100 protein-coding genes, 1 pseudogene and 1 other annotated feature (1 of these 102 cut by a window edge) are annotated in these 112,603 nt (G+C 66.0%); of the genes and pseudogenes, 54 read left to right on the top strand and 47 right to left on the bottom strand.

Annotated features, from left to right (window positions below; all coding sequences use genetic code 11):
* Together B5Y19_RS11025 and B5Y19_RS11020 are read left to right on the top strand one after the other, a co-directional pair.
* Nucleotides 1–712, top strand: the 3' portion of a protein-coding gene (locus B5Y19_RS11025) for an acyl-CoA dehydrogenase family protein (RefSeq protein WP_055729605.1). The gene continues 437 nt to the left of window position 1, outside the view; the window shows 712 of its 1,149 coding nt (coding positions 438–1,149); the start codon falls outside the window, past its left edge; the stop codon is at nt 710–712.
* A 46-nt stretch (nt 713–758) separates the two neighbouring features.
* Nucleotides 759–1,196: a LysR family transcriptional regulator gene (locus B5Y19_RS11020; protein ID WP_079591478.1), complete on the top strand. Its 438-nt coding sequence runs from the start codon at nt 759–761 to the stop codon at nt 1,194–1,196.
* A 310-nt stretch (nt 1,197–1,506) separates the two neighbouring features.
* On the opposite strand, the gene pcaD is transcribed toward B5Y19_RS11020, so the two are convergent.
* A complete protein-coding gene (pcaD, locus tag B5Y19_RS11015; protein WP_055729607.1) occupies nt 1,507–2,286 on the bottom strand; it encodes a 3-oxoadipate enol-lactonase in 780 nt (259 codons plus the stop codon).
* A gap of 114 nt (nt 2,287–2,400) precedes the next feature.
* On the opposite strand from pcaD, the gene B5Y19_RS11010 reads away from it, so the two are divergent.
* The 7 genes from B5Y19_RS11010 (at nt 2,401) to B5Y19_RS10980 (ending at nt 8,822) form a co-directional block, all read left to right on the top strand.
* Nucleotides 2,401–3,069, top strand: a complete 669-nt coding sequence (locus tag B5Y19_RS11010; RefSeq protein WP_079591535.1) for a TetR/AcrR family transcriptional regulator — start codon at nt 2,401–2,403, stop codon at nt 3,067–3,069.
* Nucleotides 3,066–4,304 (top strand): metal-dependent hydrolase family protein, encoded by a 1,239-nt coding sequence (locus B5Y19_RS11005; RefSeq protein ID WP_055729608.1) that lies wholly within the window; start codon nt 3,066–3,068, stop codon nt 4,302–4,304. Before B5Y19_RS11010 ends, B5Y19_RS11005 begins: the two co-directional genes overlap by 4 nt.
* 18 nt (nt 4,305–4,322) lie before the next feature.
* On the top strand, nt 4,323–5,543 hold the full coding sequence (locus tag B5Y19_RS11000) for an ABC transporter substrate-binding protein (protein ID WP_055729609.1): 1,221 nt from the start codon (nt 4,323–4,325) through the stop codon (nt 5,541–5,543).
* Between the two features lie 78 nt (nt 5,544–5,621).
* Nucleotides 5,622–6,485 carry a branched-chain amino acid ABC transporter permease gene (locus B5Y19_RS10995; protein ID WP_079591477.1) on the top strand — a complete coding sequence of 288 codons (864 nt, stop codon included), beginning with the start codon at nt 5,622–5,624 and terminating at the stop codon, nt 6,483–6,485.
* Nucleotides 6,485–7,369, top strand: coding sequence for a branched-chain amino acid ABC transporter permease (locus B5Y19_RS10990; protein WP_055729611.1), 885 nt, complete (start codon nt 6,485–6,487; stop codon nt 7,367–7,369). The genes B5Y19_RS10995 and B5Y19_RS10990 overlap by 1 nt, the downstream gene beginning before the upstream one ends.
* Nucleotides 7,366–8,124 carry an ABC transporter ATP-binding protein gene (locus B5Y19_RS10985; RefSeq protein ID WP_055729612.1) on the top strand — a complete coding sequence of 253 codons (759 nt, stop codon included), beginning with the start codon at nt 7,366–7,368 and terminating at the stop codon, nt 8,122–8,124. The genes B5Y19_RS10990 and B5Y19_RS10985 overlap by 4 nt, the downstream gene beginning before the upstream one ends.
* Complete coding sequence (locus B5Y19_RS10980) at nt 8,121–8,822, top strand: ABC transporter ATP-binding protein (protein WP_055729613.1); 702 nt, start codon at nt 8,121–8,123, stop codon at nt 8,820–8,822. The genes B5Y19_RS10985 and B5Y19_RS10980 overlap by 4 nt, the downstream gene beginning before the upstream one ends.
* A 10-nt stretch (nt 8,823–8,832) precedes the next feature.
* On the opposite strand, the gene B5Y19_RS10975 is transcribed toward B5Y19_RS10980, so the two are convergent.
* Entirely contained in the window at nt 8,833–10,185 is a 1,353-nt protein-coding gene (locus B5Y19_RS10975; RefSeq protein WP_055729614.1) for a sensor histidine kinase N-terminal domain-containing protein, read from the bottom strand.
* A complete protein-coding gene (locus B5Y19_RS10970) occupies nt 10,182–10,844 on the bottom strand; it encodes a response regulator (protein ID WP_055729615.1) in 663 nt (220 codons plus the stop codon). The genes B5Y19_RS10975 and B5Y19_RS10970 overlap by 4 nt, the downstream gene beginning before the upstream one ends.
* 178 nt (nt 10,845–11,022) lie before the next feature.
* Between B5Y19_RS10970 and B5Y19_RS10965 the strand changes: the two genes are divergently transcribed.
* The 3 genes from B5Y19_RS10965 to B5Y19_RS10955 all read left to right on the top strand — a co-directional run bounded on the left by B5Y19_RS10965 (nt 11,023) and on the right by B5Y19_RS10955 (nt 12,763).
* The gene (locus B5Y19_RS10965) at nt 11,023–11,652 is read left to right on the top strand and encodes a DsbA family protein (protein WP_244555560.1); all 630 of its coding nucleotides are present in this window, start codon (nt 11,023–11,025) and stop codon (nt 11,650–11,652) included.
* 68 nt (nt 11,653–11,720) lie between these two features.
* Nucleotides 11,721–12,413, top strand: a complete 693-nt coding sequence (locus B5Y19_RS10960) for a L,D-transpeptidase (protein WP_079591534.1) — start codon at nt 11,721–11,723, stop codon at nt 12,411–12,413.
* Nucleotides 12,407–12,763 (top strand): ArsR/SmtB family transcription factor, encoded by a 357-nt coding sequence (locus B5Y19_RS10955; RefSeq protein ID WP_079591476.1) that lies wholly within the window; start codon nt 12,407–12,409, stop codon nt 12,761–12,763. The genes B5Y19_RS10960 and B5Y19_RS10955 overlap by 7 nt, the downstream gene beginning before the upstream one ends.
* 11 nt (nt 12,764–12,774) lie before the next feature.
* On the opposite strand, the gene B5Y19_RS10950 is transcribed toward B5Y19_RS10955, so the two are convergent.
* From B5Y19_RS10950 to B5Y19_RS10925, 6 genes are all read right to left on the bottom strand, one after another.
* Nucleotides 12,775–13,140: a VanZ family protein gene (locus tag B5Y19_RS10950; RefSeq protein WP_055729617.1), complete on the bottom strand. Its 366-nt coding sequence runs from the start codon at nt 13,138–13,140 to the stop codon at nt 12,775–12,777.
* A 69-nt stretch (nt 13,141–13,209) separates the two neighbouring features.
* On the bottom strand, nt 13,210–14,385 hold the full coding sequence (locus B5Y19_RS10945; protein WP_055729618.1) for a glycosyltransferase family 4 protein: 1,176 nt from the start codon (nt 14,383–14,385) through the stop codon (nt 13,210–13,212).
* Between the two features lie 242 nt (nt 14,386–14,627).
* Entirely contained in the window at nt 14,628–15,869 is a 1,242-nt protein-coding gene (locus B5Y19_RS10940) for a glycosyltransferase family 4 protein (protein WP_055729619.1), read from the bottom strand.
* Nucleotides 15,870–15,879: 10 nt separating this feature from the next.
* Nucleotides 15,880–16,650, bottom strand: coding sequence for a polysaccharide deacetylase family protein (locus B5Y19_RS10935; RefSeq protein ID WP_055729620.1), 771 nt, complete (start codon nt 16,648–16,650; stop codon nt 15,880–15,882).
* Nucleotides 16,643–17,977, bottom strand: coding sequence for an O-antigen ligase family protein (locus B5Y19_RS10930; RefSeq protein WP_055729621.1), 1,335 nt, complete (start codon nt 17,975–17,977; stop codon nt 16,643–16,645). The genes B5Y19_RS10935 and B5Y19_RS10930 overlap by 8 nt, the downstream gene beginning before the upstream one ends.
* Nucleotides 17,978–17,991: 14 nt before the next feature.
* Nucleotides 17,992–19,494: a GumC family protein gene (locus tag B5Y19_RS10925; protein ID WP_079591474.1), complete on the bottom strand. Its 1,503-nt coding sequence runs from the start codon at nt 19,492–19,494 to the stop codon at nt 17,992–17,994.
* Nucleotides 19,495–19,815: 321 nt separating this feature from the next.
* Between B5Y19_RS10925 and asnB the strand changes: the two genes are divergently transcribed.
* The 4 genes from asnB to nadE are packed head-to-tail and all read left to right on the top strand — an operon-like array spanning nt 19,816 to nt 24,610.
* Nucleotides 19,816–21,750, top strand: coding sequence for an asparagine synthase (glutamine-hydrolyzing) (asnB, locus tag B5Y19_RS10920; protein ID WP_079591473.1), 1,935 nt, complete (start codon nt 19,816–19,818; stop codon nt 21,748–21,750).
* A gap of 23 nt (nt 21,751–21,773) precedes the next feature.
* Nucleotides 21,774–22,034: an acyl carrier protein gene (locus tag B5Y19_RS10915; protein WP_055729623.1), complete on the top strand. Its 261-nt coding sequence runs from the start codon at nt 21,774–21,776 to the stop codon at nt 22,032–22,034.
* Nucleotides 22,035–22,058: 24 nt separating this feature from the next.
* Nucleotides 22,059–23,606, top strand: coding sequence for a class I adenylate-forming enzyme family protein (locus B5Y19_RS10910; RefSeq protein ID WP_055729624.1), 1,548 nt, complete (start codon nt 22,059–22,061; stop codon nt 23,604–23,606).
* Nucleotides 23,603–24,610: an NAD(+) synthase gene (nadE, locus tag B5Y19_RS10905; protein WP_055729625.1), complete on the top strand. Its 1,008-nt coding sequence runs from the start codon at nt 23,603–23,605 to the stop codon at nt 24,608–24,610. The genes B5Y19_RS10910 and nadE overlap by 4 nt, the downstream gene beginning before the upstream one ends.
* Nucleotides 24,611–24,645: 35 nt before the next feature.
* Here the strand turns inward: nadE and B5Y19_RS10900 are convergent, their stop codons facing one another.
* Nucleotides 24,646–25,761 carry a GNAT family protein gene (locus tag B5Y19_RS10900; RefSeq protein ID WP_055729626.1) on the bottom strand — a complete coding sequence of 372 codons (1,116 nt, stop codon included), beginning with the start codon at nt 25,759–25,761 and terminating at the stop codon, nt 24,646–24,648.
* Nucleotides 25,758–26,486 carry a N5-glutamine methyltransferase family protein gene (locus B5Y19_RS10895; RefSeq protein ID WP_055729627.1) on the bottom strand — a complete coding sequence of 243 codons (729 nt, stop codon included), beginning with the start codon at nt 26,484–26,486 and terminating at the stop codon, nt 25,758–25,760. The genes B5Y19_RS10900 and B5Y19_RS10895 overlap by 4 nt, the downstream gene beginning before the upstream one ends.
* Before the next feature lie 195 nt (nt 26,487–26,681).
* On the opposite strand from B5Y19_RS10895, the gene B5Y19_RS10890 reads away from it, so the two are divergent.
* From B5Y19_RS10890 to B5Y19_RS10870, 5 genes are read left to right on the top strand one after another with little or no spacing between them, the layout of a single operon-like run.
* Entirely contained in the window at nt 26,682–28,004 is a 1,323-nt protein-coding gene (locus B5Y19_RS10890; RefSeq protein WP_055729628.1) for a lipopolysaccharide biosynthesis protein, read from the top strand.
* A 25-nt stretch (nt 28,005–28,029) separates the two neighbouring features.
* Nucleotides 28,030–29,148 carry a GNAT family N-acetyltransferase gene (locus B5Y19_RS10885; protein ID WP_139384369.1) on the top strand — a complete coding sequence of 373 codons (1,119 nt, stop codon included), beginning with the start codon at nt 28,030–28,032 and terminating at the stop codon, nt 29,146–29,148.
* A 35-nt stretch (nt 29,149–29,183) separates the two neighbouring features.
* Entirely contained in the window at nt 29,184–30,194 is a 1,011-nt protein-coding gene (locus B5Y19_RS10880; RefSeq protein ID WP_055729630.1) for a glycosyltransferase family 2 protein, read from the top strand.
* A gap of 41 nt (nt 30,195–30,235) precedes the next feature.
* On the top strand, nt 30,236–30,919 hold the full coding sequence (locus B5Y19_RS10875; protein ID WP_055729631.1) for a class I SAM-dependent methyltransferase: 684 nt from the start codon (nt 30,236–30,238) through the stop codon (nt 30,917–30,919).
* 44 nt (nt 30,920–30,963) lie between these two features.
* Nucleotides 30,964–33,150 (top strand): glycoside hydrolase, encoded by a 2,187-nt coding sequence (locus tag B5Y19_RS10870; protein WP_079591471.1) that lies wholly within the window; start codon nt 30,964–30,966, stop codon nt 33,148–33,150.
* Between the two features lie 18 nt (nt 33,151–33,168).
* Here B5Y19_RS10870 and B5Y19_RS10865 read toward each other — a convergent pair whose 3' ends face one another.
* The 4 genes from B5Y19_RS10865 to B5Y19_RS25655 are packed head-to-tail and all read right to left on the bottom strand — an operon-like array spanning nt 33,169 to nt 37,128.
* Entirely contained in the window at nt 33,169–33,894 is a 726-nt protein-coding gene (locus tag B5Y19_RS10865; protein ID WP_055729632.1) for an amino acid ABC transporter ATP-binding protein, read from the bottom strand.
* Nucleotides 33,891–34,856 carry an ABC transporter permease subunit gene (locus B5Y19_RS10860; protein WP_079591470.1) on the bottom strand — a complete coding sequence of 322 codons (966 nt, stop codon included), beginning with the start codon at nt 34,854–34,856 and terminating at the stop codon, nt 33,891–33,893. Before B5Y19_RS10860 ends, B5Y19_RS10865 begins: the two co-directional genes overlap by 4 nt.
* Before the next feature lie 46 nt (nt 34,857–34,902).
* Nucleotides 34,903–35,820 carry a glutamate/aspartate ABC transporter substrate-binding protein gene (locus B5Y19_RS25660; RefSeq protein ID WP_055729633.1) on the bottom strand — a complete coding sequence of 306 codons (918 nt, stop codon included), beginning with the start codon at nt 35,818–35,820 and terminating at the stop codon, nt 34,903–34,905.
* Between the two features lie 18 nt (nt 35,821–35,838).
* Nucleotides 35,839–37,128 carry a TolB-like translocation protein gene (locus B5Y19_RS25655; RefSeq protein WP_055729711.1) on the bottom strand — a complete coding sequence of 430 codons (1,290 nt, stop codon included), beginning with the start codon at nt 37,126–37,128 and terminating at the stop codon, nt 35,839–35,841.
* 185 nt (nt 37,129–37,313) lie between these two features.
* On the opposite strand from B5Y19_RS25655, the gene B5Y19_RS10850 reads away from it, so the two are divergent.
* The gene (locus B5Y19_RS10850; RefSeq protein WP_055729634.1) at nt 37,314–38,195 is read left to right on the top strand and encodes a LysR substrate-binding domain-containing protein; all 882 of its coding nucleotides are present in this window, start codon (nt 37,314–37,316) and stop codon (nt 38,193–38,195) included.
* Nucleotides 38,196–38,270: 75 nt separating this feature from the next.
* Here B5Y19_RS10850 and B5Y19_RS10845 read toward each other — a convergent pair whose 3' ends face one another.
* The 4 genes from B5Y19_RS10845 to B5Y19_RS10830 all read right to left on the bottom strand — a co-directional run bounded on the left by B5Y19_RS10845 (nt 38,271) and on the right by B5Y19_RS10830 (nt 43,369).
* Nucleotides 38,271–39,716, bottom strand: coding sequence for a S41 family peptidase (locus B5Y19_RS10845; protein WP_055729635.1), 1,446 nt, complete (start codon nt 39,714–39,716; stop codon nt 38,271–38,273).
* A gap of 48 nt (nt 39,717–39,764) precedes the next feature.
* Nucleotides 39,765–40,676, bottom strand: coding sequence for an ABC transporter permease (locus B5Y19_RS10840; protein ID WP_079591469.1), 912 nt, complete (start codon nt 40,674–40,676; stop codon nt 39,765–39,767).
* Nucleotides 40,669–41,595, bottom strand: a complete 927-nt coding sequence (locus B5Y19_RS10835; RefSeq protein WP_055729637.1) for an ABC transporter permease — start codon at nt 41,593–41,595, stop codon at nt 40,669–40,671. Before B5Y19_RS10835 ends, B5Y19_RS10840 begins: the two co-directional genes overlap by 8 nt.
* A 142-nt stretch (nt 41,596–41,737) precedes the next feature.
* Nucleotides 41,738–43,369 carry a peptide ABC transporter substrate-binding protein gene (locus tag B5Y19_RS10830; protein ID WP_079591468.1) on the bottom strand — a complete coding sequence of 544 codons (1,632 nt, stop codon included), beginning with the start codon at nt 43,367–43,369 and terminating at the stop codon, nt 41,738–41,740.
* A gap of 514 nt (nt 43,370–43,883) precedes the next feature.
* On the opposite strand from B5Y19_RS10830, the gene B5Y19_RS10825 reads away from it, so the two are divergent.
* The 7 genes from B5Y19_RS10825 to B5Y19_RS10795 all read left to right on the top strand — a co-directional run bounded on the left by B5Y19_RS10825 (nt 43,884) and on the right by B5Y19_RS10795 (nt 50,723).
* On the top strand, nt 43,884–45,269 hold the full coding sequence (locus B5Y19_RS10825) for a beta-propeller fold lactonase family protein (RefSeq protein ID WP_055729639.1): 1,386 nt from the start codon (nt 43,884–43,886) through the stop codon (nt 45,267–45,269).
* A gap of 66 nt (nt 45,270–45,335) precedes the next feature.
* Entirely contained in the window at nt 45,336–45,722 is a 387-nt protein-coding gene (locus tag B5Y19_RS10820) for a DUF305 domain-containing protein (protein ID WP_176168610.1), read from the top strand.
* A gap of 1 nt (nt 45,723) precedes the next feature.
* Nucleotides 45,724–46,239: an RNA polymerase sigma factor gene (locus tag B5Y19_RS10815; protein WP_055729640.1), complete on the top strand. Its 516-nt coding sequence runs from the start codon at nt 45,724–45,726 to the stop codon at nt 46,237–46,239.
* The gene (locus tag B5Y19_RS10810; RefSeq protein WP_055729641.1) at nt 46,236–47,003 is read left to right on the top strand and encodes an anti-sigma factor family protein; all 768 of its coding nucleotides are present in this window, start codon (nt 46,236–46,238) and stop codon (nt 47,001–47,003) included. Before B5Y19_RS10815 ends, B5Y19_RS10810 begins: the two co-directional genes overlap by 4 nt.
* Nucleotides 47,004–47,065: 62 nt before the next feature.
* The gene (locus B5Y19_RS10805) at nt 47,066–47,848 is read left to right on the top strand and encodes a DJ-1/PfpI family protein (protein WP_055729642.1); all 783 of its coding nucleotides are present in this window, start codon (nt 47,066–47,068) and stop codon (nt 47,846–47,848) included.
* Nucleotides 47,849–48,009: 161 nt separating this feature from the next.
* Complete coding sequence (locus tag B5Y19_RS10800; RefSeq protein WP_176168609.1) at nt 48,010–48,963, top strand: ring-cleaving dioxygenase; 954 nt, start codon at nt 48,010–48,012, stop codon at nt 48,961–48,963.
* Between the two features lie 209 nt (nt 48,964–49,172).
* Nucleotides 49,173–50,723: a VOC family protein gene (locus tag B5Y19_RS10795; RefSeq protein ID WP_079591467.1), complete on the top strand. Its 1,551-nt coding sequence runs from the start codon at nt 49,173–49,175 to the stop codon at nt 50,721–50,723.
* Between the two features lie 22 nt (nt 50,724–50,745).
* Here B5Y19_RS10795 and B5Y19_RS10790 read toward each other — a convergent pair whose 3' ends face one another.
* Entirely contained in the window at nt 50,746–51,300 is a 555-nt protein-coding gene (locus B5Y19_RS10790) for an NADPH-dependent FMN reductase (protein ID WP_055729644.1), read from the bottom strand.
* A gap of 272 nt (nt 51,301–51,572) precedes the next feature.
* Here B5Y19_RS10790 and B5Y19_RS10785 point away from each other — a divergent pair, with 272 nt between their 5' ends.
* From B5Y19_RS10785 to B5Y19_RS10740, 10 genes are all read left to right on the top strand, one after another.
* Nucleotides 51,573–52,604: a TRAP transporter substrate-binding protein gene (locus B5Y19_RS10785; RefSeq protein WP_055729714.1), complete on the top strand. Its 1,032-nt coding sequence runs from the start codon at nt 51,573–51,575 to the stop codon at nt 52,602–52,604.
* A 30-nt stretch (nt 52,605–52,634) separates the two neighbouring features.
* Entirely contained in the window at nt 52,635–55,349 is a 2,715-nt protein-coding gene (locus B5Y19_RS10780) for a bifunctional diguanylate cyclase/phosphodiesterase (RefSeq protein WP_079591465.1), read from the top strand.
* 308 nt (nt 55,350–55,657) lie between these two features.
* Nucleotides 55,658–56,437, top strand: coding sequence for a GntR family transcriptional regulator (locus B5Y19_RS10775; protein ID WP_055729646.1), 780 nt, complete (start codon nt 55,658–55,660; stop codon nt 56,435–56,437).
* On the top strand, nt 56,434–57,945 hold the full coding sequence (locus B5Y19_RS10770) for an ABC transporter substrate-binding protein (RefSeq protein ID WP_055729647.1): 1,512 nt from the start codon (nt 56,434–56,436) through the stop codon (nt 57,943–57,945). The genes B5Y19_RS10775 and B5Y19_RS10770 overlap by 4 nt, the downstream gene beginning before the upstream one ends.
* Before the next feature lie 84 nt (nt 57,946–58,029).
* Complete coding sequence (locus B5Y19_RS10765; protein WP_055729648.1) at nt 58,030–59,535, top strand: ABC transporter substrate-binding protein; 1,506 nt, start codon at nt 58,030–58,032, stop codon at nt 59,533–59,535.
* Nucleotides 59,536–59,541: 6 nt separating this feature from the next.
* Nucleotides 59,542–60,468, top strand: coding sequence for an ABC transporter permease (locus B5Y19_RS10760; RefSeq protein ID WP_055729649.1), 927 nt, complete (start codon nt 59,542–59,544; stop codon nt 60,466–60,468).
* Nucleotides 60,465–61,316 carry an ABC transporter permease gene (locus tag B5Y19_RS10755; protein WP_055729650.1) on the top strand — a complete coding sequence of 284 codons (852 nt, stop codon included), beginning with the start codon at nt 60,465–60,467 and terminating at the stop codon, nt 61,314–61,316. The genes B5Y19_RS10760 and B5Y19_RS10755 overlap by 4 nt, the downstream gene beginning before the upstream one ends.
* A gap of 10 nt (nt 61,317–61,326) precedes the next feature.
* Nucleotides 61,327–62,112 carry an SDR family NAD(P)-dependent oxidoreductase gene (locus B5Y19_RS10750; RefSeq protein ID WP_055729651.1) on the top strand — a complete coding sequence of 262 codons (786 nt, stop codon included), beginning with the start codon at nt 61,327–61,329 and terminating at the stop codon, nt 62,110–62,112.
* A 10-nt stretch (nt 62,113–62,122) separates the two neighbouring features.
* A complete protein-coding gene (locus tag B5Y19_RS10745; RefSeq protein ID WP_055729652.1) occupies nt 62,123–63,034 on the top strand; it encodes a polysaccharide deacetylase family protein in 912 nt (303 codons plus the stop codon).
* A complete protein-coding gene (locus B5Y19_RS10740) occupies nt 63,034–64,575 on the top strand; it encodes a gamma-glutamyltransferase (protein ID WP_139384354.1) in 1,542 nt (513 codons plus the stop codon). The genes B5Y19_RS10745 and B5Y19_RS10740 overlap by 1 nt, the downstream gene beginning before the upstream one ends.
* A 49-nt stretch (nt 64,576–64,624) precedes the next feature.
* On the opposite strand, the gene B5Y19_RS10735 is transcribed toward B5Y19_RS10740, so the two are convergent.
* The 3 genes from B5Y19_RS10735 to B5Y19_RS10725 form a co-directional block, all read right to left on the bottom strand.
* A complete protein-coding gene (locus tag B5Y19_RS10735) occupies nt 64,625–65,752 on the bottom strand; it encodes an amino acid ABC transporter permease (RefSeq protein ID WP_079591464.1) in 1,128 nt (375 codons plus the stop codon).
* Nucleotide 65,753: 1 nt separating this feature from the next.
* Nucleotides 65,754–66,926 carry an amino acid ABC transporter permease gene (locus tag B5Y19_RS10730; RefSeq protein WP_055729654.1) on the bottom strand — a complete coding sequence of 391 codons (1,173 nt, stop codon included), beginning with the start codon at nt 66,924–66,926 and terminating at the stop codon, nt 65,754–65,756.
* A 188-nt stretch (nt 66,927–67,114) separates the two neighbouring features.
* Complete coding sequence (locus B5Y19_RS10725) at nt 67,115–68,137, bottom strand: amino acid ABC transporter substrate-binding protein (protein WP_055729655.1); 1,023 nt, start codon at nt 68,135–68,137, stop codon at nt 67,115–67,117.
* 204 nt (nt 68,138–68,341) lie between these two features.
* On the opposite strand from B5Y19_RS10725, the gene B5Y19_RS10720 reads away from it, so the two are divergent.
* The 4 genes from B5Y19_RS10720 (at nt 68,342) to B5Y19_RS10705 (ending at nt 72,035) form a co-directional block, all read left to right on the top strand.
* Complete coding sequence (locus tag B5Y19_RS10720; RefSeq protein ID WP_055729656.1) at nt 68,342–69,895, top strand: sensor histidine kinase; 1,554 nt, start codon at nt 68,342–68,344, stop codon at nt 69,893–69,895.
* Entirely contained in the window at nt 69,892–70,497 is a 606-nt protein-coding gene (locus B5Y19_RS10715) for a response regulator transcription factor (RefSeq protein WP_079591463.1), read from the top strand. The genes B5Y19_RS10720 and B5Y19_RS10715 overlap by 4 nt, the downstream gene beginning before the upstream one ends.
* A 276-nt stretch (nt 70,498–70,773) precedes the next feature.
* The gene (locus B5Y19_RS10710) at nt 70,774–71,262 is read left to right on the top strand and encodes a GlcG/HbpS family heme-binding protein (protein WP_055729657.1); all 489 of its coding nucleotides are present in this window, start codon (nt 70,774–70,776) and stop codon (nt 71,260–71,262) included.
* An 83-nt stretch (nt 71,263–71,345) separates the two neighbouring features.
* Nucleotides 71,346–72,035, top strand: a complete 690-nt coding sequence (locus tag B5Y19_RS10705; RefSeq protein WP_055729658.1) for an ankyrin repeat domain-containing protein — start codon at nt 71,346–71,348, stop codon at nt 72,033–72,035.
* Between the two features lie 339 nt (nt 72,036–72,374).
* On the opposite strand, the gene B5Y19_RS10700 is transcribed toward B5Y19_RS10705, so the two are convergent.
* A protein-coding gene (locus B5Y19_RS10700) for an IS3 family transposase (RefSeq protein ID WP_139384352.1) occupies nt 72,375–73,606 on the bottom strand; the annotation gives its coding sequence in 2 pieces (ribosomal slippage) (nt 72,375–73,315 and nt 73,315–73,606; 1,233 coding nt in all).
* Nucleotides 73,206–73,322 (bottom strand) — a sequence feature (AL1L pseudoknot). It overlaps the preceding gene by 117 nt.
* Nucleotides 73,607–74,064: 458 nt before the next feature.
* Nucleotides 74,065–77,766, bottom strand: a complete 3,702-nt coding sequence (locus B5Y19_RS10695; RefSeq protein ID WP_079591533.1) for a DEAD/DEAH box helicase — start codon at nt 77,764–77,766, stop codon at nt 74,065–74,067.
* A 254-nt stretch (nt 77,767–78,020) separates the two neighbouring features.
* Between B5Y19_RS10695 and B5Y19_RS10690 the strand changes: the two genes are divergently transcribed.
* Nucleotides 78,021–78,647, top strand: coding sequence for a tyrosine-type recombinase/integrase (locus tag B5Y19_RS10690; protein WP_055729661.1), 627 nt, complete (start codon nt 78,021–78,023; stop codon nt 78,645–78,647).
* A 105-nt stretch (nt 78,648–78,752) separates the two neighbouring features.
* Here B5Y19_RS10690 and B5Y19_RS10685 read toward each other — a convergent pair whose 3' ends face one another.
* Complete coding sequence (locus tag B5Y19_RS10685; protein WP_055729662.1) at nt 78,753–79,583, bottom strand: alpha/beta fold hydrolase; 831 nt, start codon at nt 79,581–79,583, stop codon at nt 78,753–78,755.
* 424 nt (nt 79,584–80,007) lie between these two features.
* Here B5Y19_RS10685 and B5Y19_RS10680 point away from each other — a divergent pair, with 424 nt between their 5' ends.
* The gene (locus tag B5Y19_RS10680) at nt 80,008–80,757 is read left to right on the top strand and encodes an SDR family NAD(P)-dependent oxidoreductase (RefSeq protein ID WP_055729718.1); all 750 of its coding nucleotides are present in this window, start codon (nt 80,008–80,010) and stop codon (nt 80,755–80,757) included.
* A 127-nt stretch (nt 80,758–80,884) separates the two neighbouring features.
* On the opposite strand, the gene B5Y19_RS10675 is transcribed toward B5Y19_RS10680, so the two are convergent.
* From B5Y19_RS10675 to B5Y19_RS10640, 8 genes are all read right to left on the bottom strand, one after another.
* Nucleotides 80,885–81,577: a response regulator transcription factor gene (locus B5Y19_RS10675; protein ID WP_055729719.1), complete on the bottom strand. Its 693-nt coding sequence runs from the start codon at nt 81,575–81,577 to the stop codon at nt 80,885–80,887.
* An 80-nt stretch (nt 81,578–81,657) separates the two neighbouring features.
* The gene (locus tag B5Y19_RS10670) at nt 81,658–82,020 is read right to left on the bottom strand and encodes a response regulator (protein ID WP_055729663.1); all 363 of its coding nucleotides are present in this window, start codon (nt 82,018–82,020) and stop codon (nt 81,658–81,660) included.
* 2 nt (nt 82,021–82,022) lie between these two features.
* Nucleotides 82,023–82,664 (bottom strand): response regulator transcription factor, encoded by a 642-nt coding sequence (locus tag B5Y19_RS10665; protein ID WP_055729664.1) that lies wholly within the window; start codon nt 82,662–82,664, stop codon nt 82,023–82,025.
* Complete coding sequence (locus B5Y19_RS10660; protein WP_079591462.1) at nt 82,654–85,575, bottom strand: PAS domain-containing protein; 2,922 nt, start codon at nt 85,573–85,575, stop codon at nt 82,654–82,656. The genes B5Y19_RS10665 and B5Y19_RS10660 overlap by 11 nt, the downstream gene beginning before the upstream one ends.
* A gap of 171 nt (nt 85,576–85,746) precedes the next feature.
* Nucleotides 85,747–86,694, bottom strand: a complete 948-nt coding sequence (locus B5Y19_RS10655) for a mechanosensitive ion channel family protein (RefSeq protein WP_055729666.1) — start codon at nt 86,692–86,694, stop codon at nt 85,747–85,749.
* 70 nt (nt 86,695–86,764) lie between these two features.
* Nucleotides 86,765–87,190, bottom strand: coding sequence for a cupin domain-containing protein (locus B5Y19_RS10650; RefSeq protein WP_079591461.1), 426 nt, complete (start codon nt 87,188–87,190; stop codon nt 86,765–86,767).
* Nucleotides 87,191–87,253: 63 nt separating this feature from the next.
* Entirely contained in the window at nt 87,254–88,006 is a 753-nt protein-coding gene (locus tag B5Y19_RS10645; protein ID WP_055729668.1) for an SDR family oxidoreductase, read from the bottom strand.
* 87 nt (nt 88,007–88,093) lie between these two features.
* Nucleotides 88,094–89,011, bottom strand: coding sequence for an MBL fold metallo-hydrolase (locus B5Y19_RS10640; RefSeq protein WP_055729669.1), 918 nt, complete (start codon nt 89,009–89,011; stop codon nt 88,094–88,096).
* A 376-nt stretch (nt 89,012–89,387) separates the two neighbouring features.
* Here B5Y19_RS10640 and B5Y19_RS10635 point away from each other — a divergent pair, with 376 nt between their 5' ends.
* Entirely contained in the window at nt 89,388–90,314 is a 927-nt protein-coding gene (locus B5Y19_RS10635) for an MBL fold metallo-hydrolase (protein WP_176168608.1), read from the top strand.
* Nucleotides 90,315–90,595: 281 nt separating this feature from the next.
* On the opposite strand, the pseudogene B5Y19_RS10630 reads toward B5Y19_RS10635, so the two are convergent.
* The 6 genes and pseudogenes from B5Y19_RS10630 to B5Y19_RS10605 all read right to left on the bottom strand — a co-directional run bounded on the left by B5Y19_RS10630 (nt 90,596) and on the right by B5Y19_RS10605 (nt 95,445).
* Nucleotides 90,596–91,749: pseudogene (locus B5Y19_RS10630) on the bottom strand (MFS transporter).
* Nucleotides 91,746–93,164, bottom strand: a complete 1,419-nt coding sequence (locus B5Y19_RS10625; protein ID WP_079591460.1) for an FAD-dependent oxidoreductase — start codon at nt 93,162–93,164, stop codon at nt 91,746–91,748. Before B5Y19_RS10625 ends, B5Y19_RS10630 begins: the two are co-directional and overlap by 4 nt.
* A 57-nt stretch (nt 93,165–93,221) precedes the next feature.
* Nucleotides 93,222–93,539: an ArsR/SmtB family transcription factor gene (locus B5Y19_RS10620; RefSeq protein WP_055729671.1), complete on the bottom strand. Its 318-nt coding sequence runs from the start codon at nt 93,537–93,539 to the stop codon at nt 93,222–93,224.
* A gap of 59 nt (nt 93,540–93,598) precedes the next feature.
* Entirely contained in the window at nt 93,599–94,651 is a 1,053-nt protein-coding gene (gene arsB / locus B5Y19_RS10615) for an ACR3 family arsenite efflux transporter (protein WP_079591532.1), read from the bottom strand.
* Between the two features lie 7 nt (nt 94,652–94,658).
* Entirely contained in the window at nt 94,659–95,096 is a 438-nt protein-coding gene (gene arsC, locus B5Y19_RS10610) for an arsenate reductase (glutaredoxin) (RefSeq protein ID WP_244555558.1), read from the bottom strand.
* A complete protein-coding gene (locus B5Y19_RS10605) occupies nt 95,089–95,445 on the bottom strand; it encodes an ArsR/SmtB family transcription factor (protein WP_079591459.1) in 357 nt (118 codons plus the stop codon). The genes arsC and B5Y19_RS10605 overlap by 8 nt, the downstream gene beginning before the upstream one ends.
* A 231-nt stretch (nt 95,446–95,676) precedes the next feature.
* Between B5Y19_RS10605 and B5Y19_RS10600 the strand changes: the two genes are divergently transcribed.
* From B5Y19_RS10600 to B5Y19_RS10580, 5 genes are all read left to right on the top strand, one after another.
* Complete coding sequence (locus B5Y19_RS10600) at nt 95,677–96,483, top strand: inositol monophosphatase family protein (RefSeq protein WP_079591458.1); 807 nt, start codon at nt 95,677–95,679, stop codon at nt 96,481–96,483.
* A gap of 172 nt (nt 96,484–96,655) precedes the next feature.
* The gene (locus B5Y19_RS10595; protein WP_079591457.1) at nt 96,656–97,861 is read left to right on the top strand and encodes an HlyD family secretion protein; all 1,206 of its coding nucleotides are present in this window, start codon (nt 96,656–96,658) and stop codon (nt 97,859–97,861) included.
* The gene (locus B5Y19_RS10590) at nt 97,861–99,831 is read left to right on the top strand and encodes a glycosyltransferase (RefSeq protein WP_079591456.1); all 1,971 of its coding nucleotides are present in this window, start codon (nt 97,861–97,863) and stop codon (nt 99,829–99,831) included. The genes B5Y19_RS10595 and B5Y19_RS10590 overlap by 1 nt, the downstream gene beginning before the upstream one ends.
* Before the next feature lie 11 nt (nt 99,832–99,842).
* On the top strand, nt 99,843–100,919 hold the full coding sequence (locus tag B5Y19_RS10585) for a cache domain-containing protein (protein ID WP_079591455.1): 1,077 nt from the start codon (nt 99,843–99,845) through the stop codon (nt 100,917–100,919).
* 398 nt (nt 100,920–101,317) lie between these two features.
* Complete coding sequence (locus tag B5Y19_RS10580; RefSeq protein ID WP_079591454.1) at nt 101,318–103,105, top strand: peptide ABC transporter substrate-binding protein; 1,788 nt, start codon at nt 101,318–101,320, stop codon at nt 103,103–103,105.
* A gap of 420 nt (nt 103,106–103,525) precedes the next feature.
* Here the strand turns inward: B5Y19_RS10580 and B5Y19_RS10575 are convergent, their stop codons facing one another.
* From B5Y19_RS10575 to B5Y19_RS10545, 7 genes are read right to left on the bottom strand one after another with little or no spacing between them, the layout of a single operon-like run.
* Nucleotides 103,526–103,867 (bottom strand): dihydrodipicolinate synthase family protein, encoded by a 342-nt coding sequence (locus tag B5Y19_RS10575; protein WP_079591453.1) that lies wholly within the window; start codon nt 103,865–103,867, stop codon nt 103,526–103,528.
* 20 nt (nt 103,868–103,887) lie between these two features.
* Complete coding sequence (locus B5Y19_RS10570) at nt 103,888–104,886, bottom strand: ABC transporter ATP-binding protein (protein WP_079591452.1); 999 nt, start codon at nt 104,884–104,886, stop codon at nt 103,888–103,890.
* Nucleotides 104,883–106,550: an ABC transporter permease subunit gene (locus tag B5Y19_RS10565; RefSeq protein WP_139384350.1), complete on the bottom strand. Its 1,668-nt coding sequence runs from the start codon at nt 106,548–106,550 to the stop codon at nt 104,883–104,885. Before B5Y19_RS10565 ends, B5Y19_RS10570 begins: the two co-directional genes overlap by 4 nt.
* A gap of 29 nt (nt 106,551–106,579) precedes the next feature.
* Nucleotides 106,580–107,710, bottom strand: a complete 1,131-nt coding sequence (locus B5Y19_RS10560; RefSeq protein ID WP_079591450.1) for a M24 family metallopeptidase — start codon at nt 107,708–107,710, stop codon at nt 106,580–106,582.
* 2 nt (nt 107,711–107,712) lie between these two features.
* Nucleotides 107,713–108,750 carry an ABC transporter substrate-binding protein gene (locus tag B5Y19_RS10555; RefSeq protein WP_079591449.1) on the bottom strand — a complete coding sequence of 346 codons (1,038 nt, stop codon included), beginning with the start codon at nt 108,748–108,750 and terminating at the stop codon, nt 107,713–107,715.
* A gap of 27 nt (nt 108,751–108,777) precedes the next feature.
* Entirely contained in the window at nt 108,778–109,485 is a 708-nt protein-coding gene (locus tag B5Y19_RS10550) for a type 1 glutamine amidotransferase (RefSeq protein WP_079591448.1), read from the bottom strand.
* Entirely contained in the window at nt 109,482–110,141 is a 660-nt protein-coding gene (locus B5Y19_RS10545; protein WP_210190117.1) for a GntR family transcriptional regulator, read from the bottom strand. The genes B5Y19_RS10550 and B5Y19_RS10545 overlap by 4 nt, the downstream gene beginning before the upstream one ends.
* A 436-nt stretch (nt 110,142–110,577) precedes the next feature.
* On the opposite strand from B5Y19_RS10545, the gene B5Y19_RS10540 reads away from it, so the two are divergent.
* The 3 genes from B5Y19_RS10540 to B5Y19_RS10530 form a co-directional block, all read left to right on the top strand.
* Nucleotides 110,578–110,868, top strand: a complete 291-nt coding sequence (locus B5Y19_RS10540; protein WP_079591447.1) for a hypothetical protein — start codon at nt 110,578–110,580, stop codon at nt 110,866–110,868.
* A 78-nt stretch (nt 110,869–110,946) separates the two neighbouring features.
* The gene (locus B5Y19_RS10535; protein ID WP_079591446.1) at nt 110,947–111,876 is read left to right on the top strand and encodes a dihydrodipicolinate synthase family protein; all 930 of its coding nucleotides are present in this window, start codon (nt 110,947–110,949) and stop codon (nt 111,874–111,876) included.
* The coding region (locus B5Y19_RS10530; RefSeq protein ID WP_079591445.1) for an SDR family oxidoreductase at nt 111,876–112,603 on the top strand (728 nt) is incomplete at its 3' end. The genes B5Y19_RS10535 and B5Y19_RS10530, both read left to right, overlap by 1 nt.

Below are 112,603 nucleotides of genomic sequence, written 5' to 3'. Positions count from 1 at the left end.
CGGCTACGTCATCGACGGCGGCAAGCTCTGGATCCACAACGCCCCGGTCGCCGATCTCGGCTTCGTGCTGGCCTCGACCGATCCGGCCGCCGGCCATCGCGGCATGAGCATCTTCCTGGTCGACCTGAACGCGCCCGGCGTCTCGCGCGGGCCGAAGGAGCACAAGATGGGCCAGCGGGCGAGTCAGGTCGGCGCGCTCAACTTCGACGGCGTCACGGTGCCGCGCGAGGCGCTGCTCGGCCCGAAAGGGCGCGGCTTCCACATCATGATGAGCGTTCTGGAGAAGGGGCGCGTCGGCATCGCCTCGCTGGCGGTCGGCATCGCGCAGGCCGGGCTCGAGGCGGCGCTCGCCTATGCCCGCGACCGGCGCCAGTTCGGCAAGCCGATCCTCGACAACCAGGGCCTGCAATGGATGCTGGCCGACATGGCCAAGGACATCGCCGCGGCCCGCGCCCTCACCGAGCGGGCCGCGCTCCTGATCGACCACGCCAAGCCCGCGACCTCCGCCTCCTCCATGGCGAAATGCTTTGCCAGCGACATGGCCGTGGCGCAGACCGCCAACGCCGTGCAGATCTTCGGCGGCTCCGGCTATATCCGCGGCTTCGAGGTCGAGCGGCTCTATCGCGACGCCAAGATCACCCAGATCTACGAAGGCACCAACCAGATCCAGCGCACCATCATCGCCAAGGAGCTGATCAAGGCAGCATCGTAGTTTCCGCCGGGCTCGCAAACGCCCAGGGGAGCGTCTACGGTGGAGCATGCGCGTCGACGTCCTCGGTTTGCAGGCCTTCATCAGCATCGCGGAACGAGGCAGCTTCCGCGCCGCCGCGTCCCATCTCAACCTGTCGCAGACGGCGCTGAGCCACCGCATCCGCAAGCTTGAGGAATCGCTCGGCACACCCCTCTTCCTGCGAGCCACCCGGCAGGTTTCGCTGACGGCGGCCGGCACGATCTTGCTGCCGCGGGCGCGCCGCATCTTCGAGGATCTCGGCTCGGCCCTGAACGAAGTCAGGGTCGATGTCCGCGAAGGCAACGAGCAGGTCACCGTCGGCGTCCTGCCCACGGTCGCAGCGCATTGCATGCCCTCCGTGATCGCACAGGGAGCGGCGACGATGGTTGGCTCGGCACCGGCGACGATCGCGTTCTCGGCGAGGCCAAGCGGCGGCTGGAGGATGTGGCACAGCGGATCGACGTGAGCTGCGGCGCATCGGCGTCCGAAGCCTGCACAAGCGCCTATGCCTTTTCCGCCGTGACGGCCGACCGTGCCGAAGCAGTGGCCACTGAAGCCGCGTGCTGGCTGAAGCCAGGCCAGATCTTCATCGACCTCAACTCGGCCGCCCCTCCACCAAGCCAAGCGCGGCCAAGGCGATGAAGCTGACGCCGGCTTCGGCGAGCTTCGGCCACGCCGCCGGTGCCCGCCGGCTGACAACGCGCACGGGAAGACGTCTCGTGGCCTCCGAAACCGGATCGGAGGCCACCGGTTTCACGACGGTTGGGCGAGCACCCTCATGCCTCGCGCAGGAACCCGTCCACCGCGGCGCCGAACCGCTCGGCCTGCTCGATATTTGAGATGTGCGCGGCATCGAGCAGGCATTTGCGGGCGCCGGGGATCGCGGCGAGGATCTCCTCACCATCGGCCGGCGTCGTCGCCGGGTCCTTCGTGCCGATGATGACCAGGACTGGATTGCGGACGGCCGTAATCGAGCGGCGCTGATCCATGTCGCGGATCGCCAGGCAGGAGCCCTGATAGCCCGCCGCCGGCGTGTTCAGGATCATGGCGCGCATCCGCTCCATCGTCTGCGGCGCGGCCATACGGAAGGTTTCGGGGAACCAGCGCGTGATCGTGGCCTCGACCAGCGCCTCCATGCCGCCCTTCTCGGCCATCGCGACGCGCCCGTTCCAGAGATCGGCCGGCCCCATATAGGCGGCCGTGTTCGCAAGGACGGCGCGGCCGATCCGCTCCGGCGCATGGGTCAGGAGCCACATCCCGACCATGCCGCCCATCGACAGCCCGCAGAAATGCGCACGCGCGATGCCGAGCGCGTCCAGCACGGCGAGCGCATCCCCGCCCAGCTGGTCCATCGTGTAGGGGCTCGGCGAAACCACGCTGCGGCCATGGCCGCGCTGATCGTAGCGCACCACGCGGAAATGCCGCGACCAGAGCGGGATCTGGTCGTCCCACATCGACTTGTCGGAACTCAGCGAATTGGAAAGCAGGAGCGCTGGCGCTCCCTCCGGCCCGTCGAGACGGACTTCGAACACTTCACCCTTGATGTCGATCTGCATGACGTCTCCCCGATGAGGGATCGATTCTGTCTTGCTTCGGCTGTCCACGGCAATGGCGTTTCGCAACAAACATGCATGCTTGTCTGTTTGTTTCTGTTCGGCTATCGGGATGGCATGCTCAACCGCACAGTGCGACAGCGTCGGACACAAGAGGAGCGCTCGGCTGAAACCCGGGCGCGCCTCATCGACGCGACGCTCGATCTGCTGGTCGACCGCGGCTATGCGCTCGCCACGACGACGGACATCGCCAAGCGGGCCGGCGTCACGCGCGGAGCGTTGAACCACCATTTTTCCAGCAAGGACGATCTCGTCGTCCAGTCGGTCAATCACCTCCTGCGCGAATGGATCGGCGAGATCCGCCAGGTCGCCGAACTCGTCAAGGCCGGGAGCCTGTCGCTTTCCGCGTTCGTCGACCGGATGTGGGAACTGTTCTCCGGCAAGCTTTTCCTGGTCACGCTCGAACATGTGACCGCCGCGCGGCACAATCCCTATCTGCGGGAGCAACTGGTTTCGGTGACGCGCGAGTTCCATGCCGCGCTCGACGGCACCTGGCAGGATTTCTTCGACGGCACCGGCCTGCAGAAGCCCGAGGTGGGAGCCGCCTTCAACGCCACGCTCTGCCTGATGCGCGGCATGAGCCTGCAGACCATCCTGCGCGACGACCCGGCCTATTACGCGCGCCTCCTCGGCTTCTGGAAGACGGTTCTCGCCGGGCATTCCCAGCAGCAGCGGACCGGCGCCAGCGCCATTTCCGATCGGACAGACCAAGGCGGTTCCCAGTGACACAGGCGACGATTTTCGAGAATGCCCGGCTGCTCGACGGCACCAGCGCCGAAGGCGAACACGACCGCTTCGTCTGCGTCGAGGGCGGGCTGATCCGCCAGGTCTCCGACCGTCCGATCGCGGACGGCACCGCGCGCCGCATCGATCTCAAGGGCAAGACGCTGATGCCCGGCCTGATCGACTGCCATGTCCATGTCATCGCCAACTCGGCCAATTTCGGCCAGAACGCACTCCTGCCGGATGCGCTCGTCGCCCTCCAGGCCGTGAAGCTGATGGGCGAGATGCTGCATCGCGGCTTCACCACGGTCCGCGACGTCGGCGGCGCGACCCATGCCCTCGTCGAGGCGCAGGAGCAGGGCCTCTATGTTGGCCCGCGCCTCGTGATCTGCGGCAAGGCTCTGTCCCAGACCGGCGGCCACGCCGATTTCCGCGGCCGCTACGACAATCGCAGGCCCGACTACCAGACCCATCAGCTCGGCTCGCTCGGCCGCGTCTGCGACGGCGTCGATGCCTGCCGCGCCGCCGCGCGCGACGAGATCCGCCAGGGTGCCCAGTTCATCAAGATCATGGCCAATGGCGGCGTCGCCTCGCCGACCGACCCGATCGCCTTCCTCGGCTTCAGCGATGCCGAGATCGCCGCGATCGTCGAGGAGGCGCACAACGCCCAGACCTATGTCTCCGCCCATCTCTACACTGACGAGGGCATCGCCCGCGCCGTGAAGCTCGGAGTGCGTTCGGTCGAGCACGCCAACCTCGTCGAGGCGCCGACCGCCCGCCTGATGCGGGAGCGCGGCGCGATCGCCTGCCCGACGCTGGTGACCTACGAGGCCCTGAACAACGAGGGCGCCTCCTACGGCCTGCCTGCCTCCTCCGTCGCCAAGATCGACGACGTCCGCCTGCGCGGCCTGGAATCGCTCGGCATCCTCAGCGAGGCCGGCGTGACGATGGCCTATGGCACCGACCTGCTCGGCGCCATGCACCGGCATCAGTCGGAGGAGTTCGTCATTCGCGGGCGCATCCTGCCCGCCATCGAGGTCATCCGCTCGGCGACCGTCAACGCGGCCGAGCTGATCGGCATGCCCGGCAAGATCGGCGTCATCAAGCCCGATGCCTATGCCGACTTCATCGTGGTCGACGGCGATCCGCTCGCCGACCTTTCGCTCCTGACGGGACAGGGGCGCCACATGCCGGTCATCATGAAGAACGGCGAATTCATCAAGAACGAACTGAACTAACCAGAAGGGGAACAGGTCATGACCACCAATCGCCGTCAGTTCATCGGCACGCTCGGCGCCGCCTCGGCGCTGATAGCGGCGCCCTCCGTCCTGCGCGCCCAGTCTCAGGGCGTCTTCCGCATCGGCGCGCTCTGCCCGGTGACGGGCGCCGGTGCCCCCTACGGCTCCGGCATGCAGAAGATGATCATCGCCGCCGCCGAGATCGTCAACGCCGCCGGCGGCGCCGCCGGCCGCAAGATCGAGGTCGTTTCGGAGGATACGCAGACCAGCCCGCAGGCCGGCGTCCTCGCCGCCAAGAAGCTGATCGACGTCAACAAGGTCCAGGCCATCCTCGGCACCTGGTCCTCGGGCGTCTCGCTGGCCGTGCTGCCGCTGACCAACGACGCGAACATCATCCTGATGAACACCTCCGGCGCGCCTGCGCTGTCGGTGCCGCCGGCCAACGCCAAGGGGCTGTCCTACCGCTTCCAGGCCACCAATGACCGCTTCGGCCGGGCCTTCGCCGAGATCTGCGTCAAGGAAGGCTTCAAGCGCCCGGCGACCATGGCCTTCAACAACGCTTCCGGGATCGGCAACACCGAGGGCTTCCGCAAGGCCTGGGAAGCCAAGGGCAACAAGGTCGTCGAGAGCGTCGTCTACGAGCCGAACCAGGCGTCGTACCGCTCCGAGCTGCAGAAGGTGCTGGCGGCCAACCCGGACGTAATCGTCACCGGCTCCTATCTCTCCGACACCACGATCATCATGCGCGAGTGGTTCCAGAGCGGCCAGCCGGTCAAGTGGATCATCCCGGGCTGGGCCGCCAATCCGGACCTGGTCAAGGCGACCGGCCCGGAGGTGGTCGAGGGCGTGATCTCGGTCGACTCGATCTCCAACGAGACGGCGCCGTCCTTCAAGGCCTATGCCGATGTCTACCAGAAGGTGACCGGGCAGTCCGGCCAGTCGAACATCTTCAGCGCCATGACCTGGGACATGGTCCATGCGCTGGCGCTGGCGATCGAGGCCGCGGGCTCGACCGAGACGGCGGCGATCAACGCCAAGATCCGCGAGGTCTCCAACCCCGAGGGCACCAAGGTCTACAGCTACGCCGAGGGCAAGGAAGCGCTGAAGAAGGGCAAGATCAACTTCGAGGGCGCTTCCTCCGTGCTGGATTTCGACCAGTACGGCGACGTCTCCCCGTCCTTCGGCGTCTTCTTCATCGAAGGCGGCAAGCTCAACCGGCGCTACGTCGTCAACATCTGACGCATCGCCCCTGCAGGCCCCGCGCCTGCAGGGGTCCCGGCTCCGGCCGCGGCGATGCCCGACCAGGGTTTTCCACCCATGTTCTACGCTCAGCTTTTCGTGAACGGGCTGTTCCAGGGCCTCGTCATCGGCCTGGCGGCGCTCTCGATCACGCTCGTCTTCGGCATCGCGCGCTTTCCCAATGCCGCGACCGGCGATTCCATGACGCTCGGTGCCTATGCGGCGCTGGCGGCCCACAAGGCCAGCGGCTCCTTCATCGTCGCCGGGCTCGGCGCGGCGGGCGCCACCGGCCTCGTCCTGCTCCTCGCCTATTGGAGCGTGTTCCGGAAGCTCGCCAACCGCTCGGTCGTCGCGCTTCTAGTCGCCTCGATCGGCATCGCCTTCGTGCTGCGGGCCGCGCTCGGCGTCGCCTTCGGCCATGGCCAGCAGGTCTTCCAGGTGCCGCTCGCGCGCCCTTATCTGTTCGGTGGCCTGCGCATCCTGCCGCTCGACCTGCAGATGGCTCTGGTCGCGCTGGTCACGCTGATCGCCGTCTTCGGCCTGCTCTACCTCACCGCGATCGGGCGGCAGATGCGGGCTGTGGCTGATAATCGCGATCTCGCCCGCGTCTCCGGCATCCGGCCTGGCCGCGTCATGATCGCGCTCTGGCTGCTCGCCGGCGCCGTCGCCGGCATCGCCGGGATGATGCTCGGCATGAAGACGATCGTGACGCCCGAATTCGGCTGGGAGATGCTGCTGCCTGCCTTCACCGCCGCGATCCTCGGCGGCATCGGCTCGCCGGTCGGCGCCGTGGTCGCCGGGCTCATCCTCGGTGCGATGCAGGAGGTTTCGACCCCCTTCGTCGGCTTCACCTACAAGATCGCGATCGCCTTCGTGATCATGCTCGCCGTCCTGCTGGTCAGGCCGCGCGGATTGTTCGGCCGCGTCGAGGGAGTGCGCTGATGGAAGCCTATCTCGTCGCGATCGGCATCATCGCGCTGATCTATGTGCTGCTCAGCCTCGGGCTGACGCTGCAATACGGCCTCACCGGCCTGATCAATTTCGGCCATGTCGGCTTCTTCGCGATCGGCGCCTATGCCAGCGCGCTGCTCGTGCTGAACGGCGCGCCCTTCATCGTCGGCTTCGCCGCCGCGGCCCTGCTCGCGGGAGTGGCGGCCTGGCCCATCGGCCTGGTCTCGCTGCGCCTGCGGGACGACTACTTCGCCATCGTCACGCTCGGCTTTTCCGAGGTGGTGCGGATCGTGCTCACCAGCGAGCGCTGGCTGACCAACGGCGTGCAGGGCATTCCCGGCATTCCGCGGCTCTATCCGAGTCTCGGCGGCGCAACCGGCCAGATCGCCACCTTCGCCACCATCCTCGCCGTCACCGTGTTCGCCGCCTGGATGATCCGCCGGATCGCGCGCTCACCCTTCGGTCGCATCATCGAGGCGATCCGCGACAACGAGGAGGCCGTGCAGGCGCTCGGCAAGGACCCGCCGCGCTTCAAGATCCAGGTGCTGGTGGTCGGCGCGGCGCTGGCCGGCATCGCCGGCGCCTTCTACGCCCACTACATCACCTACATCGTGCCCGAGCAGTACATCCCGCTCGTCACCTTCTATGTCTGGATGGCGATCATCATGGGCGGCGTCGGCCGCGTCTCCGGCGCCGTCATCGGCTCGGTGATCCTGATGGTCTTCCTCGAAGGCTCGCGCTTCATCCGCGACGTGGTTCCCGGCATTTCCGAGGTCGACATGGCCTCGGTCCGGATCGGCCTCGTCGGCCTGCTGCTGATCCTGTTCATCATCTACCGGCCGCAGGGGCTCATGGGGGATTATACGAAGCGATGAGCCTCGAAATCCGCGACATCACCAAGTCCTTCGGCGGCTTCCGGGCCCTCGACGGCGTGCGCCTCACCATCGAGACCGATGCCCTGTTCGGGATCATCGGGCCGAACGGCGCCGGCAAGTCGACCCTGTTCTCGGTCATCTCCGGCTTCGTCCCGGCCGATTCGGGCGAGATCCGGCTGAACGGCGACCCGATCGACGGTCTCTCCCCGCCGCAGCGCGCCCGCGCCGGGATGGTGCGCACCTTCCAGGTTCCGCGCGAATTCTCGCACCTGACCGTGCGCGAGAACCTGATGGCCTCCGCGCCCGACCAGACCGGCGAGAGCCTGCTCGGCCTCTTCTTCCGCCCCGGCCAGGTCCGCAAGGAGGAAGCCAAGATCGCCGAGACCGTCGAGCGCACCATCGCCTTCCTCAAGCTCGGCAAGGTTGCCGACGTGCCGTCCGGAAAGCTCTCCGGCGGCCAGAAGAAGCTGCTCGAACTCGGCCGCGCGCTGATGGTCGAGCCCAAGCTGATCCTGCTCGACGAGCCCTTCGCGGGCGTCAACCCGGTGTTGATCGGCGAGATCATGGAACGGATCGAGGAATTGAACGCACGCGGCATCGGCTTCGTCATCATCGAGCACGATCTGGAAGCGTTGACCCGGCTCGTGCCGCGGCTCGCCGTGATGGATCGCGGCAAGGTCCTGGCCGAAGGCGCCCCGGCCGCCGTTCTCGAGGATCCCGTGGTGCGTGAGGCTTATCTCGGAGGCGTGTCGTGACGCTGCTCGACATCAAGGACGTCCGCGGCGGCTACGGCGAAGTCGACATCCTCAACGGCATCTCGCTGTCGCTGCAGAAGGGCGAGATCCTCACGGTCGCCGGCACGAACGGCGCCGGCAAGTCGACGCTGGCGAAGGCCATCGTCGGGCTGCTGCCGCGCGTCTCCGGCGGGATCACGTTCGAAGCGCGCGACCTGCTGCCGCTCGCGACCGAGGACCGCATCGCCGCCGGCATCGGCTACGTGCCGCAGGTCGCCAACGTCTTCGGCTCGATGAGTATCCTGGAGAACCTGCAGGTCGTCGTCGGCGTGCGCGACCAGGCGCAGCGCATCCGCGAGCTCTTCGAAGCGTTTCCGCTGCTCGGCGAACGCAAGCGCGCCCGGGCCGGGTCGCTCTCGGGCGGCGAGCGCCAGCAGCTCGCCTTCGCGCGCGCCCTGATGACGCGCCCGCGCCTGATGATCCTCGACGAGCCGACCGCGGCGCTGGCTCCTGCCAAGGTGGCCGAGGCCTTCGCCCTGATCAAACGCCTGCCCGAGCTCGGCGTCTCGGTCCTGGTCGTCGAGCAGCGTGCGCGCCAGTCTCTGGCGATCTCCGACAATGGCTGCATCCTCGACGGCGGCAAGGTCGCGCTCGCGGGCGCTGCCAGGAGTCTGCTCGACGATCCCAAGGCGGCCGAGCTCTATCTCGGCCAGCACTGAAGCGTGGCGCCTAGGCGGGGCCTTGCTCCGGAATGGAGCGGGCCTCGCGAAAGGCGATCTCCGCCCGCAACCCCTGCCCGGACGTGGGCTTGGCGAAGGCGAGCGCGCCGCCCGAGCCCGCAAGCGCCGCCTCGACGATCGCCAGACCGAGCCCGCTTCCCGCCACCTTCGTGCCGCGGCCGCGATAGAAGCGCTGTGTGACCAGCGGGATTTCGTCGGGCGGGATGCCCGGTCCCTCATCCTCCACGGCGATGCCGCCCTGCCCCGCGAGACCCCAGCGCACGAGCCCTCGCGGCGGGCTCTGGCCGCAGGCGTTCTCGTGGAGATTGCGCAGCGCCAGCCGCAGCCGGTCGGGATCGCCCTCGACCACCAGCCGGTCGAGCGCCGGGTCGATCTCGACGGCCTGGTCGCCACGCGTGCGCTCCCGCTCGATCTCGCGCAGCAGCTGCCCGAGATTGACCGGCTCCCGGACCTGCCGGCCCGCGCCTGAATCGAGCCGGGCCAGCGCCAGCAGCTGGCTGACCAGACGCGCCGTCCGGTCGACGCCCTCGATGATCCTGTCGAGGGCCGACAGGCGCATCTCGCGGTCATCCGCCGCCTTGGCGATCTGAGCCTGGGTGCGGATTCCGGCGAGCGGCGTGCGTAGCTCATGCGCCGCGAAGGCGGTGATCTCCCTCTCGTGCCGCCTTGCCGCCTCGAGCCGGCGGAAGAGGCCGTTGAGCGCTTCCATGACCGGCCGGATCTCATCCGCCACCCGCGCCTGCACCGGCCTGAGATCATCCGCCGCGCGCCGCTTCAGATCGGAGGCGATCTGCTTCAGCGGCGCGAGCCCCCTGCCGACGCTGAGCCAGATCAGCCAGGCGAAGAACGGCAGCATCAGCACGGCGGGCGCCACCAGCCCGAGAACCAGATCCTGGACCAGCCGCTCGCGCAGGCCGAGCCGGTCGCCCACCAGCACGCGTACGCCCTTCGCCGGGTCCTCGATGGCATAGACGCGCCAGGGCTCGCCATTGATGACGCTGTCGGAAAAGCCCGTGCCACGCTCCGTCAGTCGCTCGGCCGGAGCCTCGGTCGAGGCGGCGACGAGGCGCCCCCCGAGCGACCAGATCTGACAGGACAGCTGGCGCTCATAGCCCGCGCCGTCGCCCCCGGTCGATGGCGAGGCGGCGATCGCGGCCTGCGCCGACCCGCCATCGTCACGGACGAGCGAGGCCACCATGCGTGCCGCCTCCTGAAGGCGCGTATCGAGGACATGTTCCAGCTCGCGCTTCGTCCCGAGATAGATCCAGCCGGTCGCCACCAGCCAGATCGCACTGGTCGCTGCGACCAGGATGACGAACAGGCGTGCGCGCAGCGAGGTCACGGCGCCGCCCTCAGGCGATAGCCGAGGCCGCGCACGGTCTCGATCAGCTCTCGGCCGAGCTTCTGGCGCAGATTATGGACATGGACCTCGATCGCGTTGCTCTCGACGTCCTCCTGCCAGCCATAGAGCCGCTCCTCGAGCTCGGTCCGCGAACGGATGACGCCGGGCCGCTCGGCCAGCGCCCGCAGGATGGCGAATTCGCGCCGCGTCACCTCAACCACCACACCCTCGCGCGACACGCCGTGGCGCGCCGGGTCGAGGAGGAGGCCGGCCGCCGCGATCATGGCCGAGGCCCGGCCTTCCCCGCGCCGCCCGATCGCGCGCAGCCTCGCCGCAAGCTCGTCGAGGTCGAAGGGCTTGCCGAGATAGTCGTCCGCGCCGCGGTCCAGCCCCGCCACCCGGTCCCGCGTATCGTCGAGAGCCGTCAGGAGCAGGACCGGCCTCTGCTCACCGCCTGCCCGCAGGCTCTCGAGCAGATCGAGGCCCGAGCCGTCGGGCAGCATGATGTCGAGCACGATGGCATCGAAGACCCCGGCGGCCAGCGCGTGCCGTCCATCCGCGCAGGAGCCGACCACCTCGGCGCTGATGCCGTGGAGCCTCAGCCCGACGGAGAGCCCGTCGGCCAGGATGGGGTCGTCTTCGACGATCAATACGCGCATTTCCGTTCCTCGGCGCCGAGCATCCTGCCGCAGCTTAAGGCTGGCTTAAGCTGGCGAAGGTCGATCGCCATATCCGTCCCGAAGGGAAACGCGGATACGGCCGCCCGGGGGTCTCTCTCACGCGCACCATAGCGCTTCCGGCGTCCGCAGCCGTATCGTCTTCCCCAGCAGAAGAAAGATGCAGATCATGCAGCCCGATCGCCGCGCCGTTCTCGCCGGTCTTTCGCTCCTCGCCGCGAGCCTGCCCGGCTTCGCCTTCGCCCAGTCCGGCGAGGTCGACGCCGAGGCGATCCTCAACGATCCGGAGGCGCCCGTCGCGGGCAACCCGGCCGGGGACGTCACGATCGTCGCCTTCCTCGACTATAACTGCCCCTATTGCCGGACTTCGGCGCCGGATCTCGCCCGGATCGTCAAGGAGGACGGCAAGATCCGGCTCGTCTACAAGGAATGGCCGGTCATCACCGAAAGCTCGGTCTATGCGGCGCAGCTCGCCCTGGCGGCGGCCCATCAGGGCGCCTATCAGCGCGTCCACGACGCTTTGATGGCGAGCAAGGGCCGTCTGAGCAAGGAACAGATCTCCGCGGTCATCGGCAAGGCCGGCATCGACCTGACCCGGCTTCAGGCAGATCTGGACACCCATGCCGACAAGATCACCGCCCAGCTCCGGCGCAACATGGCCCAGGCAGATTCCCTCGGCCTGCAGGGCACGCCGACCTATCTGGTCGGTCCGTTCCGCACCTCGACGCTGAACTATGCCGGATTCAAGCAGGTCGTCGCCGACGCGCGCAAGAAGCAGGCCGCGCAGTGACGGGGCGTGACGACGAGCCGGCGCCCCTGGCCGCGCCGCCACGGCCGACCCGCCGCGCCGCGGGCCTGATGCTCGCCTTGCTGGCGGCCGGCTGCACGACGGTCGCCCGCCCGCCGGTTCCCACCGCGAAGCCACCCTCCCCCTTCAGCGCGCTTGATCGCCAGCGCTATGGCGAGGTCACCGGTGAGCCCTTCCGTGTGCCGGCCGTTTCGCTCGAGGACCTGCGCCCGCGCAACCTGCGCCAGCTCGTCGACAATCCGACGCGGGAGCAGCCGGGGACCATCGTGGTCGATCCGGAAAACCGCTTCCTCTATCTCGTGCAGGAAGGCGGCAAGGCCCTGCGCTATGGCGTCGGCGTCGGCCGCGAGGGCTTGGCCTGGTCCGGCACCGCCAATGTCGCGACCAAGCGCGTCTGGCCGCGCTGGACGCCGACCCAGGACATGATCCGGCGCGAGCCCCGGAAATACACGAAATGGGCCGGCGGCATGGCCGGCGGCGCCGACAATCCGCTCGGCGCCCGCGCCCTTTATCTCTTCAAGGACGGCAAGGACACGCTCTATCGGATCCACGGCACCAATGAGCCGGAGACCATCGGCGAGGCCGTCTCCTCCGGCTGCATCCGCATGATGAACCAGGACGTGATCGACCTCTATCGCCGCGTCAGCGCCGGCGCGAAAGTCGTGGTGCTCCCGGTCGGCGCCGGCCGGCGGCAAGCCGCATCGCGGCCGGCCGCCGCCCCCCCGTCGGAACCGGCATGGTAGGCGCCATGGGCGATCCGCGCGGCACGCCATGCCGCGCGGCGGCCCTGTCGCCCGCCGAGTTGGGCGAGCGCGCCGGCGCGGTCGCAGCCCTGCTGGAAGCGCTCGCCGATCCGCGCCGGCTGGCGATCGCCTGCCTCGTCGCGGAAGGCAGGTACTCCCTCGCCGAGTTCGTGGCAAAGCTCGACATCGATCGATCCACCCTGTCCGAGGAACTCGCCCTGCTGCAGGAGCTCGGCGTGGTCGAGCCTTGCCGGATATCCCGACGGATCTCCTATGGCCTGGCCGCGACTGGCCCGGGCCAGCTCGCCGCAGCCATCTGCGCGCTGTTCTGCGCAGCGTCAGGCCCGTAGCGACGGCGCCGTCAGGGCTCGCGTGCCACCAGATCCCGAAATGCCGGCAGCCACCGCAGCGCCAGCCAACAGACCGCGACGCCGCAGGCGCCGCCGGCCGCCTTGACCAGCAGATCTCCCAATCGCGCATGCCGGCTCGGCGAAAGCAGCTGGAAGAACTCCAGCCCCACGGCCGCCGCCGTCACGAGCAGGAGGATCGTGCCGAGGCGCTTCGGATAGACGGCGGCGAACAGGAAGCCGAGAAGCCAGAACGCCCCGAAGCGCTCGAGATGGACGGAGCCGGTCCGGGGGCGCATTTCGAGCGAGGACAGCGTCGCGAAAACGATGAAGGCGAGCGTGAGCCAGGGCAGGACACGCAGACATCTTCTCGCAGTCATGACCCGCCCGTCTCCGGCTGTGTGGCGAAGAGGGCCTTGTCGCGCGGCAAGGCGTGCGAGGCAAGCAGCCTATCTTGCCAGCAAGGAACGGTAGACCTGGAGTGTCTTCTCGGCGACGCTCGGCCAGCTGTAGGCCTGCTCGACATGCAGCCGTTGCTCATGCGACGCCTCGTCGCTGGGCGGGTTTTCCAGCTTGCTGGCCATCCCGCGCGCCAGCGCGTCGATATCGCCCAGCGGAAAATAGTCGGCGGCCGGAAGGCCGAGCTCCTTGTTCGCGACGATGTCGCTGGCGAGCACCGGCAACCCGTAGGCCATCGCCTCGAGCAGCGCGATCGGCATGCCCTCATGGCTCGACGGCAGCACGAACAGGGCCGCGTTGGCGAAGAGTTCCGCCAGCCTGTCCCCGGTCTGGAAGCCGGTCAGCACGACGCCGGGCACGCTTCCCGCAAGCGCCCTCACCTCGGCCGAATACGGCGTCTCGAACTCCGCCCCCCCGGCGAGGACCAGCTGGAAATCGGCATGGCCACAGGCTGCGAAGGCCTTGATCAGATCGGTCTGCCGCTTCTCGGGCACGAAGCGCGCCGCCAGCAGCACATAGCGCTTCGGCCGCAGGCCGAACTCGCCGAGGATGCCTGTCTCCGTCCGGTTGTGCGGGACCGTGACGCCGTTCGGGACGAAGGCAACGGGGGCGTCGTAGCGCGAGGACATGGTTCGCGCGACCTCGTTCGAAACCGCGATCCGGCCGTGCGACAGCCGCATCCCGCAATATTCGCCGAGCTTCAGCATCCGCCGGGCGAAGCCGCCCCATTTCTGCCGGTCGTAATCATAGCCGTGATGGGTGACGACGACCTTGAGTCCGAGCAGCCGGGCAAGCGGCACGAGCAGCGCCGGCCCGATGGCGTGGATGTGCAGAATGTCGGGCCGGCGCCATGCCGCGACCCAGACGCCGAGGAAGGTGTGCACGATGGCCTCGAGCGCCATCTTGCGGGGCGACCAGAGCGGCAGGACCCGAATGCCGTTCCAAGTCTTCGTGCCGGCATGGGGCAGGTAGCGGCTGCGCCCGATCACCTCCACATCCCAGCCGCAGGCGGTCAATTCGCCCGCGAGCATCTCGACATGCTTCTCGACGCCGCCCTGGACATTCGGGATGCCGCGCAGCCCCAGGAAGACGATATGCCTGCGCGGCTCGTGCTTCGCGGCGACAGCGGATTGGCCGGGAGGCGCCTCGATGGGAAGACTGGTCATGATCGCCTCCAGCCGCCGCCTCCCGGTCGAGCCGGGAGCAACGCTGCAAGCCTGCAGGCTTCGCACATGTCCCTGAATAACTCCGAAAGGTTTCCCCAAGGGTCGGGAAAAGTCTGCGACCGAGAAATCTTATCCCCCAAGATGCGAAGATATACAAAGATCGCCGGCTCAGCGACAAGCAACCCCGTCCTGCCGCGGCGTTTTCCTTTTGTTAACCTTTACGACCAGGCCGCCATTCCAATTCAGCTGCCGAGCGCTTCGTAAAGCGCGAGCGTCCGGTCGCGATAGGCCGCCGCAGAGAACTCCCAGGCGATCCATTCGCGGCCCGCACGCCCCATCTCCGCCCGCCGGGCGGCCGTCAGTGCCGCGAGAGCGGACAGCTTGCGAGCGAGGTCTTCGGCGTCTCCCGAAGCCGCGAGCAAGCCCGTCTCCCCGTCCCGGACCATCTCGGGAATGCCGCCGATGGCGGCGCCGATCACCGGACGTCCGAGCGCATAGGCCTCGAGGATGCTGATCGGCGCGTTCTCATACCATTCGGAGGGCAGAACCAGCGCGCGCGACTGCCCGATCAGGCGGTGCAGATCCTGCCCGGACAGATGGCCGACGAACTGCGCATCCGCGCCGGTCTGTGCCGCCAGTTCGCGAAGCGCGGCCTCTTCCGGCCCGGTTCCGGCCAGGATCAGCCGCTGTTTCGCGAGCGCAGCCGCCCGGATCAACGTCGCCAGCCCTTTCTCCGGCGCGAGCCGGCCGGCGAAGACGACGTAGTCGCCCTCCTCCCAATCGGCCCGAAAGCCCTCGACATCGACGAAATTGGGGATGTAGGTCAGCTTCTCGCGCGGCCAGCCCCACTCCACCAGCTTCTCCAGATAGAAGCGGCTGGGCACGACGATCCGGTCGAGCTTGTCGCGATAGAGCCCGAGTGCCCGGTGCAGCATCGTCTCGACCAGCACCAACCCGCTGAGCGGGATCGAATCCTTGACGCAGCGATGACGCAGGACGTTGTAGATCCGCCCGCCCCGGCAATCCTCGCAGACCTTGCCGGCGCGCAGCATCTTGTAGGACGGGCAGGCGAGCTTCAGGTCATGCGCCGTCATCACCACAGGGATGCCGGCCTCCTTCAGGGTCGAGAAGATCGCGGGCGAGAGGTGGTGGTAGACGTTGTGGGCATGCGCGACGGAGGGGCGCGCCTGCGCGATCAGCCTGGCGATATTGCGCTGGGCCTCGACGGAATAGATGACGCTGGCGGCCTGCGCGATCTTGCGCAGCGGGCTCGTCTGCCGGCCGTACTCTATCTCGGAGACGAAATAGCCGGACCAGGGCGAGGGAACATTGTTCTCGTGCTGCATGGCGAAGGGAACCACGTCCCAGCCGATCTGCGCGAACATCGCCATATGGTCGAAGAAGACCGCTTCCGCGCCGCCGCGGCGATAGAAGTAGTTGTTGATCGCCAGCAGGCGCTTTCCGCCCGGTTGTGAACGCGACAACGCGGCCTCCTCACCAGCCGAGCCGGTCGAGCGCCCAGTCCACGGGCAGCACGGTGCAGCCACGGTCGACCGCATGGGCGACCAGCCGCTCAAAGGTCTCAGGCGTGCAGCCATGGGCCGTCGGGCGTGCCGCGATGTCGTGCGTGAAGAAGACGAGCCAGCCCGGCGCCTCGGCCACATCGTCGATCCAGCGTGTCAGCGCCCGCGCCTCCGCCTCCGGCTGGCGGATCTCGACCGCCTTCAGCATCAGCGGGTCGACGGCCCCGCGGTTGACCGCCTCGCCGGCGCCGCGGCAGCTGCGGAAGCGGCGGCGAAATTCGGGGCGCGCAAGCGGCCAGGCCGCATTGTAGGGAAAGGCGAAATTGGCCGGCGGCCGCGCGACGCCGGCACCCTTGAGATAGGCGACATTGCGGTCGAGGTCGCGCGGCAGCTCACTGCCGGAAATGTCGCGGATCCGGCGGTGCGAGAAGGTGTGGCAGCCGACCTCATGGCCGCGCGCGGCGAGCTCCCGGCAGCCCTCCGGCGAGATGAGCACCCGCTCGGGCTCGACCTGCCCGGCAAGGCCTCCGGCGATGTAGAAGGTGCCGCGCGCGCCATGTCGTTCGAGGATCGCGGCGCCCTCGCTCAGGGCGCTGTCCGGCACGTCGTCGAAGGTGAAGGAGACCAGCGGGGCATCGGTCGCCAGGGGGCGCCGCCCGCCGGCGAACTTCCAGATCAGCCGGTTCGCCAGCCGGTCCGCGATCCCGCCGTTCCGCCAGAGGTTTTCGGAGAGGTTAGGCATGCGCGACGGCCCTTTGCGGCTTGGCGTCCGGCTCCGGCAGCAGCCCGGCGGAGGTTTGAAGAGAAAGGCCGTAGATCGCGACCAGGAAGGTCAGCCAGAGCGGGTTCGATCCCTCGAAGAACAGGCTCTCCAGGCAGGCATGGGCCAGGACATACAACCATATCCTGACGAACAGGCGGGTCAGGTCGCTGTGCGCGTTCGCGGAATCGATGCGCGAGATATGATAGAGCGGCAGGAAGACCAGCCAGACCAGCGTCAGCAGCAGACCGGGCACCCCCATCATCAGGATCATCTCGAGATAGGAATTATGCGCGTGGGAGGCCGCCACCGCCCAGGTCTCGATCGCCCCGCCGCCATTGACGAGCTGCGAGGTCTGCCAGAAACCCTTCATGCCGTAGCCCGTCAGGGGCTGCTCGGCGATCGCCCCGAACGCCAGGCGCCAGATATCCGCCCGGTTCGTGAAGGTCGCGTCGATGCCGAGCTCCGAGACGAACTCGCCCAGCGGCCGGATGACCGCCGACCCCACGGCGAAGAGGTTGAAGAGCGCGATGCCGCCGATGACGATCGGCGCGCGCAGGACGCGCACCCTTTCGAAGACCCAGGCCACGACCAGCACGGCCGGGAGCATCGCCGTCGACGTCTTCCCCCCGGTGTTGAGCAGGAAGAAGAACGCCAGGCAGACGATCGCTGCACCCGCCATGCGGGACCATACCTTCATGGCGAAGAGCCCGAAGAGGACCATGACGACCATGGCGACGGCGGCGTCGTTCTTGTGCCGGAAATGGCCGCGCCACAGCCCGGCATTCATCGGCTCGAGCACCGTGGACGTCTGATGAATCGACAGGTTCGGCTTGAACAGGATGCCGAAATAGGAAACGGCCAGGACGATGAGGCATCCCAGGCCGAGCAGCTTCGCGAACTGCCTCTCCGATCGCGGCAGCAGCAGGAGGACGCTGCCGTTCACGATGGCGATGACGGCCAGCACCATGCCCTTGATGCCCTGGAAGGGATAGCTCGACACGACGGTCGAGACGAAGCCGAGCCACAGAAATATCAGCCCCAGCAGAACATGCGGCTGAAAGATGATGCCGCGCAGCGGGTGCGAGAGCCCGAAGCCGAGCAGGCAGGCGAAGAGCCCGAGCGAGACGAGCTGGTTCAGCAGGCTCGACTCGCGCGCCGACTGATCGAGGACGGCCTCGCCGGAGATGTCGACGAAAGGGCTCAGCGTGATCCAGGAGAACAGGAAGACCGCCATGAACAGGAGGGGGCCGACGCTCGCCCTGAACCCCTCCGCTCCGCCATCCCTTCCAGGCGCGACCTCCCGCATGGCCTGCGGCGCCTTCAGGCGTCGGCCGGCAGCGGATCGCGCAGATAGCGCCACGCGCCACGTGCCAGAGCGATCGTGATCCCGAGCAGGAGACCGAGGAAGCCGGCCACGCTGAGCAGGATCAGCGTGCGCGGCGGCCAGCTGCGCGCCTTCGGCGGCAGCGGCCGCGAGATGACGCGGACATTGCTGGTGTCGATCTGCTGCCGCTCGCTGATCTGCTGGGTGCGCGCCAGATGCGTTTCGTAGAGCGCCGCTTTGGCCCGCGCATCGCGCTGCAGGTCGCGCAGCCGCACCTGCTCCTCATTGTCGCTGAACACGTTCGACTTGGCGTCGTCGGCCTTGCCGCGCAGCGTCGCCAGCGCCGCACGCTCCCGTTCGGCCTCCGCCTTCGCGCCATCGAGGATGCGCCGGGCCTCGCGCGTCAGCGCCGCGTCGACGGCCTGCTGCTCCGAAAGGGCCGCAACCATCTGCGGATGCCGCGCGCCGAAGGTCGCCCTTGTCGATCCGATCTGCTGCTGCAGCGTGTTGAGCTGCGCCCGCAGGCTGGTCATGGTGGCTGAATCGAAGATCGAGGCGCTGGCGGTCCGTCGTTCGGCCAGGGCCGCGCTCATCTGCTTGTAGCGCGCCTCCGCCTGGATGAAGCGCTGCTGGGCATCGAGGACCTGGGTGTCGATCTCGCTCGAGAGCCGCGCGCTGACCGGCTCGCCATTGTTCAGCTGCAGCCCTTTCGAGCGGCGGAAATCCTCGACTTTCTGCTCCGCTTCGGTGACGTTGCGGCGCAGTTCGTCGAGGCGGTTGTTCAGGTTTTTCACGACCCGCCCGGCGCTTTCGGCGGCCGACTGGAAGAGCTCCGCCTCGAAGGCATCGACGATCGCGTTCGAGATCGTGACGGCCTTTTCCGGATCCTCCGCCCAGAAGCGCATCACGACGACGAAGGAGCGTTCCTCGCGCCGGGCGTCGACGCGCTCGCTCAGCGCGCGCATCACCGCGAGCCGGTTGTCGCGCGCGACCTCCTTCGGCGAGATCAGGTTCCACAGCGGCGTCAGCAGCCCCGGTTTGACGAATTCGGGGTCCTGCGTGAGGTCGAGCTTGTCGATGACCCGCGACAGCACGTTGCGCGAGGTCAGGATCCGCAGCTTGCTCTCGACTTCCAGGAGCTGCGCATCGCGCTGCGGGTTGGAGGTGAAGACGTCGTCGCGCACGACGTTGAGGTTCGAGGGGTCGACCAGGATGTCGGTGAAGACCGTGTAGCGGGGCGGCGTCGTCACCGCATAGGCCAGCGCAGCCACCAAGCAAAGGAGGATGGCCGCCGCGATCCAGCCGATCCCGGCGCGCAGCCAGGCGAGGATGTCGTCGATGCCGATGCGCCCGAGCTGGCCGAGACGGGCGGACAGGCTCCGACCCTCGACCACGGTACCATCGGAAGCGACCACGAAATCGGCCGGTGCGCTGGCGTTCCGAAACTGGCCGGTCGGACGAGGCGTCTGGCGCTGTTCCGACTCCTTCGGCCCATACATCTCGCTTCGTCCTTAACCCCAGGTCTCAAGACGGAAGAGACGCTTCTGCCTCCCGCAACTGTGCCGTAGAGGTAGCCTTCCGCCCTGAATATTGCGTTAATCCGAAGCTGGACGCAGGCCGCGCGGGCAAGCGCAGGCGGCACCGTCGGTCCCGCCGGGCCGCACCGCCGCGCAGAAAGATGGCGCGAGCAGCATCGTCCCGGTTTGCTTCCCTCGCGTCATCATTTACCATTGCTCGGAATAACCGGAGCCGTTAACGCCTGCGCGCCTCCGGATGGCTATAGTTCAAGAAGAATTGAGCGACTTTCGGAACGTCTCGGCATGTGTGGTTTCGTTGGCTATTTCGGCACAGCCCGGGATGGGAGAACGCTCCTTGAACGGATGACGGCTGCGATCGCCCATCGCGGCCCCGACGAGCAGGGCGTCTTCACCGCGCCCGAGGTCGGCCTCGGCCACGCCAGATTGTCCATCGTCGGGCTCGGCGACGGCCAGCAGCCGATGTCGGACGCCACCGGCGAGCTGACGATCGCCTTCAACGGCGAGATCTTCAACTACGTCGAGCTGCGCGAGCAGCTCCGCGCCCGGGGGCGCCGGTTCCGCACCGGCAGCGACACCGAGGTGATCCTGCATCTCTATGACGAGATGGGAGACGACTGCCTCTCCGTCCTCAACGGCGATTTCGCCTTCGCGCTCTGGGATGCGCGCCGGCGGCGCATGCTGCTCGCGCGCGACCGCATGGGCGTGCGGCCGCTGTTCTATACGCAGCGGGACGGCCGTTTCTACTTCGCCTCCGAGGTCAAGGCGCTCCTCCAGGTTCCGGGCGTGACGGCCGAGATCGACCCCGTCGCGCTCGACCAGATCTTCACGCTCTGGGCGCCGATCGCGCCCCGCACGGCCTTCCGCGACATCAGCGAGCTCGAGCCCGCGAGCCTGATGATCGTGCAGGACGGCAGCGTCTCGACCCGGCCCTATTGGAGCCTGGACTATCCCGACCGCGACGCCCCCTCCCGGCATACCGACGAGCGCGAGGCGGCCGAGGAGCTGCGCGCCCTGCTGACCGAGGCGACCCGCATCCGCATGCGCGCCGACGTGCCGGTCGGCGCCTATCTCTCCGGGGGCCTCGATTCCTCGATCACCTCGGCGCTCGCCGTCGGCATGGCGCCCGCCGGCCTCAAGACCTTCTCGGTCACCTTCGACAGCGCCGAGCATGACGAGAGCGCCTTCCAGCTGGAGATGGCGCGCGCGCTCGGCACCGAGCACCGTGCGGTCGCCTGCCGCGAGGGCGACATCGCCGCGGTCTTCCCCGACGTGATCCGCTTCACCGAAAGGCCGATCATCAGGACCGCGCCGGCCCCGCTGTTCAAGCTTTCCGGGCTGGTGCGCGAAGCCGGCCTGAAGGTGGTGCTCACCGGCGAGGGCGCGGACGAGGTCTTTGCCGGCTACGACATCTTCAAGGAGAACCGGGTCCGCCGCTTCTGCGCCCGCCAGCCCGGCTCCCGCATCCGGCCGCATCTGTTCCGCAAGCTCTATCCCTATCTGCCGGGCCTGCAGCAGCAATCGGCGGAATACCTCGCCTCCTTCTTCGGCGCGAACGGCCACGCGACGGACGACCCGCTCTACTCGCACCGGCCACGCTTCGACGGCACGGCGGCGACCAAGCTGTTCTTCTCGGGCGATCTGCGCGGCAAGCTCGCGAACTACGACGCAGCCGAGGAGCTCGCCTCGCGCCTGCCGGCGGCCTTCGCGCGCTGGCATCCGCTGCATCAGGCGCAGTATCTCGAAGCCCGCTTCCTGCTGCCCGGCTACATCCTCTCCAGCCAGGGCGACCGCATGGCGATGGCCCATGGCATCGAGGGCCGCTTCCCCTTCCTCGACCATCAGCTCGTCGAGTTCGCAGCAAGCCTTCCCCCCGAGATGAAACTCAAGGGGCTGGTCGAGAAGCACATCCTGCGGGAGGCGACCGGCGACATGCTGCCGCCCGTCATCGGCAAGCGTACCAAGCAACCCTATCGCGCACCCGACAGCGCCTCCTTCGTGGGGGCCGGCGCGGCGGATTACGTCGAAGCGGCGCTCAGCGAAGCAGCAGTTGGCGCGACCGGACTCTTCAACCCGAAGGCGGTGGCGAAGCTGCATGAAAAATGCCGCGCGCGCCCCGCCACCGGCTTCCGAGACAATGCGGCTTTCGTCGGCATCCTGTCGACGCAGCTCTGGCTGAAGACCTTCACCGGTATCGACAGCCGCTCCCAGGCCGCCTGACGACTTTCAAGAAAGGACTAGACATGACCGATACGATCAGGGACGCCGTGAAGGGCTTCGTCGTCGAGAACTTCCTGTTCGGCGACACCAGCCAGGCCCTCGCCGACACGGATTCGCTGATCGAGAACGGCATCATCGACTCCACCGGCATTCTCGAACTCGTCGCCTTCATCGAGGACCGCTACGGGATCGCCGTCGCCGATGCCGACATCGTGCCGGCCAATCTCGATTCGCTCGCGCGCATCACCGCCTTCGTCGCCTCGAAGACGCCCGCGACGGCGTAGCGGACAGGGCTGGGGGATCAGGTCATGCGGGTCGAGAGTTTCGTCACCGACAGCGCCAGGCGGCATGGCGCCAAGACAGCTCTGGTCACGGAGCGGAAGCGGCTGACCTATGCCGAGCTGGACGATCTCTCCAGCCGGCTCGCCGCCGCACTCGCCGCGAACGGAGTGAAGCGCGGCGACCGCGTCCTCGTCTTCATGGACAATTGCTGGGAAGCGGCGGTTTCGATCTTCGCCGCGCTCAAGGCCGGCGCGATCTTCAGCCCGATCAACGCCTCCACCAAGGCCGACAAGCTCGCCTATATCATCGACGATTGCGAGGCCGCCGCGATCCTGACGCAGGCGCGGCTGATGCCGGTGGTGACGCAAGCCGGCACCATGGTGACGGTGCCGATGCCTTTCGTCGCCGCGACGCAGGCCGAGCCTGGCCGGACGCCGGAAGGTGCCGTGGCCTTCGAGGATTGCCTCGAGGCCGCGCCCGCCCCGGTTCGCCATGGCGGGATCGACATGGACCTGGCCATGCTGATCTACACCTCCGGCTCCACCGGCCGGCCCAAGGGCGTGATGATGACCCACCGCAACATCGATGCGGCGGCGGAATCGATCACCACCTATCTGCGCAACCAGCCCGACGACATCATCCTCAACGTGCTGCCGCTGGCCTTCGATTACGGGCTCTACCAGCTCCTGATGGCGATGCGGCTCGGCGCGACCCTGGTCCTCGAAAGGTCCTTCGCCTTCCCGCAGGCGATCTTCGAGCGCATCCGCGCGGAGAAGGTCACCGGCTTCCCGCTCGTGCCGACGATGGCGGCGCTGATCCTGCAGATGCGCGATCTCGAGCCCGGCTTCCTGCCGAGCCTGCGCTACATCTCGAACACCGCGGCGGCGCTGCCGCCGGTGCATATCGCCCGGCTGCGCGAGCTTCTCCCCGGGGTCCGGCTCTATTCGATGTACGGCCTGACGGAGTGCAAGCGCTGCACCTACCTGCCGCCGGAGGAGCTCGACCGCAGGCCCGGCTCCGTCGGCATCGCCATTCCCAACACCGAAGCCTTCGTCGTCGACGACGACGGCCGGCGCGTGCCGCCGGGCGTGGCGGGCGAGCTCGTCATCCGCGGCCCGCATGTCATGCAGGGTTACTGGCGCAACGACGCGGCCACCCAGCAGATGCTGCGCCCGGGGGCCGCTCCCTGGGAGAAGCAACTCCACACCGGCGACCTCTTCCGGACCGACGAGGACGGCTTCCTCTATTTCGTCGGCCGCAAGGACGACATCATCAAGACGCGCGGCGAGAAGGTCGCGCCCAAGGAGGTCGAAACCGTTCTCCATGCCCATCCGGGCATCGCGGAAGCGGTGGTGACCGGCGTGCCGGACCCGGTGCTCGGCCACGCCATCGCCGCGGTCGTGGTGCGCTCGGACGAGAGCCTGAGCGAGCGGGACATCATCCGCCACTGCGCCGCCCATCTCGAGGACTTCATGGTGCCGAAGATCGTGGAATTCCGCAGCGAGCTGCCGAAGACCGACACGGGCAAGGTCAGCCGCAGGCTGGCCGCCGAAACGCTGGGAGCAGCGGAATGAACATCTCTCCTGCCACCCGCGGCCCCGCCTTCTCGGCCGACACGCTGAAGATCAACGGCGCAGCGGAAATCGAACGCATCGTCGCGGCGCTGCGCGAGCAGCTGCGCGGCATGCGCAAGCGCGGGCTGGTGCTCGGCCTCTCCGGCGGCGTCGACTCCAGCGTCTCGGTCGCCCTGGCGGTGCGGGCCGTCGGCGCCAAGAACGTGTTCTGCCTGTTCATGCCGGAGAACGACTCCGACCCGGAAAGCCTCCGGCTCGGACGGCTCGTAGCCGAGACCTTCGGCGTCCAGGCCGTGGTCGAGGATATCGGGCCGTCGCTCCAGGCGATGGGCTGCTATGATCGGCGCGATGCCTTCATCCGCGAGCTGGTGCCCGAATACGGGCCCGGCTGGGCCTCGAAGATCGTCATCGCCAACTCGCTCGCGGGAGACGGCTACAACATCTCCTCGCTGGTGGTGCAGGATCCGCAGGGCAAGCAGACCAAGCTGCGCATGCCGCCTGCCGTCTATCTCGGCGTCGTCGCCGCCACCAACATGAAGCAGCGCACGCGCAAGCAGATCGAGTACTACCACGCCGACCGGCTGAACTTCGCCGTGCTCGGCACGCCGAACCGGCTCGAATACGACCAGGGCTTCTTCGTCAAGAACGGCGACGGCGCGGCCGACGTCAAGCCGATCGCTCATCTCTACAAGAGCCAGGTCTACGCGCTCGCCGCCGAACTCGGCGTTCCCGAGGAGATCCGCCGCCGCCCGCCGACGACCGACACCTTCTCGCTGGCGCAGACGCAGGAGGAGTTCTACTTCTCCCTGCCCTATGACCGCATGGATCTGTGCCTCTACGGCCTGAACAATGGCCTCTCCGCCGAAGCGGTCGGCGCCGCGGCGAAGCTGACCGCGGTCGAGGTCGAGCGCGTTTGGGCCGATATCGCCGCCAAACGCCGGGCGACGCGCTACCTGCACATGGGCCCGCAACTGGTCCGACCGGTGGATGAGATCGCCGGCTGAGGCCGGCGCGATCACGCAACGACGGCGCGGCGCTCCTAATCGAAGCGCCCGCCGATCAGCCTGCTCCAGCTTTCACCGGCCAGCCCGTTGAAGAAGCCCTCGGCATTGAGGCTGGCGTTCACCAGCTCCGGCTCGCGCGAATGCACCACGGTCGAGGCGAGGTGGAGGAAGGCCATGCGCCGCCCCAGCAGCCCATCGAGCAGGGCGGGCTGCGTCCGGCCGAACAGACCCGCCGCGTCGCGCTCGGCCGCATGCCCGATCAGGCAATCGATGACCGGCCCGGCCTGTCCCGATGCGGCGAGCACCTGCATGACCCGCGCTATCCCCCCCGGGCGGAGGTGATAGAGGAAAGCGCCGATCGGCTTCCCGCCGGCGGTCGAGACAGATGCGAAGACCGCCTCGCCCTGGCTCCGATCCTCGGCAGCTTCGCCGACGATGTAGGCGAGCTGCTCGTCGCTCCAGTCCGGCCGCAGCGCGAATTGCCGCGTCAGCGGTTCGATCAGCGCCGCGAAGCCCGCCCGGTCGATCTCGGCGACCTTGAGGCCTCCCTTGACGCTCCACCTCTCCGGTATGCCCGACCAGCGCAATGCGTTTTCAGGCATCCGCCCACGGAGATAGCGGTCCAGCCCCCGCCCGAGCGGGGCCAGTAGCCGCACCGCGCCGATCCGGCGTGATGCGAGCGCGAGCACGAAGGCGGACGGCCGGATGACGCGGACCCAGTCGAGGCTGTATTGCGGCAGCGCTACGCCGCGCAGCTTGCTCCACATCTGTGCGGAGACTTCGCTCGAGGTCTCGCTGAAGGAGAGATCCTGCGGCCCGGCCAGGAAGGCCTTGAGCAGCCTCGCTCCGGCCATGGGGTCGCTGTCCCGGCGCTCGACCACAAGCGAGCCGCAGACCGCGGCCCGCAATTTGCGGTCGCCATGGCTCATCGGCAGCGCATTGACGCCGATGAAGCCAGACACCTCGCCGTCATCGGCAACGTGAACCAGCGGGGCGATCTCCGGGTCGTAGCCCGGCGCCTCGAGATAGTGCTGACGCAGATAGGCCGTGAGCGCCGCCGGGGGAGCCTTGTCGCGGTCCCGGAAAGCCCTTTGGAACAGCCCCGCGACCGCCGGGATTTCGGCAGCCGTCAGCGGACGGATATCGCTCATTCCGGACGACCTGCCGTGTCAACGGGGTTCGGTGCCACGGCCCCGAGCTTGCGAGCGAGAGCGACCCGCGGCGTTCCGGCCTCGTTTGCGGCAAAGCTCACCGGCTCATAGGCCTTCGCCCGAGCGAACAGCGCGGCCACCTGGCGATCCTGCCTTTCGCCGAATTCGAACAGCAGCCAGCCCCCCGGCTTCAGGAAGTCGGCTGCATCGCGGATCACCCGCTGATGGATCGAGATGCCATAGGGCCCGCCATCGAAGGCCTCGCGCGGTTCGGCCTCGAGCAGATGCGCGCTATCGCCCTCCAGGCGGCCGGTCGAGATATAGGGTGGATTGCAGACGATCACGTCCACGGCGCCCGTGAGCCCCTCGCCTTCCAATGCGCCGAACAGGTCGCCCTGCCGGATGGCGACGCGGCCCTGAACCGCCAGGCGCTCGGCATTGCGGCGGGCGAGCGCCACGGTGCTGTCGGTGAGGTCCGCCCCCCAGACGCGGGCGGAAGGGATCGCCGCCGCGATCGCCACGGCGAGGTTGCCGGAGCCGCAGCACATGTCGACCACCACCGGCTCCGGCGGGCCGGCGCGCAGGATCGCGACGGCTCTGGTGCCGAGCAGCTCGGTTTCCTGCCGCGGCACGAGAACGTCGGGGGCGAGCTCCAGCTCGACATTCATGAAGCGCTGCATGCGGGGCCCGCCACCGCCTGCGAGATCATCCACTCTGCTCGGCATGGGGTTCCTTCCACCACTGGACGCCATTGATGTGGGGCAGGTTATTCCGCCCGGGTAAACGCCTGCTGAAATCCGGCCTCGCCATAGGGCAGGTCGGTGTTAACTGCAGCCTTATTTTTGCCTGCTATCGACATCCTGTCGATGATAGGTCCACCGGGGCAACCCCCTTTCGATCGGGGTCGAAGGCAGGAGAGAATGGCTTCGGGTAACGCAAGAGGATCGGGCGGCCGCGGAGCACTGCTTCCGATGCTGATGTCCTATGCCGCCTCGGGCGGGAGCCTCATCGTCAGCTCTGCCGCGCAGCTCCTGACCTTCGCCATCCTCGCCCGCTTCCTCGGCGTGCACGAATTCAGCCTATTCGTCGCCATCACTGCGATCTCGAACATCGCTGTCCATATGTGCGGCCTGGGCGCGATGGAATGCCTCGTCCGCCGCGTCGCGCGCGATCGCGCGATCTACCCCGCCATGCTCGGCCACAACATCATCCTGACCGCGGCGAGCGGCCTCGTTCTGGTCCTGGTCGGCGCCGCCCTGCTGCCGTTCTTCTTCACGCTGGCGCCCGATCCGGCCACGAATGTCGCCGTGATCACGCTGATGCTCGTCACCAACATCGTGCTGGTGCGCGTCATCGTGCTGGCGGAGCAGATCTTCCTCGCCCATTCCGATTTCCCCGCGGCAAACACCGTGGTGGTCGGTTTCGCCGTGGCGCGGACCCTCGCCGCGGGCCTCGCCTGCCTCGCCTTCGGCGTATCCAGCCTCGCCACCTGGGCGGTCTGGCAGTTCGCCTGCCATGTGCTGGTCGCCATCGTCTGCTGGCGCGCGCTGAGGGCGCTTGGCCGGCCGGAATACCGCCTGGTGCGCGAAGAACTGCCGCTCGGCCTGTATTTCAGCGTGCCCTTCATCCTGCGGGCCGTGCGCCAGAACGCCGACCTGCTCGTGCTCAGCCTCACCGCCACGCCCGAGATCGTCGCGAGCTACAGCGTCGCGCGCCGCATGCTGGAGAGCAGCTATCTGTCGGTCGAAGCGCTCAATCGTCTGGTCTACCCCGGCTCGGCCAGGGCGACCATCGAGGGCCTGCAGCACGCCATGCCGCGAGTGCGCAAGGTCCTCGTCGCGGCCACCTTGATCAGCATCGCCGCGGCCATTGCCGTTTTTGTGCTCGCGCCGATTTTGCCCTTCCTCTTCGGCAAGGACTATGTTTCGCTGGTTTCCTTCGTCAGGATACTGTGCTGGGTCGTGATACCGCTGGCGATCTGGTCGGTCGCGATGGAGGCTCTCGGGGCGTCCGGCCATCAGCCGACGCGCGCTGCAGTGATGGGGCTCGGCAGCGTGTTCGGCGCGGCCCTGGCGGCGATCGCGACCTGGTACGCGCCGCCGGCGGGTACCTTCGTGTCGTTCTACGTGATCGAGATCGCCATGGTGGTCGCGGCGTGGAGCGCCTTGTTGAGGATCGTGCGCCGCGACCGGGAACGTGCCCAGGAGCAGGAACTCGAAGCTGGAATGGCGCATGGACGCTGAGCTGCACTGCGATCCGACGCCGCCCATGCCGGCGCGCCCCGCCGAGGCTCCGCGTCGGCCCGGCGGCGTGCGCCCGATGACGCCCCGCGACATCCCGACCGTGGCCCGGCTGTTCAGCAAGACCTTCCGGAGCGGCAAGACCGAGCTCGCGCCCGAGCTCGCGCCCTATCTCGAGGCGGTCTTCTTCGGCAGCCCCCATTACCGGCCGGAAAACGGCAGCATCGTCTATGACAACGGCAGCGGGGTCAGCAGCGCCATCCTTGCCGTCCCGATGGAAATCGCGGTCCATGGCCGGCCGGTGATCGCCAAGCTTCTCTGCGCCTTCATGGCCGATGGGAAAGAGGGCGCGGCCGGCGCCGCCCACCTCGCCCGTCATTTGCGCGCGGCCAAGCAGGACATGTGCTTCTCGGACACCTCCTCGCCGGTCAGCGCCGATCACTGGGTCGCCGGCGGCGGCGTGGTCCTGCCGGTCCAGAGCCTCGAATGGCATCGTTCGTTCCGGCCGCTCTCGGCCGCGGCCCTTGCCGGCAGTCGGCTCGTTCCGCTCTTGCGCTCTCGCGGCGTCCTCCATCCGCTCGGCTGGATCGATGGCGCGCTGCGCCGGCGACGCTCGTCCCTGCACCCGGCCCCCGCATCCGGCTGCCGCGTGGTAGAGGCGAGCCCGGAGGAGGTCTTCAGTTGCGCCGGCCGGATGATGGAACGCTTCGCGATCCGCCCGGTCTGGTCCAAGCCGGAATTCGATTGGCTCCTGAGCGTCGCGGCGCTGAACCGCGGCCTCGGCACCCTGCAGTTCCGGAACGTGGTCGACGATGGCGGCCGCGCGATCGGGACCTTCCTGTTCTTCGGCAGGAACAGGCAGGAGGCCATGGTCCTCAACGTTCTCTGCGAGGAGGGGCGCGAGTTCGAGGTGATCGGCCAGATGTTCTTCCATCTGGACGCCGAGGGCTATGCGCAGGCCAGTGGGATCGCGCAGCCCTTCATGATGAACGCAGTGCTGCGGCAGCGCTGGCTGCTCTTCAAGCATCGCGGCTATTTCTGCATGGTCACGCGCCATGCCGAGATCAAGGACGCCGCGCTCCGTAACGACATCTATATCGGCGGGCTGGCATCGGAGAGCTGGAGCCGGCTGCTCACCGATTTCTGAGCCCCCCCGCCGAGCGCAGCGACACCGGAGGCCCCTTGGCTGTTTCCATCATCATCAAGACCCTGAACGAGGAGAAGCGCATCGCCGCGACGATCGAGAGCGCCCTGGCCGCTCTTCCCGGCGGGCAGGGCGAGGTCATCGTCGCCGATAGCGGCTCGACGGACCGCACCGTCGAGATCGCCTCGCGCTATCCGGTGACGGTCGCCCAGCTCGTGCCGCCCGCCCGCCCGAGCTGCGGGATCGGGCCGCAGCTCGGCTTCCAGCATTCGCGCGGCGACCATATCTGCCTGATCGACGGCGACATGCTGCTGGATCCCGGCTTCCTCGCCGCCGCCCTGGCGTTCCTGGCGGAAAACCCCAGGGTCGCCGGCGTCACCGGCCATGTCGAGGAGATGCTGGTCTCCAGCCTCGAATATGCGCGCCGGGTGCAGCGCGATGGCCCGGAAGCGCGGGTCGGGCCGATCGACCGGATGAATGGCGGCGGTCTCTACCGGCGCAGCGCCATCGAGCAAGCCGGCTATCTTTCCGACCGGAACCTGCATGGTCACGAGGAGTTCGACCTCGGCGTCCGGCTGCGCAGCGCAGGGTGGCAGCTGCAGCGGCTCGACCGGCGCTTCGTCCAGCATTTCGGCCACACGCTCAACTCCTATCGGCTGCTGGTGCGGCGTTGGAAGAACAAGTATCTCTACGGCGTCGGCGAGCTCCTGCGTGCCTCGCTGGGGCGCCCCTACTTTCCCCTGCTCCTGCGCGAACTGCCCGAGCTCAAGCTTTGGGCAGCCGTCTATCTCTGGTGGGCTGCCTCCATCGCGCTGCTACTGGTGATGCCCGACAAGAGGCTCGCTTTCGGGCTGGTCGTCGCCCTGCTTCTCGGCATCGTGGCGCTGATGAGCCTGCGCAAGGGCAGCCTCAGCATGGGTCTCTACACCGTCGTCGCCTGGTTCTTTCACGCCACCGCGCTGCCATTGGGTTTCCTGCGGCGGCGGCAGTCGCCTGCCGCGCGCATCGAAAGCCGTATCATCCACGAACCGACGAGAACGGCCGCCTAGCCGCCGCCCGCCGGGCCACAGAATCTCAGGGAAGCGCCCACATGACCGACGACACTGCGGAGAAGAATGTCTCGCTCTGGGACCGCATCGTGCATTCCTCGTCGGAGCATTTCCGGAGGAAGCGCGGCGGCCTGTTCCGCCAGGCCCTGCCCGACTTCACCTCGCTCAAGGTCTGCGATGTCGGCGGCTCGCGGCATTTCTGGGAAAAGCTCGATCCCATCGACGTGCCCAAGGACCTGACGCTGGTCAATATCCGCGACGACGGGCAGGCGCGCTCGTTCACCGGCTCCTACGGCCACGTCAAGGTCATCGTCTATGACGGCGACCGCCTCCCCTTCGAGGACAAGTCGTTCGACGTGGCGGTGTGCAATTCGGTCATCGAGCACGTGCCGCCCGCCAAGCGCGCCAATCTCGTGCGCGAGATCAACCGCGTCTCGAATTATTATTTCATCCAGACCCCGGCCTTCGTCTTCCCGATCGAGCCGCACTTCTTCTGCCCCGGCCTGCACTGGCTGCCGCGCTCGATCGCCCGGCATGCCGTCAGGCTGTCCCCCTGGCGCTTCCTCTCCAAGCCCTCCGAGGAGCACATCCGTGAGTATTTCGAGGAGATCCAGATTCTGACGCTGAAGGAGTTCCGCTCCTATGCGCCGGAGGCGAATCTGGTCCGGGAGAAGGTCGCGGGCCTGACCAAGTCCTACATCCTGCACGGGCCCTCGCGACCGTGACGGTGCGGCGGCATCCGGCGATCACGGGAACGGGCCGGATCGGCATGAAGAGCCTGCTTTCCGCCCTGGCCACGACGCTGGGCGTCGCGGCCTCCGGCGCAGCCGCCGCCGAAGAATGGCTGCCCGTGCGCGAGGTCTCTCTGGAAATCCGCCCCGGCAGCCCGCTCGACTTCTCGGGCTTCCTGCCCAACCGGCCGATCGGGCAGAAGGGTGCCGCCGCAAGCCAACGGATCACGGTCCGTCCGGACGGGCGCCTCGCCTTTGCCGATGCTCCCGGTGAACCGGCCCGCCTGTTCTGCGCCTCCCTCGCCTGGAGCCCGGCATCCGGCGGCTTCCCCGATCATGCCGGGGCCGACCGCTATGCGCGGCAGCTCGCACTCCACGGCTACAACATCGCCAGGCTGACCTTCATCGACGCCTCGCTGATGATCGGCCGGCAGAAGGATTTCGATTTCGATCCGGAGACGCTCGATCGCATCCACTACCTGCTCGCCGCGCTGAAGCGGAACGGCATCCACTGGATCATCGACGGCATGACCTCCTGGCACGGAGCCTATGGCGGCCGCGACGAGCGCTGGGACCCTGCCGGAAACCTCAAGCTCGCGCTCTATCTCGACGACGCGGCCTTCGCCCACTGGAAGGCGCTCGTCGAGAAATTCCTCGCCCGTGTCAATCCCTATACCGGTACCGCGCCGATCCATGACGAGGCACTGGCGCTGGTCATCCTCGTCAACGAGAATAGCGCCGAGTTCGAAAGCGTCGTCCATGACCGGCGCGGCAAGCCGCCCTATGACCCGATGTTCGCGGCGCCGTTCAACCGTTGGCTGGCGCAGCGCTACGCCTCGAGCGCAGAGCTGGCCAAGGCCTGGGGCGGGCTGGGCTGGAGCGAGAAGCTGGAAGACGGCTCGATCCGGCTGCCGCCCGATCGCTATGCCGACAGCCCGCGCCTGCGAGACCTGCAGGCCTTCTTCGTCGAACTCGAAACGGCCTCGGTGGCGAAGATGAGCGCCGCCCTGCGCGCGCTGGGCTACAAGGGCATCATCAGCACCTACAACAACTGGCCGACGGTGCAGACCGCCCTCAGCCGTCGCGGGCTCGAAGCCGTGACGATGAACACCTATCACGACTGGGCGAGCGGCTACGCTCCCGGCAGCAAGCTCACCCAGCAGAGCTCGCTCGGCGACGCCGCCAACTCCGTGCGCATGGCCGCCGCGACGCGCTGGCTCGGAAAGCCCTTCATCGTCAGCGAATACGACCACCTGTTCTGGAACCGCTACCGTTACGAGGGCGGGCTGGTGTTCCCGGCCTATGCCGCGCTGCAGGGCTGGGACGCGCTGTGCCGGCACGCGCATGGCCCGATCGCGCTCGCCTATGGCGAGCCCTATCCGCACAAGCGCGCCATGCTGCCCTATGCGATCGCGCTCGATCCCATCGCCCGCGCCGGGGAAACCCTGTCCGCCCTGCTGTTCAGGCGCGGCGACGTGGCGACCTCGCGGCTCACCATCCCCTTCGCGGTGCGCGGCGAGGCGGATCTCGGCCCGGACATGCAGGCGCGCGAGCCCGAGAGACTGACCGAGCTCGCCTTGCTCGGCAGGATCGGGCTCCAGGATGCGGACAGCATCGGCGAGCGCATCGCCGTGCGCCAGCCGCGCGACGCGAACCGGCCCGACGCCATCGTCGAGAAGCTGAAGGCGGACGACCTGCTCCCGACCGGGAACCTCACCCAGCTTTCCGCCGGCCTGTTCCAGAGCGACACCGGCGAGATCCTCCTGAACCGGCGCGACAGGCAGATGCGCCTGACGACGCCGGCGACGGAAGCGCTCGCCTTCTCGGCCGCGAGCCTGCCGGCCACCCTCAAGACCCTGACCGTCGAGGGCGCCGACGGAGACGCACTGGTCGCGCTCGCCTCGCTCGACGCGCCCGCCTCGCTGGCGAACGGCAGCCGCTTCCTGCTGATCTACGCCACCGACGCCCGCAATACCGGCATGATCTTCCGGGACCGCGAGCAGAGGGTCATCGAGGATTTCGGCAGGCTGCCGGTCCTCATCCGCAAGGGCCATGTCGACCTGCGGATCGGCAGGAGCGCCCGGCAGTGGCGGCTTTCGCCCGTCGGCCTCGACGGCACCGTGAAGCCGGCCGCCGCCAGCGGCACGGGCCCTGTCGCGTTCCGGCTCGGCAACGACCTGCCGACCGGCCCGACCACCTATTTCCTGCTGGAGCTCAAGGACTGAGGCGGCAGCGCGCCGCGGTCAGCGCAGCAGCTTTCCGAGGAAGTCCCGCGCGCGCTCCGATCGCGGAGCGACGAAGAACGCGGCGCAATCGCCGGTCTCGACGATCGAGCCGGCATCCATGAACACGACGCGATCGGCGACCTGCCGGGCGAAGCCCATCTCATGGGTGACGCAAAGCATGGTCATGCCCTCCTGCGCCAGCTCGACCATCACCGCCAGCACCTCGTTGATCATCTCGGGGTCGAGCGCCGAGGTCGGCTCGTCGAAGAGCATGACCTCCGGATCCATCGACAGCGAGCGGGCGATCGCGACGCGCTGCTGCTGCCCGCCGGAGAGCTGGCTCGGATATTTGCCGGCATGCGCCCGCAGGCCGACCCGGTCGAGCAGGCCCATCGCCTTGTGCTCGGCCTCGGCCGCGTCCCGCTTCAGCACCTTCTGCTGGGCGATCGTCAGATTGCCCAGCACCGACAGATGCGGGAACAGCTCGAAATGCTGGAAGACCATGCCGATGCGCCGGCGCAGCTCGGGCAGCCTGACGTCACGGCTGCGGATCGACTTGCCCTTGTAGAGAATGTCGCCGCTCTGGAAATCCTCCAGCCCGTTGACCAGCTTGATCAGGGACGATTTTCCGGAGCCCGACGGGCCGCAGAAGATCACGACCTCGCCCTTCCCGACCGTGACGCTGCAATCCTTGAGCGCCTGGAAGTCCTGGTACCATTTCGAGACGCTCTTCAGCTCGATCATGTCGCCGTCCTCTTCTGAAGGGCCCTGACCAGCCCGCTCAGGCCGGAACAGATGACCCAGTAGACGGCGCCGGCGAGGAGAAGCATCGGGACCAGGGTGCCGTCGCGCTCGCCGATGCTCACCGTGTTGCGGAAGAAATCGCCGAGCGAGATCACATAGACCAGCGATGTGTCCTGGAAGATCACGATGCACTGCGTCATCATGATCGGAAGCATCGCCCGGAACGCCTGCGGCAGGATGATGTAGCGCATCGCCTGATAGCGGCCCATGCCGAGCGCGGCGGCGGCGTGGAACTGCCCCTTCGACAAGCCGAGGATGCCGGCGCGGATGATCTCGGCGAAGAAGGCCGATTCGAGCAGGACGAAGGCGACCATGGCCGAGACCAGCCGGATGTCGACGCTCGGCGAGAGGCCGAAGACGGTGCGCAGGATCTGCGGCACGATCAGGAAGAACCAGAGCAGCAGCATCACCAGCGGGACGGCCCGGACCAGAAGGAAGGCCTGCGGCAGCGTGAGACCGAGCGCATGTGCGGCCTGGGTCTGGCCGTCCGGCAGAGCGGCGATGCCGGCACGGACCTGCTCGCAGATGCGTGCGCCGGTGAAGAAGCCGAGCGCCAGCACGGAGACGACGAAGACCTGGGTGCTCGGCGTGATGCTCTTGATCCAGTCGCCGATCGCCGTCGGCAGGACCTCGGGCACGACGAAGAACCAGATGAAGAACTGCACGATCAGCGGCACGTTGCGGAAGAGCGAGACATAGGTCGCGCCGATCGCGTCGCAGAGCCGGCTCGGCCAGGCGCGCAGGATGCCGAAGCAGGTGCCGACGAGGAGCGCGAGCAGCCAGGCCGAGAAGGTCAGCGCGGCGGTAAGCATCAGGCCGTGCAGGATCCAGCCGATATAGGTCGCGCCCTCTCCGGTCGCCACGGGCTGCAACAGGACGCCCCAGTTCCAATTGTAGCCCATGGTTCGTTCCCTAGCGGCGGGGCGGGCATCCCCGCCCCTGTTCAGGTCAGTTGAGGACCTTGTCGTTCGGAGCGGCGAAGAGCGCCTTCATGTCGTCCGACAGGTCGAAGTCGAGATTGAGCCCACGCGGCGGGATCGGTGAGCGGAACCACTTGTCGTAGATCGTCACGGCCTTGCCCGAGGTCTGCAGCTCCGCGATCGTCTGGTCGAGCAGCGCCTTGAGCTGGGCATCGCCCTTGCGGATCATGCAGCCATAGGCCTCGCGCGACTGCGCCGTGCCGGTGATGACGTAGTCCGAGGCGTCCTTGGCCTTGGCGCGCTCGCCGGCGAGCAGGGCGTCGTCCATCATCATCGCCTTGGCCCGGCCGGTCGACAGCATCAGGAAGGATTCGCTGTGGTCCTTGGCGCTGATGATGTTCATGCCCATGCCCTGCTCGGCATTCATCTTGCGCAGCAGGATCTCGGAGGTCGTGCCGGCGCCGACGACGACGTTCTGGCCCTTGAGATCGGGGAAGTCCTTGATGCCGGTGCTCTTGCGCGCGAGCAGGCGCGTGCCGATGGCGAAGAAGGTGTTGGAGAAGTCGACCTGCTGCTCGCGCGAGGCGTTGTGCGTCGTCGTCGTGCATTCGAAATCGATGGTGCCATTCTGCAGCAGCGAGATCCGGTTCTGCGAGGTGATCGGCAGCTTGCGGATCTGGAGGTCGGGCTTGCCGAGCTTCGTCTTGATCCGCTCCAGGATCAGCGCGGTCAGGTCCATCGAATAGCCGACCGGCATCTTGGCGTCGTCGTAATAGGAAAACGGGATCGAGGCCTCGCGATAGCCGATCACCACGACGCCGTCGTCCGCGATCTTCTTCAGCGTGCCCTCCAGCGGCGCGCCCTGGCCGAAAGCGGCCATCGGCGCCAGCAGCAACGCGACCGCAGCTGCGGCAGCGCTTACGCAAGTCGATAGCGTCGTTCTCATGTCAGTGGTCCTCCCTCGCTATGCACCGACGATCGACGAGACGTCGATCGCGTACATTTGCCGCTCGTGCTCATGCATCGAGTCAATGCAGACGCGGCGGCCGTCATGGCTCCAGCGCGGATGGAGATCGCAGCGGTTTTCCTTGGTCAGCGCGGGGTCGGTGTAGTAGCTGCCGATGTCGTAGCGGACGCCCCTGAGCGCGTCGTAGAGGATCAGGATCCGCTCGTTGCTGACGGGGTCCGGATAGGTGTCGCTGAGAAGCCAGCGCTGATCGGCCGGCGAATAGGTCATGTGGCCGTTCTCGGTCAGCACCTCACGGCCGACAACCGACACCTGAACCGGGTCCGCATCGGCATAGAGATGATAATGGATCGACCCGGCATGCGGGCCCCAGACGATGATGTGGCGGTCGTCGCGCCAGAGCGGGTGGGAGATCTGGTATTCCGACTTCTCGTAGTCGAAGGTGCCGACGGCGCTCGGATCGAAATTCTCCTGCAGCTGCGGCAGCGGATGGTCCGAGCACTCCAGCAGGCGAATGTTGCCGCCGTCGGGGTCCATGGTGATCAGCCGGTGCAGGAAGCAGGTCTCGTCCTCGACGCGCTCGGTCCAACGATGCAGGAAGAGGATGCGGCTGGAGGACGGGTTGATCTCGATATGGCTGACCCAGTGGATCGCCTTGTCCATCGACGGGCGGTGATCCAGCGCCTTGAGGTCGGCATAGCTGACGAGCAGCCTGGTCTCTCCGGTCTCGAGGTCGAGATGGTGGATGCCGTCATCGGCCGGGCAGAGCGGCAGGTCGGCGCGCGGCCCGGCAAGACCGACATAGCCGATGGTCCTGTGGGTGATGTAGAGCCGCTCGTAGTCGACGGCCAGCGCGTAGCGGCCATTCGGAGCGGCGACATAGATCGGCGTGTCGAGCTCGCGCGAGGCGCCGGTGGTGAGATCGAAGACGACCGACCCGAAGCCGGGATAGAGCCCGCGGCCTCCATCGGTGCGGACATTGTAGATCAGCCGCTCGCTGCGCGTGGCGTCCAGCCATTGCAGCTGGCTGCCCATCTGCCAGTTCCAGGCGGTCGTCCGGCCGCAAGGGTGGAAGGCGCCATCGCCCGCCAGGTCGAAATAGCCGACCTCGGCCGCGCTATCGGCGACCAGCTCGAAATCGCGCGCAGCGACGCGGTGGCCGAGCAGGAGGCGGTCGCCGGCGCCCCAATTGGTCTTGTCGTAATAGCCGAAGAAGTGATGGCCGACGCCGTTGCCGATCCGGGAGATCGGGCAGGTTCGCGTGATCGGTTGAACCAGATTATGCATCGCCGCCACTTGCGCTTTCGACATATCCGGGCGGAACGCTGCCCTGAGCGGTTCCGGCCGGGAGACGGCGAGGAACAGGCGCCGAAATTAGGGCTCCGGGGGAATGCGAAAAAATTCTTTCTCGGAACACCTGTATGCATAAATGATATATCCCAGCGCAGGTGCCGGCATCTGGGAGCAGTTTCATGGGCAGGCCGCTGAATTTTCAGCAGATCCAGGTCTTCAAGACGGTCATGGAAACCGGCACGACGACCAAGGCCGCGATCGCGCTCAACACGACCCAGCCCTCGATCAGCCGTAAGCTCGCCGACCTGCAGCAGGCCGCCGGGCTGCAGCTCTTCGAGCTCCATCACGGGCGGCTGCGGCCGACGCGCGAGGGGCGCCATCTCTACCAGTCGGTCCGCAAGCATTTCGAAGGTCTCGAGAAGATCGAAACCGTGGTCGGCATCCTCAGGAAATCCGGCGCCGGGGTACTACGCATCGGCAGCACGCCGACGCTCGCCACAGGCCTCTTGCCGAAGGTGATCGACCGCTTCATGCAGCGCTTTCCCGGCACCTTCATCAACCTGCAGACGGAGGCGACGCCTCAGCTCGAGGAGCATCTGCGCCAGGAGCTGGTCGATATCGCCCTCACCACCGGGACGATGGACACTGCGCTGTTTCAGTGCTCGACGATCACCCGGTCCAGGGCGGTCTGCATCGTCCCGCACGAGCATGAGCTCGCCCGCCTGCCTTCGGTCGAGCTCGACATGCTCCAGCGCTTCAGGCTGATCCTGCTCAACGACTCCGACAACATCGTCATCCGCATGCGCGAGCTTCTGGCCGTAGGCGGCTATCCCGAGGACGTCGCCGTGGAGACCAACTCGTCGATCACCATCTGCGCGCTGGTCGCGGCCGGCGTCGGTATCGGCGTCGTCAATCCCTACGTCGCGAACACCTTCGCAGGCCAGTTCGCGATCAAGGATCTGAACCCGCCGATCCCGGTCGAGGTGCTGCTGGCGCAATCGATCACGATGGCGCCGTCGATGCTGACGAAGGCGTTTTCCGAGATGCTGGGTTCGTCCTGAGGGCGAACCGCTTCCCTGCCCGGAACGAAGCGGAGGGCCCGGAGGACCGCCCGGTCACCGGTGGGATCGCTCCCCCTACCCCGCCGCTCCCGGCTTGCCGCTTCGCGCCATCGTCGTGACGCGGTCGAGGATCGTGTCGGTCTCGCCGAGCCAATCCGACATCCGCGCCTCCATGACCAGGTCGGGCGCGATACCGAAACCATCATACATCTCGCCGCTTTTCTGGAAGGACGCCATCGTCGAGAGCCGCACCCGGATGCCGCTGTTCGGCAGGGGGAAGGGAATGCTGTTGCCGCTGCGCCCATTGCTCGCCGAGCCGACGAGCGTGACGTTCCGCCAGCCCTTGAAGGTCGAGAGGAAGATATCGCCCGCGCTGCCTGCGCCCCAGTCCATCAGCACATAGACCGGCCGGTCGTAGTGCGGCTTGCCGGGAACGGCGCGCAGCACGCCGAAATACCAGTCGGTGAAGTCTCCCTCGGGCACCTGCCATTGCGGATGGAAGCCGGCCAGAAGCGCCTCCAGCGCCGCCTTCTCGTCGGCAGGCAGGCTCGGGTCCGTGCGGAAGAACATCGCCTTGTCATCGACCTTGAGCAGGTCGATCAGCATGTCCTGCGACATATCGGCCGGTGCCCGCAGCCTTGCGACATTGTGGATGTAGGGGCCGTCCTCGGGCATCATGAAATAGGGGAAGAGCGCCGAGAGGCATTCGCGCGTCCCGCCGCCGCATTGCCGCGCATCGACGATCAGGGCGTCCGTCTCGCGCAGTGGCGCCATCAGCGCGTCGATGCGCGCAGCGAGTGCGCTGTCGCTCTGGGAATAGATGCGCAGATAGCCGATGTTTCCCGGCCGCACGCCGCTTTCGTTCGACAGCGGCAGCAGCGGGTCGGACAGGTCCTGCGTCTCCGCGATCGGGACCGTCATCGTCCGGGACGAGCGGTTGGCGGCGTCGCAGAGCTCCAAGGTGATGCCCGGATCGTCCGGCAGCCCGAGCTCCCGGCGCAGATAGCCGACATGGCGAAGCAGCCTCAGGCTGCGCGCGAGGCGCTGCGAGCGCGAGGCGTAGGGGCCGCTCGTGATGTCGCCGGCTCTCTCGAGCCACCGAAAGAACGGCAGGCCGTCGATGGAGCTGACGAAAGGATGCGCCGCATCGAGCAGGCGCCGCGTCGCCGGGTCATAAGCGAAGGCCAGGTTGTTCTCGACACCGATCGCGAAGGGGCTGCAGCCGCCCGGCAGGCCCTGCATCCAGTCGACGACCTGAGCGTGCGAATCCCCGAGATGCTGAACGAGCTTCTGGATCTGAAGCGCGAGATTGCGAACCGAGACCTGCTCGGGGAGCTGCCCGATCATCGCCCCGATGGCCCGCTCGTAGGGATAGGCCACCGCCGCCACATAGGAATGACGGTCCCGAATGATGTCGCGCAGGGCCTCGAGATCGGCCTGGGCCTGCTGCCGCGTGACGAACACGTCGGAAGAGCCGCCGTCGAATAGGTGATTGTCCAGGAAGGATGCGAAGGAATTCATCAGAGCCAACTACCTCGACGGTCGGTATCGCAGCGCTGCCGGACGGGATCAGCGCGAACGGGGATCGAAGGCGCGCCGGACGGCTTCGCCGAGCAGCACCAGCGCCAGCACGGTCACGGTCAGCACCAGGCTCGGGAAGAGCAGCATGTGCGGCGCACTGGCGAGATAGGGCTGTGCGTCGCTGATCGCAGTGCCCCACGACACCACCGGCGGCTGCAGCCCCAGCCCGAGATAGGACAGGGTCGCCTCCGTCCCGACATAGCCGCCGAGCGAGAGCGTCGCGAGGACGAGCAGCGGGGCGACCGAATTCGGCAGCACGTGGCGGAGTGCGATCCGGATGCTGCTGGCGCCGGCGGCGCGCGCGGCATGGACGTAGTCGGCCTCCCGCGTCTGCAGCACCGAGGCGCGCATCAATCGCGCTTCCGTCGCCCAGCCGAGCACGGAGAGCACCAGCGCCAGGCGCAGCACGCCGTTGCCGGAGCTGCCCAGCGTGGCGAGGATGACGATCGCGCCAAGTAGGGTCGGCAGGCCGAGGACCACATCGGTGACACGCGAGATGACGGCGTCGATAGCGCCGCCCTTGAAGCCGGCGACGAGGCCCAGCACGCCGCCGATGAGCGTGCTCCCGATCGTCGCCAGCAGCGCCACGGACAAGGACGCACGGGCACCGTGAACCGTGCGAGCGAAGACGTCGCAGCCCTGAATGTCGAAGCCGAACCAGCTTCCGTAAGCGGGCGGCTTGCGCGAGTTCAGCAGGATGCAGCGCTGCGGATCGACCTTCGTGAAGAGGCCCGGCGCGATCGCCATCGCAGCCAGGACGACGAGGATCGCCAGCGCGATCCAGACGAGCGGCGAACGGCCGAGCTGTGCCATCGCCTCGCCGGTGAGGGAGCGGCTGCGGCGGCGCGGCCCGGCGCCGGCCTCGGGGGCGGGCGACGTGGCCTGAATGAGATCAGTCATAGCGGATCCGTGGGTCCAGGACGGCGTAGGAGAGGTCGACCAGGAGATTGATGAACAGATAGGCGACGACGACCACCGTGACGGCGCCGACGATGGTGATGCCGTCATGGCTGCGGATCGACTGGACGATCAGCCCGCCGACGCCGCTGATGTTGAAGACGCCCTCGACCACGACGGCCCCGGCGAGCAGGCCGCCGATATCCTTGCCGACATAGGTCACGGCCGGAATCAGGCTGTTGCGCAGGGCATGCACCGCGACGATGCGCGCCTCGCCGAGCCCCTTGGCCCGGGCCGTGCGGATATAGTCGCTTTGCATGGTTTCGATCACGGCCGACCGCGTCAGGCGGGAGAGCGTGACCTGGTGCGCCAGCGCCAGGACGATCGCCGGCAAAAGGAGCTCGGCGAAGCTGGTCGGATCGCTCACCGTCACCGGGAACCAGCCGAGCCGCACCCCGAAGACGAGCTGCGCCAGATTGGCGATGACGAAGCTGGGAAAGGCGATGATCCCCAGCCCCACCATCATGGTCGTGGTGTCGAAGGCCTTGCCCGGCCGCAGGGCCGCGACGACCCCGATGGTGACGCCGAGCAGCACCTCGATCAGTACCGCCAGCAACGCCAGGCGGACCGTCGCGGGAAAGGCCGCGACGAGCTGTTCCGAGACGTCGCGCCCGGTGAAGGAGCGGCCGAGATCGCCACGACCGAGATCGGCGAGATAGTAGCCGTAGCGGACGATCAGCGGGCGATCGAGCTTGAACTCCTCGGTCGCCGCGGCGACGAAGGCGTCCGGGCATTCCCGGTCGCCGCATTTGCCCGCGAGCGGGTCCCCCGGCATGCCCCAGGCCAGGAAGAACACGACGAAGGTCGTCCCTAGGAACACCGGGATGAACTGCAGGAGCCGGCGCAGGATATAGCCCGTCATGTCCTCGCTCGCATGTCTCGGCTTGGATCGCCGCACGCCGCGGCGGACGCGGTGGCGGCGACCTCGGCAATTGTCATCGCAGCGGACATTTTCCGAGGAGTGGAACCCACTCTACGGTCCGCTGCGATAGCGGATGTTCGCGTCAGTCCTTCAGCGACAGCGCCGAATAGTCGATGCGGCCGTTCGCATAGAGCGTGACGGAGCGCACCTTCGGCGAATGGCCGACGGTCATGGCCGGGTTCCAGAGCGGCACGCGCGGCATCTCCGCCGTCAGAAGGCGCTCGGCCTCCTGATAGGTCTTGATCGCGGCGGACGTCTCCTCCTTCGCGGCCTTGTCGAGCAGCGCATCGAAGGCTGCGCTTTCATAGGCGCCCCGGTTGGAGGTTCCCGCCTTCGAGTAGAGCGGGATCAGGGCATTGTCGATCGAGGGGTAGTCCATCGTCCAGTTCGACGGGAACAGACCGTCGACCTTGCCGGAGCGGGTGTAGGAGCGGAACGTCGCGTTGTCGGAGAGCGCCGAAGTCACGCAGGTGATGGAAAGCGTGTTCTGGATGCTGTTGCAGACGGCATCCATCGCGGACTTCACCTCGCTGTCGCCGGCATAGTAGAGCTTGATCTCGCCCTTGTAGCCGCCGGCCTGCGCCAGCAGCGCCTTGGCCTTCTCGGGGTTGAAGCTGCAATATTCGCCGCAGGCTCCCGGCTGGTAGCCTTCGGTGCCCGGCGGCACCCAGCCGGTGGCGGGCTGGCCGATGCCGTTGAAGAGAATGTCGACGATCGCCTTGCGGTCGATCGCCATCGACAGCGCCTGCCGGATCGCCGGCTTCAGCAATTGGGGATTGGCGTCGGTATAGGGCATGCCGAGTGCCTGGATGTTCGCGCGCGGCTGGGTGACGGCGCGCCCGCGCAGGTCGCGCTTCCAGAGATCGCCGACGAGCTTCGAGGCGGGGATGTCGCGCAGCAGGTCGAGATTGCCCGCGACCAGGTCGTTATAGGCCGCCTCGCGGCTCGTATAGATCCTGAGGTCGATCCCCTTGATCGAGGGCTTGGCCGGCCCCGCATAATCGGCGAAAGCCGCCAGCTTGTAGCCGGAATCCGGCGCGCCGGAGACGAATTGGAACGGCCCGGCGCCGATCGGCTTCCGGCCGAACGCCGCGGGGTCGGCGAAGAAGGAATCCGGCATCGGGTAGAAGGCCTTGTAGCTGAGCTGGGCCCTGAAGACGGGCACCGGGTTGCTCAGCTCGACCTGGAATTCGTGGTCGTTGACGACCTTGAGTCCGGTCATCCGGTTGGTCGCCGGAGCCGGCGGCTTCTCGCCCTTCGGCGCCTTCGGATTGAGGTCGCCATAGCCGACGATGACGGAGAACCAGTCATTGTTCGACTGGCCGTTGGGGCCATAGGCCGCCCAGTTCCAGGCATCGACGAAGTTCTTCGCCAGGACCTCGGTCCCGTCGTGGAACTTGCGCCCCTTCCGGAGCTTGATCGTCCAGGTCTTGTTGTCGGATGTGGTGATCGACTCCGCGACATCCTCGATGATCGCGCCGGTCTTCGCATCCGTCGTCACCAGCCCGGCGAGAATCGGCTGCAGCACGTCGGAGCCACAGCTCTCGGTCGTGTTGGTCGGAATCAGCGGCCCTGCCGGCGTGCAGGCCGAAACGGTGACCCAGCCCGGCTGCGGCGCCTGGGCCTGGCCGGGCGCGATGCTCGCGACGAGGGCCCCGCAAGCCACCGCAAATGGCAGCGCGGCGACGCCGAGCGAGAAACGGTTTTGCTTCATGTTGTCCTCCCAGGAGTTCGAACCTGTGGCGCGGCACCGAGCCACTGCCCCCACAAGCTCCGGTCGACGGCAGCCGCGCTCATCGGAGACGGCCTTGCGCCGCGAGGATGCATCGCGCGGTCTTGTCGGAATGGCAGCGACCAGTCGGCAGGGGCCGGCGTGTTCGGCCGGGTCCGAGCATTCTCCCTGATGATCTGCTTCGCCGACGATCCATGGTGCCGCTGATGCTTCTGATCTTGGAGCGGCACGCCGCCCGGAGCCGTCCGGCGCAGAGCGTCGAATGGGCAGCCGAAAGATAGGGCTTGGCGGAAATACGGAAAATTCTTTTACAGAACATCCCTATGCAGAAATGATATATGCTTGGGCTTGTCCGGCCGCCGCCCTGCACCGAACGGCGCGGCAGCTAGCGAGCCCGATAGGTGGACCGCAGGCGATCACGGAAGCGTGAGGCCTCGACCGGCGGCGGAATAATCGGTGCCGCGACGCATCTCACCTGCTCAACGAGGAGCAGGGCATGTCCAGCAGAAATCCGATCGCGCCAAGCCGTCGCACAGTGCTTCAGGGAGCCGCGGCGGTCGCGTTGAGCCCGACGATCGCCAGGGCGCAGGGCAAATCCGCGGAAACGGGGCCGCGCACCGGTGACCGCGTCTTCCTGACCAACGAGGATTCCAACACGCTGAGCGTGATCGATCCGGTGACGGACGAACTCCTGCCGACGGTCAATCTGACCAGCTTCGACGAGGATCCGCGCCCTCCCTTCCGCTTCGTGACGGGCAACGTCACCCCGACCCATGGCGAAATGGTGCAGAAGCCGCTCTATCACGGCGCGATCTCGATCCATGGCTGCGTGCCGTCGCCGGATTCCAGCATGTTCGCGACGGCCGGCCGCGGCACGAGCAACCTCTATCTCGTCGACACGGCCAAGCTGAAGGTTATCGGCAATCAGCCGAACCCACAGGCCGGCGCGACGACATCGCCGGATATCCTGACCTCCGGCATCCTGGTCGGGCGCGAGCCGCATGAGCCGACCTTCACCCGCAACGGCAAGGAAGTCTGGGTCGCGCTGCGCGGCGAGAGCAAGATCGCCGTGATCGACGTGCAGCGCGCCAAGGCCGAATCCTCCGGCGAACTGCCGCGCGGCGCGGCGATCCGCAGGTTCATGCCCGTCCTGCCCGGCCCGGCGATGGTCTGGTTCTCGGCCGGCGGCGAGACTGCCTTCCTGATCTCGCAGAAGCTGCCCCGGATCGAGGTCTACGACGTCAAATACGACGCGCAGGGCTTCTCGACGACCGAGCGCAAGACGACGATCGACACCACCGCGCAGGACCGCTTCGGCTTCGCGCCCTTCGTCAAGATCACACCGGACGGGCGCGAGTTCTGGGTTTCCCAGAAGCTGGCGGATTGCCTCTCGGTCTATGAAGCTAGCGCCGAGCACCGGCTGCTCGACCACGTGCCTCTGGGCGACAAGGCCCGGCCCAACCATGTCGAGTTCGTCAGGAACGCGCGCGGCAGCGTGGCCTACGCCACTTTCGCCCGGGTCGACGATGATGGGCCGGAGGGCCGGACCTCCAGCCGGATCGCCATCATCGACCGCTCGGCGCCGGTCGGGAAGCGGCGCGTCGTCGGCCACTTCTTCAGCCATGGCCGCGAGGCGCACGGCATCTGGACCGATCCCTCCAACACCAAGCTCTATGTCGCCCATGAGCTCGACGAGCTGCCCGGCGCGCCCCATGCCGGACAGACCGTCTGTAGCGCGTTCGATGTCAGCGATCCCATGCAGCCGCGCTTCATCAGGCAGATCCCGCTCGGCACGCTCGACCTGCCATCCGGCAAGCTGCGCAACAAGAAGTCGATCAACCTGGTCTATGTGCGCCCCGGCGCGCGCAGCGAGACGGCGTGACGGGAGGGGAAGATGAGATTTTCTCTGGACGCCATGTTGGCCCGAGTCGCCGGAGGAGCCGTGCCGGTGCACGATCATTCCCATCATGGCGGGGCGATGCCGCCTTCGCCTGACAAAGCCGCGGCTGCGGCGGCCACTGCGCCGAAGGGCTATGATGCCTATCTCAGCGACATGCATGTCGGCATGGAGAAGATGATGCGGGACATGCACGCCGACCCGCCGTCCGGAGACCCCGACATCGACTTCCTCGCCATGATGGTCCCCCATCATTGGGGAGCGGTCGAAATGGCTAGGCTGATATTGCGCGACGGGCGTGACCCGATCGTGCGCGAGATCGCCGAGGCCATCCTCGCCGGGCAGCAGACGGAGATGCAGGGCATGCGCGGACGCCTCGAGGCCTTGCGCCGCGGCGGCGACGACTACCCCTCGCTGAGCGGCAACCGGGGACCGTGACATGTTCGGCAGCGTGTCCGACCTCGAGATCGAGGCCCAGATCCCGGCATTGCGACGGTTCGCACGCTCGCTCGCGCGCAACCCGGACGATGCCGACGAGCTGGTGCAGGACACGCTGCTGCAGGCGCTCTCGCGCTGGCGGCAGCTGCGCAGACCGGAGAGCGTCAGGGCCTGGCTGTTCCAGATCCTGTTCAATTTCCACCGCACCAGGGGGCGCGGGCGCCAGCGCGACCTCGCCCGCTTCACCGACGAAGACGGCGCGGACCATCCCGACCCGTCCGGCGATCCGGCGCAGGGGCTGCATCTCGGCGATGCGCTCTCGGCGCTGGCACGGTTGCCGCAGGATCAGCGCGTCGCGCTGGAGCTCGTGGCGATGGAAGACATGACCTATGAGGAGGTCGCCAAGGTGACCGAAGTGCCGATCGGAACCGTGATGTCGCGCCTGAGCCGCGCCCGCGAGCGCCTGCGGACCGAGCTCGAGGGCGGCAACGTCACCCGGCTACGGAGGCTGAAATGACGCCCGGCTCGCGCCCGATCGGCGACGACGACATCCAGGCCTTCATCGACGGACGGCTCGCGCCGGCCCGCCAGCGGGAGGTCGAGGCCTTCCTCGCATCCGAGCCGGCGTTGCAAAGCCGCGCCGAGCAATTCCGGGCGGATGCCCAGGCCCTGCGGGCAGCGGCGCAGCTTCGTCGCCCCGAGCCGATTCCCGCCTCCTTGCGGCTCAGCGAGGTGCGGCGCCGGCGCACGGCGCGGACCGCCGCATTCCACCGGCGGCTGGCCGCTGGCATCTGCATCTTCGCCCTTGGCGCCGTGCTGGGCATGGCCCTCCCTCGGCAGAAAGCGGAACCACCGACGGCACGCCCCCAGATGACCGATGCGGTCGTCGCGTTCCGTGCCTTCGCGGGGCGCGCCGGCGACGCGGTCGAAGTCCCCGCGGCCCAGACCGCCGCATTGAAGCGGATGATGTCCCATCACCTCAGGCAGGATGTCGCCATACCCGACCTGTCTGGGCTCGGCCTGGTGTTTCGCGGCGGACGGCTGCTCGCGAGCGACGAGGGCCCGGGCGGCATGTTCGTCTATGACGAACCGGCCGGGGGACAGGTCGCGCTCTATGTGAAGACGCTCGCCAGCCCGCGCAAGGCGGCCCTGGCATCGCGGCAGGACGGCGATCTCGTCGCCTATTTCTGGTTCACCGGCGAGCTCGGCTATGCGGTGCTCGGACCGTCAGGCGCGCCGGCCGTCAGACGCGCGGCCGAGCAGTTGAGTGGAACTCCATGACGGGGGCAGCCGCCGACGGAGCTGCCGACGACCCATCTGACAGCCAATCCCGGAGAAAGTCGATGAACCGCAGAGACGCAACCCTCGGCCTGGGCGCCGCCGGGCTCCTGCTGGCCGCTGGCGAGCGCGTGACGGCTCAACCCGTCGATCCGGCGCGGCCGGCGCCGAGCTTCGCCATGCTCGTCTACCCGAAGATGATCCTGCTCGATCTGACCGGCCCGCTGACGGTGTTCAACCTGACCATGGGCAAGACCCATCTGGTCTGGAAGGACAAGAACCCGGTTTCGACCGATGTCGGGATTTCGGTCGCCCCGACGACAACCTTCGCCGAATGCCCGCGGGACGTCGATGTCCTCTTCGTGCCCGGTGGCCTCGCCGGCACCACCGCCCTGCTCGACGACTCCGAGACGCTCGCCTTCCTGAGCGAGATGGGCGCCCGAGCCCGCTTCGTCACCAGCGTCTGCACCGGCTCGCTGGCGCTCGGCGCGGCGGGCTTGCTGACGGGGCGTCGCGCGACCTCGCACTGGTACACGCGCGAATTGCTGCCGCTGTTCGGCGCGACGCGCTCGGACGAGCGCGTGGTGGAAGACGGCAATCTCATCACCGGCGGCGGCGTCACCGCCGGCATCGATTTCGGCCTGACGATCTCGGCGCGCCTGCGCGGCGAGGAATGGGCGAAGCGCACGCAGCTCACGCTCGAATACGACCCGCAGCCGCCTTTCGTCGGCGGCAGCCCAGCCAAGGCCGGCCCCGATGCGACCGGCGCCATCCTGCGTGCGCGCAGCAAGGCCATTGCAATGGCGCGGGAAGCCTCGGAACGCGCCGCCGCGAAGCTGCGGGGCTGACGGGCCCGTGCGGAGATCGCCCCTTCGGTGGCAATCGGGAACCCATGGCAGCGACCGCCATTGTTCCCATGGACAGAACAATCTGTTCTACGGCCATCTCCTACAAACGGAGCATGGGCTTCCGACATCTGGCGGTGAGATTGCGAGAAAAGGAGAAACCCATGACCCTGCAGCTCACCGGCATCCACCATCTGACGGCCATCACGGCCGATGCCCCCGGCAACAAGCGCTTCTACACCGACACGCTCGGCCTGCGCCTCGTCAAGAAGACGGTCAACCAGGACGACACTTCGGCCTATCATCTGTTCTATGCCGACGGACAGGCGAGCCCGGGAACGGACGTCACCTTCTTCGACTGGCCGGCGGCCCCGGAGAAGCGCGGCACGCACTCGATCTCGCGCACCGCGTTGCGCGTCGCCGGCGAGAACAGCCTGAACTGGTGGCACGAGCGCCTCGCGGCCGGCGGTCACGCCAAGGGCGCCGTCACGCTGCTCGACGGCAGGGCCTCGTTCGACGCCGAGGATCCGGAAGGCCAGCGGCTGCGCTTCGTCGATGATGGCGGCGCCGGCGAGGCCCATGCCTGGTCGGGCAGCCCTGTCCCGGCCGAACACCAGATCCGCGGCCTCGGCCCGATCACGATCAGCGTGCCGCAGCTCGCCCCGACCGAGGCCGTGCTGACGCGGGTCATGAACATGCGCCGCGACCGCAGCTACGCCTCGCCCGACGGTGAAGGCGAGATCCATGTCTTCGCGATGGGTGAAGGCGGCCCGGCGGCCGAACTGCACGTCGCGGTGCAGCCCGGCCTGCCCATGGCGCGGCAGGGTGCCGGCGGCGTCCACCACGTCGCCTTCCGCACGCCGGACCTCGAAGGCATGCATGGCTGGGCGCGCCGTCTGGCGGAGAGCCGGATTCCCTCCAGCGGCGAGGTCGAGCGCTACTATTTCCGCTCGCTCTATTTCCGCGAGCCGGGCGGCAACCTGTTCGAGATCGCGACGGACGGCCCCGGCTTCGCGGTCGACGAAGCGCTCGACAAGCTCGGCGAAAGGCTGGCGCTGCCGCCCTTCCTCGAGCCGCAGCGCGCCCGGATCGAGGCCAACCTCAAGCCGCTCGGCTAGGGCGGCACCCGGAGCGGGCGCGCGGCTTACCGCCGCGCCCGCAAAGCGGCCCGTCGATCGGCTCCACCGCCCCTGCGGCGTGAGCTTTCCAGCGCTCCGGCCACACCCTATGCTTGCCGGATGCTGCACCGGGCCACCTTCGAGCCGCCGGAAGCCCCGCGCGTCGCAGCCCGAACTGTCCACAAACCATCGGCAAGAGAAGGTCTTTCGTGACGAGCGGTCTCCATCACGTCACCCTGATCACCCGCAAGGTGCAGGCCAATGTCGATTTCTATCTCGGCTTCCTCGGCCTGCGGCTGGTGAAGCGCACGGGCGGCTATGAGGACGCTCGCCAGCTCCACCTCTTCTATGGCGACGAACATGGCTCGCCGGGCTCGCTCGTCACCTTCCTGGTCTGGGAGGACGGCTCGCCCGGGCGCGCCGGCCATGGTCAGGTGAGCGAGATCGCTTTCGCCGTCGCCCCCGCCGCGATCGGCTTCTGGCTGGAGCGCGCCCTGCGCTTCGGCATCCCGACCGAGGGACCGCTGCAGGAATTCGGCGAGACCGTCCTGCGCCTGCGCGATCCCGATGGCTTCGTGGTCAAGCTGGTCGGCAGCACGTTGACTGGCGAAGGCTGGGCGTCCGCCAGCATTCCGCCCGAGCATCGCATCCACCGCCTGCGCGGCGTGACGCTGCTCTCCGCGACCACCGAGGAAACCGTGCATTTCCTGACGGCGCATGCGGGGTTTGCCCGCCAGGCGCGCGAAGGCAGCGCCGAGCGCCTGCTCGCCGACACGGGCGACAGCCTCGATATCCGCGATGCCGGTGGGTTCTGGCCAGGGATTCCCGGCACCGGCACGGCGGACCATGTGGCGGTCCGCGTTCCGGACACCGCCCGGCTTTCGGGCATCGAGCGCGACCTCTCCAAGCTGAACTCCAGCCCGACGACGCTGCATGACCGCCAGTATTTCACTTCGCTTTATGTCCGCGAGCCGGGCGGGACGCTGATCGAGTTCGCCACGGACGGCCCCGGCTTCACCCTGGACGAGCCGGTCGAAACGCTCGGGACCCGGCTCTTCGTCCCCCCTGCCGCTCAGGACGAGAGCGACGCCATCCGCATCGTCCTGCCGCAATTCGCGCTGCCCGGCGAGGAGCGGGTGATCTACCGCGAACTGCCCTTCGTGCATCGCTTCCATCAACCGGCCGCACCCGACGGCAGCGTGATGGTGCTGCTCCATGGCAGCGGCGGCAACGAAACCGACCTGATGCCGCTCGCGCATCGGATCGCCCCCCACGCCACCCTGCTCGGCCTGCGCGGCCGCAGCACGGAGGAAGGAACGTCGCGCTGGTTCCGGCGTCGCTCCGAGCGCTCCTTCGACCAGGACGACATCCGCTTCGAAGCCGAGGCCCTCGCGGCCTTCATGGCCGAGGCGCAGACGGCCTACGGCCTTGCGCCGGAACGCATCGTCTTCCTCGGCTACTCGAACGGCGCCAACCTGCTCGCCGCAGCCATGCAGCTTCACCCCGGCTTGGCGCAGCGCGCCGTGCTGCTGCGCCCCGCGGCAGTATTGGAGGCGCCGCCGGCCGCAGCGCTCTCCGGCGCCTCCGTGCTGATGCTCACCGGCAACGACGACCCTTATCGCGACCTCGCCGTTCCCCTCGAAACCGCCCTGCGCGCAGCGGGCGCAATGGTCGAAGCCCATGCCATAGCGGCCGGGCATGCCCTCACGCCGCTGGACGGCGACCTGGCGGCGGACTGGCTGGCGCGTCGGGCATCCTGACGCGCAGGGGCTGGCAGGAACCTTACCGGCTGGCGACGAAGGCGGCGAACCCGGCGAGGAACTGGCCGAGTCGCTGGCGCGTGGCGTCGTCGACCAGATTGCCATCGGCATCGAAGACGCTCTGTGCCCGCGACACCAGCATGCGTCCCTCGAACCATGGCTTCGTCCCGAGCGTGCGCAGCACCGGGAGCCAGGCATCCTGCGCCAGGATCGTCCCGAACCCGCCGGGAGAGGCGCCGAGCACGGCAACCGGCTTGCCGCCGAACAGCGGCTTGATGTCGGAAGCCGGCCGCGTCAGCCAGTCGATCGCATTCTTGAACACGCCCGGCAGCGAGTTGTTGTACTCGGGCGTGAACAGCAGCAGTCCCTCCGCCTCGGCCAGCTGCCGCTTGAGGGCTTGCACCGAGGCCGGGACACCCTGCTCCCGTTCGTCATCGCCATTGTAGAGCGGAATGCCCTCGATGCTGCCCGCTTGCAGCGTCGCGCCATCCGGGGTCAGATCGATCGCGGCCCGCAGCAGGCCGGTGTTGAAGGACGCCTTCCGCAAGCTGCCGGAGATTCCCAAAAGCCGTGTCATCGCCCATCCCTCACCGCGCGATCCCACATCGGGCCGCGCAGTCGAATCCGATGCTGACTCATGTCCCCGGTCATGGCCACCCTGAGCGAGGCGACTGGGAGCTTCTTTCGCGATCAGGAAACCCCGAGCCCGCCGATTCAACCGCAATTAACCGCGATGGCGGAACATCGCCCGTCGAGCACAGCTGCCGCCGGGGCGAAATGAACAGGCTTCGCAAGAATGCGATCGCGTATCGTCCGCGCAGGCGCGGCCGCGGCGCGACTGCGTTGGCAATGCTGGTCGGCGCCGTCGCGATCTGCACCGTCCCGACCCGGACGCACGCCGAGGAACCGATCAGGCTGCAGATCATCGGCGGGCTCGCCGGCGTCACCCAGTACACGAAGATCGAACAGCCCTTCTGGCAGTCCGAGATCGGCGCCCTCTCGGCGGGGCGGATCAGCGCCACGATCCGGCCGCTCGATGCCGGCGGGCTGCGCAACCAGGAAATGCTCCAGCTCATGCGGCTCGGCGTGGTCTCGTTCGGCACGGCGCTGCTGAGCGTCGTCGCCGGAGAGGAGCCGGAGCTGAACGCCGTCGACCTGCCCGCGCTGAATCCGGACGTGGCGACGCTGCGCCGAACCGTGAGCGCCTTTCGCGAGCGCCTCCAGACCGTATTGCGGGACCGCTACTCCATCGAGCTCCTCGGAATCTACGTCCACCCGGCGCAGGTTCTCTTCTGCGCCAAGCCCTTCAAGGGGCTCGACGACCTCTCCGGCCGGAAGGTTCGCACCTCGTCGGTCGGACAATCCGAACTGATCGCTGCCATCGGCGCCGTTCCCATGGTCCTGCCCTTTGCGGAAACGGTGGCTGCGCTGCGGAACGGCGTCGCCGACTGCGCCATCACCGGAACGCTGAGCGGCTACGAGATCGGCTTGCCGAGCGTCACCACCGCCGTCCACTCGCTCGCTCTGAGCTGGGGCGTCTCGATCTTCGGAGCCAATGCCGGCCATTGGGACGCGCTGCCGGCGGATACGCGCGAGACCATCCGGCAGGGTGTGCGCCGGCTCGAGGAGCGAATCTGGGCGCAGGCGGAGGAAGACACGCAGCGGGGGCTGGCCTGCAATGCCGGCACAGCCGTCTGTTCCGGCAAGCTCGAGCGGCCGATGGTCGTCGTTCCCACTTCAACTTCGGACGAAGCGCGCCGCCGCCGCCTCCTCGCCGAGACGGTCCTGCCGCGCTGGTTCGAACGCTGCGGCCAGGACTGCGTGTCTTCCTGGAACGCCTACCTCAAGCCGCTCCATGCCATCGAGGTCACGGCACCATGACGTCCTTCGCCTCCGGCTCGATGAGGATCGATGCTCAATCGCCTTAAGTTGATGGTCGGAGCAGGAGTGGTCGTCATCCTGATGGCGGCCGCTATCGGCGGGAGCCATCTCGTCCGACAGCGGGAGCAGGCCGCCTGGCGCGCTGCGGAGCAGTCTCTCGAAAGCTCTGCCGTGGCTGTCGAGAACGCGCTCAACCGGCAATTGCTGCAAGTCGACGGAGCGCTGGCGAGCTTCGAAACCCTGTTCGAGGTCGCACGGGTCGGAGCAGACCAGAGGGAGACAGCCAGCCGCCTGCTCCGTGGCCTCAATTTCCAGACGATGGCGTTTCGCGACCTCCTGCTGATCGGGCCGGACGGAAGCATCATAGCCTCCGCCCGGTCGGGCGGCACGCACCGCACATTGCCGCTGGATGTTGCGACGGCGGGGCGCGCGCCGACAAACCTCATCGGTCCCCTGCGCAATGCCGTCACCGGAGACTGGTCGCTCTATGTCGCACGCAGGATCCCCGCCTGGAACGGCATCGTCCCCGTCGCCGAGGTGCCCCTGCACACGCTGATGAAGCTGCTGGCCGAAACCGGGGTCGACGCTGGCACGCAGATCGTCCTGGAACGCGCGAACGGGCAACTCGTCGCCGCGCTGCCGCATGACGAACTGCTCACCGGCAAGCTCCGCAGCCCTGCGCTGCCCGAGCAGGCGGTGAACGGAAAAGCCTTCCTGATCGGGGAGCGAAGAAGCGAATCCAGCACCTTGAACGTGGCGCGGGCCTCGCTCTACGGCGATATCCGCGTCGTCCTGTCCGCACCGAGTGCCACACTCCTGGCGGATTGGCGCAAGGACCGTCGCCGGACGATGCTGGCGGCTGCGGTCGCGACCCTGCTGCTCGGCGCCTTCGCCGGGGCGATCTTTCTCGCCATCCGCCAGCGGGAGCGTGCGGATGCCGAGCGTGCGCGAGCCGCCGCCGTCCTTAAGAACGCGATCGAGGCCATGTCCGACGGCTTCGTGATGTGGGACGAGAACGACCGGCTGGTGACGTGCAACCAGCGCTATCGCGAGCTCTATTCGGTGAGCGCGCCGTTCATGGCCATCGGCGCACCTTTCGAGGAAATCATCCGCAGAGGTGCCGAGCTGGGACAGTATCCTCAGGCGACCGGCGACCTCGATGAGTTCGTGAAGGATGTCGTCACCTGGCATCGGAAGGGCAGCGGTTCGATCGAGCGCCTGCTGCCGGACGGCCGTTGGCTCCTCATCACGGAGCGCCGGACTGCGGATGGCGGAATCGTCGGAATCCGCACCGATGTCACCGTGCTCAAGGCCGCGCTCGCGGAACTGGCCGCCGCCAATACGCGGGCGAACGAGGCCTTCGAGGAGGCGAGGCGGCAGAACGCGGCCCTCGTCGAGCAGGAAAGCCGCATCCGCTTCCTGGCTCACCATGACGATCTGACCGGCTTGCAGAATCGCTTCGCCTTCCGTGCCCAGATCGCGAAGTCGCTGCTGCGAGCGGCGGGCGACCAGGGGCCGGTCGCCCTGCTGTTCCTCGACCTCGATCACTTCAAGGACGTCAACGACACGCTCGGGCACCCGATCGGGGATCTGCTGCTCCTGTCCGTGGCGGAACGGCTGGCGGCCTGCGTGCAGGATACCGGATGCGTCGCCCGCCTGGGCGGGGACGAGTTCGCGGTTCTCAGCCTCGACCCAGGGCAGCCGCAGCAGGCCGAAGCTCTGGCTGCCCGCATCATCGAGGTGCTCAGCGAGCCCTATCTGATCCGGGATCGAACAATCTCCATCTCTGCCAGTGTCGGCATCGCCGTTGCAGAGGGATCCGACTGCGATGCCGACCTCCTCCTGAAGCAGGCCGACCTCGCGCTCTATCAGGCCAAGGCCCGGGGGCGAGGCGTGTGCTGCGTCTTCACGGCCGAGATGGACGAGCAGCTGCGGGCGCGCATCGCGATGGAAGCGGATTTGCGCAAAGCCATCGACGAGCGGCAGTTCGAGCTGGCCTACCAGCCGATCTACGAGCTGAAATCCCGCAAGCTCTGCGGCTTCGAGGCGCTGCTGCGCTGGCACCATCCGGAACGGGGGCTGGTCGGGCCGGCGGAGTTCGTTCCGCTGGCGGAGGAGACCAGGCTGATCGTCGAGCTGGGCGAGAGCGTCATCCGCCAGGCATGCATGGACGCCGTCCGGCTGCCGGGCGAGCCAAGGATCGCCGTCAATCTGTCCCCGGTGCAATTGATCTTCGGCGATACGGTTGCGACCGTGCGCGACATTCTGAACGAGACTGGCCTCGATCCGGCGAGGCTCGAGCTGGAAATCACCGAAACGGCGCTCTTGGCCAACGACCACCGGAATCTCGGGACGCTGAAGAGCCTCAAGGATCTCGGCGTTCGCATCGTGCTCGACGACTTCGGCACCGGCTATTCCAGCCTGAGCCATCTGCGGCTCTTCCCGCTCGACAAGATCAAGATCGACCGCTCCTTCGTCCGCGACATGACGATCCATTCCGACAGCGCCGCCATCGTCACGGCCGTCGCGGCGCTTGCGGCCGAGCTCGGCATGGCGACCACCGCGGAGGGCATCGAGACGCTCGACCAGCTCGATGCGGTTCACCGGGCGGGCTGCACGGAAGCGCAGGGGTTCCTGCTGGGCGAGCCGCAGCCGATCCTGCAAGCCGCTCACACCACGATCTTCGGGCCGATTTCCTCGGAGCGGAGCCAGACGACCGCGGCCCCGCGCTCGCGGCTGGTCTGACGAACCCGGTCCCGCAGGGCGCCGGCCGGCGTGCCTCCCGAAGCGGCCGCGCCGATCCGGCGCGCTTGCCGGAGCAGGCGGAGCCCGGAAACTCCTAGGGAACCGCAGCATGGGCCGGCGAGGCCTGCTTTCCGGCAGTGGGCCGACGACCGCGCTGCGCCGGAGCAGCCTTGCCGCGAACCAGACGCCCCGAACATGCGGATAATGGACAAGCGTCTCCGCGAGACACCCCGAGCACGCCGTTGCAGGCCATATAAAATCTCACAACACGCTTGTGAAATCTCACAAAGCGTTCCAAGCTTCGGCTCATGCTCGATACCGCATCGCCTTTCGCTCCCGCCCCGGTTGCCGAAGCCCGGCTCGATGTCGCGATAAGGCGGCTGCGCAAGGCGGTCGTCACCTGCGAACTCGCGCCCGGCGATTTCGTCCATGAGGCGGCGCTCGCCGAGCGCTTCGGCCTGGGCCGTGCCAGCGTCCGTGTCGCGCTGACGGAGCTCGCGGCGGCTCGCTTCGTCAGCCGGCATGCGCGCCAGGGTTGGCGGATCGCGCCGATCGATGGCGCTCTGATCGCCGCGGTGCTGGACGGGCGGCGCCGGCTCGAGCCGTCGCTGGCAGCGCACAGGCTGGCGGAGCCGGCACTCGCGACAGCGACGACGCTGCTCGGGATGGTGCAGTCCGTATCCGGCCGGACCGAGCTTGCAGCGCTTGCGACGGCCCGCGTCGCGGAGCGCCAGCTGCGCGATCTGCTCACGACCGGCGCCGGCGTCTTCGCGCGCGACTGGCTCGGCGGAATCTGGGACCATTCGGACCGGATCGTGCGGATGCTCGATCTCGGCGGCCACGCCATCCCCCCGGCGGATCTCGGCGAGCTGGTTGCGGCGCTCGCCGCCGGCCACGCCGATCTGGCCAGGCAGGCGATCGCACGCGACCAAAAGCTCTTCGCCGACGCGGTTGCCCATGGCTTCCTCGCCATGTCAGCGCAGCTGCCCCGCCCGCAAGCGCGTTCTGCCCGCCGACGCGGCGCCCATCAATCGCCGCCCATCGCAGCCGATCGGCCGATCCCCTCATCGAAGGAGAAGCAGTCATGACCGTTGCCTGGCGAACCTATCCTCTCGCTGCCGCCTGCGCCGCGATCCTCGCTCTGGGAAGCATCGCCCCGGCCTGGGCCTCCAAGGAGCGCTTCGTGGTGGATCTCGTGAACGAGCCGTCCTCGCTCGATCCGCAGGTTCAGTGGAACCCCGACAGCTACTACGTCTACCGCAACATCTTCGACAATCTCGTCACCCGCGACGACAAGGGCGAGATCGTCCCGCAAGTCGCGGCGTCGTGGAAATACCTGTCGGATACGGAGATCGAATTCCAGCTTCGCCCCGACATCACTTTCCATGACGGCTCCAAGCTGACCGCGGACGATGTCGTCTACAGCGTCAAGCGCATCACCGACCCCAAATTCGGCAGCCCGCAGCTCGGCCAGTTCGACAAGATCACGGGCGCGACGGCGCTCTCGCCGACCAGCGTGAAGCTGACCACGGACGGGGCCTATCCGGCCCTGCTGGCGCAGCTCGTCAAGCTCTCGATCGTTCCCAAGGCGATCGTGGAAGCGGTCGGCAAGGACGCGTTCAACCTGAAGCCGGTCGGCAGCGGGCCCTACAAGTTCGAAAGCTGGCAGCGCGGCGTCGAAGTGGTCCTGACCAGGAACGATGCCTATTGGGGCGCCAAGGGCCCGTTCCCGACCGTGGTCTTCCGCGCCGTGCCGGACGGCGCGACGCGGCTCGCCAACCTTCAGGCCGGCACCAGCGATCTCGGCGTCACGCTCGACGCCGACCAGGCCGCCCAGCTCAAAAGCGCGCCGAAGGCGCAAGCCCTGATCGGACTGACCGAGCGCGTCGCCTATCTCAGGCTGAACACGTCGAAGCCTCCCTTCGACAACGTCAAGCTGCGCCTAGCCGCCGCCTATGCGATCGACAAGGAGGGGCTGGTCGACGGGCTGCTCGGCGGCTTCGACAAGCCGGTCTCGCAACTGGGCACGCCGGCGAGCTTCGGTTGGGTCGAAGGTCTGAAGGCCCCGACCTACGATCTCGCCAGGGCCAAGGCGCTCGTGGCCGAGGCCGGCCCTGCCGCCAAGGCCGAGATCGAGCTCGCGACCGCGCCGGTCTTCGACCAGCGCATCGTCCAGGCGATCCAGCAGCAGCTCGGCGATGCCGGCTTTACCGTCAAGATCGCGATGTCGGACATGGCGAGCTATCTCAAGCGCTCCCAGGCCGGGCTGGCCGGCAACCCGACGCTGAGCTTCGGGCGCTGGTCATGCGCCTGCCAGGATGCCGATGGCGTGCTGTTCCCGCTGATCCACAAGAGCAGCGGCTGGTCGGCCTATCGCAACCCGAAGGCCGATGAGCTGCTCGAGGAGGCCCGCCAGACCCTCGACAAGGACAAGCGGCTCGCCGCCTACAAGCAGGTCCAGGAGATCATCGCGGCGGAAGCGCCGCTGGTCCCGCTCTACCAGGCGGCCGTCATCTATGGCGCGACCAAAAGCCTGAAATGGCAGCCGACCCCGAATGAGAGCCTTTTCCTGAATCGGATGAGCTGGAGCGACTGACGACGCATGGCGGCGCCACGCCGCCGCAAGGCCGGGCGCCCGAAGCAACCCGGGCGCCCACACAACAAAAAAGGGGATGATGTCATGAAACGAACACGGAAGATGTTTGCCTGCACGCTCCTCGCCATGGCTCTGGCGCTGCCGGGCGGCGCGGCCTTCGCCGCCAAGGAGCGCCTGACGATCGATCTCGTCGGCGAGCCGAACTCGCTCGATCCGCACGTCCAGTGGAATCCGGACAGCTACTACGTCTACCGCAACATCTTCGACAACCTCGTCACCCGCGACGACAAGGGCCTGATCGCGCCGCAGGTCGCGACCTCCTGGAAGCAGCTTTCCGACACGAAGATCCAGTTCCAGCTGCGCGACGACATCACCTTCCATGACGGCTCCAGGCTGACCGCCGAGGACGTGGTCTACAGCGTCAAGCGCATCACCGATCCCAAATTCGCCAGCCCGCAGCTCGGCCAGTTCGACAAGATCACCGACGCCGTGGCGGATGACGCCAAGACCGTGACGCTGACCACGCAAGGAGCCTATCCGGCATTGCTGGCGCAGCTGGTGAAGCTCTCGATCGTGCCGCGGAAGGTCGTCGAGGTCGTGGGCAAGGACGCCTTCAACCTCAAGCCGGTCGGCAGCGGTCCCTACAAGTTCGAGAGCTGGCAGCGCGGCGTCTCGGTGACACTGGCCCGCAACGATGCCTATTGGGGCACCAAGGCGCCGTTCCCGAGCGTCGTCTTCCGCGCCATTCCCGATGCCGCGACACGCGTCGCCAATCTGATGGCCGGCACCTCGGATCTCGCTGCGAATCTTGATGGCGACCTCGCCGCCCAGCTCAAGACCTCGCAACGCGCCAAGCCCGTGCCGGTGCTGACCGAGCGCGTCGCCTATCTCGCGATGAACGTGCAGAAGGAGCCGCTGAACGATCCGCGCGTACGCCGCGCCATCGCGTTCGCGATCGACAAGCAGGCGATCACCGACGGCGTCCTCGGCGGCTATGAGAAGCCTCTCGCGGAGATGCTCTCGCCAGCCCATGAGGGTTTCGTCGAGGGCATCAAGGATCAGCCCTTCGATCTCGCCAAGGCCAAGGCGCTGATCGCCGAGGCCGGCCCCAAAGCCAAGCAGGAAATCGCGCTGGTGACCGCGCCGGTCTACGACCAGCGCGTCGTGCAGGCGCTGCAGCAGATGCTCGTCGACGCCGGTCTCAGCGTAAAGATCGAGATGACGGATATGGGCTCCTGGCTGAAGCGCATGCAGAGCGGCCCCGATTCCATCCCGGTCCTCGCCTTCAGCCGCTGGTCCTGCGGCTGCCAGGATGCCGACGGCGTGCTGTTCCCGATCCTGCACAGCGCCAGCGGCTGGGCCAACGCCAAGGACAAGGCGATCGAGGAAGCGCTCGAAGCCGGGCGCCAGACGCTCGACCCCGCCAGGCGGCTCGCCGCCTACAAGATCGTGCATGAGCGCATCGCCAGCGAGAACTACGTGATCCCGCTCTACCAGGCGGCGCAGATGTACGGCACGGCCAAGAACCTCGTCTGGACGCCCACGCCCAATGAAAGCATCTTCGTCAACCGCATGAGCTGGAAGGACTGACGCGGCGTGGCCAGCTTCCTCCTCCAGCGCGCCGGGCAGGCGCTGGTCACGATCTTCGGCGTGGCGACGCTGATCTTCTTCGTCCAGCGCCTGACGGGGGATCCGACCTATCTCCTGGTGCCGGAAACCGCGACACAGGCGGATATCGAGGCCCTGCGCCACGCGCTGGGCTTCGACCGGCCGCTCGTCGTCCAGTATCTCGGCTTCCTCGCCGATCTCGCCCGCTTCGATCTCGGCCAGTCGGTGGTGCAGCGCGTGCCGGTGGTCGACATCATCGCCTCGCGCCTGCCCTATACGCTGATGCTCGCAGGCGGCGCGCTGACGGTCGCCTGCGGCATCGGCATCCCGGTCGGGATCCTGCTCGCGCTGTTTCGGGACAGCGCGGCCGCGAAGATCGCCGCCGGCATCGTGCTCGCCGCCCAGAGCATGCCGACCTTCTGGAGCGGCATCCTCCTCATCCTGCTCTTCGCCGTCTCGCTGGGCTGGCTGCCGCCATCCTCGACCGGCGGCTTCTCGCATCTCGTCATGCCTTCCATCGCCCTCGGGCTGCTTTCGATGGCGACCTTCGCGCGGATCACGCGGGCGGCGTTGATCGAAGAGCTCACCCGCGACTATGTCCGCACCGCGCGGGCCCGAGGCGTCGGGCCGACGCGCCTGCTCCTGCGCCATGTCGCGCGCAACGCCGCGATCCCGCTCATCACCGTGGCAGCGCTCGAGATCTCCAACCTGCTTGCCGGCGCGGTCATCGTCGAGACGGTGTTCGCCTGGCCGGGGCTCGGCCAGGTCACGGTCCAGGCCATCCTCGCCCGCGACTTCCTGGTGGTGCAGGGCGTCGTCATGCTGGGCGCCCTGGTCACCGTCGGGCTCAATCTGCTCTCCGACTTCCTCTATAGCATCGTCGATCCGCGCATCGCGCTGGGGGGTGGACGATGAACGCCCCGGCCGTCGCGCAGCCCCGCCGCCGCTTCCCGCTGAAGCGCTGGTGGCCGGTCAGCATTCTCGCGCTCTTCGTCCTGACCGCGGTCTGTGCGCCCCTGCTCGCTCCCTACGATCCCAATGTCCAGAATCTGATCGGCCGGCTGAAGCCGCCGGGCACGGTGTCGCGCAGCTTCCATTACTGGCTTGGCTCGGACGAGCTCGGCCGCGATCTCCTCAGCCGGATCATCTATGGCACGCGCGTTTCGCTGCTCGTCGCCGTGCTGTCCGTCCTGTTGTCCGGCGCGGTCGGAACCGCGCTCGGGCTGATCGCCGGCTATCGACGCGGCTGGGTCGAAACCGCGGTGATGCGGGTGGCCGATGTGTTTCTGTCCATCCCGGCGGTGCTTCTCGCCATCATCACCGTCGCGGTGCTCGGCCCCAGCCTGGTCAATGTCGTCCTGGTGCTCGCCCTGACGCGCTGGCCGCGCTATGCCCGCGTGGCGCATGCGCAGACGCTGGCGACGGCCGGCATGTCCTATGTCGAGAACGCAGTGCTCGCCGGTGCCGGCAATGCGCGCATCCTTTTCCTGCACATCCTGCCCAACATCGCAGGGACGCTGATCGTCGTGGCGACCCTGGAATTCGGCCTGATGGTCCTGTTCGAGGCCGGGCTCTCCTTCCTCGGCCTCGGCGTGCAGCCCCCGACGGCGAGCTGGGGCTCGATGCTCTCCACCGGCCGCAACTACGTCGCCACCGCCTGGTGGGTCGCGACGCTGCCCGGGCTTTGCCTGTTCGTGCTGGTGCTCACCGTCAACCTGACCGGCGACGCCGTGCGCGATCGTCTCGACCCCCATTTTCGCTGAGGACCGGACCATGTTCGACGACATCAAGGGCAAGCGCGCACTCGTCACCGGGGCTTGCGGCGTGATCGGCAAATGGATCGCCGAGACGCTGCACGAGGCCGGCGCGACACTGGCCCTGACCGACGCCAAGGGAGACGAGCTCGAAGCCTTTGCCGGGGCGCTGGGCCTCGGCGGCGACAGTTTCGTCAAGACCGCCGATCTCACCGACGAGGCTTCGATCAGGGCGCTGACGGACGAGATCGGGAGGCGCTGGGGCGCCGCCGACATCCTCGTCAACAATGCCGGGATCTATCCCAGCGCCTTCCTGCTCGACACGCCCACCGAGGAGTTCGACCGCATCTTCTCGATCAACCTGCGCGCGCCCTTCATCCTGAGCCGCGAGCTGGCGACGCAGATGGTACGCAAGGGTATCAAGGGCTCGATCATCAACATCTCATCAGGTGCCTCGCGCAAGATGCGGCGCACGGCCACCGTCTACTCCACCTCGAAGACAGCGCTCGACCGCCTGACCAAGGGCTTCGCCGTCGAGCTCGCCGAATACGGCATCCGCTCGAACGCGCTCGAGCCGGGCTTCGCCGCCGGCAGCACGGTCAGCAATCTGTCCGAAGCGCATATCCGCAATACCGTCGCCCAGATCCCGCTCGGCCGCGCCTCCTCGCGCACGGATGTCGGCAACGCCCTGCTGTATCTCGCCAGCGACGCGTCTTCCTACGTCACCGGCGCGACGCTGACGGTCGATGGCGGAAACTCGGCCGGAACGCTCGCGGTCCATCAGGACAAGAAGAGCGCGTTGTGAGGGCTGCGTCATGAACCAGGCCAGCCTTCCTCCGGCGCGCTTCCCCGTCTCGGCCTATGAATGGCCGCAGGGCAAGAGCAGCGCCTTCTGCTTCACCGTCGATGTCGATGCCGAGAGCCCCTATCAATGGAGCCTGGCAACCGACGCCCCGCAGACGCTCGGCCAGATCGAGCAGCGCCTGTTCGGGCCGCGCATCGGGATCTGGCGGATTCTCGATCTGCTCGACCGCTACGGCATCAAGGCGACGATGTTCGTGCCGGGCCTCGTCGCCAAGAACCATCCGGAGCTGCTGCCGGCCTTCGTCGCCCGCGGCCACGAGATCGGCCTGCACGGCTATTTCCACGAGCTCGCGACCGAAGCCGGCCCCGAGGAGTTCGCCAGGGCGCTCGATGAATCGCTGGCCCTGTTCAAGAGCCAGGCCGGCATCGTCCCGGTCGGCTTCCGCTCGCCGGCCTGGGAGATGACCCCCTTCATGCTGGCCGAGGTCAAGCGCCGCGGTCTCTATGATTCCTCGCTGATGGGTTTCGACCACCCCTACACCATCGATGGCGTGACGCAGGTGCCGGTGCTCTGGGCCGTGGACGACGCCATCTATTTCCGTTTCACCGGCAGCTCGACCGACCGGGCCCCACCCTCGCCTCAGGGCGGCATCCTCGAGGCCTGGCTCGACGAATGGCATGTGTTGCATCGCGAGGGGCGGATGATGATGCTGACGATTCATGACTGGATCTCGGGCCGAGCCGGTCGCATCCGCATGCTGGAAAAACTGCTCGACGTCGTCACCGCCTCCCCGGGAACCTGGATCGCGACCGTCGGCGAGGTCGCCGCCCATCACGCCGCCAGCGCCAATGCCGAGCGCTTCGCCGTGCCGCTGCGCCTGGCCGAGGCCAGCACCCCGCATCGCTTCAAGGCGCAGCGCTGATGCAGACCTTCAGCATCCGGCGGCCCGCCGTTCACTCGCCCCACGGCCTCGTCGCGGCCCAGAACCGTCATGCTGCCGAAGCCGGCGCGGCCGTGCTCTCGCGCGGCGGCAATGCCATGGATGCGGCCGTCGTCGCCGCGCTCGTGCTCAGCACCGTCGAGCCCTGGCTGTCGGGCATCGGCGGCGGCGGCTTCCTCGTCCATGCTGACGGCAGGACCGGAGCGACCGAAACGCTCGACTTCAATGTCCGCTCGGCCGCCGGGCTCGATCCGGCCGATTACCCGCTCGCCGACGCCCAGGCCGGCAACTGGTTCAGCTGGCCCTCTGTGGTCGGCGACCGCAACGTCTCCGGCTATGGCGCGATCTGCGTACCCGGCGCGATCGCCGGGCTCGCTGCGGCCCTCGAGCGCCACGGCTCGATATCCTGGGAGGAGGCGCTCCAGCCGGCGATCGAGCACGCCGAGCGCGGGCTGGAGATCGACTGGTTTGCCGCCTTGTGCATCGCGATCGAAGCGCCGGGCCTCGCCCGCGACCCGGTGCTGTCGGCGATCCTACTCGACGACGGCCATGGCCCTAAGGCCGGTGCCGACACCCGGCGCTTCAAGCCGATGACGCTCAAGGCCGGGCTGCTGCGCCGGCTCGCCAAGGCCGGCGCACGCGACTTCTACGAAGGCGAGAGCGCCGCTCTGATCGCGGCCGATCTCGAAGCCGGCGGCTCGCCGCTGCGCGCCGGCGACCTCGCCGCCTACGAGGTCGTCTGGGCACCGGCGCTGACCGGGCGCTATCGCGATTTCGACATCGCCGCGATCCCGGGTCTGAGCGGCGGACCGACCTTCTTCGACGCGGCGCAGCGTCTCGTCGATGGCCCGCTGTCCCGCGAAACCCCGCCTGCCCAGACGGCCTTGCTCTATGCCACAGCCATCCGCGAGGCCTATGAAAAGCGCCTGACCACGCTCGGCCATGCCGCGACGCCGCAGGCCGGGTGCACCTCGCATGTCAGCGTGGTCGACCGCACCGGCACCATGGTCTCGCTGACCAACACGCTGCTGTCGCGCTTCGGCGCCAAGGTCGCGCTGCCCCGGACCGGCATCATCATGAACAACGGCATGATGTGGTTCGACCCGCGCCCCGGCCAGCCGAACGCCATCGCGGCGGGCAAGAAGCCGCTGGCCAATATGTGCCCGCTCGTCTTGAGCAAGGCAGGCCGCCCGGTGCTCTCGATCGGCGCGGCCGGCGGACGCACCATCTTCCCCACGCTGCTGCAGCTGATCTCGGGCATGGCCGATTTCGGCCTGTCGCTGGAGGAGGTCTTTCACCGCCCGCGCCTCGACGCCTCGACGCCGCGCATCAAGATCGACGCACGTGCCGAAGCCAATGTCGCGGCGACCGTCGCCGGCGCCTTTCCGATCGAGATCGTCGAGGACACGCTCTATCCCGTGAATTTCTCGATCCCCTCGGCCGTGATGGCCGCAGAAGGCGGCTTCGTCGGCATGGCGCATCCGACCAGCCCCTGGGCGGCGGTCGTCGCAGCCGCGGCCTGAGCGCCGCGGCCGGGCCGGCGAACGGGGCGCCCTCGTTCGGGCGCCGTGCTCAGCCGCTCCTGCCGTGGCTGTGATCGGTCTTCAGGCGCCGTTCGATGAAGCGGCTGTAAGAGCCCATGCCGTAGCTGAACACGGCGTAGACCAGCGCCGCGAAGACATAGCCCTCGAGTACCGCGATGCCCTGCCAGGCCGGATCGCGCATCGCCGAGCGCACGGTGTCCAGGAAGTCGAGCAGGCCGATGATGGTGACCAGCGTCGTGTCCTGGAAGAAGCCGATGAAGATGTTGACCAACGGGGGAATGACGATCTTCAGCGCCTGCGGCAGCACGATCTTGCGCATCGACAGCCAGTAGCCGAGGCCGAGCGCGGCGGCGGCCTCATGCTGGCCCTTCGGCACGGCCTGCAGGCCGCCGCGCACGGTCTCCGCGATATAGGCGCCGGCGAATATGATGATCGCGACCTGCGCCCGCAGCAATTTGTCGATGGTCACGCCGTCGGGCATGAACAGCGGCAGCATCACCGAGGCCATGAACAGGATCGAGACCAGCGGCACGCCGCGCACCATCTCGATGAAGACGACGGCGATGACCTGGATCGCCGGCAGCTTCGACGAGCGTGCCAGCGCCAGCAGGACGCCGAGCACGAAGCCGAAGGCGAGCCCGACCGAGGAGAGCATGAAGGAGAGCGGCAACCCGCCCCAGCTCGTGGTGTTGACCACGGAGAGGCCGAACAGCCCGCCATACATCAGCACGCCGCAGGCGACGACCACCGTGAGCCAGAGCCAGAGCAGCCGCTGGGACCAGAAGCGCGGGATCATTGAGACGATCATCGCGCCGAGGAAGAGCAGCACCGCCAGAGCGGGCCGCCAGTGCTCGTCGTAAGGGTAGAAGCCGAAGACCATGAAGCGCAGTTTCGCCGCCAGGAACGGCCAGCAGGCGCCGGCGCCGGCTGCCGCCTTGCAGGTCTGCGGTCCACCTTCGACGATGGCACGGGTGACGAGCCAGCCCCAGGCGCCGGCGACCATGCGATAGATCAGCCAGAGGCAGGCGAAGGTCATGACGGCATTGAAGGGCGTGCCGATATAGGGCTTCAGCAGCTTGAACCCGTTGCTCTCGCCCTGCGGCGGTCGCTCCCGCGGTGCCGTGCCGAGGATGGCCGTGTCGGTCAGGTTGGCCATCTCAGCGCTCCACCAGCGCGACGCGGGCGTTGTACCAGTTCATCAGCATGGAGATCGCGATCGACATGCCCAGATAGACCAGCATGAAGATGGCGATGCCCTCGATCGCCTGCCCAGTCTGGTTCATCGTCGTGTTGGAGACCATCACTAGATCGGGATAGCCGATGGCGATGGCGAGCGAGGAGTTCTTGAAGGTCGAGAGATAGGAACTGGTCAGCGGCGGTATGATCACGCGCAGCGCCTGCGGCAGCACGACGAGCCGCATGGTCTGGCGGTCGTGCAACCCGACGGAACGCGCCGCCTCCCACTGCCCGCGCCCGACCGAGAGGATGCCGGCGCGCACGATCTCGGCGATGCCGGCCGAGGCGGAAAGGCCGAGCCCGACCAGCAGCGCCGTGAATTCCGGCGTCACCTGCAGGCCGCCGGTGATGCGGAAGCGGCCCTTCTCCGGCCAGTTCACCACGAGATCGGGCTGGAACAGCAGGAAGCCGATCAACGGTGGCACGAAGAGCGCGGCGAGCACGAAGGGCCAGGCGGCACGGGCGTGGCCGGACGCGACGCGGTGGCGCCGCATGAAGGCCGCGACGACGAATGCGAGCACGATGCCGATCGTGGCGGAGGCCAGCACGCCGGTATGGGCAGCGGACCAGCGTATCGACGGCATGATCAGGCCGCCATTGCTGAGGAAGACGTCGGGCAGGATCTGCCAGGCCTCCCGCACCGGTGGAAAGACCGCGACGATGAGCGCGTACCAGAGGAAGAGATAGAGCAGCAGCGGCACGTTGCGCAGCGCCTCGACATAGAGCAGCGCCAGCGTCGAGAGCAGCGGATTGCGCGACAGCCGGGCGATGCCGACGACGAGGCCAAGCACCGTCGAAAGGATGACGGCGAAGACCGAGACCCAGATCGTGTTGAGCAACCCGACCAGAATGGCCCGGCCGTAAGTATTGCCGGAATCGTAGGAGATGAAGGACTGGCTGATGACGAAGCCGGCAGGCCGGGAGAGGTAATCGAAGCCGGTCGCGATGTTCTGCTCCGCCAGCTTCCGCGAGACGGTGCCGAAGAGATAGAGGCCGATGCCGAGGACGAGGGCGACCGCGACGACCTGATAGAGCACGGCGCGAACGCGCACGTCATAGAGCAGCCGCACCGGGCTGGAAGCTGAATTGGCCATCGTGCTGTTCCAGGCTGGGGACGCGCCGGCCACGCCCTGGCGGCCGGCGGTCTCAGTTCAAACGAGGGAACGCATGGCAGGTCGCCGCGCGTCCCGTCGGACGCGGCAACAGCGATCCATGTTTTTGATGGCGCATCGGATCGTCCGGAAAGCGGATTCCAGATTCCGGTCCGATGCGATGGCCGGGATCACCGGAAGGGCGGGGAATAGATCAGGCCACCCTTGTTCCAGAGCTGGTTCGGACCGCGCGTCAGGCCGAGCGGGGTCTTCTCGCCGAGATGGCGCTCGAAGAGCTCGCCGTAATTGCCGAGCTGCTTGATCGCGTTGTAGGCCCATTTGTTGTCGAGGTTCAGCATCTTGCCGAGGTCGCCGTTGACGCCGAGCAGGCGCTGGACCTCGGGGTCCTTGCTCTTGAGCTGCTCGTCGATATTGCCCTTGGTGATGCCGTATTCCTCGGCCGCGATCAGGGCGTTGACCGTCCAGGAGACGATGTCGCGCCAGTTGCTGTCGTTCTGGCGGACGACGGGGGCGAGCGGCTCCTTCGAGATGGTCTCGGGCAGGATGACGTATTGCTTCGGGTCGTTGGCGATGGCACGCACCGAGGCGAGGTCCGAGCGGTCGGTGGTGATGACGTCGCAGCGGCCGGAGAAGAAGGCGTTGCGCCACTCATCGGGATTCTCGAAGACGACCGCCTCGTACTTGATGTTGCGCGGCTTGAAATAGTCCTCGAGGTTCTGCAGCGTCGTCGTGCCCGGCAGGATGCAGACGGCCGACTGCGACAGCTCGGCTGCGCTCTTCACGCCGAGCTTGGTCGAAACCATCAGGCCCTGGCCGTCATAGAAGACGACCGGCGCGAAATCGAGGCCGAGCGAGGCGTCGCGCGAGAAGGTCGCAGTCGTCTGACGCGAGAGCAGGTCGACCTCGCCGGACTGCAGGCCCTGGAAGCGCACATTGGTGTTGAGCGGAACGAAATCGACCTTGTCCGGCGTGCCGAAGACGGCGGCGGAGACGGCGCGGCAGACGTCGGCGTCGAAGCCCTGACGAACGCCCTTGTCGTCGGCATAGGAGAAGCCCGGCGCCGTCGGGGAGACCCCGCAGAGCACCTTGCCGCGCTTCCTGACGCCCTCGAGCGTCGCCTGCGCCGAGGCAGGTGCCGCGAATACGGAAAAGGCCGCAGCGGCGAGGCCGAATGCGACAAGCTTGCTGAACATCTTTGGCATAGGCGTTTCCCCTTGTGCGCGCCTGTCTCCGCGCGTCGAAGAGGAGCCTATTGGGGCGGGATTGCGACCGCAAGAGCATCGCAGGCGTCCCTCGGGGCAGATCTTCATGCTGACGATGAAGCGCCGCTGGAACCGGTCCGATCGTGACGGCGCCGGCCCGGCGCGGTAGGTTCGGTGCGAAACCGGATGCGATCCTTGAAGCCGCGCCTCGCCCCTTTTCTCCTCCTGTGGATCCCCTTGGCACTCGTCGGGCTGGGGATCGGCGCCTTCGTCGAATTCATGCGGGCGAGCGAGACGCTCCAGCGCGAGGGGACGACGCTGCACCGGATCGTCTCCCAGCGCGTCGACCAGCACGACGCGCATCTCACCAGCCTCGCGGCGGTGCTCGCCAGCTCGAATGCGGAATCGGCGAGCTTCCGGGCGGTGATCGAGGCGATGCAGCGCTTCTATCCCCGGATCGCCGCCGTCGAGCTGATCGAGGTCGATCTCTCCGCTGGCGCCCCTGTCGGCGGCGCGCCTTCCAGCCTCGGCGATTTCGATCCGGCGGCGCTGGCGCGGCGGGTCGGCGACCTCGCGCCCGGCCAGGCCGTCACGCTGACCAGCCGCTCGGGCAGCCCGTTCTACGCCCTGATCAAGCGCGTGCCGGATGCTGGCCACGGGTCACGGGCGCTCGTTCTCGTCATCGATGCGCGGCTTCTGACGGAACCGGAAGGTGGTTTGCCGGATGATGCCGCGCTGAAGCTGAGCGATGCGGCTGGGAAAGCCATCGTCCAGCATGGCTGGCCGCTGCCGGCGGGGGCATGGATCCCGGAGCTCTCCTTCGAGAAGGCGCTCGGCAGCCGGTCGCAGCCGCTGGTGCTGGCGCTGGCGCGACGGCCGGCCCCGGCCGAGCTGTTGCCGCCGGGCCTGCTGTTCGGCTGGCCGGTCGCCGCGGGCCTTGGCCTCTTCCTGCTGCTGGCCGTGCTTCGGGAGCGGCGCGCCAGCCGGCGGGCGCGCGAGGCGGTGCGCCTGCACGAGCATGATGCGAAGCTCGCCCATGCGATGCGGGTCAACACCGTCGGCGAGATGGCTTCCGGCATCGCCCACGAGATCACCCAGCCGCTGACCGCGATCCTGAGCCAGAGCCAGGCGGGGCTGCGCCTCGCCCGGTCGGGCGGGGCCGTGCCCGGCGATCTCCTCGGGGTGCTCGAGGCGAATGTCCGCCACGCGAGGCGTGCCGCCGAGATCCTCGAGCGGTTGCGGGCCTATGTGACGCGGCGGGAGCCGCAGCGGCAGCGCAACGATCTCAACCGCATCGTCAGCAACGTGGTCGAGCTCGGCCAGCGCGACCTTCAGGAGCGCAACGTCACGCTCCGGCTGGAGCTCAGCCAGCCAGGGCCGCAGGCCCTGCTCGACCGCGTCTCGATCGAGCAGGTGGTGCACAATCTCGTCCGCAACGCGGCGGAGGCGGTGGAAGCCATGCCGGCCGGACGCCGGGAGATCGTCCTGGCCACGCGCCTCGTCGACGGGGACGCCGAAATCGCCGTTGCGGATGACGGGCCGGGCATCGCGGAGGCCGACATGGCGCGCCTGTTCGAGCCGTTCTTCACGACCAAGAGCAGCGGCATGGGGCTGGGTCTGCCGCTCTGCGAACGATTGGTCGAGGCGGCTGGTGGGCGCATTGCTGCGCGCAACGGGCCTGAGCGCGGCGCGGTCTTCACCGTACGCTTTCCGGCGCTCGCGGCCGAACTCGGGATGGCGGCGGAATGAAGCCCGCGCCACGGATCGTGTACCTGATCGACGATGATGCCGATGTGCGCGACGCATTGGTCCTGTTGCTGCGCACGATGGGTTTCGCACCTCGCCCCTTTGCCGGTGTGCAAGCCTTCCTCGAGCGGCCCGACCCGCGCCAGGACGGCTGCCTCGTCGTCGACATCCGCATGCCCGGCACCTCCGGCCTGCAATTGCTGGAGCGCATGGCCAAGGAGGCCGGCGGCATGCCGACGGTGATGATTACCGGCCATGGCGACGTCGCCGCCTGCCGGCGCGCCTTCAAGGCGGGCGCGGTCGATTTCCTCACCAAGCCGATCGATGAACAGGTGCTGCTCGAAGCGGTCGAGGCGGCGTTCGCGGCACTCGATGCGCGCAACCGGACCGAGGCTGCCCGTGCCGGTCGCGACGCCTTGCGAGCGAAGCTGACCCAGCGCGAGCGCGAGATCCTCGACCTCGTGGCCGCGGGACTGTCGACCAAGGAGATCGCGCGGGCGCTCGACGTCTCGCCGCGCACCGTCGAAACCCACCGCGCGAACATTGCCGAGAAGCTCGGCGCGAATTCCGTCGCCGAGATGGTGCGCTTCGCGCTGGAGGGATAGAGCGGCTTGCGCTTGTGCAGCACCGTCATTGCGAGCGCAGCGAAGCAATCCAGGGGGACCAGATGAAACGCTCCACCCAATCCCCCTGGATTGCTTCGTCGCTTTGCTCCTTGCAATGACCGCCAGTTCAGCGAATTGAACAGCGCCGTAGGATGGCCTTCTCCGTAGGACTACGGAGAAGGCTCCGGCACCGCACCGATCAAAACCCCGGCCGGGACCCGCTATTTCGGGGTCATCGAGCTCACGGCTCGTCCTCGCTTCAGTCTCGGAGAGACCATGACCCAGATCCGTTTCGCCGCCGCCGTTGTGCTCGCGCTCGTTCCCGCCGCCGCCGGCGCCCAGGTTCTGCAGGAGCGCAACATGCCGCTCGCCATCGCCCAGGAGATCGCGCAGGCGACCGTCGAGGCCTGCGCCGCCAAGAACTTCAACGTCACCGCCACGGTCGTCGACCGCGCCGGCGTCACCCGCGCCGTGCTCCGCGCCGACAAGGCCGGCCCGCACACCGTCGCGGCCAGCCGTGACAAGGCCTTCACCGCCGCCTCCGCCCGCAACGCCACCGGCGCGATCGCCGAAGGCGTGGAAAAGAACCCGGCCGCGCGCAACATGGCCGCGATCGAGGGCTTCCTGCTGCTCGGCGGCGGCGTGCCGGTCAAGGTCGGCGACGAGGTGATCGGCGCGGTCGGTGTCGGTGGCGCGCCGGGCGGCCATCTCGACGAGGAATGCGCCAATGCCGGCATCGAGAAGGTGAAGGCCAAGCTCCGCTGAGTCCGGATCAGACCTGAAACAACAAGGCAGGCGGTTGCGAAAGCGGCCGCCTGCCTCCTCTATTCCTTGGGAGGAGCGCCGCCATGGCGAGGATGCTGCTGATCGCCCTGGCCCTGGTCGCGGCCAACCTGAGCGGCCGGGCCGTCGCGCAGACGCCCCCCGACGCAGCCGAGCTCGCCGCCTATCGCGGCCTGCACGCAGCGGCCGCCTCCGGCGATGCCGCGGTCATTCGTCGTCTCGCAGGCGTCGGCGAGAAGCTCGATGCGCGCGACGGCAATGGCCGCACGCCGCTGCATGTCGCGGCCTTCCGCGGCCAGGTGGAGGCGATCCGCCTATTGATCGCCGCCGGAGCCGATCCCGGTCTGTTCGACAACCAGCACTATGATGCGGTCACCATCGTCGCCGTGAGCAACGACGTGCCGGCGCTGAAGGCCCTGCTGGCGTCGGGCGCCTCGGCGAAGCTCACCACCAGCCGCTATGACGGCACAGCGCTGATCGCCGCCGCGCATCTCGGCCATGACGGCATCGTCCGCGAGCTGATCAAGGCCGGCGCGCCGCTCGATCACGTCAATAATCTCGGCTGGACCGCCCTGATCGAAGCGGTGATCCTCGGCGATGGCGGCAAGCGTCATATCGAGACCGTGCGGGCCCTGCTCGCGGCCGGCGCCGATCGCAACCTCGCCGACAGGCAAGGCGCCACGCCGCTGCGGCATGCCCGCGCGCGCGGATACGCTGCCATGGTCGCGCTGCTCGAAGCGGCCCCCGCACGCTGAGCTCGCGCGCGGGTCGCTGGTAGGTCCACCCCAACGTTTGACGTGTCAAATGGGTCGCCATGTCGTGCGTACATCCCTGCGTACGTACGCACCCGGCATTTTCAATTTTTCGCTGGAAAATCAACGCCTACGGCGAATGGCGCTCCCTAGGGGACTCGCCGATCAGGCTGGAAATCCGACGAAAAATCCTTCGCTGACTGCAACATGTTATGCGCATTGTTATGCGGTCTCAAGGATTGAAACGACGATCCTTCGAGGCTGGTAATCGCCGCGAATTCCGAGCTTCAGGGCGCGCCCTGTTGAACCGCCCCGGGTTCGCCGGAGGCCGTTTGGTTTGAGTCAGGCTGCGATGGCTGGCTCGTCCAGCATCGCGTAATAGCGTCCTTCGGCTTCGGCCGGCGGGATATTGCCGATAGGCTCCAGCAGCCGGCGATGGTTGAACCAGTCGACCCAGGTCAGTGTCCCGAACTCCACGGCCTCTAAGGATCGCCAAAGCCCGCGCCGATGGATCAGCTCGGCTTTGTAGAGACCGTTGATCGTCTCGGCGAGCGCGTTGTCATAGCTGTCGCCCACACTGCCGACGGAGGGCTCGATGCCTGCCTCGGCAAGGCGCTCAGTATAGCGGATGCTCACATATTGAGAGCCTCGGTCGCTATGATGCACGAGGCCGCCCCGATGGATGGGCCGCCGCTCATGCAGCGCCTGCTCCAGCGCGTCGAGCACGAAGCTGGCGTGTGCGGTCCGGGATACGCGCCAGCCGACGATCCGCCGAGCATAGGCATCGATGACGAAGGCGACATAGACGAAGCCCGACCAGGTCGAAACGTAGGTGAAGTCCGAGACCCACAGCATGTTCGGCGCCGGCGCATGGAACACCCGGTTGACATGATCCAGCGGGCGCGGCGCGGCCTTGTCCTGGACGGTCGCGCGGATCGGCTTGCCGCGAATGACACCTTGCAGGCCGAGGCCGGCCATCAGGCGTTCGACCGTGCATCGTGCAACGTCGAACCCCTCGCGCAACATCTGCCGCCAGACCTTGCGCGCGCCATAGACTTCGAAGTTCTCCCCGAACACGCGCTCGATCTGCGGCTTCAGCTCCAGGTCCCGCTTCGCCCGAGCCGACTGCTTCCCCGGATCGATCCGCTTGGCGGCATGCTCATGGTAGGTTGACGGGGCGATCGGCAGCACCTTGCAGATCGGCTCGACCCCATAGGCCCCGCGGTGATCGTCGATGAAGGCGATCATGACCGGTGTCGGCGGTCGAGCTCCGCCTGGGCAAAATACGCCGATGCCTTGCGCAGGATCTCATTGGCCTGCCGCAACTCGCGGTTCTCGCGTTCGAGAGCCTTGAGCTTGGCCGCCATGTCCGTCGTCAGCCCGGCCTTTCGGCCACTGTCGATCTCTGCCTTCTTCACCCACTCGCTCAGCGTCTGCGCCGTGCAGCCGATCTTGCCCGAAATCGACGTGATCGCCGCCCAGCGCGACGGATGCTCGGCTTCGTGATCCAGCACCATCCGCACCGCGCGCGCACGCACCTCAGGCGAGAACTTGTTCGTCGTCTTGCTCGTCATAGCCCCATCCTCTCAGGAGTTGGGGCCTCCGACAAACCCGGGGCGGTTCAGCTAAAAAATTCCGAAGCGACGACCTAATTTTCTTTGTGCCCGCCCTGGTTGTAAGGCGCAAAAATCTTCAACGGAAGGCCCGGCTCGAGCCCACCGGCGCCAGCCATCAGGGAAGATCCGTCGCTCTAAGGGAAGGCGCTCAGGTGGCCTGCTGCCTGTTCGTTGACGGCATTAGATTGGTGTAGCGAACTCTCAACTTCCACTAGTGACGCGGAGCCGGTGCAGCAGGTGAGTTTTCGTCCCGAGCGATACGATCAGGAAATCATTCTGCTGCAGTTCGAGGGGGATGGCCTCCGCCTCGCACCGGAAGAGGAATTCTACCACTCTTCGAGGGCATTGCGCATAAAGAGCAGTCAACGGAACGCTAGAAAATCGGCCGATACAGCCGATCCGATGTCGAGATCCGTTTAGCTGCTTGCAGCCCAACCGCTCCCGCTACGTTTTCCCTGTACGATCCTGCCGACGATCGACTGATCCGATAAGTCATAGATCATACCAAGTTGCCGGACACGAAGTCCGAGCATGGTTTTTGATTCCGAGCAGATCGCGAGATGCGTTTTGGAGGGTGAAAGCACGGCCGCCTCAACGCGAGGCTTCCCTCCCTTTAACGCAACCGCAATTCGGTCTCCAACGCGAGGCCATATCGGCTGCTCGTCAGCGGTGCGCCGTACCCCATCGAGCATTTCCACAAGTGGCTTTAGGCGAGGTTGGGCATCCTTGGTAGCGAACTCCATATGGATCGGGAGGCCAGTTAGTGAGCACAGGCGAATATCCAGCGGGTGGACCCGCTTTCCGCTCCAGAGGCAGGTCTCAACCTCGGTGGGGAGGCAGAATTGACCCGATGAAGACTGAACGGCTTCGGAACGCAGCACCGTCGCTTGCGAAACGCTACTCGTCGTCAGCAGCTCTTTGAGAACCCGCTTGCCTGACGAGACGCATGTACCGAGCGCATTGGGCAGAACGCGCTTTCCTGTCGCCTCGCACACGACAAGAACGCCTGGGCGTACCGCCTTATCGGTAATCGCGCATTTCTCGGCCTCATTCAGCGCCAACACCTGGCGTGTCTCATGACAGCTCGTGAACTCCCCCTTGTGGCCTGCTTTCCCAGAAACCTCTGACCGCGCCTGCTGGTCCTGCCGATAAAGTTTTCCGGATACCTCGCTCACAGCAAGTTCGGTCCGCAGCAGATCAGCCCGCGTGAACTGGCAGACATCGAAATGTTCGGGCTCGGCGCGCTTGCCGCTCAGTGCCGATGTCTTCAGGAGCTTTGACGCCACCTTCTGTCCCGAAACCTGAGATTCCTCCAGTTCGTCAAGCAGTGCGCGTTTCCCGCTGAGGGCACACAGCGCGGTGAACTCAGCCAGCGCTTTGCGCCCGCTAACCTCCGAACCGACCAACAAGTGCTTCAGGACTTGCGCGCCCGAACTCTCGCATTGGTCTAGGCAGGCGGTCGGAGCGACCTGCCCCGACTTCGCGCAGCGCGCGGTCGGCGGCTCATTGAGGATTTGCCCGGCGCTTGGCCGAACTAGAAACTCGGACTCGTAAAGGCCCCCTGAAGGGAACGAGTAGCGCGCTCGCAGAGCGATATCGCGCTGAACAGTTCCTCTAAGACCGACCAGCGTCATATCCAGCCGGGGCGTAAAGTCGTCCTCCAGCTTTTTGCGTTTGCGCTCATCCGCACCAGCGGCCTTCACTTCGACGGCACCACGTTCGAGATAAAAGCGCGAAAACTCGGCGATGCCCGCGTCCTGTTCGCCGGCGGCTTGAAGCCTTTCGATATCGATCCCGAGCTTCTTCACGTCCTGGATCAGGTGTTCTGGTGCGGACAGATCGCCTGCTTCCGCTGGAACCGCAATATGGTCACTGCGCGCACAGTCGCACGTAACCAGTCGCTCATAGCTATCGTGAGCTGTGGTCGCGCGAACGCGCAAAAGCGCCTCGCCGCCGAACGATCGCGTGACTGTGTTGACGCGGCTGCCTTCGAGCTTCGCGCCAAGTCGGTCAGCCCAATCTCGAACTAGCTTTTCGGACGCCGGACCAGGGTCTGGATCGCCATCGCGAACATCGTGAACGCCAGATTCCGTGACCCGCTTGATCAATCGTTGCAGCGCGGGCGACTGCGGCGCGTAAAGCTGCACACGCCGATCTTGCGAAGCACCCTCTTCGAAGGTGATGTACTCTTGGCGTCCCTTCTCCTCAGCGAGGTATATCCCGGTCCGGTACTGCGAGATGATCGCCCCGAGCTGGCGGAGGGCACCAAGCGCGAAGGCCTGCAGATCCATCGAGCGATCGAGTGGAGGTAAGGTCGGCGCGCGAGGGCCAACATAGCCGACGCCGTCCATGCCACCGAGGATTGCGTTGATATTAGCTTCCTCGCGCTCCAGTTCGAGTTTGGCGTTCTCGATGCTCTGCTCTTTTAACCGGAGGTCCTTCTCGACGTCCTTGCCGGCAAGCGCTGCCAGCACAAGGTCGAGAATGCGCTCCTCGAACGTGGACGCGGCATCGTCATCACGATCGCCCACGTCGGAGCCCTGAAGGAGGGACTCAATGTCGCCGATGGCGTGTGAAGCCATCTGCAGTTTTTCCATCAGACGGCCGACAATGTACTCCTCGAACGTTCCTTTCAGCGTGATGTTGAAAATGCTGACGTGCTCGAATTTTGAACCCAGGCGCTGCACACGCCCGATCCGCTGTTCAACAATCATCGGGTTCCAGGGCAGATCGTAATTGACCAGCACGTTTGCGACCTGAAGGTTGACGCCCTCAGAGCCAGCTTCGGTCGAAACGATGACCCGGCAAGCAGGCGGATCCTGCTTGAAGCGGGCGATGGTTTCCTGGTTGCGCTGGCCGGAGTCACCATTGATAAGGCCGACAGTGAGGCCATTGCTCTCCAGGAAGCTCTGAATCGTCGTCTGCGTTTCGCGCCGCGTCGTGAACACGACGAGACGCCAACTGCCAGGATTGTTCTTCTTCAGTTGATCGATGAGTGCGCCGAGGCCTGCCAGCTTCGCGCTGGGAGGCATCTGCTTCACGATGCCGCTAACTAACTGAGCCAGTTCCGGCTGGGCGGTTCCCTTCCGCGCCATATTAATCAACTGCGCAGCGAGCGCGTCCGGGCTGCTCGATAGCGCCTGGAGGATGCTGATCTGCGCTAATCGGTTCATCTTTTGGATTGGCTTGGCGATCGCGTTGATCAGCTCGGTTTCCATGGTCGTCGGCTGGACGCGATGCATCTGTACGACGCGCTCGGGGAAGGAGAGCTGGGCGTCTCCACGCCGGACCCGGGACATGTAGCCGTAAACAATCGAGCGGAACTCGTCGCGCGCCGACTCCTTGAGCTGGCGCGCCTTCTCTTTGTCATCTGCGATGTAGCGGCGTGCGAACATTCCAGGCGAACCGAACGGGTTTTCATGCCCCCGCGCGACGGTCAGCAGATCAATGAGCGAATATAGATCCCAGAGCCGGTTCTGAATCGGTGTTGCCGTCAGCATCAGCACAAAGCGAAAGCGCCGATTTTGGAGCGCCCGCTGGAAGGTCAGTGCAACTTGAGGAGATTTCTCCGTGCCGTATAGGTTCCGGAGCTTGTGAGCCTCATCCAGGACGAGCATCTGAAAGCTGTCCTCAGGAAGGCGATCGAGATAAAGCCGCGCCGAATTGTAGGTTGTGATGACCGCCCCGGTTTCTCCCGGATCCGCAGACACCAGTTCCTTGCCTGTGGCGACCTCGCAGTTGATGTTGAATTTCGTCTCCAGCTCCTCCTTCCACTGCGGGCAGAGGACCTTCGGGCAGACAATCAAAATCTTGGCTAGCCGTGAGCGCGCAATCAGTTCGCTCATGACGAGACCAGCGCTGATCGTCTTACCCAAGCCGACGTCGTCAGCCAAAAGCGTAACCGGCAGTCGTCGGCAGAAGGTGATCAGATTGCTGACTTGGTGGTGATAAGGATCGAGGTGCTTCTTCCAGCGCTGCGTTGATTTAAAATCGTCGGCGCTCTCGATGACGATAGGATCGGTCAAATCCCATTCGAGGCCGGCGCGGTAAATATCGTAATCGAGATCATGCTTCTGGCGGCTAAGGATCTTCGACTGAAATTTTGAGGTAGTCTGCATCTCCGTCCCGGCGAGCCCCATTTTTTGCCAAGCACGATGCAAATTTGTCCGCAGTCGTTCAAGAGGAATCGAGTCAACCGCGAGAGGTGAGCGTTCCTAGCAGAACGTCGCATGAGATACGTTGCCTGACCACCTGAGGCGGGTTTCAATGTCTGGATTCGGGCACCCCATGAATGTCAGCAAGTGGCGCATCAGACGAGCGACAGATGCAGTAGAATGCGCTTCGGATGCGGCCTCCCGATGGAGGATGCGTCATGCTTGTCGAAGCTCAGCAGACCCATCAGCGTCCGGCTTGGAATACCGGCCGCATCATAGGTCCGAAGCCGCCCCTGAAGCCGCGTCATATCTGGGCGATCAGGACACGGCTTCAGCACGACCGACGCGTGCGAGATTTGGCGATGTTTAATCTCGCCATCGACAGCAAGCTGCGTGGTTGTGATCTCGTCCGGCTTCGTGTGGGCGATGTCATGCTCGGCGGAACCGTGCGGCTGCGAACATCGATCATTCAGCAGAAGACCGGCCGGCCAGTGCCTTTCGAGCTGACGGATCCGACCCGAGAGGCGCTGACAGCCTTGCTTAGGAGACGACCAGCGGCAACCGGCGAATGGCTCTTCCCGAGCCGGAGCCGACCCGGTGATCACTTGACGACGAGGCAATACGGCCGGCTTCTCGATGGCTGGGTCGCCTTGATCGGCCTCGATCCCGCACTCTATGGGACACACAGCCTCCGGCGGACAAAAGTTGCGCTGATCTACAGGCGAACCGGCAACCTTCGTGCCTGGCAGCTGCTACTGGGCCATTCCAAGCTCGAAAGCACCGTCCGATACCTCGGCATTGAAGTCGATGATGCTCTGCTCCTGTCCGAGCAGACGGATCTATGAGCTTTCCAGTCTAGCAAAAGAAGCCGTGCCGCTTGCGGAATTCCAATGGTGGCCCTGCGGTGAACATGGGCGAGGCGGCTTTGATTGCCGCCTCGCCCATGCATGTCAGCCCCGGACGAATGTCAGGATGTCCCTGTTCACGACATCCGCATGGGTCGTCGCCATGCCGTGGGGCAGCTTGTTGTAGATGTTCAGAGTCGCGCGCTTGAGCAGCTTGGCGGTGAGCGGAGCGCTGTCGCCGATCGGGACGACCTGATCCTCATCACCATGCATCACCAGCGTCGGGGCCTCGATCACCTTGAGATCATCAGTGAAATCGGTCTCGGAAAAGGCCTTGATGCCGTCATGATGGGCCTTGGCCGCGCCCATCATGCCCTGGCGCCACCAGTTCTGGATGAGGCTCGGATCCGCTTCGACGCCCGGTCGGTTGAAGCCATAGAACGGTCCCGCCGCGAGATCGGTGTAGAACCTGCTGCGATTGGCAGCGAGGCTCTTGCGGAAGCCGTCGAAGACCTCGATCGGCAGGCCGCCCGGGTTGCGGTCGGTCTTGACCATGATCGGCGGCACCGCGCCGATCAGGACGAGCTTTGCCGTGCGCTTTCTGCCGTGACGGGCGACATAGCGCGTGGCCTCGCCGCCACCGGTCGAATGGCCGACATGGACGGCGTTGCGCAGGTCGAGATGCTCGACAACAGCCGCGACGTCGGCGGCGTAATGGTCCATGTCATGACCCTCGCCGACCTGGCTGGAGCGGCCATGCCCGCGCCGATCGTGCGCGACGACCCGGAAGCCCTGCGCCAGGAAAAACAGCATCTGCGCATCCCAGTCATCCGAGCTGAGCGGCCAGCCATGGTGGAAGACGATCGGCTGAGCCGATTTCGGGCCCCAATCCTTATAGAAGATCTCGACGCCATCACGGGTCGTCACATAGTTCATGCGTTGGCTCCTTCGATTGTACTGAGGGGAAACGGTGGCAGGTTGAGCGAAAGACGAGAGCGGAAGCGTGCCAGCAGCCGCCACGCAGGCGCCGCCGCATAGGAGGTCGCGCCGGCTGCAATCGGTCGGACTGGATGAGGTGTCGTTCGGCATTGGCGCCTCCGAGGCGCGGCTATGGGGCTGCGATCGACGCCTCCGGCCGATGCCCGGTTGTGCATCTCGTGAAGAGCCGGCCTCGAGGCCGCGGCATTTATTTTGAGAGTCTTGCGGCTTTCGAAGCCAGTCGATCTTGCGCTAGGCAGATCCACAAGCAATAAGCTCAACGTCAGCTCATTCTATACCGATGTATAGATCATATCGACTTCGGAATATTTGATTTCATTTGAGATCGCTTCAATCTCGTGTCCTCCAGATGGAGGTCCGCATGGAAAAGCTGTCGAACAAGGTCGCCGTGATCACCGGCGGCAACAGTGGCATCGGCTTCGCCACGGCGCGCGTCTTCGTGGCCGAAGGTGCGAAGGTCCTGATCGTCGGGCGCCGCAAAGAGGCGGTCGATGAAGCCGTCGAGGCGTTGGGGCAAAGGGCGGTCGGTCTTGCAGGCGACATTGCCGATCTCGCCACGCATGACCGCGTCGCCGCCTTCGTGGCGGAACGGTTCGGCAAGGCCGATATCTACATCGCGAATGCGGGCGGCATTCGGATCCAGCCGAGCCTCGTGGTGACGCCGCAGGATTATGACGCGCAGTTCCTCGCCAATGCGCGCGGCACCTTCTTCGGCGTGCAGAAGATCGCCCCGCTGCTGCGCGATGGCGGAGCCATCCTGCTGACCAGCTCGATCGCCAGCCGCAAGGTGCTGGACGGCCATGCCGTCTATGCCGGCAGCAAGGCTGCGATCGAGGCATTCGCCCGCAACTGGGCGCTGGAGTTCAAGGATCGGCGTATCCGCGTCAACGTGCTCAGCCCCGGCCCGACTGCTACGCCGATCATCGGAAAGCTCGGCATCCCGGCCGAGGCGCTGTCACAGGTCGAGAACGTGGCCGCACAGGCGATCCCGTTTGGCCGGATGGGTGAGGCCGACGAGCTCGCTCAAGCAGCGCTTTTCCTGTGTTCGGCGCAGAGTGACTTCGTGACGGGCGTCAATCTCACCGTCGATGGCGGCATGGCGCTGACCTGACCGCAGGCAGAGCGCTCGTTCTTGCGCATCGGGCGAGGTGATCGGACTGCCGCGCCTGGAGCCTGCTCCATGCCGTTGTTTCATCCCACCGCGCCACCGCGACCACTTCCGGTTTCGCTCAAAGGTCCTACGCGGCGTTGGTCGCGCGCATTCTCACCGGCAGGGCTTCCCAGGCCCGGATGAGTTCGCCGATCGAGGCGACCTCCATCTTCCGCATCAGATTGCCTCTGTGCAGCTTGACCGTGACCTCGCTGATGCCGAGGTCGAAGGCGATCTGCTTGTTGAGACGTCCCCGCGTCACCTCGTGCATGATTTCGCGCTCCCGCGGCGTCAGCGTCTGCACCCGCTCGACATAGCCCTTGATCCTGGCGGCTTCCGCGCGTCGTGCCGCATCCAGCCCGATCGCAGCGTTGACCGCGTCCAGTAGCGTCTGATCGCGGACCGGTTTCGTCAGAAAATCGACGGCGCCGGCCTTCATGGCCTGGACGGTCATCGGGATATCGCCATGCGCCGTCAGGAAGATGACCGGCTTGGGATTTCCGCTCGACGTCAGATGCCGTTGCAGATCGAGCCCGCTAGGACCGGGCATGCGGACGTCGAGGATCAGGCACCCCGGCTGATCGAGGGCGCTGGTCTCAAGCAGTGCCTTGGTCGAGCTGAACGAAATCGCCTCGAAGCCGGCTGACAGCATCAACTCGCACAGCGCCTCGCGAACCGACGCGTCGTCGTCGACGATGATGACGAGGGGGTGCTTCGCCCCGCCCTGGCGTTGTGCCGGCAGCGACCTCGACCTTGGCGAGAGTGAGCGATCAATGATCATGTTCACCTTCCACATCTCTCAGAAGCACTGTCTGCGCCCTGTCGCTCACGCGAACCGGCGCTCAATTCGTTGGAAGAGCCCTACCGACGCAGGGCACGCGCGATCGCCGCGAGCAGCGCCTGGCCGTCGAACGGCTTGCAGAAGAAGCTCTCCACGGCACGCGCCCTGATCTGGTCGGCGATCTCATGGCGCCCGGTGATCAGAAAGACCGGCAATTCCGGGCGCTCCCTGTTCACGAGGTCGCGCAGCTCGAAGCCGTCCAGACCCGGCATGCCGATATCGGTGATGAGCAGGTCCAGCCCGGCGAGGCCGGCCTGCATCAAGGCTACCGCCGACGGGAAACTGCGAACCCCATAGCCGGCGGATTCGAGCAGATCTTCGAGCGATTCCAGCAACCGCGGATCATCATCGACGACAGCCACGATGTATTTGTGTGTGCACAAGCCTAGATTCCTCCCATCCGGCGCGAATGCTGGATCGGGATTTCCAACCGTTCCGCAATTCGCACCAGGTCGGCGAGTGACGACGCCGCCATTTTTTGCATGACGTTTCTTCTGTGGATCTGCAGGGTGACTTCGCTGATACCGAGCTCGGCCGCGGCCTGCTTGTTGAGCAGCCCGCTTACAACCAGAGGCAGGACTTCGCGCTCGCGCGGAGACAGCTCCTGATAACGCTGGCGCAGCAACCCGACCTCGGCACGGTTCGCCCTGGTTTCCCGGTCCTGCGCGATCGCCGAGCCGATCGCCGCCATAAGCGCGGTATCGCTGAACGGCTTGGTCAGGAAGTCGACGGCGCCATGCTTGATGGCGCGCACCGATGAGGGAATGTCGCCATGACCGGTGATGAACACGATGGGTGGATGGTCGTCCCGCGCGATCTGCCGTTGCAATTCGAGCCCGTTGATATCGGGAAGCTCGACATCGAGGATAAGGCAGGCCGGGAGATCAGGCTTGTCGGCGCCGATATAGTCGCCGGCAGATCGGAACAGCGCCGACCGGACCCCGTTGGCCTCGAGCAGCTCGCCCAACGCCTCGCGCAGAGCCTCGTCATCGTCGACGATGAACACGATGGTGTCGTCAACGATCATGGTCCGCTTTCGCTTCGACAGGCAGGGTGAAGATGAAGATCGCCCCGCTGGGCTGATTGTCCTCGGCCCAGAGACGCCCGCCATGGGATTCGATGATGGTGCGCGATATCGCCAGCCCCATGCCCATGCCGTGGGATTTGGTGGAGAAGAACGGCTCGAAGACCTTCTCGATGGCGCTGATGCCCGCGCCCGTATCGCGGACTTCGGTCCGGATGAGTTCGCCGGCACGCATCGACCGGATATGAAGCGCCCCGCGCTGTGCCGGCTCCATCGCCTCGAGGCCGTTGCGGATCAGATTGACCAGAACCTGCTGGATCTGGATGCGGTCCAGGGCCAGCGGTGGCAGTCCCGGCTCGACATCGACCTCGACGCGGATCCGCCGTCGGGTCGCCTCTTCCAGCATCAAGTCCCTGGCCTCGTGGAGGATGGTGTCGAGCTGCCAGAGGTTCCGCGCCTCGACAGTCTGCCTGAACAGGGCGCGGACCCTGCCGACCACATCGGCGGCGGAATTCGCGTCCCGGATGATGCGCTCGACGGTCTTCTGCGCCCGCTCCAGATTGGGCGGGTCCGAGGTGAGCCAGCGCTGGCATGCATGGGAGTTCGCGACGACCGCGGCGAGCGGCTGGTTGACCTCATGGGCGATTGAGGCGGAGAGCTCTGCCAGGCTCGCGGCCTGTGCCGCGCGCGCGAGCCGCTCCTGCGTCAATGTCAGCGCTTCCTGTGCCCGCACCTGATCTTCGATCTCGAAGCAGATGCCGTTCCATTGGATGATCTCACCTTCGGCATTTCGCATCGCAGCGGTTCGCGTCTCGACCCAGCGGTATGCGCCATCGGCCCGCCTGAGGCGATGCTTCATCGCATAGGGGGAGCCTGTCGCCAGAGAATGCGCATATCTTTCTTTGACGTCGGGGAGATCGTCGGGATGGATGATCGCGTCGAGGGTACCGGTCAGGCGTGTCGTGCCCTCCTCATCCTTGTCGGCGAGCCCGAAGCCGAGAAATTCTCGCAGCTTCTCACTGCGATAGATCGGCTCCCCGTTCGGCGCGGCGCAGTAGATGAGGGCAGGCAGTGTCTCGACCAGCTGGCGCAGCGAACGCTCGCTTTCCCGAAGTGCCTCCTCCACCCGCAGCTGATCGTCGATGTCGTGGGACAGGCCGTGCCACTGGATGATGCTGCCGTCCTCGTCCAGGAGCGGCTCCGCGCGCCCATCCATCCAGCGATAGACGCCATCGTGGCGGCGCAGGCGATAGCGCATGGCGAAAGGCCGGCCGCTGCTCAGGCAAGCCTTCAGACCGGCCCACACGCGATCGGCGTCGTCCGGATGGACCGCGGCCTTCAACGCCGCCGCATATTGCTCCGTCTGGGGCTGCTCGAGGCTACCTTCGTCAAGGCCCAGAAAATCGATGAAGCGGCGGTTGAAGAAGTTCGGCGCACCGTCCGGCGTCAGCCGCCAAAGGAAGCTCGGCACCAGATCGACGAGCCGCGTTAACTCCTGCTTGCGCAGATGCAGCTCCGTCTGCGTGGTGATCAGATCGTGGATATCGACGGATACGCCGTACCACCGGATGATCTGGCCCGCCTCGTCGCGCAGGGCCTCAGCTCGCGTTTCAGTCCAGCGATAGGTGCCGTCGGCGCGGCGCTGAAGGTATTTGATCGCGTATGGCGCACCCGTTGCGACGGATCGGGCGAATGTCCGCTCTGCCTGCTCCAGAAAATCGGGATGGATCATCCTCTTGAGCGTGAGTGACCCATCAGGAGCCGTAACGGTCTCGGTCGTGGCGCCCGTCACTTCCATCATCCGCCTATTGAGATAGACGGGATGGCCTGCCCCGGTCATGCTCCAGATCATGGCCGGGACCGTGTCGATCAACTGCTCCAGATGTTGCTCTCTGGCGCGCAGGGCAGCCTCGGTCTTCTTGTAGACGTCGATGTCGATCGAGGTGCCGAACCAGCCTGTGATCTGGCCATTGTCATCCCGTGTCGGCCGCGCCGAGATGCGGTGCCAGACATATTGCCCGGTCGCGCGCAGCATCCGGTATTCAATGTTCCACGGCTCGCCAGTCTTCAGGCAGTGACGCAGGGTGGAGGCTGCCCTGTCGACATCGTCGGGATGGACGCCGCGCATCCAGCCGGCTTCGCCGCCGTCGATGAATTCGCGCTCGCCGAGGCGGCGGTTGAGGTCCTCCAAGGCCATGTCGATCGCGACCTGGGCAGCCGGCGTGACATAGGTGAACCGGCCCATCGCATCGAAGGCCCAGGCCTTGCCGTGCAGGCTCTCGATCACCTTGGCTGCCTTGACCGCCTCCATGGTCGTTCCAAGGGATTCCGCGACGCTCCACCGATCATCCGGTCGGGAGATCATGGCGTCGACGTCGACGCTCACGCCATAGCCCGGCTCGGCGCGCAACTCCGTCCAGTGGTAGCTGCCGTCCGGCTGGCGCAGCCGGTAGCCCGTCACCTGCGGCACACCCGTCCAGAATGCGTAGGCCGCGGCATGCGCGATTGCGGCCCGATCATCGGGGTGGATCGCGCCGTGCGCTGGAACTGGCCCTAACCCCTCCGGCTGCCCCGGTTCTGGTCGCCGCGGCACAGCGGAATGGTTGCCGCGGCGAAGCGAGGCGGGGATAAGCAGCAGGCCGATATAAGCGGCGACAGCGACAAGTGCCCCGAGCGAAAGCGCAGCTTCTCTTATGGCTCCCGGATAGAACAGGGCAGCTAAGGCCGACGCGGCGAAGGCGATCAGCAGCCCGATCCAGGCCGCCAGGAGCCAATAGCCCCGAGCATAGAGAAACACTGCGCCCAGCGGAGCCAGTACGCCGAAGAGTGTCCGGGTCGACCAGCATGCCGCGAGACCGACAGCCAGGGAGACGATCATCAACGCCGGCGGCGTTCGGCGAAGCGCTGCTACCATGATCGGCTGTCCCTTTCGGAGACGGAATGCCTGGAAACCGTCACAGCTTCGTCTAGCACCAGTCTTCCAAGGCGCGACTGGCTAGCTCACCAGAAACTAGCGCCGGGACGCCGCAGCCGCACTTATGGAAATCCATGACTTGCCGGAAAATCGAGTCGTGAAGAATGAGGCCTAAGCCGGCTCGGCCAGCGAAAGGCCGCTTGCTTCGCAGCGATCATGGATGAGATCGATGATCTCGTTCCTAGCGGAGGTCCCCGTGGCGAGGCTCGCGACGCGAAACTGCAGTTCCACCTCGATCGCCTTCGCGTCGATGCCCTTCAGGGCGACGGCCGGCGGGGGCTCCTTGACGATCCGGGTGCTGGCTTCCAGCACGGATCGCATGGCGCCCTCGACGATGCGCGGCCTTTGCCCGGCGGTAAAGCGAACGCCCAATGTGATGAGATGGGACTCGTCGGGACGGCTCAGGCTGGTCAGGCTCTGCTTGGCCAGCAGGCTGTTCGGCAGCACGACGATGTTGTTCAACCCGGTCAGAAGATTGGTGGAGCGCCAGTTGGTTTCGGTGACGCGACCCGCCGTGCCGTCGCTGAGCTGCACCCAGTCGCCGATGGCATAGGCCTTGCCGAGTGTCAGCGCGATGCCGGAAAAGACGTCGCCGAGGGTATTCTGCAACGCCAGACCCAGGATGAGCGCAACGACGCCGGAGGTCGTCACCAGGGTCGCGATCGGCAGGCCGAAGACGAAGCCCATGACTGACAACGCCACGCCGAGATAGATGGCAGCGACGGCCATATCCAGGATCAGATGCGCTTCCTGCGGCTTGCGGTTCAGCCTGACATAGATGTGAATGAAGCCAATGACCGTCCAGGCGAGATGGGTCCACCAGAGAATTCTGGCGGATTTGGAGAGCAGTGCGGTCAGCCCCTCGGCATAGGCATCGTCGGGCTGATGCGGAGCGATGCCGCCCAGGTAGAGCACGAGGCTCATGCCGGCGAAGAACAGGATCTGGACAGTCAGGCGGCCTGTCGGGCGCTCGCAACCCTGGATGTGCCAGATGACGATGCCGGCAAGTCCCAGGACGTTGATCAGGACAAGCGGGATGGTGTGGTCATCGCCGAACATGAAGGGAGGCCTCGATCACGATCGCCCGGGCTGAGAAGGGCGGTGCCGGGTCGAAACCCGGCTTGCTCGTCTACTTTTTGAGCGGGAACGTCAGTTCCTGCTGGGCGGTATCGACGACGAAGACGGCCAGCAGCTTTGCCGGCTGCGTCTTGCTAGCGTTCTCGCTGACGCCGTGGCGGTCGCCCGGCAGCTCCGAAAAGCTTTCGCCGGCCTTGTAGACCGTGGCGGGCCCGTCATTGACCTGGCTGCGGATCGCCCCTTCGAGCACGGTCGCATAGATGAAGGCCGAAGTCGGGTGCGTGTGGCCCTCCGAAAAGCCGCCCGGCGCGTACTCGACCACCACGCCCCTCATGCTCTTGCCCGGTACGTTCGGCAGTTCGTGGTCGTAGACCAATGTAACCTTCGCGCCTTCGCCGCCACCGGGCGTGTCATGCGCCAGAGCCGGGGCAGACAGGAAAGCCGTCAACACAACGGCACGTACCAATGATCTGATCATGCTTATCGTCCTTTCATGAAGGAAGCCGACGAGCCGGTTCGGCGCCGGCTCATCTGCAGGGCGTTACTTCCGGGGAGCCGTCGCGAACCAGCGATCGAAATCGATGCGGCCGATACGGGGGTTGTTGTCGGAGACGAGCGAACCGGCCTCCAGCCTGGTCCCGAAATAGCGGGCCTCCGGATCGGGGACGACGGTGCGCGAATCCCCGATCGCCTTGAGGTAGCGCGCGACGAAATCGCAGAGGCGCGCGCGTTCGGGGCCGGCGATTTCGACAATGCCATCGGCCGGTGCGGCCAACGCCGCCGCCGTCACGAAATCGGCGACATCGTCGGAGGCGATCGGCTGCAGGTTGCCGGTCGACAGATGGGCTGTCCCGCCGACCGTTCCCGCCTGAGCGATGCCGCCTAGGAAATCCATGAACTGGGTCGACCGCAGGATGGTGTAGGGAATGCCGGCCTCGCGGACGATCCTTTCCTGCGCCACCTTGGCACGAAGATAGCCGCTTTCCGGCAGCCGGTCGGTGCCGACGATGGAGAGCGCGACATGGTGCGTCACGCCGGCCTTCTTCTCCGCCGCCATCAGGTTTTTGCCCGAGGTCTCGAAGAATTCGAGCACGGCCTTGTCCTCGAAGGAAGGCGAGTTCGCGAGGTCGATCACGACCTCGGCACCCTTCAACGTCTCCGCTAGGCCTTCACCCGTGATCGTGTTGACGCCGGTATTCGGCGAGGCGGCAACGACGTCATGCCCTTTCCGGCGTAGACGCTCCGCGGTCTTGGAACCGATCAGACCGGTTCCGCCGATAATCACGATTTTCATCTGATGTCTCCGTTCTCGCAGCATTCGTGCGGCGCGCCGTTCACCAATTCGCGGGCGAACGGCACTGCCGGCGCGGAAGGACAGCTGTCAGTAGTCCCAGAAGGCCGGAACCCAGCGGAAAGCGTCGCCTTCGACGGCCACCCGGCCGACGGACGGGAACGGCAGATGGGTTGCCACCAGCTGCTCGCCGGTCGCCGCGAGCTCGGTCAAAAGGCGAACCCGGACGCGAGCCGCCTCCTCGGGATCGTGCTCGAACCCATTGTGCCAGTCGGGGTGGTCGAAACCGACAGTGAAGACGGCGTCGCCGGCGAAGGTCAACCGATCACCGCCGGATGCCAGGCGGACCACGCTGTGGCCGGGGGTGTGGCCGCCGGTGCGGCGGACGATCACACCCGGCGCGATCTCATGCTCATCGTCGAACGGCCGCAGATGACTGCGATACTCCTGGGCGAAGCGTTTCGCAGTGGCCCGCAATGCATCCGGGAAGCCGGCAGGCATGTTGACTTGGCTGAAATCCGGCGCTTCCCAGAACTTGACCTCGGCGGCAGCGACATGGATCCGCAGATCCGGACGAAGCTGCTCTTTCACGCCTTCGACCAGCAGCCCGCCGACATGGTCCATGTGCATATGAGTCAGCACGACATCGGTGACCGATGCGAGGTCGATACCAGCAGCCGCCAATCGCTTGATCAGTTGGCCTGCCTTGGGCAGGTTCAGGTTCGGGTCCAGCCCCAGTCCCGCATCGACGAGAATGGTCTGGTTGCCGCTGCGGACCACGACCACGTTCAGCGACCAGTCGAACGCGTCCTGCGGCAGGAACATTTCGTTCAGCCACGTCGCGCGCTCGGTCGCGGCGACGTTGTGACCCAGCATCTTCGTTGGAAGCGGCAATACGCCATCGCTGATGATGAGCACCTCGATATCGCCGATCTGCACCGCATAGCGCGATGGAACGAGCTCCTCGGGTCCTGTCCTGCTTGGAAGTGAGGCGGTGTCCAGGCTCATGATTGTCTCCTAATGACGCCGCTCTGCTCACGGCACCGGAGACGCTATTGGGAGCCCGTTTTTCGGTCGATTGGATCAAAGAACAGGGCGAGCCATACCAAATCATAGGTTCGCACCATCATGCTGGCTGCCTTGGCCCAAAGTGCGCCGCTCAAACACATCGAAATGGGCCGCCGCTGAATGCAAGAATACGGGCCGCGCAAGAATGCGCCCATCCAATACTGGGTGCAGAAGGATCCACTCCTATCCATTGGTGTGCATCGACTAGACCGTTGCCTGATTCCGCCGGGCACAGATTCCGAGCCAATTTGCCGACGCCGTTACCACCAAGGACGTGGCCGATACGGCTCAGTTGCAGGATTGCCAGGAGGCTCCCATGGGACAGCCACAAACGATGAAAACCTTTAAGACCGACGACAAGCCGGGGCCTGACGACCTCGTTCCGTCGCGCTACGCAGTGCGGGTCGGCGAGATCGATGTTCTCGTGATCAGCGACGGCGTTCTGGAGCCGCCGGCCGAGTCGATGGCGACCAATGCCGAACCCGCGACCCGGAACGCGTGGCTTGACCGTTCATTCCTGGCGCATGACACATTCGATTGGGCGCTGAACGCGGTCGTGGTGCGAAGCGGGAGCCAGACCATTCTCATCGATAGCGGGATTGGTGGAGAAGTTCCCGACTTCACGCGGGCCGGGCTGTTCGGCAGCCGGCTGGCCGCCGCGGGCGTCGATCTGGCTGCCGTGACCGATGTGGTTCTGACGCATATGCACTTCGACCATGTCGGCGGGTTGCTCGTTGAAGGAGTCAAGGAGCAATTGCGTCCTGACCTGCGGATCCATGTCTCCGCCGCGGAAGTCGCATTCTGGAGAGCGCCCGACTTCTCCCGCACCGGCATGCCGCCGGCGCTTGCAGAGATCGCCAGAAATGCGTCGAGGCGCTTCCTAGACGCGTATCATGCCGAGTTGCGCACATTCGAGCAGGAGCAGCAGGTTGCGCCGGGCGTGGTCGTCACGCGCACCGGAGGCCATACCCCGGGGCATAGCGTGGTCCGCATCGCATCCGGTAGCGACAGGCTGATGTTCGGTGGTGATGCCATCTTCCCGGTCTCGTTCGACCATCCCGAATGGCATAACGGTTTCGAACACGACCCCGAGGAGGCGACCCGCGTTCGGCTGCACCTGATGCAGGAACTGGCAACGACCGGCTCCTGGCTGGTTTCTACGCATATGCCCTTCCCGTCCGTCGGGCGCGTGGCGGCGGAGGGCAAGCTCTTTCGCTGGGTGCCCGCCTGGTGGGACTACTAAGCGGCTGATCGGACGCTGCCAGGTTGAAAGCTGGCAGCGCCAGAGCGTGGAAGATCTCGGCTGAACCTCACGAACGTACCGAGATCGCGCCCGCTATCCATCCTGAGTGGAGCCAGCCAGTCGCAGTTCACGTCGCAGAGGTTCGATGGCTCCACCGCCCTGTAACGCAGACTTGACGGTTGCGGACCGAAGTCAGTCGTCCTGGCCGGCGCACAGGATGTCCGCTACCCGGCATTGATCCAAGGTCAGCTATTGGCGCATGGCTAACGCCTTTGAGACCATCACAGTCCCGCCCCCATCGCCACATTGATCAAGCCGAGAAATAGCAAAGCGCCGAAAGTCGAGGTGGAGCCTCTGGTCCAACAAGAGCGCTCCCGCGGTCGGTGCGACCGCCTGCGCGATCAAGCTCGGTCGGGCGAGCCTTCCCATCAGGGACGCATAGCGATGGGGGTCGAACAACGCGAGAGGGAGCGTTCCCTTGGCGATCGAGAAGACGCCGTTTCCCGCTCCATAGAGGATAATCGCGAGGCCAACCGGACCGACAGCGAGCGCCATCAGCCCGATCCCGATCGCAATCAGTCCGAGCGCAGCACTCATCGTCCAGAGCGGATGGTGCCGCCCACGTCCCGCCATCTCGATCACCCGCCCGCCAACCTGGGCCGGGCCGACGAGCGCACCCAGAGCTACAGCGGCGGCAAGGCCGATCCCTTGTGCCTTGAGCAGCGTCAGTAGATGAACACCGACGATCGCGCCGATAGCTCCTCCAATGACGACGATCCCGGAGAGTATAAAAAAAGGCGCGGCGCTCATCCGGGAGGAGGCTCGATGCCGTTCCGGATGTCCCCGTCGCCCGCTTCGGAAGCTCCGGCGGAGTCCGCGGCAGGATCGTCAACACGAGTGGCAACGAGATCAGAAGCTGGATTCCCGCGTAGATGAAGCAGGTTCCTCGCCAACCGACCTGCTCGACGAGGTAAGCCGACAGCGGCCAGCACACGGTGCTGGCGAAGCCTCCCCATAGGGTCAGCATCGTGATCGCCGACCGCGCGGTGCCGCCGTAAAGCCGCCCGAGCGTCGAGAACGCCGCATCGTACAGACCTGCGGCCATCCCCGCTCCAAGAACGATCCAGCCGAACACGAAGATCGGCAGATTCGGCGCCATACCCAGAATGCACTGTCCAGCGGCCAGGAGGATCGCCGCCGCCGCCAGGACCGGTCGCCCGCCCGTCTCGCCGATGGAACGGCCGACGTAAGGCGCAACGGCCCCGGCGGTGAGCAGCCCGATCGAAAGAGCGCCGACGATCCACGACAACGGCCCCCCGGTATCGGCGGCGATGGGGGCGGCAAGGACGGCCGGAAGATAATAGGAGGAGCCCCAGGCGAGGATCTGCACCACGCCCAAGGCCGAGATGACGGTCAGCCGATCGCGATCGATCATGCAGCCTTGCCGCAGCAGGAGGACGTCGTCTGCGCGGTCTCGGGTGCCTTGACGGGACCACAGCCGCATCCGGCCTTGCCGTCGGCCTTCGCCGCGGCGTCATCGGCGCAACAAGAGTCCACTTCGGCCGGTGCGGGACCTCCGCAGCATCCTCCGGCTGCCGCCGGCGCGGCGGTGCATACGCCCGTTTCCGGCAAGACGAGCCTGACATCGTCGGCTTCGGCCAGATCGCCGGCGATCGCCGCCACGACCGACCGAACCTGCTCGAAGCCCGTCATCATCAGGAAGGTGGGTGCGCGCCCGTAACTCTTGATCCCGACGGTGTAGAACCCGGGCTCCGGATGCGAGAGCTCGCGGTGCCCGTGCGGCGGAACGGATCCGCAGGAATGGAGGTTCGGGTCGATCATGGGTCCGAGCGCCCGGGCGCTTTCGAGCCAGGGGTCGAACTCGACCCGTAGCTCCCGGGTCAGCGAAAGATCGGGTCGCTGTCCCGTACAGGCCACGATGCGGTCAACCGGTCCGATGGTTCGGCCGACACCGCCGACCTCGCCGTTCACGACAATGCGCTCCCCTTCCTGGCGAAGACCCGTGATGGCGAAGCCGGAGACCAATTCGATGCGACCTTCCTCGACCAGGCGGCGCAGGCGCTGCCCGAGATCTCCCCTGGCGGCGAGATGATCGTTCGAACCACCACCGTAGACGCGAGATAGATCCCGGCCGCGCGTGACCCAGATAGCCTTGGTCGCGCCGTCCCGCGCCGAGAGTTCATCGAGATCGAGGAGCACGTTCGCGGCGGAGTGCCCGGCGCCCACCACCAGCGTCGTTCGGCCGACATAGTCGGCTCGGCCACGGCCGAGGACATCGGGGATGCCGTAGGTGATCTTATCGGCCAGCGTTTCCTCCCCTTCCGTGGCCACGCCGCTGGCGCTCACCGGGTTCGGGGTCCTCCATGTTCCGGAAGCGTCGATCACCGCCCGGGCCCGGACGCAGCTCACCGCGCCGTCGCGACCGACGACGGTCAACTGGAACGGGCGCAGTTCGCGACCCTTGCTCACCACCTTGTCGATGCCGTGCCGGCCGATCGCGGCGACGCGGACCCCGTATTCGATGACGGAGGCCAGCTCTTTCGTTGCCGCCAACGGTGTCAGGTAGGTTTCGACGAGCTCGTTCCCGGTCGGATAGCTCCCAGCTTCGGGCTCCTGCCAACCCGCCGCCTTAAGCAGGGTCCGGCTGGCCGGGTCGACATTGAACTTCCACGGCGAGAACAGTCGGACGTGCCCCCATTCGCGGACGTTGGCGCCGGCCGCGTCGCCTGCCTCGAGCACCTTCACCGGGATACCTCGCGTGACGAGGTTCGCTGCGGCCGCGAGTCCGATCGGTCCGGCCCCGATGACGACGACGGGAAGCTCCTTCATCTGGTTGTTCTCCATTCCTGCTAGAAACATGGAATTATGTGGCAAATGAAAAGCCGCTCAAGCGGCCTTACCGGAAGCCTCCGAGCAGCCTTCCTCGATGCAGCATTCGTCGGCGAGGAAGCCGAGAAGGGCATCCATGGCCGGATAGACCGCGCGGCAGATCAGGGTGGTGGCCTGTCGCTCCTGCGTGACGAGACCGTTCCGGATCAGCCGCTGAAGGTGGTGCGATAGGGTCGAGGCCGGGATCCCTAAGCGTTCCTGCACCTGATTGACAGGGAGACCACCATGACCCGCGCGAACCAGTGTTCGATAGAGCTGAAGGCGCGTCGGGTTACCGAGCGCTTCGAGCTGCTTCGCTGCTTCTTCGATGTTCATGGAAATAAGTAGGCACGGGCAGGATTGCTCCGTCAAGCCTTATTTCCGTGATCGTCGAATTACTCGGCGGCCTGAACCTTCCGCACACTGTCGCCGCGCTCGTACCAGCCCTTCGAGCGGTTCACGATCCAGACGACGGTGAGCATGACCGGCACCTCGATCAGGACGCCGACCACCGTTGCCAGCGCTGCCCCCGAGTTGAAGCCGAACAGGCTGATCGCAGCGGCGACGGCGAGTTCGAAGAAGTTCGAGGCGCCGATCAAGGCGGACGGACCCGCGACGCAATGCTGCTCGCCAGCGACCCGGTTCAGCAGATAGGCCAGCCCGGCATTCAGGTAGACCTGGATCAGGATCGGCACAGCCAAGAGCGCGATCACCATCGGCTGGGCGAGGATCTGCTCGCCCTGGAAGCCGAACAGCAGGATGAGGGTGGCGAGCAGCGCGACCAGGGAAATCGGCCCGAGGCGAGCGAGCAGCCTGTCGAGCGCAGCCTGCCCGCCGTTCGCCAGAACGCTCCTGCGGACGAGTTGCGCGACGATCACGGGAATGACGATGTAGAGGATGACCGAGAGGACGAGGGTTCCCCATGGCACGGTGATCGCCGACAGGCCGAGCAGCAGACCGACGATCGGCGCGAAGGCGATGACCATGATCGCGTCGTTGAGCGCGACCTGGCTGAGCGTGAAGTGCGGCTCGCCCCTCGTCAGGTTCGACCAGACGAAGACCATCGCCGTGCACGGTGCGGCGGCCAGAATGATGAGCCCAGCGATGTAGCTGTTGATCTGCTCGGCCGGGAGCCATGGCCGGAACAGCCAGGCGATGAAGAACCAGCCGAGCGCCGCCATCGAGAAGGGCTTCACCGCCCAATTGATGAAGAGGGTGACGCCGATTCCGCGCCAATGCCGGCCGACCTGCCCGAGCGCCGCGAAGTCGATCTTCAGCAGCATCGGGATGACCATCAGCCAGATGAGGACCGCGACGGGAAGATTGACCTTGGCGACCTCGGCCGAGCCGATGGCCTGGAAGGCGCCCGGCATGACATGGCCGAGCGCGATGCCGACGACGATGCACAGCGCGACCCAGATCGTCAGATAGCGTTCGAAGGTGGACATGATGACCTCAGGCGAGTGCGACGGGGCGGCCGGAGGCATCAACGACGAGCTCGCCATCCTCCTTGCGGAATTCGCCGAGCTGCGGTGGCAGCAGGGGTAGAACGGCCTCGGACGGCCGACACAGCTTCACGCCCTTGGGGGAAACGACCAACGGGCGGTTCATCAGGATGGGATGGGCTTCGATCGCGTCGAGCAGAGCTTCGTCGGCCAGGCTCGGATCGCCGAGGCCAAGCTCAGCGAACGGCGTGCCTTTCTCGCGGAGGATTTCACGGACGGTGAGCCCGGCCCGGTTGAGAAGCTGTTTCAGCAGAGCCCGCGATGGGGGCGTCTTGAGATACTCGACGACGTGGGGCTCAATACCGGCGTTGCGGATCAAGCCGAGCGTGTTCCTCGAGGTCCCGCAAGCAGGGTTGTGATAGATGATGACATCGATCGGCTCAGACATCGGCGTTGGTTTTGGGTTGGCAGCAAGGGGTGAGTTCGGCCATCAGCGGCGCGCAGATCTCCGGGCGGCCGCCACAGCAATCCTTGAGCAAGAAGGCCAGGGCCGACCGCAAGGCATCGAGGTTGGCCCGGTAAACGATCGAGCGGCTGAAGCGCTCGGAGCGGATGAGGCCCGCCCGGCTTAGGATGCCGAGATGCGACGACATCGTGTTGTGTGGGACCTCGAGGCGCCGCGCGATCTCGCCAGCCGCCAGTCCCTCGGGTTCGGCGCTTACGAGAAGGCGGAACACTTCGAGGCGGGTGCCTTGCGCCAGCGCCGTCAGGGCCAAGATGACTTGCTCAATTTCCATATATCGAGACTTATCGACATGAAGCCAATGACGCAAGAGCCGCGTTACGGGTTCGGCGGCCAGCACGCTTGTCGGTGCTAAACGTCCGCTTCCTGGCAAAGACCGAATGTCCGGAAGTGGCGCGTCGTAGCCTCTGGCCTCTGCCACTTCGAGAACGACCTGGGCCGGTAGTAGGGACTTTGTCAGATCGACGAGACCCGATAGGCATGTCCAGGACGATGGGCCGGGGGCATGATGAGTCTGATTGAGAAAGTATCGACGGTTCTGCGAAAGGCAGCTGCCGAGGCAATCTTGCCTCGCTTTCGCAAACTTGCCGCGAGCGACGTTGAGGAAAAGTCGCCGGGAGAACTCGTCACCGCTGCCGATCATCACGCCGAACAGTTAATTGGCGAACAATTGCTGCAGCTCTATCCATCCGCGAGGATCGTGGGTGAGGAAGCCTGTGCACGTAACCCCGCCTTGGCTAGCGCTCTAGACCAGGGCACCGTCTGGTTGATCGATCCGCTGGACGGCACCGGAAATTTCGTCTCCGGCCGAGGACCATTTTCGGTCATGGTCGCGCTTCTGCGCGGAGGGGAGACCGTCGCCACTTGGATGCTCGATCCGCTGTCAGGTCAGCTTCATGTCGCCGAATTGGGAAGTGGGGCCCAGATTAATGGAGTCCGCGTGGTTGCTGATGGAAAAGCAGAGCCGCTGCGGAAGGGTTCAATTTCCATGCGTTTCTTTCCTCCCGAGGTGCTTGAGGCCGTCAAACCACGGTTGGATCAAGTGCCCTTGATCGTGCCGCCGCTGCTTTGCGCAGGAGCCGAGTATCCTGCCATTGTCGCTCGCGATCGCGATTTCGCCGTGTTCTGGCGGACCTTACCGTGGGATCATCTGCCCGGAGCGTTGTTCTTAAGCGAGGCGGGCGGCCACGTCGCACGCTGGAATGGTTCTCCCTACCGGGCTGGACAAGACGGTTATGGATTATTGGCAGCGCGCACGCCTGATCATTGGCGAGTCGCGCACAAGGCGCTCTTGGAGGTAATGACGATTTAGGGGCGCGACCGGCCTTCAACGGATAGCTTTGAGATGTCCGCTTCCGAGCGAAGCGCTAGGTTCCGCTTCTGGCGCTTCAAAGCCCGGGTGACGAGACTCTCGCCCGGTAACGATTTGGCAAGCTTTGGTCGGCGCCAATGCCCGTCCGCGACACGCGTTCGGGATAGGGATCATGAAGATCTTTCGGATCGTCGTCGGCCTGCTGCTGCTCGTCGGAGGCCTGTACGTTTTGATCGGCGAGCATTTCGCCGGAACGTCGGCCGACGCAACGGTAAATGCGCGCATCAACGTGATCCGCGCCCCCATCGAGGGGCAGGTCAATCTCGCCGTCCGGAGCATTGGCGCGCGCGTGAATGCGGGTGAACTCGTCGCCGATATCACAGACGAGCGCTTCGATACCGCCCGCCTCATCGATCTTGAGCGCGACCGCGACAACCAGCAGATCGAACTGAAGCGCGTCGCGACCCAAAAGGGGGCGATCGGAAAGGCCCGCGCCGGCTTTGCAGCGCAGCTCGACAATTACCAGAATGGGCGCGTCAGCCAGATCGAAGCACGGATCGCAGAAGCGAAGGCCAATCAGGACGCTGCGGCAGCCCGCCTGCGCGAGGCCGACGGCGCCCTCAAGCGCGCTAACGATCTGAGCGACCGCGGCGTGCAGACGGCCGCCAACCTCGAACGTGCTCGTGCCGCCCAGGACGTGGCACAGCAGGAGCTCGAAAGCGCCCGCCAGCGTGGCAGTTACCTGGCCACAGAACTAACCGCGGCCCGCAGCGGCGTCTTCATCGGCGATTCCTACAATGACGCCCCCTTCTCCTCGCAGCGTGTCCGGGAGCTCGACCTGCGGCTGGCCGAGCTTGCCTCCGAGCAGGAGCAGATCGAGGCCCGGATTGCCGGCTTCGAGAAACAGATCCGTGCCGAGCGCTTGCGTCTCAACAAGCTGACTTCGGCCGTGCTGAACGCGCGCGTCGCCGGTATGGCCTGGGACTTTCTGGTCGACGATGGCGAATATGCTCGCCGCGGTCAGGATCTGGTGAAGCTCGTTGATTGCCGCAGCCTCGTCGTCACCGCAAGCGTGACTGAAAGCCTATATGATAACCTGTCCATTGGCACGCCGGTCCAGTTCCGGCTGTTCGGCGACGAACGCATCTTCGAAGGCACGGTCACGCGCCTCGGCGGCTCCGGAGCCTCGAACCTATATGCCAATCTTGCGGTGGGACCCAGCGCCGAGCATCTCGAACGTTTCGACGTTACGGTCAGCGTGCCCGAACTTTCGAATCAGCCTGACCTCTCCTGTGCGATCGGCCGCACCGGCCGCGTCATCTTCTCGAACGGGCCCATAGCCACCATGCGGCGTTTCCTGACCCGTTACGGTGTCTGATGCTGGCGCTGCCCGCATGGCTATCTGCACTTGCGGGGGCGGCCGTGGTAGTCGGCCTGCGGCTGCTCGTCCTTCCGCTGCTCGATCCCAAACTGTGGCAGTGGCGGGCACTCCTGTTGGGCAGCGCCATGCTCCTGGCCTGGCGCTACATGATCTGGCGCTTCACCGACACGGTCGCGCCGCTGGGCTGGACCGCCGATGCCCTGTTCAGCTGGGGCTTCGCGATCCTCGAAGCGCTCACCGTTCTGTCCTCGACCTTCGCCTTCCTTATTCTGTCTCGCGTCAAGGAGCGTAGCCTTGAGGCCGATCGCCATCGCGATTGGTGGAAACCTGGCCCAGCTCCGCAGGTCGACATCTTCATCGCGACCTATAACGAGCAGCTCGAAGTGCTGGAGCGCACCATCGTCGGCGCCAAGGCAATCGGCTACCCCGCCCTGCGGATCTTCATCCTCGACGACGGCAGGAGGGACTGGCTGCGCGCTGCCTGCGAGCGCCATGGCGTCGGTTATCTGATCCGTCCCGACAATGCCCATGCCAAGGCAGGCAACATTAACCACGCCTTGCGGTTGCGTGCAGGCGATCCTGACGCGCCCGATTTCATCGCTGTGCTCGACGCAGACTTCGTGCCGCATATCGATTTCGTCGAGCGTGTGCTCGCGCTGTTCCATGCTCATGATGTCGGCCTAGTCCAGACGCCACAGCATTTCTTCAACCCGGACCCGATCCAGCACAATCTTGGGATCAGCTCGGCCTATCCCGATGAGCAGCGCCATTTCTTCGACAATGTCGAGCCGTCGCGCGACGCCTGGGGCATTGCGGTCTGTTGCGGGACTTCGTCGATGGTGAGGGTCCGTGCCGTCGAGGCCATCGGCGGCTTTCCGACAGAGAGCGTCACCGAGGATTTCCTGCTGACCTTGCGCCTCTCGGAGAATGGCTGGCGCACCGTCTATCTCAACGAACCGCTGACGGAGGGCCTCGCACCGGAGGGCTTGCAGGAATACATCGTCCAGCGTGGCCGCTGGTGCCTGGGCATGATGCAGATCGTGCGCAACGTTTACAGCCCCTTCGGCGACAACCGGCTGGGCTTCAGGCAGCGGCTCAGCATCTTCGACTCGCTGCTCTACTGGAGCACCACATTCCCATTCAGACTGGCAAGCCTGATCTGCCCGCTGCTCTATTGGTGGGGCGGAGTCACCGTGGTGAATGCCTCGGTCACGGACATCCTCGTCTACTACTTACCTTATTATCTGGCGGTCATGATCGTGCTGAACTGGCTATCGAAAGGCCTCTTCATCGCCATACTGAACGATGTGGCCCAGTTGGTCGCCGCCTGGCCGATCACGCGGGCGGTCGCGCTGGGCCTGTTGACGCCCGGGCCGCATAAGTTCTCGGTGACCGCCAAGGGCGGCGATCGCACGAAGGTCGTCGTCCAATGGCCGCTGATGATGCCGTTCCTGCTGCTTTTTGCGCTCACCGTCGGCGGCCTGATCGTGCCGCTGACGTCAGACTTCATTTTCAACCATACCACCGCAGCCGGCGACGGCATGGCCATCGTCATGTTCTGGACGATCTACAATCTCTTTGTACTACTGGTCGCGATTGCTGCTTGTATCGAGAAGCCGCGGCCCAATCGTCCGCAGCGCCAGATCGTGGAGCCCGTGACCTTGCTCATGGCCGGGCAGGAACAGCGCGGCTGGCTGGTCAATCTTGGCGTCGGCGGCGCGCGCGTCAGTGGGGTGAGCGACCTGCAGCCCGGCATGACGGGAGTGCTTCGCCTGCCGATCATAGGGGACATTGAGGCCCGTATCATTGCGCCGACGCAGGACGGCTATCGAATCGGTTTCGCGCCGACGGCAGAGCAGCGCGATCGCATCATTGCTCGGCTTCACACTGCGAGCGCCGCGCCCGGCACCAATCAGGGCAATATCGCGCTGATGATCCGAGAGCTGGCCCGGGCCTTGACACGTTGACGGAGGAACCGATGAACAGCCGTCTCAGTCTGCGCACCATCGCATTCGTCGGAGGCAGCATCCTGATGTTGGTTCCGGCGCTCGTCGCCGGTTCTGCCTATACCGGCGCCTTGCAAAAGCGCGCCGAGCAGATGTTGGTCGATCGCTTGAAGGGGCGCGGCGAATTGAGCGCCAACCTCCTCGCCAAGAGCTTGCATCAGCTCTGGGGCGAGGTCGACGCGCTCGCCAAGAGCTTGGATGCATCGGCGCTGCCGCAGGCGCGCACCGCTATCGACCTCATTGCGCGACTCGACAACCGCTATTCGTGGATTGGCGTCGCCGATGTCGATGGGATCGTGCTCGCGGCCGCAAACGGCCTTCTCGAACGAGAAAGTGTGGCTCAGCGCCCCTGGTTTCGCCGCGGCCTGGGTGGGCCGACTGCGATCGACGTGCACGAAGCGCAATTGCTGGCAAAACTGCTCCCAGCCCGGACGGAGCCCTATCGCTTCATCGATCTGTCTGCTCCCATTCAGAAGGCCGGGCAATCTCCGAGTGGCGTCGTCGGCGCGCATCTCAATTGGAGCTGGATCATTGACAGCCTCCGGGGTTTTCAGGCGCCCGGTATCGACGTCCTGCTGCTGTCCCGGGATCGCACCGTCCTGTTCGGGCCTCCGGAACTAGTCGACAAGCCCCTGATGATCGGTTCAGCCCAGGCTGCGAACCGCACGGCGTCGAGTGTGCTCGACGAACGCTGGCCGGATGGCAAGGACTACGTCACCGTCGTCGTCCCCACGATTGGCCATGCCGATCTGCCGAGCTTCGGCTGGTCACTGCTGATCCGACAGAACATCGACGATGCGCTCGCGCCGACACGGGAGCTGGTCCGCAATTTCTGGATCACGCTCGGCGCCGGCGCACTGGTCGCGCTCGTGCTGCTCTTCCTTGCCTCCAACTGGATAGCCACGCCGCTCAAGCGTTTGCTCGCGTCGGCCGAGGGCATGCTGGGTGACGGTCAACAGAAGCCACCTCATCCCGAGACCCGCTATGCCGAAGCCCAGCGTCTGTCGACCGCGCTCGTGCGGCTACAAACGCGGTTGCTCAGGCGCTGAAAAGGCGGTTTGAAGGCCGCCTCCTTTCAGCGTTTACGGATGCTCCGTTGGACTTTCGCTTACCGGCAGTGACCCAATGTCCCAACATGGCGCGCCTCGGTGTGAGGCGAGTGCTGTGTCGCGCAACGCTTTGATAGGGTGGTCCCGGATGCGACATCCCCAGAGGGGATCCGCCCTGGGATATCCAAGCCCTCGGCGTTCTGGCGACCGAATTTTCAGGCATCCTGGATAGTGTCCGCTTGCCCCCCGGCAGGCATCGGGTGACGCTCCAGAAAAAGGCGGGCTGGTGATTGGCGTGGCGCAACTGAGATTCTTGGGCGCACACGTTCCTAGCCATCGGCCGCGTCGATTTGCCGGATTCGTGTCGAAAATGACAGGCAATAGGTAGGGGATTTGGGATGGACGAGAAGAATATCGGAAGCTTGATAGCTGAAGTTAAAGGCGGCCGTCTCTCACGACGCTCCTTCATACAGAAGTTGGCGTCCGCCGGCATTGCTGCACCGGTGGCAACCCAAATCCTGATCTGGAACGATGTGGCGATGGCCAACGCCACTCTCCCGTACAAACCGACAAAGGCCGGCGGCGGCGGGCCGCTAAAGATGCTGCTTTGGCAGGCGCCAACGCTCCTCAACCCGCATTTCGCCAGTGGCGTGAAGGATCAGATCGCCACGCGAATATTTTATGAGCCCCTCGCGGGATGGGATGTTGAGGGAAATCTCGTTCCGTTCCTTGCGGCAGAGATCCCCTCAAAAGAAAACGGCGGGGTATCGGCTGACGGAAAAATAATAACCTGGAAACTAAAGCGCGGTGTGCAATGGCACGATGGTAAGCCATTTACCGCAGATGACGTCATTTTCACCGCCGAGTACGCGGCGGATCAGGCAACAGCCGCCTATACATCTGGGACCTATAGAGAATCGAAATTCGAGAAAGTAGATGACTATGCCGTCAAGGTAATCTTCCAGGACGCGGCGCCATTCTGGGCCACCGCGTTTGTTGGTGTCGCCGGCATGATCATCCCGAAGCACCATTTTTCCGATTACAAAGGTGCGAATTCGCGTGATGCACCAGCCAATCTAAAGCCAGTTGGAACTGGCCCATACAAGTTCGTCGAATTCAAGCCCGGCGACATTTTAACCGGCGAGCGCTTCGTGGATTACCATGTCAAGGTGCAACCGCATTTCGACACGATTGAGGTCAAGGGTGGCGGCGACGCGGTTTCTGCAGCGCGCGCCGTCCTCCAGACAGGAGAATACGACTACGCATGGAACATCCAGGTTGAGGATGAAGTGCTCAAGCGCATGGAAACAGGCGGAAAGGGCAAGGTCATCGCAGTTCCTGCTGGCGACCTGGAATTTATCATCCTGAACCCGACTGACCCATGGACGGAGGTCGACGGTGAGCGATCTAGCGTCAAGACCAAGCACCCGACGTTGTCAGATCCCAAGGTGCGCGAGGCGATCAACCTGTTGATTGATCGCGACTCGATCCAGAAGTTCATCTATGGGCGGGGAGGCACGGCGACCGCAAGCTTCATCAATGAGCCCGCACGGTTCAAATCGAAGAAGCTCACCTACGAATTCAACATCGACAAGGCCAATAAAATCCTCGACGAGGCCGGATATGCACGCGGCGCTGACGGGATCAGAGAGAAAGATGGCAAGAAACTTAAATATGTCTTTCAGACATCGATCAACGCACCACGCCAGAAGACACAGGCCATCATCAAACAAGCCTGCCAACGCGCTGGCATTGATGTTGAGTTGAAATCGGTCGCTGCCTCTGTGTTTTTCTCATCTGACGTCGCAAACCCAGACACATACACTAAGTTGTACTGCGATATAGAGATGTTCACGTCTGTACAACCTCAACCGGACCCGGAACGGTTCCTTCGACAGCTGCTTTCATCAGAGGTCGCAACCAAGGAGAACAAGTGGCAGGGCCGAAATATCTCCCGGCATACAGATCCCGAGGTGGATAAAATTTATCATGCCGCGCAGAAGGAGCTGGATCCAGCGAAGCGCGCCGCCCTAATTATGAAAGCAGATGAGGTATTCTGTTCCGCGCACGTCATATTGCCATTGCTGTCGAGAAAGATAGTTGCCGTATCTGCAAACAATCTTATCCCTGACATATCAGCCTGGGATACGACTACTTGGAACATCGGGGCTTGGTATCGAACCTAGCCAGGTAACTCCGGCCCGACCGCACCCCGCAGCCGGGCCAACCGGTGTCACAACCAGGGACGCCAACAGACGTTGCCTGAGCAGGCGGCCAACGTCCGCTTTCGGGCGATACCCTAATGTCTGCAGTTGGCACTGCACGGCCCTGTTTCGTTACTCGACCGAGCGACGGGCTTGGGTCGATGGCGGACACTGGGATGGCTCGTATGCGCTGGCACCACCCGACGGCAGGCGGCGTTGTCACTGCGGACTCGTAGATGCGAGGAACGGTTCCTTTGCTTGCCCGTTCATGACTCGTTGCGTTGCGGAGTTGCGTTCGATTGCGCGTTGGATTCTCAGGGGCGGACTGGGCGTCGAGGGACCGGCGCGGCGTAGCGGTTGAGCGCGACCTCTTTGTCGACCCGATAGCCGGTGATCTGGTCGTCAGTGCGCAATGAGGGAGGCGGCGCGATCATCACGGCCGAAGCATCTGCCTTGAGGGACTGGCGAGAGCGAGCGCATGGCAGCCAGACCCGGCGCCGAAGCCCCGACGATAACCGGATTGCCGGGCATGTTGGCAACCGCGCTCCTGACGATGCGCAGAGATTCCTCGGGCTCCAGCTTCGGCGCCTCACCCATGATACCGAGCACCGTGGTGCCATCAGCACCGATACCGTCGCAATAGGCGAACAGCCGGTCGACGGATGCCCAGTCGACGGCGCCGTCGGGCAGAAGGGGCGTGGGGCCGATCGAGAAAACGCCCGATGCGTCGGCGGAGAGAGTCATAATTTAGTCCGGTCGAAAAATCAGATGGACGCGATGTCCATGGCGTCTGTACTGCGGAACCCGAATGCGACCGGTGTTCCCACCCGCAACGCGGCTATCTCGTCTGAAGCGTCGACCTCCGCCGCCAATTCGGCGCCCCGGTGATCAAGCATCACGCGGAAGCCACGACCGATGAAGTTTACTGCCGTGACATGCCCTTCCAGCTTCTTGTCGCAGCCTGGGAGGTCTCTTCCGACGCGCAGCTTTTCCGGACGGATGGCAATTTCCTGCCCATCCGATGGAATGAAGTTGCACTCCCCCAGGAAGCTCGCGACGAAGCGGTTCGCCGGCTTTTCGTAGAGACCGCGCGGCGTGCTGGCCTGGACGATGCGCCCCTTGTCCATGAGCGCGATACGATCCGAGAGAAACAGCGCCTCCTCCTGGTCATGTGTGACATAGACGACTGTCGCGCCAACGGCGGCGTGGAGCCGCTTCAGCTCAAGCTGGATCGACTGGCGCAGGTTTTTGTCGAGCGCCCCCAGCGGTTCGTCCATCAAAAGGATGTCGGGGCGGATGACGAGCGCGCGTGCCAACGCCACCCGCTGCTGCTGGCCGCCCGAGAGCTGCCGCGGCAGTCGTTCAGCATAAGCGGTGAGATCTACCAGAGCCAGAACCTCATCGACGCGGTTCTCGATCTCCTTCGCGGCAAGGCGGCGCATTTCGAGGCCGAAGGCGACATTGCGGCGCACGCTCATATGCGGAAACAGCGCATAGTTCTGGAACACCATGCCGATATTGCGCTTGGAGACGGGCATCGGCCCGACATCGACGCCGTCGACGAGGATCTGCCCCGTCTCGTAGGTTTCGAAGCCGGCGATGGTCTTGAGCAGCGTCGTCTTGCCTGAGCCTGATGCTCCGAGCAGCGTGCAGAACTCGCCCGCCGCGATGTTGAGTGAGACGCCGTCGAGCGCGCGGGTGGAACCATAGCTCTTGCCGAGCGACTGGATCGATACGGCCTTGCCGAGAGCGGAGATGTTCATGTCGTCTTGCGCTTCGTCAGAAGGAGATTGCCGCCGAGCACCAGCACCGTGACCAGGATGATCAGGCAGGAGGCGGCGATGATGGTCGGGTCGATCTCATGCGCCACGCCTTCGTACATCAGCTTCGGCAAGGTGCGGCTGCGGATGTTGGTGAGGAAGAGCGCGATAATCACGTCATCGAAGGACGTGATGAAGGCGAAGACCGCCCCGGCCGCGATACCGGGAGCAATGGAAGGCAGCATCACGCGCCGGAACATCGTCGCCCAAGAAGCTCCGAGCCCAAGCGCCGCGAATTCCAGGTTGCCATCGAAAGATTTCAAGGCGGCGCGTACGGTGATGAAGACATAAGGCGTAGCCAGCACGACGTGGCCGAGCGTAACGCCCCAGATCGAGCCCACGAGGCCGGTCGGCGCGAGCAGGTAGTAGAGCCCGACGGCCAGAATGATGACCGGGACGATCATAGGGAGGATGAAAATCGTTTCCACCGTGCTGCGCCAGCGTGGCCGCATACGCGCGACCCCGAGCGCAGCCAGCGTGCCGAGGACGACCGAGATCGCGACCACAAGTCCGGCGATCTGCAGTGAGCGCGTCAGCGCTGCGACCCATTTCGTCGTTCCGAAGAAGTTCTCGTACCAGGTCAGGCTGTAGCTATCGGGCGGGAAGGCGAGGAATGGCGAGGAGCCCAGGCTCATCGGAAAGACGATGATGATCGGCGCGATGAGGAAGGCCCCGACGAGACATGCGGCCACGATTGCCGCCCAGCCGCCGGGAGAGCGTCCGCGCGACGTCACGGTGAAGGGCTCGCCCGCCTTGCCACCTCCGCCTTCGATCAGGCGCTCCAGGCCGAAGAAGCGCTGGAACAGCGCGAGCATGGTGACCGTGGCGACCAGCAACACCGTCGCGAGCGCTGCAGCGAAGGGCCAGTTCAGTTCGGTGTTGATATTGCTGGCGATCATCTGGGCGATCATCGTCTGACCCGGCCCGCCCATCAGCGCCGGCGTCAGATAGAAACCGATGGCGTTCATGAAGACGATCATGCCGCCGGCGACCACACCTGGTGCCGTGAGCGGGAGAATGATGCGCCGAAAGACGGTGATCGGGCCGGCGCCTAGGCTTTCCGCAGCCTGGACGGTCGACAGTTCGAGGTTGCTGAAGGCGGCGTAGAGCGGCAGCACGATGAAGGGCATCAGCACATGCGTCATGCCGATCAGCACGCCCGAGAGATTGTAGATGAAGGCGGTCGGCGTCGTCGTCAGGCCCGAGCCCATCAGCAGGGCGTTCACCACCCCGTTGCTCTGGAGCAGGATGATCCATGCCGTGGTCCGCACAAGCGCGCTGGTCCAGAACGGCAACAGCACGAGCAGCATCAGCAGGGAGCGCGCGCGGGGACCGACTGTGGCCATGACATAGGCAAGCGGATAGCTTGCCAGCACCGCCAGAACGGTCACCAGTCCGGCTATGCCCAGCGTCGTGCCAAGAACCGAGCGGTAGACCGGAACATCGATCATTCGATGGAAATGGACCAGCGTGAAGCCGCCTTCACCGAAGGCGAGCTTCAGCAGCGACAGAACCGGCACGGCGAAGAGTACAACGAGCACCAGCCCGAACGGGGCGAGCCCCAGCCAGACCGGGAAGCCCCGCCCGGCCTTCGCCGGGCGTGCCATGGTATGGGATGCCGAACCAGTCATATCGGTCACGATACGAATAGCTGGCGCGGGAAGTTCGTCAGCCGCTCGTAGCCATCTGCTGTGATCGCAATGGTCTCGGACATGCCGAACCCTTTCGCCAGCACGTAGGTGTGGAACGTCATGCCGGGCTGGAAAGACCAGCTCGCCGTCGGCTCAGCCTCAAGCGGCTCTCCGCCATTCGGCTGCAACATCAGGCCGACCGAATAGAACGTCTTGTTGGTGTAGGTATCCCGCAGGCCGGCGGACAGGACGCCCTCGCGATAGATGGCGTCGGGCACCGTGGCCAGCACGCCCGGCTTGACCGCGGCTATGGCCGCGTCCTGGATCGCGATCAGCTTCTCGACGATCGCATGCTCCGCGTCAGTCGCCTGCGCCACCTTGATCGGCCGCATGAAGCGCGCGTGATAGTGGCGTACGTTCGGCGTCGTCTCCAGCTGGACGATGTCGCCCGTCGCAAGCTCGCGGTCAGAGTAACCGCCGTGGAGGTGATAGGCACGCTCGCCGGAAGACAGGACGCCGGGACCTGGCAGGTCGCTGCCGGCGCGGATCATCGCGGCGCAGATTTCCGCAGCCATTTCGCGCTCGGTCGCACCGGCGATCGCGGATGCCACCCCCGCCGCCATGCCGGCCTCCGCCGCTTTTCCGGCGGCGCGCTGATAGGCGATCTCCGCGGGCGTCTTGATGAAGCGCATGGTGGTGGTGAAGCGCGAAGCGTCGCTCCACACCGTTTCCGGCAAAGCCGCACGCAATGCGTCGTGACGAGCGACGCTCAGCGTCCAGGCCTGCATCTCGACGGCGAGTCTCGCCTTGGCTCCGGCTGCCTCACGGATAGCGCGGGCGGCGACGGCAATGCGGTCATCGGAATCCGTCCACATCACCCGCTTGGGGAAGACGCAAGTTGCGTCGAGATAGTATTCCTCGACATCGCGGCAGAACAGCGCCGGCTCGCCATCGCGCGGAATGACCGCAAACTGGAAGCTGGAGTAGCCGCGGGTAAAGAAGCCGGTGAGATAGGTCACCGTTTCCGGGAGGAAGGCGACGAACGCGTCCTGACCGGTGCGCTCCAGCTCCGTGCGGATCTTCTCGACCCGCGCGAGATAATCCTCGCGCGGGAACCATGGTTGGGCGATCGACATCGTTATTCCTTGAGCATGGCGGTGTAGGCTTCGGTCACCTTGGCGCCGTTATCGGCCCACCATTCGATGTCGAGGAAGAGCGCGTTCTTCAGGCGATCGGGAGTGGAAGGCAAGGTTTCCATGCGCGCCGCCGGAATGCCGGCCAGAGCCTTCTCGGAAGTCGGGCCGTAGGCCACGTATTCGGAGAGGCGGGCATTGTTCTCGGGCTTGGCGATGTAGTTCAGGAAGGCGACGGCCTCCGCCTTGTTCGGGGCGCCCTTCGGGATCATGAAGAAGCCGACCTGCGGGATCTGCTGATCCCAGGCCATGGCGATCGGTAGCTTCGACTCGATGCCGGCCTGGAACCGGCCGTTCCAGCCAAGAGCCATCACGACCTCTCCCGAGCCGAGCGCCTGCACGGGCTGCGCGCCGCTGGCCCACCACACGGCGACCTGCGGCTTCAGCGCGCGGATCTTGTCAAGCGAACGCTTGAGGCCGGCCTCGGTCGACAGGGTCTTGTAGATATCCGCCATCGGCACGCCGTCGGCGAGCAGCGCGGCTTCGACGACCGTCTCGGGCTTGTCGGGCAGCGTGCGCTTGCCCGGAAACTTCGCGACATCCCAGAAATCGGCGAAGCTCTTCGGCTGCGCGCCGCTGGCAGGGAAGGCCTTGGTCGAGAAGCCGACCAGTGTCGAGAAGATTTCGGAGGCGACACCGTAATCGTTGCGGGCGCCCGGAATGACGTGGTCGGTATTGACCATCTCGGGCGTGATCTTCTCGAACAGGCCCTGACGGACACCGCGCATCAGACCGCCGCCGCCGGCGGTGACGACGTCCCAGGTCACCGACTTGGTATCGACCATCGCCTTGATCTTGGCGGTCTCGGGGCCGGTATCCTCCTCGACCTTAATCCCGCTTTCCTTGGTGAAAGGCTGGATCCAGGCCTTGCGGATCGCCTCCTGATAGGCGCCCCCCCAGGATGAAAAGACCAGCTCCTTGGCAGTGACGATGCCAGGTGCCAGCAGCGTCAACGCTGTTGCGGCGACAATAAGCTTCTTCATGACCCCTCTCCTTGTAACCGCATGCTCTCAGGCGGCCGTGGCACCGCAGAGTGCGGCGAACTTGCTGAGCATGGTCTTGGCCGGCAGGGCCTCGTCGGCCGTGGCCTTGAGCTCGTCGATATCAGCGCCGTCGCGCTCCATCGTGGCCCGGCTCTGCTCGAACCAGATTTGCGCCTGTTCCTTGGTCACTTCGGGGTGGCCCTGGATGCCCCAGACCTTCCGGTCGCGGAAACGCCAGATCTGGTTCGGACAGAGATCGCTCGATGCGATGATCCGCATGTCCGGATGGCCGGCGCGGACCTCGTCATTGTGCCAGACGAACATGTAGACGCGCTCGCCGATCGCGCTTGCGATCTGGTCGTTGGCGGCGGCCGGCGTCACGTCCAGCCACTTGTTCCCGACCTCGCAGAAGGAACGGCGGAACACTTGGTCTCGCCCGCACAGCGCCGATGCCAGGATCTGGCTGCCGAAGCAGACGCCCAGCATGGGAATTCCGAGCTTGTCCGCCTCCTGGATCAGCTCATGTTCGCGGTGGATGAAGGGAATGTCCTCATAGGCGCCGTGCGGGCTGCCGGAGAGAAAGATTCCGTCATAGCTTTCCAGCGTTTCCGGGAAGTCCCCGTCGAACGCCCAGCGCGCATCGACATCGAGGCCCCAGCCGGCAAAGCGCTCTGGCAGCTTGGCGACGGAATCACGCTTGGGGCCATTCTGGAGGAAAAGCAGCTTTCCAGTCACGACGTCGTCCTTCCGCCTGTCGATGATGTGCTTGTGATTTCCGGCTCACGCTGCAGCGTGCCACCGAGCAGATCGAGAATGCCCTGTCGTGCGTGATCGATATGCCGCTGCATGGCCGAAGCAGCACCGTCCCCGTCGCCTCGCTCGATCGCGGCCAGGATTGCGAGATGCTCGGCTTTTCCGGGGTCGAAGCGCCGCGGGATGCGCGAGAGCCCAAACATCCGGGTTCGCTCTCGCAGGTCTTTGACGAGCCGCGCCATCAGCCTGTTTCCGCTGGCTTCGGCGATCGAAAGATGGACGAGATCGTCGACCGACCAGTGCCGCTCCTGCGAAACCTCGCGGGGATCGACCATGCCGTCCACTGCCGCCTGGATGTCGGCAAGCTGCTTTCCGGACAGGCGCTGGGCAGCAAGGCGCGCCGTTTCTCCCTCGATTGCGCGTCGCGTCGCCAGGATTTCCATGACGTCTTCGACGGAAACCGCCTGGACGGTCAGCAGGCGCTTTTCTCTGCGCAGGTAGCCTTCGCCCGCAAGCCGCCCCAAAGCCTCGCGCACAGGCGTCCTCGACAAACCAAGCTGCTCGGCCAGCTTGCGATCCTGCACCAGCGTGCCGCCAGGCAACTCGCCCGAGAAGATCATCCGGCGAATTTCGGACATGGCTCGCTCAGAGAGCGAGTCGTCCTCGGGGGCCGGAAATGGGGCGGCAGATGGCGCTGTCATAATGGCATACTGTTGGTATACCAATTCCGCTGTCAAGGCCGGCCGCGCCAACCCGAGCGCATCGATTGCTCAAATTTTCACCGCTCGGCTTGAGCATGTCTTGCGGGCGAGCGCATGCGTTCAGGTTGCTACTCCACGTCCGCCTCTGATTTTTACCTGCGGTTCCGCCAGCCCGTACGCTTCGCTGCGACGTCAGCAACCTTAAGGGTTTGAGGGCGCTTTCTCCGGCAGTTAACCTCAAAAATTTTCGTACGAGGCAGCGATTGCTGCGAAACATTGAGACATCGGCAGCATTGACAATTGGCTTGGTATACCAAAAGTATTCCATTGTGGAGTGGCTCAGGTCCCGAGCGCTGTAATCGACGGCGCCTCGATGGCGGATTCCGCGATAGAGGAGATTTATCGAATGATGTTCATGGGCGACTTGCCCGGTGGAGCCGTGGAGCAAGATCGCAAGCTCGCGAAGCAGATTGCGCGGTCTCGCGCTCTGGTGCGTGAAGCCCTAGGTCGGCTCCCACGTGACGAGAGACTGTGGCGCGACAAGCGCATGCTCACCGTCGATGTTGTCCCGGCCAATGATGCCAAAGAGATTCTGGCGACGAGGCGTGTTCTGAAGCGCGAAGTCGCTCGCTCCCGAGTCAGCGCACCCGGATCATTCGCCTGACCAATAGCCACCCCGACATGTCGTTAGAGTCGCAATCGATGTGTCTCGACGCGTACTACACCCGCACCGAGGAAAATTATGACTTTGCTCAATGAGACCGCTGACGGCGTCTATGTCATCGCGGTGACGCCCTTCACCGAGACCGGCGCGCTCGATCTCGACAGTACCGACCGCATGGTCGACTTCTATCTGGAGAAGGGCGCGACCGGTCTCACCGTGCTCGGCATGATGGGCGAGGCGCCGAAGCTGACGGCGGACGAATCCCGCATCTTCGTGCGCCGCGTGCTGAAGCGGGTGGACGGCCGCGTCCCGGTCGTCGCCGGCGTCTCGGCGTCCGGCTTCGCCGCGATGCGCGAGCTCAGCGACAGCGTGATGGGCGACGGCGCTGCCGGCGTGATGGTCGCGCCGCCCTCGACGCTGCGCACCGACGACCAGATCCTCTCCTACTACGCCATGGCGGCCGAGACGCTGGGGCCGAAGACGCCCTTCGTGCTGCAGGATTTCCCGCTGGTCACGCAGGTGCAGATCACGCCTGCCGTGATCCTGAAGATCGTCGCCGCCCATCCCAGCTGCGTCATGCTCAAGCATGAGGACTGGCCGGGCCTCGCCAAGATCTCCGCCCTTCGCGCAGCGAGCGACCAGGGCGGCCGGCGCATCTCGATCCTCGTCGGCAATGGCGGCATGTTCCTGCCGGAGGAACTCTCGCGCGGCGCCGACGGCGCCATGACCGGCTTCGCCTATCCGGAGATGATGGTCGATGTCTGGAAGGCGCATGCCGCCGGTCAGGTCGAGCGGGCGCATGACCTCTTCGACGCCTATCTGCCGCTTGCCCGCTACGAGCAGCAGCCCGGCCTTGGCCTCGCGCTGCGCAAATACACGCTGGCGAAGCGCGGTGCCATCGCCTCCGCCACCCTGCGCAAGCCGGGCGGGGCATTGTCCAAGATGGACATCGCCGATATCGAACGGCTCATCGCGCGGCAGGAGCGGCGCCTGAAGGAGATCGGCTGATGGATCTGGGACTTGTCGGAAAGCGCGCCCTCGTACTGGGCGCGAGCCGTGGGCTCGGCGCCGCGATCGCGCAGACGCTCGCCGCTGAAGGCGCGACCGTCATCGCCGCCGCGCGCGGCACGGATGTGACGGAAAGCTGGATCGCGGCCCTGCCCGCGGAGCAGCGCGGCCGCGTCAGCGCCGCGAAGCTCGACCTCGCCGACCTCGCCTCCGTCGAGGCCCTCGCGGATCGACTCGCCGCGGAAGGCGGCGTCGACATCCTGATCGGCAATTCCGGCGGCCCACCGCCGGGCGAGGCCCGCGACGCCAAGCGCGACGACTGGCTGAAGCACTTTGAAGGGATGGCCGCCAACCTGTTCCATCTGGCACAGCGCCTGCTGCCGGGGATGACGGAGCGCGGCTTCGGCCGCATCGTCACCATCGCCTCCTCAGGCGTCGAGCAGCCGATTCCGCGGCTCGCCCTCTCCAACGGCATCCGTGCCGCGGTGATCGGCTGGTCGAAGACGCTGGCCTCCGAGGTCGCGGGCAGCGGCGTGACGGTCAATGTCGTCCTGCCGGGCCGCATCCATACCGAGCGCGTCGACCAGCTCGACGACGCCGCAGCGGCCCGCAGCGGCGGCACGCGCGACGCCGTGGCCAAGGCCTCGATCGCGACGATCCCCGCCGGCCGCTATGGCAAGCCGCAGGAATTCGCCGATGTCGTCACCTTCCTCGCCAGCGAACGGGC

It is taken from the genome of Allobosea thiooxidans (genome assembly GCF_900168195.1).
GTDB classification, from domain to species: Bacteria; Pseudomonadota; Alphaproteobacteria; order Rhizobiales; family Beijerinckiaceae; genus Allobosea; species Allobosea thiooxidans.
Note: the sequence above shows the minus strand (reverse complement) of the source record. Positions and strands in the feature narration are given on the sequence as shown.

What these genes read in the sequence shown, in the direction of transcription:
- B5Y19_RS10675 (WP_055729719.1), bottom strand. Translation starts at nt 81,577, where the DNA reads ATGATCATTGATCGCTCACTCTCGCCAAGGTCGAGGTCGCTGCCGGCA.
- B5Y19_RS10735 (WP_079591464.1), bottom strand. Translation starts at nt 65,752, where the DNA reads ATGGCCAACCTGACCGACACGGCCATCCTCGGCACGGCACCGCGGGAG.
- B5Y19_RS10545 (WP_210190117.1), bottom strand. Translation starts at nt 110,141, where the DNA reads ATGTCCGAAATTCGCCGGATGATCTTCTCGGGCGAGTTGCCTGGCGGC.
- B5Y19_RS10955 (WP_079591476.1), top strand. Translation starts at nt 12,407, where the DNA reads ATGGTAGGCGCCATGGGCGATCCGCGCGGCACGCCATGCCGCGCGGCG.
- B5Y19_RS10740 (WP_139384354.1), top strand. Translation starts at nt 63,034, where the DNA reads ATGCAGACCTTCAGCATCCGGCGGCCCGCCGTTCACTCGCCCCACGGC.
- B5Y19_RS10930 (WP_055729621.1), bottom strand. Translation starts at nt 17,977, where the DNA reads ATGCGGGAGGTCGCGCCTGGAAGGGATGGCGGAGCGGAGGGGTTCAGG.
- B5Y19_RS10870 (WP_079591471.1), top strand. Translation starts at nt 30,964, where the DNA reads ATGAAGAGCCTGCTTTCCGCCCTGGCCACGACGCTGGGCGTCGCGGCC.
- B5Y19_RS10885 (WP_139384369.1), top strand. Translation starts at nt 28,030, where the DNA reads ATGCCGGCGCGCCCCGCCGAGGCTCCGCGTCGGCCCGGCGGCGTGCGC.
- B5Y19_RS10815 (WP_055729640.1), top strand. Translation starts at nt 45,724, where the DNA reads ATGTTCGGCAGCGTGTCCGACCTCGAGATCGAGGCCCAGATCCCGGCA.
- B5Y19_RS10710 (WP_055729657.1), top strand. Translation starts at nt 70,774, where the DNA reads ATGACCCAGATCCGTTTCGCCGCCGCCGTTGTGCTCGCGCTCGTTCCC.
- B5Y19_RS10790 (WP_055729644.1), bottom strand. Translation starts at nt 51,300, where the DNA reads ATGACACGGCTTTTGGGAATCTCCGGCAGCTTGCGGAAGGCGTCCTTC.
- B5Y19_RS10765 (WP_055729648.1), top strand. Translation starts at nt 58,030, where the DNA reads ATGAAACGAACACGGAAGATGTTTGCCTGCACGCTCCTCGCCATGGCT.
- B5Y19_RS10640 (WP_055729669.1), bottom strand. Translation starts at nt 89,011, where the DNA reads ATGAGCCTGGACACCGCCTCACTTCCAAGCAGGACAGGACCCGAGGAG.
- B5Y19_RS10715 (WP_079591463.1), top strand. Translation starts at nt 69,892, where the DNA reads ATGAAGCCCGCGCCACGGATCGTGTACCTGATCGACGATGATGCCGAT.
- B5Y19_RS10570 (WP_079591452.1), bottom strand. Translation starts at nt 104,886, where the DNA reads ATGAACATCTCCGCTCTCGGCAAGGCCGTATCGATCCAGTCGCTCGGC.
- B5Y19_RS10780 (WP_079591465.1), top strand. Translation starts at nt 52,635, where the DNA reads ATGCTCAATCGCCTTAAGTTGATGGTCGGAGCAGGAGTGGTCGTCATC.
- B5Y19_RS10785 (WP_055729714.1), top strand. Translation starts at nt 51,573, where the DNA reads ATGCTGGTCGGCGCCGTCGCGATCTGCACCGTCCCGACCCGGACGCAC.
- B5Y19_RS10895 (WP_055729627.1), bottom strand. Translation starts at nt 26,486, where the DNA reads ATGCCGAGCAGAGTGGATGATCTCGCAGGCGGTGGCGGGCCCCGCATG.
- B5Y19_RS10890 (WP_055729628.1), top strand. Translation starts at nt 26,682, where the DNA reads ATGGCTTCGGGTAACGCAAGAGGATCGGGCGGCCGCGGAGCACTGCTT.
- B5Y19_RS10900 (WP_055729626.1), bottom strand. Translation starts at nt 25,761, where the DNA reads ATGAGCGATATCCGTCCGCTGACGGCTGCCGAAATCCCGGCGGTCGCG.
- B5Y19_RS10690 (WP_055729661.1), top strand. Translation starts at nt 78,021, where the DNA reads ATGCTTGTCGAAGCTCAGCAGACCCATCAGCGTCCGGCTTGGAATACC.
- B5Y19_RS10960 (WP_079591534.1), top strand. Translation starts at nt 11,721, where the DNA reads ATGCTCGCCTTGCTGGCGGCCGGCTGCACGACGGTCGCCCGCCCGCCG.
- B5Y19_RS10995 (WP_079591477.1), top strand. Translation starts at nt 5,622, where the DNA reads ATGTTCTACGCTCAGCTTTTCGTGAACGGGCTGTTCCAGGGCCTCGTC.
- B5Y19_RS10925 (WP_079591474.1), bottom strand. Translation starts at nt 19,494, where the DNA reads ATGTATGGGCCGAAGGAGTCGGAACAGCGCCAGACGCCTCGTCCGACC.
- B5Y19_RS10655 (WP_055729666.1), bottom strand. Translation starts at nt 86,694, where the DNA reads ATGTTCGGCGATGACCACACCATCCCGCTTGTCCTGATCAACGTCCTG.
- B5Y19_RS10645 (WP_055729668.1), bottom strand. Translation starts at nt 88,006, where the DNA reads ATGAAAATCGTGATTATCGGCGGAACCGGTCTGATCGGTTCCAAGACC.
- B5Y19_RS25655 (WP_055729711.1), bottom strand. Translation starts at nt 37,128, where the DNA reads ATGCATAATCTGGTTCAACCGATCACGCGAACCTGCCCGATCTCCCGG.
- B5Y19_RS11010 (WP_079591535.1), top strand. Translation starts at nt 2,401, where the DNA reads ATGCTCAACCGCACAGTGCGACAGCGTCGGACACAAGAGGAGCGCTCG.
- B5Y19_RS10730 (WP_055729654.1), bottom strand. Translation starts at nt 66,926, where the DNA reads ATGGCCAATTCAGCTTCCAGCCCGGTGCGGCTGCTCTATGACGTGCGC.
- B5Y19_RS10845 (WP_055729635.1), bottom strand. Translation starts at nt 39,716, where the DNA reads ATGAATTCCTTCGCATCCTTCCTGGACAATCACCTATTCGACGGCGGC.
- B5Y19_RS10775 (WP_055729646.1), top strand. Translation starts at nt 55,658, where the DNA reads ATGCTCGATACCGCATCGCCTTTCGCTCCCGCCCCGGTTGCCGAAGCC.
- B5Y19_RS10935 (WP_055729620.1), bottom strand. Translation starts at nt 16,650, where the DNA reads ATGCCTAACCTCTCCGAAAACCTCTGGCGGAACGGCGGGATCGCGGAC.
- B5Y19_RS10660 (WP_079591462.1), bottom strand. Translation starts at nt 85,575, where the DNA reads ATGGTAGCAGCGCTTCGCCGAACGCCGCCGGCGTTGATGATCGTCTCC.
- B5Y19_RS10850 (WP_055729634.1), top strand. Translation starts at nt 37,314, where the DNA reads ATGGGCAGGCCGCTGAATTTTCAGCAGATCCAGGTCTTCAAGACGGTC.
- B5Y19_RS10745 (WP_055729652.1), top strand. Translation starts at nt 62,123, where the DNA reads ATGAACCAGGCCAGCCTTCCTCCGGCGCGCTTCCCCGTCTCGGCCTAT.
- nadE (WP_055729625.1), top strand. Translation starts at nt 23,603, where the DNA reads ATGAACATCTCTCCTGCCACCCGCGGCCCCGCCTTCTCGGCCGACACG.
- B5Y19_RS10580 (WP_079591454.1), top strand. Translation starts at nt 101,318, where the DNA reads ATGGACGAGAAGAATATCGGAAGCTTGATAGCTGAAGTTAAAGGCGGC.
- B5Y19_RS10750 (WP_055729651.1), top strand. Translation starts at nt 61,327, where the DNA reads ATGTTCGACGACATCAAGGGCAAGCGCGCACTCGTCACCGGGGCTTGC.
- B5Y19_RS10535 (WP_079591446.1), top strand. Translation starts at nt 110,947, where the DNA reads ATGACTTTGCTCAATGAGACCGCTGACGGCGTCTATGTCATCGCGGTG.
- B5Y19_RS10560 (WP_079591450.1), bottom strand. Translation starts at nt 107,710, where the DNA reads ATGTCGATCGCCCAACCATGGTTCCCGCGCGAGGATTATCTCGCGCGG.
- B5Y19_RS10965 (WP_244555560.1), top strand. Translation starts at nt 11,023, where the DNA reads ATGCAGATCATGCAGCCCGATCGCCGCGCCGTTCTCGCCGGTCTTTCG.
- B5Y19_RS10650 (WP_079591461.1), bottom strand. Translation starts at nt 87,190, where the DNA reads ATGATCAGATCATTGGTACGTGCCGTTGTGTTGACGGCTTTCCTGTCT.
- arsC (WP_244555558.1), bottom strand. Translation starts at nt 95,096, where the DNA reads ATGTCTGAGCCGATCGATGTCATCATCTATCACAACCCTGCTTGCGGG.
- asnB (WP_079591473.1), top strand. Translation starts at nt 19,816, where the DNA reads ATGTGTGGTTTCGTTGGCTATTTCGGCACAGCCCGGGATGGGAGAACG.
- B5Y19_RS10835 (WP_055729637.1), bottom strand. Translation starts at nt 41,595, where the DNA reads ATGACGGGCTATATCCTGCGCCGGCTCCTGCAGTTCATCCCGGTGTTC.
- B5Y19_RS10800 (WP_176168609.1), top strand. Translation starts at nt 48,010, where the DNA reads ATGACCCTGCAGCTCACCGGCATCCACCATCTGACGGCCATCACGGCC.
- B5Y19_RS10590 (WP_079591456.1), top strand. Translation starts at nt 97,861, where the DNA reads ATGCTGGCGCTGCCCGCATGGCTATCTGCACTTGCGGGGGCGGCCGTG.
- B5Y19_RS10555 (WP_079591449.1), bottom strand. Translation starts at nt 108,750, where the DNA reads ATGAAGAAGCTTATTGTCGCCGCAACAGCGTTGACGCTGCTGGCACCT.
- B5Y19_RS10585 (WP_079591455.1), top strand. Translation starts at nt 99,843, where the DNA reads ATGAACAGCCGTCTCAGTCTGCGCACCATCGCATTCGTCGGAGGCAGC.
- B5Y19_RS10770 (WP_055729647.1), top strand. Translation starts at nt 56,434, where the DNA reads ATGACCGTTGCCTGGCGAACCTATCCTCTCGCTGCCGCCTGCGCCGCG.
- B5Y19_RS10540 (WP_079591447.1), top strand. Translation starts at nt 110,578, where the DNA reads ATGGCGGATTCCGCGATAGAGGAGATTTATCGAATGATGTTCATGGGC.
- B5Y19_RS10875 (WP_055729631.1), top strand. Translation starts at nt 30,236, where the DNA reads ATGACCGACGACACTGCGGAGAAGAATGTCTCGCTCTGGGACCGCATC.
- B5Y19_RS10680 (WP_055729718.1), top strand. Translation starts at nt 80,008, where the DNA reads ATGGAAAAGCTGTCGAACAAGGTCGCCGTGATCACCGGCGGCAACAGT.
- B5Y19_RS11020 (WP_079591478.1), top strand. Translation starts at nt 759, where the DNA reads ATGCGCGTCGACGTCCTCGGTTTGCAGGCCTTCATCAGCATCGCGGAA.
- B5Y19_RS10970 (WP_055729615.1), bottom strand. Translation starts at nt 10,844, where the DNA reads ATGCGCGTATTGATCGTCGAAGACGACCCCATCCTGGCCGACGGGCTC.
- B5Y19_RS10600 (WP_079591458.1), top strand. Translation starts at nt 95,677, where the DNA reads ATGATGAGTCTGATTGAGAAAGTATCGACGGTTCTGCGAAAGGCAGCT.
- B5Y19_RS10665 (WP_055729664.1), bottom strand. Translation starts at nt 82,664, where the DNA reads ATGATCGTTGACGACACCATCGTGTTCATCGTCGACGATGACGAGGCT.
- B5Y19_RS10915 (WP_055729623.1), top strand. Translation starts at nt 21,774, where the DNA reads ATGACCGATACGATCAGGGACGCCGTGAAGGGCTTCGTCGTCGAGAAC.
- B5Y19_RS10635 (WP_176168608.1), top strand. Translation starts at nt 89,388, where the DNA reads ATGGGACAGCCACAAACGATGAAAACCTTTAAGACCGACGACAAGCCG.
- B5Y19_RS10825 (WP_055729639.1), top strand. Translation starts at nt 43,884, where the DNA reads ATGTCCAGCAGAAATCCGATCGCGCCAAGCCGTCGCACAGTGCTTCAG.
- B5Y19_RS10830 (WP_079591468.1), bottom strand. Translation starts at nt 43,369, where the DNA reads ATGAAGCAAAACCGTTTCTCGCTCGGCGTCGCCGCGCTGCCATTTGCG.
- B5Y19_RS10605 (WP_079591459.1), bottom strand. Translation starts at nt 95,445, where the DNA reads ATGGAAATTGAGCAAGTCATCTTGGCCCTGACGGCGCTGGCGCAAGGC.
- B5Y19_RS11000 (WP_055729609.1), top strand. Translation starts at nt 4,323, where the DNA reads ATGACCACCAATCGCCGTCAGTTCATCGGCACGCTCGGCGCCGCCTCG.
- B5Y19_RS10945 (WP_055729618.1), bottom strand. Translation starts at nt 14,385, where the DNA reads ATGACCAGTCTTCCCATCGAGGCGCCTCCCGGCCAATCCGCTGTCGCC.
- B5Y19_RS10625 (WP_079591460.1), bottom strand. Translation starts at nt 93,164, where the DNA reads ATGAAGGAGCTTCCCGTCGTCGTCATCGGGGCCGGACCGATCGGACTC.
- B5Y19_RS10705 (WP_055729658.1), top strand. Translation starts at nt 71,346, where the DNA reads ATGGCGAGGATGCTGCTGATCGCCCTGGCCCTGGTCGCGGCCAACCTG.
- B5Y19_RS10685 (WP_055729662.1), bottom strand. Translation starts at nt 79,583, where the DNA reads ATGAACTATGTGACGACCCGTGATGGCGTCGAGATCTTCTATAAGGAT.
- B5Y19_RS25660 (WP_055729633.1), bottom strand. Translation starts at nt 35,820, where the DNA reads ATGAGAACGACGCTATCGACTTGCGTAAGCGCTGCCGCAGCTGCGGTC.
- B5Y19_RS10860 (WP_079591470.1), bottom strand. Translation starts at nt 34,856, where the DNA reads ATGGGCTACAATTGGAACTGGGGCGTCCTGTTGCAGCCCGTGGCGACC.
- B5Y19_RS10565 (WP_139384350.1), bottom strand. Translation starts at nt 106,550, where the DNA reads ATGGCACGCCCGGCGAAGGCCGGGCGGGGCTTCCCGGTCTGGCTGGGG.
- B5Y19_RS10910 (WP_055729624.1), top strand. Translation starts at nt 22,059, where the DNA reads ATGCGGGTCGAGAGTTTCGTCACCGACAGCGCCAGGCGGCATGGCGCC.
- B5Y19_RS10695 (WP_079591533.1), bottom strand. Translation starts at nt 77,766, where the DNA reads ATGCAGACTACCTCAAAATTTCAGTCGAAGATCCTTAGCCGCCAGAAG.
- B5Y19_RS10755 (WP_055729650.1), top strand. Translation starts at nt 60,465, where the DNA reads ATGAACGCCCCGGCCGTCGCGCAGCCCCGCCGCCGCTTCCCGCTGAAG.
- B5Y19_RS10620 (WP_055729671.1), bottom strand. Translation starts at nt 93,539, where the DNA reads ATGAACATCGAAGAAGCAGCGAAGCAGCTCGAAGCGCTCGGTAACCCG.
- B5Y19_RS10950 (WP_055729617.1), bottom strand. Translation starts at nt 13,140, where the DNA reads ATGACTGCGAGAAGATGTCTGCGTGTCCTGCCCTGGCTCACGCTCGCC.
- B5Y19_RS10805 (WP_055729642.1), top strand. Translation starts at nt 47,066, where the DNA reads ATGAACCGCAGAGACGCAACCCTCGGCCTGGGCGCCGCCGGGCTCCTG.
- pcaD (WP_055729607.1), bottom strand. Translation starts at nt 2,286, where the DNA reads ATGCAGATCGACATCAAGGGTGAAGTGTTCGAAGTCCGTCTCGACGGG.
- B5Y19_RS10595 (WP_079591457.1), top strand. Translation starts at nt 96,656, where the DNA reads ATGAAGATCTTTCGGATCGTCGTCGGCCTGCTGCTGCTCGTCGGAGGC.
- B5Y19_RS10840 (WP_079591469.1), bottom strand. Translation starts at nt 40,676, where the DNA reads ATGACTGATCTCATTCAGGCCACGTCGCCCGCCCCCGAGGCCGGCGCC.
- B5Y19_RS10725 (WP_055729655.1), bottom strand. Translation starts at nt 68,137, where the DNA reads ATGTTCAGCAAGCTTGTCGCATTCGGCCTCGCCGCTGCGGCCTTTTCC.
- B5Y19_RS10865 (WP_055729632.1), bottom strand. Translation starts at nt 33,894, where the DNA reads ATGATCGAGCTGAAGAGCGTCTCGAAATGGTACCAGGACTTCCAGGCG.
- B5Y19_RS10810 (WP_055729641.1), top strand. Translation starts at nt 46,236, where the DNA reads ATGACGCCCGGCTCGCGCCCGATCGGCGACGACGACATCCAGGCCTTC.
- B5Y19_RS10990 (WP_055729611.1), top strand. Translation starts at nt 6,485, where the DNA reads ATGGAAGCCTATCTCGTCGCGATCGGCATCATCGCGCTGATCTATGTG.
- B5Y19_RS10575 (WP_079591453.1), bottom strand. Translation starts at nt 103,867, where the DNA reads ATGACTCTCTCCGCCGACGCATCGGGCGTTTTCTCGATCGGCCCCACG.
- B5Y19_RS10985 (WP_055729612.1), top strand. Translation starts at nt 7,366, where the DNA reads ATGAGCCTCGAAATCCGCGACATCACCAAGTCCTTCGGCGGCTTCCGG.
- arsB (WP_079591532.1), bottom strand. Translation starts at nt 94,651, where the DNA reads ATGTCCACCTTCGAACGCTATCTGACGATCTGGGTCGCGCTGTGCATC.